Here is a 115,343-nt window from a genome sequence, read left to right on the forward strand (position 1 = left end):
AATAGGAATATTAGCCTCACCAAAAGGTTCAACCATAATATTGTCTAGATCATCATTATTTAATTTCAGCTGAACAATGGTCACAAAAACAGGAGAAGGATTCTTGATAATTAATTTATCATTAGAGACAGTAAAGACCAGTTTGCTAGGTGCTTCTTCTAATGATTTTAATAATCCATCAGGTCTATAAAACATTTTAATTCTATTTGTAATAGAGAATTGAAGTATATTTTTATCTGCATCTTTTTTATCAGAAGCTGGAATTGATTTAACATTAACCCAAAATAAAGATTCTCTATCTGTAGGTAATTGTGTATTTTTTTTGTCCAGAATTAATAAATTATTCTCTTTTTTTCCTTGCATCATAAAAAGAGGTGGAGTGATAACAAATTGCTCACTTTTTTGACCGTTGCTATTTTCTATCCAAGATTGAATTAAATAAGCATCTTCATCTAAACTTGTATTTACAGGCAATACAACTTGCTCTTTATCCATAGGAAAAATAACTCTTGTTGTACCTAAAGATACGCCAGCTTGTGCCCATAATGACACACTCATCATACCTATAATTAGAGTTATAACTCCAATAATTCTATTTTTGAATATCATTTAATTGATCCACTTTTATTTTACTGATAACTGACAAGCAGTTCTGTTGCAACTTCTGGAATAAGTTTTACTTTATCTTTTTTTATTATTCGATATTTTGCAATCAAATAAAACTCAAGAGAATCATCATTTGACTGATAGTTAGGATCAAACTCTGAACTCACAACAAGTAAATTCTTATTATGATCAAATAAAACAATTCCAGTATGATATTTTATATTTCCATCATATTTTTTTATTAAAAAATCCTGATGATTAGAAGACACTTTATTAAATGAAACAGTAACTCCATCAGCGATGTATCTTTTACATCCCTTAAAGATAAATGAATATTTTAATAAATTTATAATGTCTTTTTCTTGTTCTATATTTGAATCAATAATTCGTTCAAGATCTCTTTTTTGGTAGTCTCCGTTAATATCTAATTGACAGGTTGAATTAACAATACTCCCATTAAAGAAAGTAAACCCACTGATCTTTGCATCTAGATTACCACTTTTAGCATTTCCTAAAAGTGGTAACGCTAATGCAAATATGAAAATGAGGATCCTCATATCTGCTTTACTATCAGTTAGTCATACTGAACATTAAATGTAGCTACTGCATTTGCTTGTCCAGCTTGTACAGTATCACCAGTAGAGATATAACGTGCAGTTAAAGGAATGACATTTCGTCCATTAACCAGCACAGTTTTAGCACCAAAAGTACTGCCATCAACTTTAAGATTAATACCACCTTGGTCAATAATATTGATACCAATGTTTTTTGCTGAACCATCCGTGTTACCAGAAAGTGCAAGAATATCATTAGCGGTAGATGTTTGACCTAAGAATGAGAAAGCAACATTCTTTGCAATAGCCGTATCGCAATTATTTAAAGTAATATTAAAATCTTTAGCGTCAGATTTATCACCTTTAGCAGCAAAAGCAGAAGTTCTTACCTGACCCATTTCAACGGTCTGATTCATTGATTGGCTATCGACAGAACAACCAGCAGCAACAACCTCCCCAACAAAGTGAACGGTACCACCATTTACTGTCACAGTTGCAGCATTAGCATATCCAGCAAATGCCATTGTTAATACTGCAGCCAGACTAGATAATTTTAATAATTTCATTTTAACACCTTTCGTAAGTTATAAATATAAACACTTCTTTTTCAGACAAAAACATAGCAATATAAAATTAATTTTAAATTAATTTTATATATATTAGTCTCAATACTTTTCTGTAATGGAATTAGAGAAAAAGCCAATGAATAATAGCGTTAGATAATTACATCAATATTATTTTTTGGATTATCATTATAGATAACTTCTCTAATATAATCATCCCATGTTAAATCAAATATCTTTAAGCATTTATTTAACATTGTAATGGATAAAATATTTTTTCCATTTTCATATCGAGAAACTTGTTGCTGGCTAATAAAAAGGAAACTACCAAATAAAACACCATTCCAACCTCTACTAATCCGATGTTTTTTTATAAAGGCACCTGTTTTTATATTTAAATCAATAATGTCATCATTCTTATTATTCATTTAAAATCTCCAGCTTATTTTATCTTCGTTATTAACCTATAAAATATTTATCTTTAAATTTAGCTTAGGTGAAATATATACAACAAAAAAAAGTATTAAAAGACGATATTAACGTTCATTAATTGATTTTTAATAGGTGGCGCCTATCAAATAGTAATTAACGATCGTTAAAACAGATCAATATAATAACTTAAATCAAATAGAAAGCATTTAACATGATGATTCAAAATGATATTTTTGTTTATTAGAAATTTTTATGTTTACTATTTCAACCAATATTAATAACAAGTTGACATCAAATTTTTAATAATTTAAATTTATCAGAAATAAATTGTTACAAATTAACCCAAGTTAAATCAAATTATGAACATCGATATTTGATTGATGTTCGGTTTTTTATAAAAAATAAATTTTTCATTTCCAATTATGTAATATTTAAAGAGGGAATAATTATTATTTAATGTTAAATGGCATAAAGTTTAAACCCAATCAAATATAAACAAATGGGATAAGAAGTGACAATTCTAAAACGACGCACTGAATTACATCACCTAATCTTGAAAATAGCTAATAATATTAGAAGTTGTATTGATAGATAGGATTTTGAATAATACGTTTTTTAGCTTCTTTATTTTAAAGTTCTAAAAAGTCTTTTTCTTACTGTATAGTCTGCTAAATTGGCGATTTCAAATTTTTCATTCATTATAGTATAGCCTCCTTCCTTTTCTCATTATTTTGCGGACATCGAAATCCTACTGAACATAATCAGCTCAACAATAGTGATAACGTTAATCTGCGCTAGCTTACTAAATAAAATACGCTGAATGATTTTTTACAAAAACCGAATTAGTGCCCTCTATTCTTGCTCAAGCTTATTTTTGAAATATCACTGACAGATATCTCGTTTAAATTTACCCAATACACTTCGCTCACTGGCGTGAAGCTATCAGTGATATCTACTATTACCAAATTACCTTCACTTGTTATACTCAAGACTTATTACCACAACAGTGACGCCGCGATAGTACCTCGCTCGCCTTTACTCCCTATGCAATAAGTTAACCGATATAGTCATTAAACAGGTTCATGGTGTTATGAGTCAGTTTCGTCGTCTATCGAGCTCGGTTGATAAAGATCATAACCACCACCAAGCACAAAACACCTTGATTGCAGCCGTCACGGATATGCCCAGGGCGATACCGATGATATTCATTATGCCGAGGTGTATCACTATCCAGTAAGATAATAGTAGGAATATAGGTATAACGTTCACTTCTCGACTCATCATCAATTTCCTTGTTTAGGGCATAAAAAACGAGGTGTGATTAACCTCGTTAATAAGGATTAAAATGTTAATGAAAGTAAATCTGTGTTGTTAGTGTTCCTAATACACTTGCAATACTTCTATTTAACGAAGACATAAATTATTTCTTATGGCACCACGGACTTAAGAAGACATCATAAGTGTTTTGATATAATGAAAATGAGGAAGTGCCATTATAAACTGCGGTTGCTGTATTAATTGCTCTACCTCCTGTTGTTTAATAAAAGTGTGTTGAGTGACAAACACATCACTCATCTCTTTAAGATAAAAAACCTGTATGGTTTTATTTCTCACTTTCACACCACAAAAATACCAATGACCGTCAAAATAAATCAGTTTGTACGGTGCGATACCTTTTACCGTGGTATCGCAATACAAGAACTGAATACAGCGTTTATCAATAATGGCTTGAGTTAATACTGCAAATGCCCCAAACAACGAAGGCGAATGCTGAGGAGCCTCATGATAAATCAGATAAGGCGGTGCTTCCTCAGAGTCCAATAACACCGAAATAAGCTTTCTATCCAATGAAGGAAAAAACGGCACCATGCTCGTCATCGACGCAAATTGTAGAATGTCTTTATCGGTTCTAAAAAAACGTTGTGATTTCGCTAACCAATAACATCCTGCTTTATAGTCCAAATCGAGATAAATAAGCCGTTCATTAAAGTCACGTTGTAAAGTGCGTACTGACACATTAAATTCTTGTGCTAATCCTTTTAAGGATAAGGTTTCTCCTTTAAACAACTGGGTAATAATAAAGGTCAACCGTTGTGCCAAACGGTCATGCCGATGTTGAGATGATGACATAGACGTTATTCCGTTAAAGCAACAAATGAAAAGCCAGCTTAGTCACAAGAAAGGTGTTTTTGACGTAAATAAGCCACGATAATGCACGCCGGCACCGTGACACGATAGGCAGGTCCGGCGATATCAGACAGTAACCAAGCCGAACTGAGAGCGAGACCAATAGGACCAGCGACAAACGACAGTGCGCGTTGAGCAACAAAGAGCGTACCAACGGTAGCAACACCACCTAAGGCATTAATCACACTGATAGCCGATAAGGTTGCAAGTTCTAAGGCGGCAAAACCCGATGTTCTAATGGCTGCCTGCATGGCAATTAACACCAGTTGAGGGGTGGGATTGGTGAGATTTAATTGTAATTCTTGAGCCAGTGTTTTTAACTCCTCCTCTGTCATTTTGCCTAAGCTTTTCTCAAAAACTTTTAATAAAAGATTTAATTCAATGGTTTCTGTTTCACTATTTTTAGCGTAACTCACCTCCAACTTATCACAAACATCGGTTAATATCTCACGATACAACACGCCTTTATTGCCACGAAATAAACTCACTAAACTGTTAGCACCATAAGTTTGTAATTCTGCACAAATGGCAGGCCAATACTTTTGATGGTCAGGATAAAAGAGTTGATATTCAGGGGTATTGGTTAACGTTTCAGACCAACGTTTTTCACCGTCTTTAATATCGTGTGTTAATACCGATAACAGTAATGATAAGTCTTCATTACTGCATTGCCCAATAAAAGATAAGTCTGCATCAATACGATAGTTCGCCATCTTTTGTGTCCTCATTTAATTAAGATGACGTTACTATAAAACACCCCACTGACAGGGTATGACAGGCAAAATTATTATTTTCAAAAAATAAAAAAGATTGAAACGACAGGATGTGTCGTTTCGATGTAAAGCCTTTATTTTGCGTCAAGTGATTAAGGTATATCTAAGATTTTCTTGATTTAATCACCTTACTTTTTGCCCTCTTCCCACATACTCTTTTTCAATTAAGGTAACTCGACTTCACTGAGACTCGGTGTTGCATTCGTGCTACTTTGATAAATATTGGCATACCCTTGTTGTGGATAAATAATCACTGCATTTTTTCAATATCAAAATCACAGTGAGTCATATTAGGTATAAAGGTGGCTTGTTTCTTCTTAACGTTAACAACCCAGATGCCACTAGCTATACAGTCTCCCTAGGTAGCTGAGTTTTTACCACGCTATAACATCCTTTCTCTACTAAAAGCTCGCACACAATAAACTCATTACTCCCCTCAAAAGGTGAAGTCCCCTCTGAAGTCTTTACCGTCTCCAATTCATCCCAAGTTACTGCATAAACATAAGTTATCTTAATATGGCGACCGTTTTTTCTGATCTTTTTATCTCATTCACTCTTATAACTAACCGATAAAAATACTTTCTTGTCTTACCAATGGACACGGCGCTTAATCTATCGTTTTATGAGTAAAAAGTGAGTCAATCAGATTGGCACAGGCAACGAAAATATTTGCTGTGTAGCAATAGATTAAATCGTTCAAGGATCAGCATAAATACAGGTCATTTACACATCTGTCAGTTATCTTTAAAGGCCATGACATTAACTCATCATTATCCCTTATCAAGCTCGTATGAAATAAATTAAGAATATTAAGATGTTTCAAATTATTGGCATTGGCTATGTGTTACATACCTAATGTATCAATATCATCATTGACACAGGCAACGAAAATATTTGTTGTGTAGCAATAGATTAAATCGTTCAAGGATCAGCATAAATACAGGCTATTTACACATCAGTCAGTTATCTTTAAAGGCCATGATATTAACTCATCATTATCCCTTATCAAGCTCGTATGAAATAAATTAAGAATATTAAGATGTTTCAAATTATTGGCATTGGCTATGTGTTACATACCCAATATATCAATATCATCATTATTAGCTGGGGACTACTCCAGATCATACGTCTTAAAAAATCATTTACTGATGCTTTTATTTTAATTGTATTGCAATCTAAATTAGATTATTTATCAAAAATAAATATCAATTTTGATTATCAGATATTAAAGGGGAAAGAGAGGGTATAAAATCGAAATTAAATAACGCTTCTTTTTATGATGCTCTTGTAATGTATTGCTATGCAAAAAAGTATTAAAAAGAAGTTTTTTACGCGTTTATATTTTAATTTTTTACGAATTAACTATTTTTTTAAATATGGCTATTACGCACCTCATCCTTATTCGACTACTTAATATTTACCATCACCACATAATTTAAAAATATCCTCTTGGTTATTTTAAATATTACGTATTCCTGTCATTGAGTGCTTTTTTATTAATCCATTGATAATGAAGTGAAATAAAATAAAATAATAGTAAAAAACGATCAATATTATTATTTTTGATAGATAAAGCCTATTGAAAATGCACTTATCGATCGATAATAACGTATTTACACACCTTGATATTAGTATTAGATTTTACTCAGGAAATAAGTAAATAATAAAAAAACAAAGAAAATCAAAGTACATTAAATAATAAAAGTATCTAATTTTGATTAGTCAAATTAGATACTTTAAGATAATTCATTTATTATGATTTAAACAAAAATACGGCCTTATCATATGAAAAAAAATAATGATTTATTATTAAGGAGAAATATTGGCATATATATTAGAAATGCGCGTAATGATAAGTCTTTGTCAGGTAAAAGATTGGGTGAGTTATTAAATGTAAGTCAGCAGCAAATATCACGTTATGAAAATGCGATGACTAGCATTAATATCGAAACCATGAACGCCATTTTAATTATCTTAGATAAAGACTGGTTTGATTTTCTTGATTATATAATGAAAAATAAAATATAAAATTAAGAGCACGCACGTTCTCTTTTATGCCATTTGTTATTTTAAATAATACGTAATTTGTAACAAGATGGAATTTAAATCGCACTTTATATATCTCTTTTTACGAGGGCGATTAGCCACACATTCAAGCTATTTTTTAATCATCTTTAAAAAAAGAGTCAATGATAGGCTGACTCTTTTTTTTAAAAGGGGTTATATCGAAAGAGGTCATTTTCTGAATATAACCAAATAAGCGTCATTTTAATTTTTTTCAAAGGTATTTAATTATGCGTACTAAATTAATCGCGCTGTCCGTTCCTTTCTTATTAATGGGAATGGGCTCAGCACAAGCGGCTAACCAAGCCAACGTGGAATTTTTAGGGAATATCCAAGCGGTCAGCTGCGATATCAACGTTAACGGCCAAAACCAAGTGGTTTTAGGTAGTGTACGTACTTCCGATTTCACTACTGCATCAACACCCGTTGCTGCGGGTCAAACCGATTTCCAATTAACCTTAAGTGGTTGTGATGCACTGAAAACAGCGGGTAAAGCACAGGTTGAAATTAGCGGTGATACCGTACCTGGTACCACTAACATTTTCTTACAAAAAAGCAAAAACCCAACCAGCAATGCGGGTGTGATGATTTTAGATGACAAAAAACAGCCGATTGAAAATGGTAAAGCCGTCCAAATGGCCGATATCACAGCACCAGAAGAAGGTGGTGAATTCGCTTCTCTGGACAATGTATCAATAAAATTAACTGCTGCTTATGGCTCGACTGCCACTGATCAAGACGTGACCACAGGGACATTTAAAGCACCTGTTTTATTCTCATTTGTTTATGAGTAAATAACCATGAGGGGGGGAAACCTCCCTTTTATTCTATCAGGGGGATAGGTTGTGAAATCGATTTTGACGTTATGCTTTAGTGCCATGATGGTATTATGCCCCACTTATACTTTTGCGGGGATCTCTTACCAATTAGGGGCATTAAGAGTGGTGTACCCTGAAGGGGAAAAGGGCGTACCTTTAACGCTGATTAATAACACGAAAGAGGAGTCTGTTTTAACTCAAACTGTGACATTAAAAACTCCGTCAGGGCCTGAAGAAAAAATATTTTATGTTTTACCATCCATTGTCAAAATTGCCCCTCAATCCTCAACGAGTGTGAAAATCATGCTCAAACCGGGGACGTCATTGCCTCACGATCGCGAATCGATTTTTTATATTAACAGTAAAGCAATCCCGTTAATGGAGCATCAAGACGAACAAAAAAATAATATCGCTGGGGGCATCAATATTGGGATCTCGTCGGTGATAAAACTCTTTTATCGTCCTAAAAATTTACCCATGAGCGTTGAAACGGCTCAAGCTAATTTACAGTTCAACGTTTTAGACAAGACATTAAAAGTCTCTAATGCTTCTCCTTATTATATTACGTTGGTCAACATCAAAATAGATGGTCAACAAGTACCTTTAGTGGGTAAAGGAATGCTACCGCCTTATGAGGCGTTTGAATATCCGTTCACTGGGAAAAAGACCTCTTCTGCTGCCCCACATAAAATTCAATGGACCTTAATTAATGATTCGGGTGGCATGTATGAGTATTCAAAATAAGCGTGTGTTGCAGAGTACACTTTTTTTACTGACGTTGTGTACGTCTTCCGGTGTCCTCGCATCAGTCAGTGCACCCCTGAATTTTGAAGCCAATGTAGTGAAAGTGGCTTGTGAATTATCGGTTTCTCAGAGTCAAATTAAATTTGATACGGTGATGACTAATGAGATTAAACCGCAAACCTTGTTGCGTACCCGTGATTTTATTTTGAATATTTCACGGTGTAATGCGGTGGATGGTGAAGACAACATTACCCCTAAATTAAAAGTCTCGGGATCAGGGTTTAGTACGCTCGATGGAAAATGGTTATTTAAAACACAAGATTCACCCGTCAAAAATATGGGGTTCTTATTATATCACAGCGATACACCACCGACTTATTCGGATAGCTCACTGAATAATAATGATATTATTGATTATCACCAAACCTATAAAGTCTCGACACTTAATTTGGATACCCCATTTTATGCGATGATCGCCTGTGGTGATAATGAAACGTGTGATAAAGCGAAAACGGAAACGGGAACCTTGAAAGCCGTGGTGAGTTTTGACCTTCTCTATGATTAATGAAAAATGATGAAATCAATTTCTTTATTTCTAAGTATGTTAGTCATTGCCACGTTTCATTCTTTATCGTTTGCGGATGACGGCATTGTATTAAGTACAACGCGTGTCATTTTAGATAAAGACAGTAAAACGATCCAAATGACCAATAATAGCTCGCGTCCTTATTTAATTAAATCCGATTTACTGGAATCGCCCGATAATCTAAAAAAAAATAATACCGTGATGATCACGCCACCTTTATTTAAATTAGCGGCGCATGAATCCCGACCGATTAAATTGTATAAAAAAAATAACGCCGACGAGTCAGTGGAATCGCTGGGGTATTTAGCGGTATTGGCTATTCCTGCCCTCGATAAAGACGCCGTAGAAAATAAAAATACAGTGGCGATCGGCTTACGAAATATTATTAAAGTCTTTATTCGTCCTGCAGCGTTGGCTGACAAGAAAAAAGACAATGATTGTTTGATTGACATAAGTCATAACGGTAAGGCGATGATTTTAAAAAATACGACTCCGTATTTTATTACGCTCGTGGCGGTCACACTCAATAATGACGCTCAAAATATTTTACCGAACACAATAATGCTTTCACCGTTGGCACAAGGGACCTTTATTTATCCTAAAGCGCTCCCACCCAATACACAAATTCATTGGCAAACAATTAATGATTATGGTTTTGCTTCAGAGTGGTGTCGTTCAACCTTACAACACCCTCCAATTAAATAAGCCTCCTCTTGACTAAAATGTATGTAGGTGTTGTGTGAAAAACAAACAGAAACAAACCCCCAACGTGGTTGATAATAGGCGCCTTCACGCCTTAAGCCAGCTAACCTTAGCGGTTTTATTGTCGCTTTATGCGGGCTCAACGTGGGCGGAAGAATATTTTGATCCAGCATTTATTAGTGGGAATGAAGATAGTCAATTAGATCTCTCTTTCTATTCAAAAGATGGGGCTATTTCACCTGGGGATTATTTAGTATCAATCAGTGTGAATGAGAAGGCGATGCCAGAAAAAATGGTTAAGTTTGTCTTGAATAAAGAATACAAACTGGTACCGGTCTTCACTCCGAAAGAGTTGCAAGCGCTAGGCGTGGATGTTGAGAATGTCCCCATGCTTAAACGTTTACCCAAAGAGGCCCCCATTGAGGACCTCTCCGCGCTTATTCCCGATTATCGAGCTACATTTATCACCTCGGATTTAGCCTTAAAGTTGAGCTTTCCTCAGTTAATTATGAAAAATAAATCGGAAAGCGAAGTTGATCCCGCATTGTGGAATGACGGGATCCCCGCGTTATTATTTAACTATTCACTGATAGGCTCCACCTCTCGCACCGATGGCGCGGATATAAAAAACGTATTAGCCCAAGTCTTTGGCGGAATAAATTTCCAAGCTTGGCGTTTTCGCTTTAACTATTTTGGTAATTATGCAAAATATGATGGTCACGGTGACTCCAATAGCCATACCCAAAATAATTTTAATAATGTGCGATTATACCGTGATATCAAATCGTTAAAATCGACCTTGCAACTCGGTGAAATTATGCCGGTGTTGAGTATTTTTGAATCCTTCCCTTTTAAAGGGGTATCACTGTCCTCAAATGAAGATATGATCCCACAATCCCAACGTGGATTTGCCCCCGTTATCACTGGATATGCGAACTCCAACGCGTTGGTGCTCGTGAAGCAAAATGGCAATACGGTCTATCAAACCTATGTTTCGCCGGGGCCATTTCGAATTGATGATTTAAGACAAACCCAGCTTTCTGGTGAGTTAGAAGTTTTTATCCAAGAAGCAGATGGTTCTGTACGCAAGCAATTGATCGCCAGCAGCAGTTTACCCATTATGGAAAGAGAGGGGGCGTTTAAATATGAAATCTCGGCAGGGCAATATAATGCCTCAGGCTCAGAGAAATCAAAGTTTGCGTTAGGCACATTCAGTTACGGGTTACCCCATAATATCACCCTCTATGGGGGGGGAATGGGGGGCAGTGATTATTTATCTTCCGTGGTAGGGTTCGGGACCTCGTTAGGGAAACTGGGGGCGCTCTCCTTTGATGCCACTATGTCATGGGCGAAAATTCAAGGGTCAGATTCGTGGAAAAATGGGCAATCTTATCGTGTCCGCTATGCCAAAAGTATGCTGTCAACGGGGACCACAGTGGATTTAGCCGCTTATCGTTATTCCACCAAAGAGTATTACAGTTTTAACGATGCAAACGTTATCAATGAAAATGGCTTATACGCCTGGGGTAGAGCGAAGCGTAAAAATAATTTCCAAATCAGCTTAAGCCAACAATTAGGCCGTTATGGCTCGTTGACATTATCGGGGAATCGAGAAGATTACTGGAATAGCAATGAAGTCAATAAACGGGTGTCATTATCGTATAATGCGACGTTAAAAGAGATCAACTATTTTATTACGTACAATATTGAAAAACGAAAAGACGAACATAATAACTGGCCAGAAGATCGTCGGTTATCGGTAGGGATGCAGATCCCCTTCAAGATTTTCAGTCCAGCGCCTTTGGCCGAGAAATCCTCTTTATCCTATGCGATTAATACAGGTAATCATGGTAATACGGCGCAAAATGTGGGACTCAGAACCTCGCTATTGGACGATAGGCTGGGCATTTCCGTTGACCAAGATTACAGCAAAGAGAAACACGCTAACAATAGTAGCAATTTAAATATTAACTATGTGGGTGAGGTATCCAACAGTACGTTAGCCTACAGTTACAGTAATGATTACAACACTTTATCGGGCAGCCTTAACGGTGGGATCATTGCCCATCCTTATGGAATAACGTTAGCCCGTTATGTGGGATCATCGCCATTGGCCTTAGTGGAAGCAGAACAAGCGGCGGGGACCAAAGTCAACTCAGGAATGGGCACCATCAATGACAGGGGTTTTGCTTTAGTGCCGATTGGTAATAGCTACAATAAAAACCCCGTCTCTTTGGATATCTATTCCTTACCGAACAACGTGGAAGTGGATAATTCAATTCATCAACTCTACCCTACTAAAGATGCGGTTGTGTACACGAAATTTAATACCAAAGTGGGGTATCAAGTGATTATGACGCTGATGCGCCAGCACAAACCTCTTCCTTTTGGCGCGCTAGTATCGGTGGTAGGGGATGAAGAAAATACGTCAGTAGTCGGTGATAATGGGGAAGTGTATTTAGCGGGGCTGTTACCACAAGGGCTGTTAACGGTACGGTGGGGAAATGGCGCCCAGCAAAGCTGCCAAGTGAATTATACCTTACCGATTGAGCGCGCGGCACAGGATAAAATTACCCCGGTCATTGAATATACCGCGGATTGTCAATAAGCCATAAGGGGAAGTGATGAAAATACGAGGATTAGTGGGGCTGATATTATCGTTCTTCCTGTGTTTGCCCGTGCAAGCAAAGAAAGTCGATACCAATGTTGGGTTATCGCTATTATTTACGCGGGTAATTTTCCATGAAAGTGACGAGAAAGGCGTCAGTTTACAGATTAATAATAAAACGGATAACACCTATTTATTACAATCGGTAATACGCAACGTCGATGCCAATACGGGATTAATGATGGAGGTGGAGAATGAGGATGAATCAGCCACGCCCAGTAAAAAACAACCCTTTATGATCACGCCTCCTTTGTTTCGTTTTGAATCAAAAAGTCAGATTAATCTCTTGATTAGACGGGTCCCGAGTGTATTACTGGATAATAAAAAAGAGTCTGTTTTTTATATTTCCTTAAAGGCGATTCCCATTATTCACAGTGAAATGAATAAGAACAATATGACCATTTCAACGGTGATTAATTTGAAATTATTTTATCGTCCAAATAGCTTAGAGAAATGGTTTATTGAAGAACTCTCCGAAAGTGAGAAATTGATTTTCAGTATCAAACAAGGTGCTCTGAATATAAGTAACCCAAGCCCCTATTGGATAACGTTGGATCATTTAATAATAGATGGGAGCAATATAGATAAGGAGTCATTAAGAAGGATGATCCCTCCTTTTGGGACGATACGGTATTCTTCCCCTGTATTGTCAAAAAATAAAAGAGCGTATTCTATCGAATGGAGCTTGATTGACGAATTGGGTCGCTCAACAAAAATAAAACAGCAAATTATCCATTAGACATTAAAAATAGGAGTAGATCCGATGTTTTCATTCTTATCTTTTAACGCAGTAAAAAAAATACCCATTTTATTGTGGCTGAGTGGGTTACTGGGAATGACCTCGATAGCACAAGCTAAAAATGTGATTATTATTCCTAAAGGAGAAGGGATTGTGTGGCAAGGAAAACCGTTTACCAGCAAATTGTTGAAAATTTATAACTCTTCTAATGATGTTATTAATTTTGGAGGCCGTTTAGACCCCTTGCTAACAGCTACAACTAATTTAGGCACTTCTGCATATACAATAAGCTGTCCATTATATACTACAAATCCAAAACCTGGAGACTTTACCAAAGTCGCAGGTTACGATGCTATGATGGTAATTCCAGGACTATATATAGCGATAGCTGGTAATTTCTGGGGGGAGTACACAGATCAAAAAAGTTACCAAAGGGTGTCATTTAACGGAGCTTTCGGGAACAATAAATTTGTTACATCGAACGCGCCCAAGAATTCACCAAAATTAACTATTTTAAATGATGCGGTAAACTGTTTATCACTAGAGACATCACGAACACCGCTGATTAGGAGAGATACGGACTATCAGGTACAAATGAGTGGGTATTGGGTCCTAATTGCAGACGGAACACAAAAAACAGCGACCTCGACTTTTGTTTCGGCACTGGTTTTAAATACAGCATCCATTCTTAGCACTGCTTCGGATACGAGTATTTTCCCGAAAGATACCGAATTTAAAATATCTACCTTGGAATGTAATATAAACACCCCACCTACAATTAATTTTGGCGATGTATTGCACTCTAATCAGGCAGGTAAAGAGTTGGCTAGTAAAATGACCACTATTGAAACTTATTGCTCACAGGGTGATGAGGTTATTGACTCTAATATTAACTTAACCTTTAGAGCTATATCTGGATATTTTGAAAACGATACGAGCAAATTAAGTTTAAAGGAAGGCGGAGGATATATCACGGGACAAATTGAAAGGGCACAGCAATCTTTTGATGGCAGCTGTGGTTTAACAGGAAAAGGCATTCCTTTTGACAATACAACAGCAATAAAACTTGGGCATATCACTAAAGATCAGCCCTCAGCCAGTTTTATTAATCCTGTTTTATGGCGCCTTTGTGCAGGGGGCGATGGTAAATTGCCTTACGGCAAGGTGACGGCATCGGCGGAAGTGATGGTAACACTTAATTAAGAATGATAAGGATAAGAGCGTTTCCCCCACACTCGAACCCTAATCAGATACCAGGTTTAAAGAAGCTCGCCATTTAGAAATAAAGAACTACATGTAGACCCAAGTATCATTAAAATGGATAAGAAATAACCCAAGCCATCTTTACATCTAGAAGTAAAGATGGCTAATTAGCATTATAAGGGATCGTTTGAGTTTTTTGGAGGTACATTGAATTTGAGTGGCGGAAGATCACAGGAGTCGAACCTGCCAAGGACCGCTGGCGGCCCCATCTGGATTTGAAGTCCAGCCGCCCCACCGGGGACGATGATCTTCCATTTTTGAATGGGTAAAAAGGAAATAACGGGATGATTATACGCTGAATTATTTTTAATCCCAAGTGCACCAAATCAATAAAAGCGCTTTCAAATAAAATAATCCCATTTTTGAGTAAAACCTCTGATAATTACCGCGATACTATTGAACTTATACAGTTTCATCCTCATCTTACTCTCTATAACGAATAAACTCAGTGGTGTATTTTACGTCACTGCAAACCAAAATACAGGATGTTTTTTATGTCAAATCCATTACTTAGCACAACGGGATTACCTGCATTTTCCCTTATCAAACCAGAACATATTGTTCCTGCACTAAAAGACGTTTTAACCACGTATCGCCAAACCGTCGAAAAATTACTGGCTGATAATACGCAATTTACTTGGGATAACCTTTGCCAACCATTAGCAGAAGCAGGTGATAAACTTTCTCGTGTTTGGTCCCCCGTTAGCCATTTAAATTCTGTTAAAAACGGTGCTGAACTGCGTGAAGCATACGAACAGTGTTTACCGTTACTATCTGAATTCAGTACATGGATGGGACAGCACGAAGGCTTATATCAAGCTTATAAATCAATTAAAGAAAGTGCTGATTTTAATGCATTAACTCAACCACAGAAAAAAGCAATTGAAAATGCATTACGTGACTTTGAATTATCTGGTATCGGTTTACCAAAAGAGAAACAACAGCGTTTTGGTGAAATCAGCGCACGTATGTCTGAGTTAGGTGCTAAATATGGTAATAATGTATTAGATGCCACAATGGGGTGGTCTAAATTAATTACTAATGTAGAAGATTTATCAGGTATGCCTCAAAGTGCCATTGATGCCGCAAAAGCTATCGCACAAGCGAAAGAGCAAGACGGCTATCTATTAACACTGGATATGCCAAGCTATCTCCCTGTTATGACCTATGCGGATAATCGTGAACTTAGAAAAGAGATGAGTATCGCTTATAGCACACGTGCCTCTGATCAAGGTCCAAATGCGGGTCAGTGGGACAATAGCGAAATTATCGCCGAGATCCTCGCATTACGTCACGAACTCGCTCAATTGCTTGGTTTTAAAAATTACGCTGAAAAATCGCTTGCCACCAAAATGGCGGAGTCTCCAGAACAAGTACTTAATTTCTTGACCGATTTAGCCTCTCGGGCCCATCCACAAGGTGAAAAAGAGTTAGCTGAACTCACCCAATTTGCAAAAGAGCACTATGGCGTTGATAAATTAGAGTCATGGGATCTGGCTTACTACAGTGAAAAACAGAAACAGCACCTGTTCTCAATCGATGATGAGCAACTACGTCCTTACTTTCCTGAGCAACGTGCTTTAAGTGGCTTATTTGAAGTCGTTCATCGTATCTATGGTTTAACAGCTAAAGAACGTAACGATATCGACACTTGGCACGATGATGTCCGTTTCTTTGAACTTTATGATGAAAGCAACACGTTACGTGGTAGCTTCTATCTGGATTTATATGCTCGTGAACACAAACGTGGCGGCGCTTGGATGGATGATTGCATAGGCAGAATGCGTCATGCTGATGGCTCACTGCAAAATCCCGTTGCTTACCTCACTTGTAACTTCAATAAACCTGTAGGTGATAAACCCGCCTTATTTACTCATAATGAAGTCACTACACTGTTCCATGAGTTTGGTCATGGCTTACATCACATGTTAACGCAAATTGATACTGCTGATGTTGCAGGTATTAATGGCGTGCCTTGGGATGCTGTTGAATTACCGAGTCAATTTATGGAAAACTGGTGCTGGGAGCCAGAAGCGTTAGCCTTTATTTCTGGTCATTATGAAACTGGCGAACCATTACCGCAGGAAATGCTTGATAATATGCTCAAAGCAAAAAATTATCAGTCAGCGATGTTTGTATTACGCCAACTAGAATTTGGTTTGTTTGATTTCCGTTTACATGCCGAGTATGACCCAGCGAAGGGTGCTTGTGTAATGGAAACCTTAACTAATGTAAAAGAACAAGTTTCTGTTGTTCCTTCAACACCTTGGGCGCGTTTCCCTCATGCCTTTAGCCATATCTTTGCAGGTGGATATGCAGCAGGTTATTACAGCTATTTATGGGCTGACGTACTGGCAGCTGATGCCTTCTCTCGTTTCTCTGAAGAAGGCATTTTTAATCGCGAAACGGGTCAATCATTCCTTGATAATATTTTAACTCGTGGTGGTTCAGAAGAGCCAATGGAGCTGTTCAAACGCTTCCGTGGTCGTGAGCCGAAACTTGATGCTATGCTCAAAGGCTACGGCATTAAAGGATGATATGTGAATATCTGTTTACTTTGTGAAGAAGGCGCTGATAACAGCGCCTTATCTGATTTAGCACAACGTTGGGGATTAGTTCACGACGAAACGCAAATCATGGCATTAGTTTTAACGCCCACCCACCTAGAATTACGCAAACAAGATGAACCTAAATTAGGTGGCATCTATGTAGATTTCGTAGAGGGCACAATGGCACATCGTCGTAAATTTGGCGGGGGTCGAGGTGAGGCGGTAGCAAAAGCTGTTGGGATCAAAAAAGACTATTTGCCAGATGTTGTTGATGCAACAGCTGGACTGGGGCGTGATGCATTTGTTTTAGCGTCTATTGGTTGTAAAGTCAGAATGGTAGAGCGCCATCCCGTCGTTGCTGCATTACTGGAAGATGGCCTAAAGCGCGCTTATCTTGATGCAGATATTGGTGAATGGATGCAAGAGAGAATGACATTAATTCATGCCTCTTCTGCCCAAGCACTTACCGAGATCACTCCTCCTCCTGATGTTGTCTATCTTGATCCAATGTATCCGCATAAGGCGAAAAGTGCATTAGTGAAAAAAGAGATGCGGGTTTTCCAGTCTCTTGTCGGTGCAGATGAAGATGCCGATGCGCTATTAGCACCCGCAATGGCGCTGGCTAAAAAACGCGTGGTTGTTAAACGTCCTGATTATGCGGAGCCATTAAATCATCAACCCTCACATGCAAGTGTCACCACCAAAAATCACCGTTTTGATATCTATCCTTGTATTTAACAACATCGTATAAATAGCCCATAGAGGGGGTAACCTCCCCCTCTTTGCTATAATCTTTTGATTATATTATTCACAATCTATTGAATAGTATATCCACCATCAATGACAAGATTATGGCCATTGATCATATCCGCTGCTGAGCTTGCTAAAAATACAGCAGCGGCAGCAATCTCTTCCGGCTCAGCAAATCGCCTTGCTGGTATTTGTGCTTTCATCTGTTCACCTTTTTCGCCTTCCCAAGCTTTTTTCCCTAAATCGGTCATCACAATCGTTGGGGAGATTGCATTGATTTGTAGTCCTTTTGGTGCCCATTCTAACGCCATCACCTTTGTCATATTGATAATGGCAGCTTTACTTGCACAATAAGCAACATGTTCAGGTAAAGCGATAATTCCCGCTTGAGAGGCGAGATTAATTATCTTACCTTGTCCGCGTTGTAGCATATATTGCCCCACTTGCTGACACAGTAAAAAAGTACCCGTTAAATTTACTGATAAAGTTTTATTCCAATCCTCAAGAGATAATGATTCGGCAGGGGCTAAAGCAACAATACCCGCACAATTGACGAGAATATCAATGCGATCAAACTCCTCAATAACCGAATGTATCGCTTGTTTGACTGACTCTTCACTTGAGACATCACACCAGATCCCCACGGCACTATTTAAACGTTGCGCCACTTGCTCAATCTGCTCTGATCTATCCAATAAAGCGACCTTAGCCCCTTTTTCGATAAACATCTGTGCGATAGATAAACCAATTCCTGCCGCACCACCAGTGATAACAGCAACTTTATTCGAGAGAGAAAAATCAATTTGCGTAGCCATATAACCTCCAACTTAAAAATAAGTATTCATGCTTTTAAGCATAGCAGAGGAAAATGTAGCTTAAGGAGAGCGGAAAATGATTGAAATGGCTAGAGCGAGCGCTATGCACTCGCACTAATCTAAAAAATTACAGAACGCCTTGTGCCAACATGGCATCAGCGACTTTAACAAAGCCTGCAATGTTCGCGCCTTGAATGTAATTAGTCTGCTTACCCTCACCACCATAATTCACACAAGCATGGTGAATATCTAACATAATGTGATGTAAGCGAGCATCCACTTTTTCGGCTTTCCAGCTTAAACGTGCCGCATTCTGTGCCATCTCTAAACCTGAGGTTGCAACACCCCCCGCATTAGCGGCTTTACCTGGTGCAAAAAGGACACCCGCTTCGATAAAGGCATCTGTTGCTGCAATTGTTGTTGGCATATTTGCACCTTCAGCAACCGCTTTTACACCGTTTTTGATAAGGACTTTCGCCGCTTCTAGATCTAATTCATTTTGTGTTGCACAAGGCAAAGCAATATCGACAGGAACAGCCCAAGGTTGTTGTCCTTCAAGGTACGTTAAGCCAAATTCTTTTGCGTACTCTTCAACACGACCGTAATTATTTTTAATGTCGGTAAGTCGAGCGAGTTTTTCCGTCGTAAATCCAGCCTCATCAACTACTGTACCGCCTGAATCTGATGCCGTTATTACTTTAGCACCTAACTCTAAGCATTTTTCGATAGTGAACTGTGCAACGTTACCTGCGCCAGAAACCGCCACACGCATTCCCTCAAGAGACATACCATGACGTTTAAGCATCGCATTAGTAAAATAAACTAAACCGTACCCTGTGGCTTCTGGACGGATTAAACTACCACCGAATGAAAGACCTTTACCTGTAAATACACATTCATTGCTATTAGACAGTTTTTTCATCATACCAGCCATAAAGCCAACTTCTCGTGCACCTACACCAATGTCACCCGCAGGAACATCCGTATTAGCACCTAGATGGCGATAAAGTTCAGTCATCAATGCCTGACAAAAACGCATTACTTCCCCATGACTTTTACCTTTTGGGTTAAAATCAGAGCCGCCTTTAGCTCCTCCCATCGGTAATGTCGTTAATGCATTTTTAAATGTTTGCTCAAAACCTAAAAATTTTAGGATGGAAAGATTAACTGATGGATGGAAACGCATACCCCCTTTGTAAGGGCCAATGGCTGAGTTAAATTGGATACGCCATGCACGGTTAACTTGCACTTGCCCTTTATCATCTAACCAACAAACGCGAAACTGAATAATACGTTCAGGCTCAACTAAGCGCTCAAGTAATGATTGTTCACGATATTGTGGATTTTTCTCTAAAAAAGGCCACAAAGTGGTAAAAACTTCACGAACCGCCTGATGATATTCAGGTTGATGAGCGTTATATTTTTCTACCCCTTCTAAAAACGAAGATAATGAGCCAGATATATTCATTCAGCTATTCCTTTTTTGTGTCATGTGATGTTGGTATAACCTCATTTATTCGGAATATTTTTGGGTTTTGTGAGGTTGATATTGTTTTGCTTCTTGAATATATCATTAAAATGTATTCACACTTCAAGACATTTTTTTCACAATTAGACAAAAAAAAAAGGTTGACTCGATTTAACAGTAGGAAAAATAGGAATTTTAGGCAAAAAAACACCTGCATAAGCAGGTATTTTTTTTGCCTAAATAAGCAAACGGTAATTATTCATCATCTTTCAGAGGAACAATAAGCATATCAACATGCACTGTATTAATGAGTTGACGTGCTGACGACATCAATTTGCTCCAGAAGTCTTGGTGATGACCACAAACGACTAAATCCATATCGTATTTCTTAATCGCATCAACTAGAACTTGACCTAAATCACCACTACCACTCAAGGTTTCCTGAATTTCATAACCTGAATTATCAGAGAGGTCTTTTAACGCGTTACGGGTTTCATCAGTAATACGTTGTTGCATATCACCGAGGTTGACATCAATTAAACCGGTATAAAGATCAGAGTAGTTAACATCAACGTGAATTAAGGAAACTTTGGCATTATAGGGTTTTGCCATAGATACAGCTTTCTGTACTAAGACATTACTCTCGGGGGATAAATCAACTGCCACTAGAATATGCTTATAAGCCATCGTGAACTCCTTCCATAAGCTGATTAATCGGTTGGAAAGGCGGTTAAGCCTAAATCCTATATATTAAATATAACGTTTTAAGATGAAAGCTAGATGTCGTCTTGATCACAACTTATGCCAAATTCATCAAGAAAGCATCTATCGATAAATAACAATATACACCATTTTAGATTAGCACGATGTTATTCACCGACAATATCATCATAATAATGAGAATTAAGTATAAAAAACAACAAATACACCCTTTTAGAGTTATTTTTTTATCTTTTTTCTGAAAAAGGAAACAACTTGAAAAAGTCACTTTTGTTTATTGCTTAATTTCACCTAAACTTAGAGTAGAGAAAAAAGTAACCTTTATAGGTAAAGGTTTTCTCATCTCAGAATCTATTATTCTAGGGAGGGGATTATGTTTAATGTCATTGTTGTCTTTTGGGCGCTATGTATTCTTTGCCTAATTAATATGATGCGTTATTTTTCATCTATTCGGGTATTACTCACAATACTGCGCCAATCGGATCCTTTGCTCTACCAATCGGTGGACGGCAATGGATTTTTTACTATGCATGGGCAATTTTCAAAACAGTTACGCCTTATCCGCTATATCAACCAACGCCAATACATCAATCATCATAATCCTGAAGTTATTATGCGTTGCGAGCGCATTTATCGGCAATTCTATCTTGTTAGCCGTTTTTGTATTTTGGCTGTCGCCAGTTTAATTGCAATGCTTTTTTGGTAGCAACAAAACAAAAAACGGTGACTAAAAGTCACCGTTTATAAACAAACTTGGGTAATTGACTGTTATCAGCTATTCACAATAAATGTCAGTGATATCCAATAAAGTAAACCTGATAAACCAATGCTAACGGGTAATGTTAAGATCCAAGCCAGTGCAATATTTTTCACTGTCTTCGTTTGAACACCACCACCATCAACAATCATCGTACCTGCAACCGCAGATGATAGAACTTGTGTTGTTGATACCGGCATCCCCGTATAACTTGCTACTCCGATGGAAACTGCTGCGGTTACCTGAGCAGAAACCCCTTGAGCATAAGTCATCCCTTTTTTACCGATTTTCTCACCAATTGTTACTGCAACGCGTTTCCAACCTACCATTGTCCCAATAGAGAGCGCTAATGCCACTGCGATAATGATCCAAATCGGAGCATATTCCACGGTGTTTAGCAGGTCACGACTCAATGTTTTTAAGAACCGTGCATCTTGGGCGCTAGTTTCTGGTAATTTAGCGACTTCAGTTGCAGTATCAGCGATACACATAAGTAATCGACGCATTTGAGCACGCTGGTCTGCTGTTAGCTCATCATAAGAGCTAATATTTGCAAGCATCTGTTCTGTTTGATTAAGAACAATTGGCGTTCTTGCGCTATTACAATGAAAATCTGTATCACTAGCATCAGCTTGAACTGATACTACCGGTGTATTATCAATAGCATGTTGTAGCGCTGGCTGATGTTTCTCATAATATTGTTGTAAGTGCACAACTGCATCATGAGTTTTGGTGATATCGTATCCGCTCGCACTCATATTGACGACAAAGCCCGCAGGCGCCACGCCAATTAATACCAACATGATGAGACCGATACCTTTCTGCCCATCATTTGCACCGTGAGAGAAACTCACCCCAACTGCCGATAAAATCAGTGCAGTACGAGTCCAAAATGGCGGCTTACGCTTACCATCTTGCTTCTCACGTTCAGCTGGCGTCAGGTGGATACGACGACGTTTTTTCGTACCACTCCAGTAACGGCGCAGTAAGAAAATCATCGCGCCCGCAATAACCAAGCCGATAATCGGTGAAAGTATGAGTGATAGGAAGATACTGATCATTTTTGGTATGTTTAATGCGTCAACGATAGACGAATCTGTCACGATAGCATTTGTTAAACCAATACCAATGATAGCACCTATCAGCGTATGTGAACTTGATGCTGGAATACCAAAATACCATGTACCTAAGTTCCAGATAATGGCGGCTAACAGCAACGAGAAGACCATGGCAAGGCCATGAGCTGAGCTCACATTCAGCAGAAGATCTGTCGGTAACAAGTGAACGATAGCATAAGCTACGCTCAATCCACCGAGCAAAACTCCAAGGAAGTTAAATACACCCGCCATTACGACCGCAAATTGCGCACGCATAGCACGAGTATAGATAACAGTTGCTACCGCATTTGCGGTATCATGAAAGCCATTAATAGCTTCATAAAATAGCACAAATAACAGTGCTAAAACCAACATCAAACCTGTATGAAATTCTAGGTCAGTAAACAAATGTAGCATAGACGTTAAGCCAGTTAGTTGGACATGAACGCGGCGCATTATCAGCGACAAATGCGAACGGTGGAAGCGAAATTTAACCTTTTTTTGATTTGATAACCAAGAAAATCAGAACCTTTTTAAGATAATTCCTTATATATCATTTAATTAATAAAAATAAAAAAAAAGTAAATTTCTGACAATTTTTTTCCTTGCTAATAAGAATTTAGGTGAAAAATGCAGATTTCTCCATATAATTTTACAAAACACTCTGATCTTACGCGAAAATCATTGATTAAGTAGTCAGAGAAAACCAAGAACGAGACATCATTGTGGGATCATACGATACAGTAATTATAGGTGCAGGTGCCGCGGGGCTTTTTTGTGCGTCTTTAGCTGGGCAAGCAGGATTATCTGTTTTAGTCCTCGATAATGGCAAAAAAGCAGGCCGTAAAATTCTCATGTCAGGCGGTGGACGTTGTAATTTCACCAATATGTATATCGAGCCTTCAGCGTATTTATCAGAGAACCCTCATTTCTGTAAGTCAGCACTTGCTCGCTATACACAATGGGATTTTATTGAATTAGTGCAAAGGCATAATATCGCCTACCACGAAAAAACATTAGGACAGCTATTTTGTGATGATTCTGCACAGCAAATTGTTGATTTATTACTCACCGAATGTCAAAAAGGGAAAGTAAGTGTTCGCTTACGTAGTGAAGTGACACAAATCGAGAAAACAGATGTGGGCTTTACTCTTTTTGTTGATGGAAAAACGATCACAACACCTTCGGTGGTCGTTGCCAGTGGTGGTCTTTCTATGCCCGGATTAGGGGCTACGCCTTTTGGCTATAAAGTTGCAGAGCAATTTGGGCTTTCTGTTTTACCAACACGAGCAGGATTAGTCCCTTTTACATTACATAAACCCCAACTTGAGCAATTAAGCCAACTATCTGGCGTCGCTGTACCTGCTATTGTGACGGCAAAAAATGGGATCAGTTTTAAAGAAAACATTCTTTTTACACATCGTGGTCTTTCAGGTCCTGCTATTTTACAAATCTCTAGTTATTGGCAATCTGGTGAGTATGTAAGTATTAACTTACTTCCAAATATTGATGTTGAAAGCTTGCTACAAAAAAAACGTCAAAAACACCCGAATCAATTATTAAAAAATACGCTTTCTCGCTTATTACCAAAACGCTTCATTGAAATAATGATAGAAAGCAAACAGTTACCTGATGTTCCTCTAACTCAACTTAGTAATGAACGGATAATGCAAATTGCAACGTTATTACAAGGATGGCAAGTTCAGCCCAATGGTACAGAGGGATATCGCACCGCAGAAGTCACTCTAGGTGGCGTAGATACTCGCGCTCTTTCTTCTAAAACAATGGAAGCCACACAAGTAAAAGGACTCTATTTTATTGGAGAAGTAGTTGATGTGACGGGTTGGTTAGGTGGATATAACTTCCAGTGGGCGTGGAGTTCAGCTTATGCTTGTGCTCAGAACCTTATCTCAACATCAAAATCGACCTTTGTTGAACAATAATAAATAAATTTATAATTATTAAAGTTATAAATATCAGCTTTATAATTCTATAAACTTATAAGTCATACATAATAAAAACCAGCCATCATCAATCAGTGATGGCTTTTTCTTCTCGTATTTATTGATAGCGATTCAAAATGCCTTATCTCCCTTCCTTTTCTTGGGTTTTATACCTCATTTTCTCTTCTTTTTTCTATCAATACCCCCATAAAGAATATTGTTAACTATTTGGTTATATTACTTTTTTAAAAAATAATTAAAATAAAAAAACTCGTTAATCAGTAAGTTAAGACTTTTTAGCCTTTTTTTTCTAATTTGATTAAAAAAAGGACTTTACAAATGATACTGAGAACTATTATCATCAATAACACTTTCAGATGCACCACCTTCAGGGTCATATGAAAGAACGACATTGCTCACATTGCTTCCAGTGTTTTACTTTAGCCAGCCGGGTGCTGGCTTTTTCTTTTCTAGAACTTATTCGATATTTTTATTTTCTCTTATTCAAATTATTTGGATCCTCAAGTTAAATTCCTCCGCTTTTTTACTTTGCGCCACTGAGTAAACTGTGTTCAATAACTTCAGAGAAGGAAACACATTATGATTTATCTACGCAAAGCAAATGAAAGAGGACATGCTAATCATGGTTGGCTAGATAGCTGGCATACCTTCTCTTTCGCAAATTACTACGATCGTAATTTTATGGGATTTTCTGCACTACGAGTGATTAATGAAGATCGCGTAATACCCGGTGAAGGTTTTGGTACTCATCCTCATAAAGACATGGAAATTTTAACCTATGTGCTTGAAGGTAATATCGAGCATAAAGACAGCATGGGTAATAAAGAAAATGTTCCCGCAGGTGAGTTCCAAATAATGAGTGCAGGGACAGGCATAACTCACTCAGAATATAATCCAAATAGTGATAAAGGGCTGCATTTTTACCAAATTTGGATTATGCCTAATACTGTCGGTATCACACCACGTTACGATCAGCGTCGTTTTGATACCACAGTGAGTAAACAACTTATTTTATCGCCAGATGCCCGTGAAGGCTCTTTAAAAGTCTTCCAAGATATGACGTTATGGCGCTGGAACCTTAAAAAAGGTGAAGAAGCACAATATCAAGCCGAAACAGGTCGTCATGTTTGGCTACAAGTTGTGAAAGGTAAAATAACGATTAATGACATTATTGCGACCACCAGTGATGGTGTAGCAATTGCTAATGAAGATATGATCCGTTTCGTTGGTGATGAAGATAGTGAAATTTTACTGTTTGATTTACCTCCTGTAACAGCATAGTTGGGTTATCACCCTCTAAAGCCACTTTTTCTCTAATAAACTATTTCACTTTATTTTTCTCTTCCCTGAAATCTTCTCGCATTTCAGGGATTTTTTTTGCTCAAAGATTTCAAATAAAAAAACACCAAAACCACATCCTATGAGTTTGGTGTTTTTATTCATACAAATAAAAATTAACGTTTTGGCCCTACTTTAGTCAACGCTTGACCCGCTGGGGTATCTGTATATTTATCAAAGTTTTTCACAAAACGATCGGCCAGATCGTCTGCTTTGGTATCCCATTGCGTTTTATCAGCATAAGTATCACGAGGATCTAAGATTTCGCTGTTAACGCCAGGTAGTTCTGTTGGGATCTCTAAATCAAATACAGGCAATGTTTTCATAGGGGCTTTATCAATATCACCATTTAAGATGGCATCAATAATCGCGCGTGTATCTTTAATCGAGATACGCTTACCTGTCCCATTCCAACCGGTATTAACCAAGTAGGCTTTTGCACCTGATGCTTGCATACGTTTTACTAAAACTTCAGCGTATTGTGTTGGGTGCAGAGATAAAAATGCCGCACCAAAACAAGCTGAGAATGTTGGCGTTGGTTCAGTCACACCACGTTCTGTTCCCGCAAGTTTAGCAGTGAAGCCTGACAAAAAGTGGTATTGCGTCTGTTCTGGTGTTAATCGTGATACTGGAGGTAACACACCAAACGCATCTGCCGTTAAGAAAATAACTTTCTTAGCATGACCTGCTTTAGAGATAGGTTTAACGATATTATCGATATGATAGATAGGATAAGAAACTCGGGTATTTTCTGTTTTCGAACCATCATCGAAATCAACAGAGCCGTCAGATAATACAACCACATTTTCTAACAAGGCATCACGTTTAATTGCACCATAGATATCGGGTTCAGCTTCTTTTGATAAGTGGATTGTTTTCGCATAACAACCCCCTTCAAAGTTAAACACGCCGTCATCATCCCAACCATGCTCATCATCACCAATTAACTTACGCTTAGGATCCGTTGAAAGCGTTGTTTTACCTGTGCCTGATAGACCAAAGAAAATAGCAACATCACCACTTTCACCAACGTTTGCGGAACAGTGCATAGAAGCAATACCTTTAAGAGGAAGGAAGTAGTTCATCATAGAGAACATACCTTTCTTCATCTCGCCACCGTACCAAGTACCACCAATTAACTGAATGCGTTCAGTTAAATTGAAAGCAACGAAATTCTCTGAATTCAGACCTTGCGCCTTCCAATTTGGATTTGTACATTTCGCTCCGTTCATCACAATGAAATCTGGTGTGAAATTCGCCAGCTCTTCTTGCTCAGGACGAATAAACATATTTTTAACAAAATGAGCTTGCCAAGCAACTTCTGTGATAAAACGAACTTTCAAACGAGTATCCGCATTCGCACCACAAAATGCATCGACAACAAACAAACGTTTGCCTGACAGCTGATGGGTTACTAATGATTTTAAGTCAGCCCACACTTCTTGTGAAAGTGGCTTATTATCGTTCTTGCCTTTACCCTGATCAGCCCACCATACGGTGTCACGAGTAACATCATCACGAACAATGTATTTATCTTTCGGAGAACGTCCAGTAAATATACCTGTATCAACAGCAATAGCACCTAATGAGGTTTGAGTGCCTCGTTCGTAACCTGTTAATCCGGGCTTAGTTTCTTCATTAAATAACTGCTCATAACTTGGGTTATAAATGATTTCACTTGTGTCCTTAATACCGTACTGCTGGAGATCCTTAGGGGTAAGACCTTTAACGCTCATAGTTTTGCTCCTGATAAATAGACCTTTCTACGAATAATATTAAGGTGTTACAAGTAATTAACAGCGATTGTTATCAATATTTTGAAAATTTATAATTTTTTTATGTTAAGAACGAGAACTAATGCACAAAACTAAAGAAAAATTGTTGAATAAAAAAGGACGCAAAATAGCGTCCTTAGGATAAAATCGTCTTGCTAAATCGAATCAGTTTAATTTGGATTTATCCAACTTATTGATATTATTAATATCATTCTCTGTAAAGATATAATGTGTTCCACAATATTCGCATTCCATATCAATTTTTCCCTTTTCTTGCAACAGGTGGTTCACATCCTCTTCCGATAATGTTACTAATGTATTTTCACAACGTTCACGCGAACAAGTGCAATGAAATTCAACAACTTGAGGATCATAAAGAGTGACATCTTCTTCGTGATATAAACGGTGTAAGATCTCTTTAGTATCTAGCGTAAATAGCTCTTCAGCCTTGATTGTGTGTGTTAATTTCGTCAGTAAATCAAAACTTTCAGCAGTATGTTTTGCTGTAAATGCTTCTGATGCCGGTAATACTTGTAATAACATACCGGCTGCAGCAGGTTTGCCCGCTTGCATACCACTACGAATAAATACACGTGTAGGTAACTGTTCTGATTGCTTAAAGTAGTTATCAATACAGGCTTCAATCGTTTCACCATCAAGCGCAACAATACCTTGATAACGTTCACCTTTTTCAGGCGTTACTGTGATGACCATAAAACCATTACCGATCATCTCTTTTAAGGTACTACCCGCTTTAACATCATCTCCAATACGTGCAACACCACGCATTTGTTGATTGTTATTTCCATTGATCACAGCCAGTCGCACAGGGCCATCACCTTGTATTTGAACCGTAATATCACCTTCAAATTTAAGCGTAGCGGTTAACAAACTGGTTGCCACCAGCAAATCACCCAGAAGGTGTTGAACTGGCTCAGGATAATGGTGATTCTCAAGCATTGATTGATAGGTTTCAGTCACATTGACCAATTCACCACGTACCGCGTTTTTTTCGAATAAAAAACGTGATAAAGAATCTTTTTTAGACATGATTTTCTCTCATTTCAGGGAATCGATTAATCCGATTCTTGTAAATTTGTCTGTTTGAAGCGAAGTAAGGTACGTCTTTCCTTTTTATCGGGACGACGTTCCGGATGAGGCATTGTTAATGCATTCATTTTTCTTGCTAAAGCAATTTTTTCTCTTTTAGCAATACTTTCCGGTGTTTCACAATACAGTGCTTGGGCTTGAGCAGCACCTTGCCGCTGTGAACTTACCATAAGAAGAATTACCGTCCGTTCATCATTACCTTGTCGTAGGCGTATTTCAGCCCCCTCTTCAACAATTTTACTTGGCTTACTTCTCACCCCATTGTAGTGAACTTTGCCACCTTCAATCATTGTGCGAGCAATAGCGCGCGTTTTATAGAAACGTGCAGCCCAAAGCCATTTATCTAAACGGACGCCACTTTCTTGCGATGGTTGACTCATCCCTTTCTCCTTAACTTCACAACTTCTTTATGAAGGCGATAGTGTAAACACATAGCCTCCCACAACAAGGGACTTACTGAGGAGGGCGATAAAAACAGTGCTCATAATAGAGACTGATTTTATTCATGCGTTGGTTATTTTGTCGCCGACGCCGGATGATAAGAAATAGGTTCAATATTAAGAACCCAATAGCGATAAACAATAATAACGTATTACCGATGTAATATAACATCGTCATCGAATCTGGCAGGCTATGTAAAAATATCTGTAACGTACCATTTGCATCAATAACCATGCCCGTTATTACGCCACCTGTATCAAAAGGTGTATGCAATAAAATATCGGATAAACGTTGTAGTTCTCGCCACTGTTCTAACGGAGTTGGTTCAAACACTGAGTTTGAACTTGAAGCGTAATCAACAAGCTGTTTTCTTTCATCACTGATTAACAGCACACCACCCGGTGGAGGACTGTTTAACAGTATTGCGGCTTTATCTATTTCTCGGTAGATAAAAGAAGATGTGGTGGTGTCGATAAGCTTTTCCAAGGCCTCAGCACTCACAGCTCGTAATAAAACATTGGTTCCGGTTAATTTACCGCTTTCAGCTCGTTGAACTAATGCAGCCCAATCATTGACGTTACTTAAATTAACTAGCGCCATTTTAAGGCGAATACACTCATTTTCTCGTGGACATAAATCCTGTGTTTTCAACACAATACCATCAAAATTATCTAATAGGTTCATCCCGGATTTAGTAATCGCTTGACCTAAACTTGGGTTAACTCGGTTATTAGAAACAGGATGTAATTGCTCTTCAACCATATGCAATAAAGCCGCTGCTTTTTCTATCGTACTCGATTCAGGCATTGGCATTGGATTACTGTTATTCCAGTAAATGCCAGAGCAATCAAAAGGTGCAAAAATCGTTTTATTATTCTTACTTGATAAATTAGGTGGCATGTAGCACATCCCAACCCCTTTCGCTTGAATAATATCCCCAACATGTAAATTGGTTGTCTCTAGTTCAGTAAAATTGGTGACTAAATGAGGTTCTGTATCTTTCAGCCATGAAAAACTGAGTTTCATTGAAAGAGAAAGGGGTTGATAAAGATACAACATGCCAATAATAAATAAGCACCAGAAAACGAAAATAATATTTTTAATATAGCGTTTATAAGGGTAGTTTTTTTCTTCATCATGCAACGAAAGGTAATTTCCTTGCTTTACAACATGATGATTTGGATACATTTCTAAATAAGTCACCTTATCAATATCATTTTGAATATAAGGCTCCCAATGAGGGGGATAAACAAGATCAATCCCCCCTAAAGAAACGTTTTTTACCTGTCCATGATCAAAATTGCCAAAAAGTCCCCAGCGCTTTAAACGCCCCTTAAAACAGTGAATTTCTTGTTTACGCGGTTTAATCAAAGGGTTGTGGATCAAAAAAACGCCAACAGCAAAAAAAGCCCCTCCAGTCGCTAGGATCCAAGGAAGAAAAACTTGAGGCATCATTAAGGCGGTTAGGCACAACGTAAACCCTATACAAATCAAAGAGCCATCCCAAAAACCAGATGAATTATGTAATCGATATTCTTCGTTTGTTTCTTCTCGGATTTGTAATAAGTGCGCCGCATCACCTTCATTCTTTTGAATTGTTGATGAACCATTTGCCAATATAGGCTCAGAAAGCTGTTTTAAACTTAAAGCGGAGAAATGAATTTTTTCATCTTTTAAGAAATGGCCATTAACACCTATAACAATGGGGATTGAAGGGGTACAGACAACATCGAGAACATTTTCTTGCTGAAGGTAAGGAACAAGTAACGGGGGAATATGAATTTCTACCGCATCAATATAGTAACGCCAATGATTTAATCCTTCACTAGAACCCGCAAAACGATTAACGATATTTCTTAATGTAGTCACGACTTCGCCTTTAAGTGGCATATCGGGGAAGTTTTGTAATGAATAGCCAGAGGAAAAATCAGATGTACCAAAATAAGATAAATAATCACTAATAAGCCCATAGTCATCAGAAGTGAGCTTGCGATACGTCGGTTTAGCGAGAGATGGAAGATGATATGAGCCATCAAGCCGCCTTCTTTTAAAGAATAGAAAGGCGGCCATTATAAATAGGCTTATCATCAAGATAGCCAATATAATGACTGATAATCTCATTTTTTCCCCATACTTATACTGATGCTGCGTAGTAACAATAACAAATTTAAAACCCTGCCTAACATAAGGCAATTCCTATTCTTTTGTTCTATTTTTTATTTAAATACAATAGATTATGTTTTTATAGTCGCGTTATAATTTATATCTATTTTCAAGTTTATATCCGCTAACAATGCAATCTTCAGGCAAAATAGCGAATCAATAAATAATAATATTCTCAAAAAATCAATAAATAACTAGGTTTGATAGCGGAGTGTACTCAATTTTTCTTTAAAAGCTAAATCTAATTGTTAGATTTATTTTGTCATTAATGTGTTAAATTCAGGTTAATCTCTATTCTGTCAGGGACTGTTATGAAAGAACTCAAAAAACCCAATATATTAAACATTGATAACATCGCCCGTTCTCAATTATTTCAGATCCAATCCGTTAATCTGGAGTTTAGTAACGGAGAAAAGCGCACTTATGAGCGAATGAAACCCGCTAATCGTGAAGCCGTTATGATTGTGCCTATTATTGATGACCATCTTATCCTTATTCGTGAATACGCCGTAGGTATCGAAAATTACGATTTTGGTTTTCCAAAAGGCGCCATTGATCCAGGTGAAAATGCCCTACAAGCTGCAAACCGCGAACTAAAAGAAGAAATTGGCTATGGTGCCCACTCGTTAATAGAACTCGCAAAACTTTCTATGGCGCCATCCTATTTTTCTAGCAAAATGAATATTGTCATTGCACATAATCTTTACCCAGAGCAACTCGAAGGTGATGAACCTGAGCCTCTGATCCAAATACGCTGGCCTATCGCAAAAATGATGGACTTACTCGATCATCCCGATTTTACAGAAGCTCGCAGTGTCAGTGCCCTCTTCTTAGCCCATCGCTATCTATTACAAAATAAATAGATAATAAAAAACCGGACTTTAACATCCGGTTTTTATTTTCGATTAATTAGAATAATTCGTTAGATTCGCCATTATCCTCAAAAATCTGTGTTCCTACTTCATTTTTTGCTCTTTCTGTCGGTTGAGTTCCCTCAATAAAATATTCTTTCATTGAAGAGCCGTCACCCGCCAATTTTCCTGTTCTTCTATCAATTTGAACGGCTACAACACCTTTTGGTACTGGCATCATATTAACAGGCACACCGTCGAGAGCCACTTTCATAAAGTCGTTCCAAATCGGTTGTGCGGTTTTCGCACCAGCTTCACCACCACTAGCAGCCGTTCGACCTAAATTACGACTACTGTCATCAAAACCAATCCAAGCTGTGGCAACAATATTAGCGCCATATCCAGAGAACCATGCATCTTTAGAACTATTGGTTGTTCCTGTCTTACCACCAATATCTTGGCGTTTCAGATCACGAACAGCGCGCCAACCTGTACCAGACCATCCTGGTTCACCTACAAGGTTTGTTCTTAATGCATCATGCATTAAGAACGCCAGAGGTGTGCTGATAACGTGTGGTGCATAAGGGCTTTCTTTTACAGTTTCAGCTAACGGGGCTTGTTCTAATTCAATTTCAGGCGTAGCTGCTGCTGGCTGAGATTTATTAGATTGAGCAACGTTTTCCATATAGTCATCAGATAACGCAATAGAACGCAGGGTATCGCCGTAAATAACGGGAATATCCGTACAATCTGGGCAAGCTACCTTTGGATTTGCAGTAAACAGTTCTTCGCCATCAGCATTTTCAATACGTTGGATATAATAAGGCTCGATAAGATATCCGCCGTTTGCCATAACAGCAAACCCTCGTACCATTTGCATTGGTGTAAATGATGGTGATCCTAATGCTAACGATTCTGTTCTATCGATATTTTGATTAGGAAAACCAAAACGTAATAGATAATCAGCAGCATAATCCACACCCATTGCACGCATTGCACGTACCATCACCACGTTTTTAGACTGACCTAAACCTTGGCGTAAACGAATAGGACCAGCATAAGTGGGGGGTGAGTTTTTAGGTCGCCAATCTGTACCTGCACCAGCATCCCAACGGCTAATAGGTAAATCATTAAGCAGTGTCGATAACGTCAATCCTTTATCTAATGCAGCAGCGTATAGGAAAGGTTTAATATTTGAACCGACTTGGCGTAACGATTGAGAAACTCGGTTAAATTTACTGATCTCAAAATCAAAACCACCAACGAGCGCAATAATCCCTCCATTGATAGGATCTAATGCAACAAATGCAGCATTAACCCCCGGAAGTTGGGCTAACACCCAGTTGTTTTCGTTATTTTGACGTACCCATATTTGCTCTCCAGCATGCACAACCGCATCAACTTTTGTCGGTGTTGCACCTTGAGAGGTATCAGAAATAAATTTACGAGCCCAACGAACCGCTTTTAAATCTAATGTAATGTTGTCGCCTGTTTTTAAGATAACTTTGGCTTCTTTTGCATCAGCAGATAACACAACCGCGGGAATTAAAGGACCATAAGTTTGGATCCCTTTTAATTTCTGACTGATAGCTTCGTTATCCCATGGCGTTTGCCCTTCACTCCACAGAACCTCTTGAGCACCGCGGTAACCATGACGCATGTCATAATCGATCACATTGTCACGCAAAGCTTTTTCTGCAGCTAATTGATCTTTACGAACAATCGTCGTGTAAATTTTATAGCCATCTGTATAAGCATTTTCACCATAGCGCTCATACATTTCCATTCTCACCATTTCTGTTAGATAAGGTGCAGAGAAATCAATTTGCGGTGCATGGTATTTAGCAACAATAGGCTCTGCTTTTGCACTTTCATACTGTGCACGAGTGATATAGTTTTCTTCATACATACGCAATAAAACGACATTACGACGTTTTAAGGCGCGATCATAAGAATAGAGTGGGTTTAGCGTCGATGGCGCTTTTGGTAAACCCGCAATAACTGCCATTTCATTTAGGCTAAGCTCGTGAACACTTTTTCCAAAGTAAACATAAGCAGCGGCACCCACACCATAAGCACGGTTACCGAGATAAATTTTATTTAGATACAGCGCTAAAATTTCATCTTTAGTGAGCTCTTTTTCTATGCGGATCGCCAAAAAGGCCTCTTTAATTTTTCGCATTAATTTCTTTTCTGGGGTTAAAAAGAAATTTCGAGCTAATTGTTGCGTAATAGTACTAGCGCCTTGAGAGGCTTGCCCTGATGTTAATGCTACAACCACTGCACGCGAGATCCCAATAGGGTCAATACCGTGGTGCTCACGAAAACGCGTATCTTCTGTTGCGATAAAGGCATTAATAAGTTGAGGAGGCATTTCCTCCAATGTTAACGGTAAACGACGTTTTTCACCGTATTGCGCGATCAACTCTCCGTCTGCACTAAAGACTTGCATAGGGGTTTGTAAACGAACATCTTTTAATGTCGCGACATCGGGTAACTGGGGCTCAACATACTTATACATACCGTATATCGAGGCTGCTCCCAAAATTATGCAAGCAAAAACGAAGATGAAAAAATATTTTAAGAACTTCACCTTAAATTTCCCATGTAGTGTGAATTGGGCGGTTTATAAACAAACAGTGCGTAGTATAAAGGTAACGCCTCTTTGAAAATAGGCAATTACTCATCATCAATAGATATGGATATCATTTATGGAAACACACAATTACCAGATTGGTATTGAAATTAACACTCATCATATCAATGCAGTTTTGGTATTTCAGCAGAATAAACAATGGAAGATTAGTGCATTTTGGCAATTCCCTTTACCTCTTAATGACGATTTAAATGACATAAAATTAAGAAAAATCCTAATGGATTGGCGTAAAAAATTACCTTCTATTAATAATGTTACGCTTTCTCTACCCGATATTTATGAAAACTATCAAATTATCCCACTGCCTCATGCAGTTTCTCTTACCTCAGCAGCATGTTATCGGTTAGCGCAACTACGAGCCACATCTTATACACAAAATACAAAAATCCCTGTTAATTTTGATTATCGGCAAAATAAGGGAAAACTCGCTATTCATCTATGCCATAAAATGATTTTAGATAAGTATATTGACTTGTTTTCTCGAATAAACTTAACAATAACTGCGATTGATACCCCAGCGTGCGCACTACGCTATTTAGCAACTTACCTTAACATCCCACATCAAGCTCCACTTTTGTACTGTAAAAACAAAACGCTATTTTGGATATCACCTGATGAAAATATGCCCCATTACGGTAATCTCGCCTATGAAAACCAACAAGAGCAACAAGCTTGTATTGACCAATTAATAGAAAAATATCATTGGTCATTAAAACAGTGTTATTTAACAGGTGATAATGAAGAGCACTTTAGCCAGTTGATGCCTATTTGGCCCAACTTTTCCCATGAGTTATTTAAAATAACATCAAATAAAGATCCCATTCCACTGATTGCATTGGGTTTAGCATTACGCCCTGAGGAGGTGTTATGTATCAAATAAATTACCTACCTTGGCGCCACAAGTTATTTAGACAAAAAGCATTGTTATGGCTTTCTCAAACACTCTCTTTGATCACGATCACTTTCGTTATTTGTGGCTATTACACCTACCATTTAGCACAAAAACGAACACTCTTAACTGAACAACAACGCCAAACTCAACAACAAGAAGATTTATTACTAAAACAGCTCGATATATATCAAAAACAGAAAAAACAGACACTTTTACGCTATCAACACTATTCACTCTATTACCAAAACTGGTTGCGCTATTTACATTACATTCGCTTCTTTCGAGCTATCGAAACACATCTTCCCTCAGCAGGTTGGATTAGCCACTATGATGAAACTGATAATCAACGCACATTGCATCTCACTCTCCCCAATACACAATCACTCGCCTTTATTACCAACCTTAAAACTCATCCTGTTTTAGCCTCTTTAGCATTAAGTTATTTACAGCAAAGTAAAATTGATCCGTCTTACACTGAAGTACATTTAAAAACAGAATTAAAAGAAAAAGAGCCATGGAATGAAGAAGATAAGGGAAGGCAATGAAAATAAACACACAATGGTTGTTACTAATGATATTTCTACCGAAGTGGAAACTAACGTTACTAAGCTTAATGATGCCTTTTATTATCCTTTTGTTTTATTACCTCTTTATCTATACAAACTACCAGCAAGAAATAACCCAACAGCACATAGAAATAGCACAAAGACTAAAACGTATTAATCACCATAAAAGTACGTTAGGGACAATGCCATCTATTAATTCACTCATCATACAACAAATAGATTATGACATTCCCTTCAACAACCTACCGGTTAGTGAGCAATTACAACGCTTACTGATGACATACTCTTTTATCCCTGAGGTTTGGGAGAACATGCCTAATTCTTTATATAAACTTACTTTTACTTTGTCTTATCCACAATTTCTCACACTATTGGAATATCTCAATCAAACAAGTTTAGCGCTTATTTCTCTAAATATTGTCCCCATAGAAACCCGCCTAATTTCAGTACAAATGAGCCTTAGTGAGCTAAGTGATTCAAGCGTAATACAGGATGAAATATCATGAAGATAGGTATTTTAATCACCATATTATGTATGACCACCGCTATTATGGCTCACACTAGAGATCCCTTCTTTCCTGATACCCATGACGAAAAAACATCATCTACCTTTGTTGAAGAGCGAATATCAACTACTGGACAATCCGAAGAATTACATCACCAGCTTTATCCTCTAAATTATGCTGATGCTGAAAGACTAGGCGAACAACTAAGTCGTCACACGATCCCATTACTTAGTCAACAGGGGCGAGTGATTATTGATAAAGAAGCGAATAGTCTCTCGATAATTGATAATAGTAAAACACTGTCTGAAATTGGAGATTGGCTAAAATTACGGGATACTCCACAACAACAAGTTCATATCACCGCACATATTGTAAGTAGCAGTCAGGATGCTTTAAATGAATTAGGCACTCAATGGGGATTACAAGCGTTAAAAACACAAGCCGAAGCAGCATCGGCAACACCCAATGCTATTTCAACAGGCGCCTCGCTTAATTCAGCACAATCAACCCCTTCACTTTCTGCATTATCACTCCATCAAAACACTAAAAATCCGCTTCACTATATTGCATTTAATATTGCCAGAATTAATGGGCGCTTATTGGAGCTTGAATTAAGCGCATTAGAACAAGAAAAACAATTAGCTATTATCGCAAGTCCACGACTAACAACTGCCCATGAAAAAACAGCATCCATCAAACAAGGCACAGAGATCCCCTATGTCAGTCGAGATAATGAAATTACACGAGTTCAATTTAAAGAAGCCGTCCTAGGTATGGAAGTAACCCCCATTATTCAGAGAAATAAAAAGATAAGATTAATACTTAAAATTAGTCAAAACACGCCAGGTATTGCTCTGGTTCAAGGCGGAAGTGAACATCTGTCTATTGATAAACAGGAGATCAGCACTGAAGTGACTATTCGAGATGGAGAAACCATTATGTTAGGAGGTATATTTCAGCAAAAACAGCAAGAACACACGGCAAAGATCCCCTTTTTATCCTCTATTCCATTGTTAGGCGTACTTTTTAGTCATAAAAGAGATCAACACAGCCGCCATGAATTGGTTATTTTTATTACACCCAAATTAATCTAATTTTTTATGTAATAAAAAAATTTACTTTAAAATACAAGGTGCTACATGTTTTTTACTAGGGTTAAACTGAGAGTTATCTATTGTTTTTTCTTATAATAAGTATTTATAGATTTGACGATGAGGACGATTTAGCTTACAAGGGTTAGCTAATTTGAGTGAGCCTGAAACATCACAATAAAAATACGGATACATTTTATGCACTTCCTCTATTGTTGGAGGTAGGGCTTTTTATATGTAATATTGATCGATTGATAACGAAAAAGACAATATTATCAGATGCGGTTTTCCGACTAAATTGTGTTAGAATCTCCGCGTTGCCAACAAAGATAATTACTTTTTTAGTAGTTTTTGTTATGTACTGTGGGCAAAGGGATTTTTATCCTATGTTGTCGCTAATGACAGCATGTGGTTATTTTATAGCGATCTACTGAAAGAACTCAGTCTTATTATGAGAGTAGATAACAAATGTTATCAGGTGTGAATTAGATAAACACTCATAAATTTCAGTTTAGGTCCCGTCGCTGAATGAATTTGGCGGGGCGGGTTATCATTAACGAATATCTTAGTAATACCAAAAACATGGCAGAGAAACGTAATATCTTTCTGGTTGGGCCTATGGGTGCCGGCAAAAGCACTATTGGTCGTCAGTTAGCTCAACAACTTAGTATGGAGTTTTATGATTCCGATCAGGAAATTGAGCGGCGTACAGGTGCGGATGTAGGTTGGGTATTTGATGTTGAAGGCGAAGAAGGCTTCCGTCAACGAGAAGAGAAAATAATCAACGAACTTACTGAAAAACAAGGCATTGTTCTTGCAACAGGTGGTGGTTCGGTGAAATCGCGAGAAACCCGTAACAGATTATCTGCTCGTGGTGTGGTTGTTTATTTAGAAACCAATATTGAAAAACAACTCGCGCGTACCCAACGTGATAAAAAACGTCCTTTATTGCAAGGTGTTGAGCCTGTGCGCGATGTCTTAGAGACATTAGCTGAAGAACGTAATCCTCTTTATGAAGAGATTGCTGACATCACTATTCATACTGATGATCAGAGTGCAAAAATTGTAGCCAATCAAATAATTGAATTATTAGAACAAAACTAACAAATTCAGTTAATTACAATGTTAAGTTAAGACAATAAGAAGAAGGCCACTGTTATGGAAAAAATCACTGTCACATTAGGTGAAAGAAGCTATCCCATTACCATTGCTTCTGGCCTTTTTCATCAAGAAGAGACCTTTTTGCCTTTAAAAGCGGGGCAGCAAGTTATGATCGTCACAAACGTGACACTTGCTCCACTTTATTTAGAAAAGGTAACGGACACCTTAAAAAAACAAGGTGTTTTGGTTGATAGCGTAATTTTGCCTGATGGCGAACAATATAAATCGCTTGAAATCATGAATGATGTCTTTACTGCATTATTAGAAAAAAACCACAATCGAGATACAACACTTATCGCATTAGGTGGTGGTGTTATTGGTGATCTAACGGGATTTGCCGCAGCAAGTTATCAACGTGGCGTTCGCTTTATTCAAGTACCAACCACACTATTGTCACAAGTCGATTCTTCTGTTGGTGGAAAAACCGCAGTTAATCACCCTCTTGGCAAAAATATGATTGGTGCATTTTATCAGCCCGCTTCTGTTGTTATCGATCTCGATTGTCTTGCCACATTACCATCTCGTGAACTTTCATCGGGTCTAGCTGAAGTTATTAAATATGGCATCATTTTAGATAAAGACTTTTTTATCTGGCTTGAAAATAATATTGATAAACTCTTGGCTCTTGATCCTAAAGCCATGGCATTTTGTATCCGTCGTTGCTGTGAGCTAAAAGCGGACGTCGTTGCCGCTGATGAAAAAGAAACAAGTGGTTTACGCGCACTCCTCAACCTTGGTCATACCTATGGACACGCCATTGAAGCTCATATGGGCTATGGTGTCTGGTTGCATGGTGAAGCCGTTTCTGCAGGCATGGTAATGGCGGCAAGAACATCTCAATCGCTTGGTCAATTCACTGAAGAAGAAACTCAGCGTGTTATTCAATTGCTTGAGAAAGCCAATCTCCCAGTCAATGGTCCTATTGAAATGACGCCTGATGACTATTTACCTCATATGATGAGAGATAAAAAAGTATCTGGTGGCAAATTACACCTTGTTTTACCAAAAGGTATCGGTCAATCTGAATTGCGTGCCGATATTACTCGCGAACAAGTCCGCAAAGCGATAACATCTTGTATTAACGCAAATTAAGCTTCCCATTATCTGACAACAAACAAACCAGAATATTCATTTAAGGAAAATTCTGGTTAATATTGTCAAATGCAACGTTTCAGAAAAAGCGTTTCATCCTTATACTATGAGGTAATGGCTAAGGCTGAATAGAATATTTTTCGCTTTTTGACGCTCTGACGGAGGGCATAATGGACGAGTTCAAACCTGATAATGAAACCAAGGGTAATAATTCACTCAAACCTGATACATCGGATAGACCTGAACGTCGAACCAACCGACCTCGTAGTAATCCATTAAAAAACGCACGATTCTCTGTATCCCGTCAACAGATGATGATTGGTGTCGGTGTTTTAGTCCTTATTCTGCTCATTATCGCAATAAGCTCAGCATTAAAATCACCAGAAACAGCTGAACCTGCGCCTGCAACCAATACAGAACGAAATATCGACTTATCTCAGCAACCGTCATCCGTTACGCCTTCAGAAAATGGTCAACCATCAACACCTCAATCTATTTCTGGGCAAGATATACAACCGGTAACACCACCTTCACAAAATTTACCGCCAATGATTGATTCTCAAGGTCAACGTGTTGAGATCCCTGGAGATATCGTTGATTCTTTAAATCAACAACAAACGGGTATTAATCAAGCGACTAATCAGCAAAATACACAACAGCCAAAACCGGTACAACCTGTTACACAGCCGCCTGTCACTCAGCCAGTACAAAAACCAGCTGAAGTAAAAACACCACCAACAAAACCACTAACACCAGCAGCGACCACGCAACCTAAACCTACGGCGACTAAACCTGTTGTTTCTGGCTCATTATCAGCAGGTAATTTAAGCACGATCCCTGCGACTAACTATACGCTGCAATTAAGTGGTGCAAGCCGCCAAGATACCTTAGAGGCTTTCGCTAAAAAGAACCTTAATGGAAACTACGCTATTTACAAAACACAGCGTAACGGTAACCCATGGTATGTACTCATCTATGGAAATTATCGTAATATAAGTGAGGCCAAGCAGGCCATTTCTTCTTTACCAACGCCAGTACAAGCAAAACAACCTTGGGTTAGACCGATGAAGCATGTTCATCAGGATCTAAAAAAATAATTAAGACGAAGTTCACCGCTGATATGCTGTCTGAAACAGAGTACAATCGGCGACTCTGAAACGATTGAGAAATTTGGACGGCATGAAAAAAAAACGCGCATTCCTAAAATGGGCTGGTGGTAAATATCCTTTGGTAGATGACATTAAACGTCATCTACCTGAGGGTAATTGTTTAATTGAACCTTTTATGGGTGCTGGTTCTGTTTTTTTAAATACAGAATACGATTCATATATTCTTGCCGATATAAATAGTGATCTAATTCATCTCTATAATACGGTAAAGCAACATCCTGAAAAATTTATGAAGGATGCCCGCTTATTATTTACCCCTAAAATGAATATCGCAGAAGAATTTTATCAACTACGACAAGAATTTAATCATTCAAAGGACGCTTATCAGCGTAGTGTATTATTTCTCTATCTTAACCGTCATTGCTACAATGGGTTATGTCGTTATAATTCAAAAGGTGAATACAATGTCCCTTTTGGTCGTTATAAAAAACCTTATTTTCCTGAAGCAGAGCTAGTTTGGTTTTCTGAAAAAGCACAAAAAGCCGAATTTGTTTGCCAAAGCTATTCATCGACTATGAATAACGCAGAAAAAGGCGCTGTCGTTTATTGCGATCCGCCTTATGCTCCATTATCACCGACTGCAAATTTCACGTCATACCATACAAATAGCTTTAGTTTTCAGGAGCAGGAACATCTGGCTCAACTTGCCTCAATGCTGGCTTACGAGAGACAGATACCCGTGTTAATATCAAATCATGAGACTGCGTTAACAAAAGAGTGGTACGTGAACGCAAAAGAGCTACACAGTGTGAAAGTCAGAAGAACAATCAGTAGCAACACGCTGGGTCGTAGCAAAGTAAACGAATTACTTGCCTTATATAAATAATCGTTAACACCTCCCGACAATGGGAGTGTTGTCAGGAGAATGCGATGAAAGACTTTCTGATTGCCCCTTCTATTTTATCTGCTGATTTTGCTCGTCTTGGTGAAGATACTGAAAAAGTACTCTCAGCGGGTGCCGATGTTGTTCATTTTGATGTTATGGATAACCACTATGTTCCTAATCTGACCTTTGGTGCACCAATTTGTAAGGCACTGCGCAACTACGGTATTACAGCCCCCATTGATGTTCACCTCATGGTAAAACCCGTTGATCGAATCATTCCTGATTTTGCAAATGCTGGTGCAACTTATATCTCATTTCACGCTGAAGCTAGTGACCACGTCGATCGCACTATTCAATTAATTAAAGATTGTGGTTGTAAAGCAGGCTTAGTGCTTAATCCAGCAACCCCATTAAACTATCTCGACTATGTTATGGATAAATTAGATCTTATCCTGCTAATGTCTGTTAACCCAGGCTTTGGTGGCCAATCTTTTATTCCTAATACGCTCGATAAATTACGCCAAGTTCGTAAGATGATTGACGATGGTGGTTATGACATTCGTTTAGAAATTGATGGCGGTGTCAAAGTCGATAATATTGCTGAAATTGCGCAAGCTGGCGCTGATATGTTTGTTGCAGGCTCTGCTATTTTCAATCAGCCAGACTATAAGCATGTTATCGACAATATGCGCCGTGAATTAGAAAAGGTATCGTAATGACAGATAAAAAACTCAAAGGTATCCGTGCTATCGCCTTTGATCTTGATGGCACCCTTACCGACAGTGCTGTTGGTCTTACAGAAGCAACAGACTACGCATTAAAAGCAAAAGGCTTCCCTCCAGCGGGTAAACATAATGTCACTATTTGGGTTGGGAACGGCGTGGATATGTTACTAACACGCGCTTTACACAATGCTGGCGTCGAGGATGTAACTGATACCTTATTAAAAGAGATGCGTGATCTTTTTGATGAACATTATGCCATCTCAGTTAAAACAGGCAGCGATTTATTCCCCCACGTCAAAGAAACTCTTGAAGCCTTGGCGTCACACAATATTCCTCTGGGTATTGTGACCAACAAACCAACACCATTTATTGCGCCATTACTACAACAACTGGAAATTGAAAAATACTTTTCCTTAGTGTTAGGTGGTGATGATGTAAAAGAAAAAAAACCGCATCCAGCACCATTATATTTAACAATGGGCACGTTTGGTGTTAAAAAAGAAGAACTCCTTTTTGTTGGGGATTCTCGCAATGATATTATTGCAGCACAAGCGGCTGAGTGCCCTTGCGTAGGTTTAACCTACGGCTATAACTACGGCGTACCTATTGCAGACAGCAAACCTGATTTTACTCTCGATAATTTTGCTGACTTGCTCTCTATCCTCGATATCACGCCAATGACAACTGTGGAACAGAATTAAAATGACGACTTCAGTAGAAAAAACGGCACAAAAGCCAATTGTATTCAGTGGTGCACAACCTTCTGGTGAATTAACAATCGGAAACTATATGGGTGCGCTACGTCAATGGGTACAAATGCAAGATGATTATGATTGCATTTACTGTATCGTTGACCAACACGCTATTACAGTACGCCAAGATCCTAAAGAGCTAAGAAAAAGAACCTTAGATACATTGGCTCTGTACCTTGCTTGTGGCATTGATCCAGAAAAAAGCACTATTTTTGTTCAGTCACATGTTCCACAACATGCGCAATTAAGCTGGGCACTTAACTGCTATACCTATTTTGGTGAATTGAGCCGAATGACTCAATTTAAAGATAAATCAGCACGTCACGCTGAAAATATCAATGCAGGCTTATTCGATTATCCGGTATTAATGGCAGCGGATATTCTGATTTATCAAACAAACCAAGTGCCTGTTGGTATCGACCAAAAACAACATCTTGAATTAAGCCGTGATATTGCTCAGCGTTTTAACGCTATTTATGGCGATATATTTACCGTGCCAGATCCTTTTATTCCTAAAGGCGGTGCTCGAGTAATGGCATTACAAGATCCAACTAAAAAAATGTCTAAATCAGATGATAACCGTAATAACGTTATCGCGTTGCTTGAAGATCCAAAAGCAGCCGCTAAAAAGATAAAACGAGCAATGACAGACTCAGAAGAGCCACCTCGTGTTATTTACGATCTTGAAAACAAAGCGGGTGTGTCTAATTTACTCGATATCTTAGCGGGTGTTACAGGTAAAACTATTCCTGAATTAGAAGCTGAATTTGAAGGCAAAATGTACGGTCATCTAAAAGGTGCTGTCGCTGATGCGGTATCTGAAATGCTAACCAACATTCAAGAACGTTTTAACACATTCCGTAATGATGAAGCCTTACTTAATAAAATCATGAAAGAAGGTGCTGACAAAGCCAAAGCTCGCGCTCAAGCAACCTTAGATAAGGTTTATGACGCAATCGGATTTATTGCACATCCATGATATTTCGTTAATACATAAAAAACACCTCGCCTATTTTTAGGAAGGTGTTTTTTAGTAAAGAGGGAATTAACGCTTTACGCCTTAAACAACCGTCGATTAAAACTCTCAATAGTTTGATTTTTCAATCTTAACTGCATAGTCTTACTCCAACTTGCTGATAATCCTGCTGTACTTAATAGGCGATGATAAAGCTCTTCATCAAACGGCATATGGAAAGCAATCGAAATCGCTTCTTTAACAGAGACACTGCTGTTTCTTGAAACCAAAACAAGAGGATGATGACTGCCTGTTTCTCCTGTACTTACAACGCGATATAACCAACCACAATAACCACTATCTTGCATAATTTGCGAAAAATTACTAACTTCTGTCACTGTATTCAGTTTGTAGCAAGGAGAACGAGGTTGAGTCACTTGAATTAATGCTGTTCCCCATTGATAAATATCACCAATAAAAACATTTTCTTCTGTCATGCCTGTTGTTGAGATATTTTCACCAAATGCAGGGGCATTGAAAAAATCAGTCAATTGCGGGAATTGTTCAGCCCAATAACGATAATGTTCTTTAGGATAGTGGCAAAGTGCGCGATCAGGTCCACCGTGAAAATGCTTTTCTGCTTGCTCATCACCTTCTAATCCTTGTGGTGTCAATTTGATATGACCATCCACCAGCCTTTTGGTGATCGCACTGGTAAATCCATTAGATGTTGTTGTGATATTACCGATAAAAACACTAGGAAAATAACGCATAGTTCACTACCTAAACAGAAAAGAATAACTCATAGTAAAGATAGTGTTCAAAAGAAACAATGCCGACAAATGTCGGCATTGAAAATATAAAAAAAAGGACGTTATCTACTCAATTATGCTTTACTCTGAAAACGTTTTTGCGCTTCGTCCCAGTTAACGACAGACCAGAACGCTTTAATATAATCAGGACGGCGATTTTGATATTTCAAGTAGTAAGCATGTTCCCACACATCTAACCCTACAATTGGGTAACCAGATGCGCCCGCTAACTCTTCACCCATCAATGGGCTATCTTGGTTTGCAGTAGATACTACCGCAAGTTTGCCATCGTCTTTTAATACCAGCCAAGCCCAACCTGAACCGAAACGGCTAGCAGCAGCTTTTTCAAATAGTTCTTTAAAGGCATCAACGCTACCAAAATCGCGCTCAATCGCATCTTTTAGTGAACCTTGTAATTGAGTACCTAGCTTCAGGCCTTTCCAGAATAATGAGTGGTTAGAGTGACCCCCCGCATTATTACGTAAAAAAGTGCGTTGATCAGCAGGCACTTTATGAAGATTTTTAACTAACTCATCAATGTCTAAACCAGCAAGCTCAGGTAATTTTTCTAATGCTGTATTGGTATTATTCACATAAGTTTGATGATGCTTAGTATGGTGAATTTCCATTGTACGCTCATCAAAATGAGGCTCTAATGCATCATAAGCATAAGGCAGTGCAGGTAATGTATAGCTCATATTTATCTCCAGTGCTGTTTTATCTTGGATCACACCATGTGATTTATCTTTTCATTTCATTATAGTGAAAAAAACGTTAATGAAAATCATTATCATATCCATATTATTTTTGTGGTTTTTTTATCCAGCACGGTTAAACTATTTTTCACAGTATATTATTTTAATTTAAAAGCATTTAATTACACAATAATCCTATTAAACAAGAAAATAATAGATAAATAATATCCCGCTAGCTTTAGCACTAATTGAACATTCCATGAAAAGCATTTCCATTAATTCGTGATCTTCTGCGCAAAAAAGAAACAATCTTTATTTACCCTCTTTTGTTAACGACTTTTTGACATAGTATTAACAATAGTGAGGAGAACTATTATGACAAAAATAAACCAACATCATATTCCTGCAAACATTGCAGAACACGCCCTGATAAATAAAGAGCAATACCAAAAAGATTATGAATTATCCATCAAAAACCCTGAGGCCTTTTGGGCAGATAAAGGGAAAATCATTGACTGGATAAAACCATATACGGTGGTAAAGAACACTTCCTTTGATCCTGGCCATGTACGCATTCGCTGGTTTGAAGATGGTCAGCTAAATATCAGTCAAAACTGTCTTGATCGCCACCTTAAAACACGAGGTGATCAAGTTGCCATTATTTGGGAAGGTGACTCACCAAATGAGTCGAAAAAAATCACCTACCGACAACTCCACCAAGATGTTTGCCAATTCGCTAACGTATTAAAAAACTTAGGTATTAAAAAAGGCGATGTTGTGGCTATTTATATGCCGATGATACCAGAAGCCGCGGTCGCTATGCTCGCTTGTACTCGTATTGGTGCCATCCACTCCGTTATTTTTGGCGGTTTCTCTCCTGAAGCTGTTGCAGGTAGGATCATTGATTCAAAAGCTAAATTAGTGATCACAGCTGATGAAGGTTTACGTGCAGGTCGCGCTATTCCTTTAAAGAAAAATGTTGATGATGCTTTAAATCACGCTGATATCCCCCCTATTAACCATGTAGTGGTATTTCGTCGAACAGGACATACTGAACAATGGATTGAAGGGCGTGATGTTTGGTGGGATGAAATTATTCAAGGTGTCAGTACAGAATGTGATGTTGAAGTTATGGATGCAGAAGATCCTCTCTTTATCCTGTATACATCAGGTTCAACAGGCAAACCTAAAGGTGTACTGCATACAACGGGGGGTTATCTCGTTTATGCTTCAATGACCTTTAAATACACTTTTGATTATCACGAAGGCGATATTTATTGGTGTACTGCAGATGTCGGCTGGGTAACAGGACATAGCTACTTATTGTATGGTCCGCTTTCAAATGGTGCGACTACGGTTATGTTTGAAGGGGTTCCTAATTATCCATCTGTTAACCGTATGGCTCAAGTTGTTGATAAACACCAAATCAATATCTTATATACAGCACCGACTGCAATCCGTGCATTAATGGCTGAAGGCGATAAAGCAATTGAGGGCACTCAACGCACTTCTCTGCGCATTCTAGGCTCTGTTGGTGAACCTATTAACCCTGAAGCATGGGAGTGGTTCTATCAGAAGATGGGACGCAGTCAATGCCCTATCGTTGATACATGGTGGCAAACAGAAACGGGGGGTTTTATGATAACCCCATTACCAGGTGCTATGGATCTAAAACCAGGCTCAGCAACACGCCCTTTCTTCGGCGTTCAGCCTGCAATTGTCGATAATATGGGAGAAATACAACAAGGGGCTTGCGAAGGTAACTTAGTGATTACTGATTCTTGGCCTGGCCAAGCAAGGACTCTTTTTGGTGATCACGACCGTTTTGAACAAACCTACTTTTCAACCTTTAAAGGGATGTATTTCTCTGGTGATGGCGCTCGTCGAGATGAAGAGGGTGACTATTGGATAACAGGGCGTGTTGATGATGTCTTGAATATTTCGGGTCACCGTTTAGGAACAGCAGAGATTGAATCAGCGCTTGTTGCACATCCTAAGATTGCAGAAGCTGCCGTAGTGGGTATTCCACACAATATTAAAGGGCAAGCCATTTATGCTTATGTCACTTTAAATCATGGTGAAGAGCCAACACCTGAACTTTATACTGAAGTTCGCAACTGGGTACGTAAAGAGATTGGACCAATAGCCACACCTGATATCCTTCATTGGACAGATTCCTTACCCAAAACACGATCAGGGAAAATTATGCGCCGTATCTTGCGTAAGATTGCCTCTGGCGACACAACTAACCTCGGGGATACCTCAACACTCGCAGATCCGGGTGTTGTAGAGAAACTGTTAGAAGAAAAACAGTCTCTTTCACTCACGGCTTAGTACACAACAAAATAGCTGTCATTTAAAAAACGTAATACGACAAAGCAAAGGCATTTTCATGCCTTTGCTGGGCTCTCTTACCTAAAAATCATGAAATGCAGGGGATTGAAGCCTCTAAATCAAGTGATAAACCAAACAATTATATAGAGGAGAACTCTGATGAATGCCAATATTTATCAAGAGATAAAAAACAACCCTCGCTTTAAAGAACTGGTTAATAAACGTAGTCGTTTTTCATGGACACTTTCAATTATTACGCTCGTTATGTATGTCTCATTTATCTTACTTATTGCGTTCTATCCACAATGGTTAGGTACACCACTGTATGAGGGAAGCTACATTACACGAGGTATCCCCATTGGTATGGGATTAATCGTCGCTTCATTTTTATTAACGGGCATTTACGTTATTAGAGCCAATACAGAGTTCGACAAACTTACCACTGAAATTATTGAAGAGGTAGAAAAATGAGAAAGTTACTCTACGCAATAAGCTTATTTTTTCTCTCTTCAACGGTTGCTTACGCTACCGCAATAACAGAAGGAGGAGAGAAACAACCTATGAATATTCAGGCCATCATTATGTTCCTAATATTTGTAGGATTAACACTTTACATCACTTATTGGGCTTCTAAACGTACACGCTCTCGTGCTGATTACTATACTGCTGGAGGAAAAATTACTGGCTTTCAAAACGGGATGGCAATCGCAGGTGACTTTATGTCTGCCGCATCGTTTTTAGGGATCTCTGCACTGGTTTATACCTCAGGTTATGATGGGCTTATCTATTCAATTGGATTTCTAATTGGTTGGCCTATCATTCTTTTTATCATTGCTGAACGCTTACGTAATTTAGGGCGTTATACCTTTGCTGATGTTGTCTCTTATCGCTTAAGCCCTAAACCTATAAGAACACTCTCCGCCATTGGATCATTGGTTGTTGTTGCTCTTTATCTGATTGCACAGATGGTAGGTGCTGGAAAATTAATCGAACTCCTCTTCGGCTTAAACTACCATATTGCCGTTGTGCTCGTCGGTATTCTAATGGTGTTATATGTTTTATTTGGGGGCATGTTAGCCACCACTTGGGTTCAAATCATTAAAGCTATCTTATTACTTGCAGGTGCAAGTTTTATGGCTGTTATGGTGATGAAAACTGTCGATTTTAATTTCAATACCTTATTTAAAGAAGCCGTCAGTGTTCACTCAAAAGGATCCTCTATCATGAGTCCTGGTGGGTTGGTTTCTGATCCTATATCTGCTCTCTCTTTAGGTCTTGCTCTCATGTTTGGTACGGCAGGACTTCCTCATATCATCATGCGCTTCTTTACTGTTAGTGATGCAAAAGAAGCCCGTAAGAGTGTTTTCTATGCAACAGGTTTTATCGGTTATTTCTATATTCTTACTTTTATCATTGGTTTCGGCGCTATCTTACTCGTTAGCCCTAATCCTATGTTCAAAGATGCCGCTGGCGCTTTGATTGGTGGAACCAATATGGCGGCAGTTCATTTAGCAGATGCCGTTGGTGGTAATTTCTTCTTAGGCTTTATTTCAGCCGTTGCCTTTGCCACGATTTTAGCGGTTGTTGCAGGACTGACTTTAGCGGGTGCATCTGCGGTCTCACATGATCTCTACGCTAATGTAATTAAAAATGGTCACGCAGATGAAAGACAAGAGCTAAAAGTATCCAAAATTACTGTGGTTATCTTAGGCATTGTCGCTATCGGTTTAGGGATTTTATTTGAAAAGCAAAATATTGCTTTTATGGTAGGGCTAGCGTTCTCAATTGCGGCGAGCTGTAACTTCCCGATCATCTTGTTATCTATGTATTGGAAAGGACTTACAACACGAGGTGCTGTCGCGGGAGGATGGTCTGGGCTATTAGTTGCTGTCATGTTGATGATTTTAGGACCAACAATTTGGGTGAGTATTTTAGGTCATGAAAAACCTATATACCCTTATGAGTATCCAGCATTATTCTCAATAATCATTGCGTTTGTTGTCTCATGGCTTTTCTCTATTACAGATAAATCATCTTTAGGTGAGCAAGAAAAAGCAAAATTCCAAGCACAGTTTATTCGTTCTCAAATAGGTTTAGGTATTGAACAAGGTAAACAGCATTAACAGCCTAAAATAATGTTATATCTAAATAAAAATAACCCCAAAGTGAACGCCAACTTTGGGGTTATTCATTACCAATGATTTCTACCAATTAACATAAAAATATTGATTTTATTTATCGCATTTACTTATTTAGAATATTTTTAAGCTTTAACTACATATCTATACGATTATTTAAATAACTTATTATTCATTATTTTACCGTTATAAGAACAAAAATAAATCAAAATAAAATCAATCAATTACAAGTAAAATCACACACAACTTATTTCCTATATAACTTATTAATGACACTAAGAAGCCAAAAATAATAAGTAAAAAACATAATAATATCAGTTTCAGACACACTTCAGCCAAACAAGGCTTGTATTGTCAAAAAGTAAATGGTTAACTTTTTATTCTACATAAAAAGAGGTGGTAGTTTTTAAATAGATTATGTCTAGGTTAACTCATTACGCACTTTTATTTTTCTTATCTATGGCACCGGCAATATTGGGTGGTTCAACGCTGCATATAGAACAAAAAATCTATATTGTACTTATTGGTTGGCTACTTATGCTGATATGTAGTGGCATTTATCGTTCTGTTTTTGGGAAAATAATAACCTTTACTATTAGTGCACTATGGTCTTTAAACCTCTCTATTTCTCTCTTTTTCTATCGTGAGCACGATAGTACCTTTTCATCATCCATTGCTGAAACTTTTATTAATACTAACGGCAGCGAAACTGTCGGTATGCTCTCTTATAATAAGTATTATGTTTTATTTTATGTATGTGTTTTTACTATTTACTATTTTCTCATCCATAAAGCGGCTAGCGTCTCTAATCTAAAAACAACAAAAAAAAGTATGATTGCCTTTATTATATTAATAGCACTCATTCCAATTTATAAAAGCTTGGCATTAAGAAGCGATAATAACAGTAAATTACTTGCAGAATATACCCTTCTAAATACACCTTTTTATAATGCAGCAGCACTTGTCCGAACCTTTCACGAAAATCGCCAAATTAGAAGAATTGCCTCTCAGAAAGTTGAGTTTCAATATACTAAAAATAGTGATAATACAGAAGTTTATATCCTTATTCTTGGAGAATCAGTGCGTAGAGATCATCTAGGAATTTATGGCTATCAGCACAATACAACACCTAATCTAATGAAAGAAAAGAGTAATCTTATTCTATTCAATAAAGTGTATTCTCCAGCACCAGTAACCATTCTTTCTGTACCAATTTCACTCTCAAATATAGGGTTAGAACAATTACAAGATAAAAATCATTACGCTGACAATATTGTTTCCCTCGCAAATCATGCTGGATTTAAAACATATTGGCTAAGTAACCAAGGTGAAGGCAATCAAAAAACCAGTGTTATTTCTGTCATTGCTAATATGGCCCAAAATAAAAAGTGGAATGAATTTATCGGTTATGATGAGGAGCTACTACCTTATTTAGATAAAGCTCTCAATGAGCCATCTACACAGAAAAAATTAATCATCTTACATACATATGGTAGTCATGAGCCGGCCTGTAATCGATTTCCAAGTCAGTATTTGAAAAAGTTTACACAAGAAGATGATGATAACTGCTATGACAGCTCTATCGCATATACAGATAAATTAATTAATGACATCATCGAGAGAGTGAAAGATAAACCAGCCACTGTTCTCTACTTTGCAGATCACGCTTTACAGCGTCTCGATAAAAATAGAGAGGTTCGTTATCATCATGGTGTCAATACACCACGAAAAGAAGCGTATGACATCCCCTTGTTCATTTGGTATAGCCCATCATCTATTAAACCTATTATCAATAATGACGTTTTAAATAAGCCTTATTCTACGGTAAATAACTATTGGTTACTCAGTAGTTGGCTTGGAATAGAACATCATTCTCCTCAAAAATGTCACTCACCATTAAATGAGTGCTATCGTCCGAAAGCATCAATCACCGTTATTGATGGTAATAAAAATTTGTTAAATTATAATAACTTGAGATCAGAGCAACAAGAGCCACAATAATATGTGGCTCATTATAAACAACAATTAACGGTCTTCAATTACAACATAAATGGCATTTAAAGATCCGTGAACACCAACAACTTTAATTAACTCAATATCAGAGGTACAACTAGGACCACTGATAATATTAATACAAGAAGGCATTCTAATATCACATTCAGCCATTTGATGTAGCTTCTCTGCTAACTGTGCAACTCGGGGTAAAATGGTACTGCGTTTAATAACAAAAATCGTGGTTTCTGGTATTAAGCTAACACTACGTCCTTTATCTGCCCCTGAAAATAAAACCACCCCTCCCGATTCTGCTAGCCCATATTCAGCAAATACAATTCCAACCTTAGCCCGCTTAACTAATTCAATATTTTTTTCACCGAGATGGTGATCCCAAATTTGCACTTCACAATGCAGTGATAATAAATCGATAGCACCACTCTCTTTTAAACGCAGATCTCCTGTTAAAATAACAGGTTCGCCATACTTCTCAGTCAGTGTAAGTAAGGTGTGAGATAATGCATCTTGTGTTGTAAGTTCATAACGACTTCCTGCTAACTTAGCGGTGTTAAGAAAATACTGGTAGCAATCTTCTTCTGATAGATCAGTTAATCGTTCTTCAGGATACATATTAACGGGTACAGGCAATACTTCAGGATTAGTTTTTAATGGTCTACCTAATTGAGAAGCAAGATGAGATAAAAAAGCTTCTTTGTTATTATTCATTGCTTATTTCTCCTCTTTTTGATGTTTTTTAAACCAGCTACGAAAACTTTCTCCATCACCTTCAGGGAGATCTCTTGCTTCAGTCCACGCTTTTAACGCTCCAATATTTAATGGTACTTTGCCATCTTTAATAAACCATTTCGCTGCATGAGCACCTACATTCATCCCTACTTTCCATAATGCAGGATGACGATTAACATAATTAAAGATATCGGTAATAGTACGTTCTGTTTTTGGGGTAATACCTTCTGTAACCATAACCGCTCTGTGTTTTTTAATGAGACCTGATAATGGTATTTTTACAGGACATACAGAGTCACATGCTGTACATAATGAACAAACATAAGGCAAGTATTTAAAATCTTTATATCCGCCTAAAAGCGGAGTTAAAACAGCGCCAACAGGGCCTGGATAAATAGAACCATAACCTTGTCCACCAATATGTCGATAGGCAGGACAAGTATTCATGCAAGCACCACAACGAATACAACGTAAAATATCTTTAAATTCAGAGCCAATGATTTTTGAACGCCCATTATCAACAATAACAAGATGAAAATCTTCTGGGCCATCTACGTTGTCATTTTCTCTAGGACCTGTGAGCCAAGTGTTATACCCCGTTAAACGCAACCCTACAGCGCTACGCGCTAACATAGTAATCAAGATATCAACTTCTTTAAATGTAGGAGCAATACGTTCCATTCCCATTACCGCTATATGAGTTTTAGGTAATGTGGTACTTAATCTAGCGTTACCTTCATTCGTTACTAGACAGATAGAACCCGTCTCAGCAACAGCAAAATTACACCCAGTGATCCCAATATCTGCCGTAAAAAAATCATCCCGTATATTTTGGCGAACAAAACGAGTCATCTCTTCTGGTGTATCAGAGCCGTTATAACCCAGCTTATCGTGAAATATTTGTCGTATTTGCTCTCTATTTTTATGAATAGCAGGCACAACAACATGAGAAGGTGCATCTTTTGCTTGTTGTAGAATAAATTCAGCTAAATCGGTTTCAATAACATTAATACCAGCATCTTCTAATGCTTTATTCATGCCTATTTCTTCTGTCACCATTGATTTAGCTTTAACAATCTTCTTTGCTTTTTTCTCTTTCGCAACATTTAATATATATTGTGTTGCTTCTTCTTTTGTTTGAGCAAAAAATACATGGCCACCATGTTGTTCAATTTTTTCAGATAGCTGATATAGATAGGCATCTAGATTTGCCAATACATGATCACGAATTTGAGCTGCTCTATCACGCCAATCTTCCCAATGACCGAGTTCATCCACCATTTTTTGGCGATTACGTCCTATGGTCTCTTGAGCATTAGCAACTGCTTTTTGCATCACTTCATCATGGACTTGGCGATTAATTAAATCCTTGAAGGGAATAGTACTTGTTCTTAACGACATAATTCCTCCTCATGGCTCATTAATACCTGAGCAATATGTAATACTTTGACAGGATGACCTTCCCGTTCTAAACGCCCACCAATATTTAATAAGCAACTTACATCAGCACCAATTAAATAATCAGGCTTAACTTCCATAATATGGTGTACTTTTTCTTTCACCATTTCACCAGAGATCTCTGCCATTTTTACAGAGAATGTTCCCCCAAACCCACAACACGTTTCCATGTCCGTAAAAGGTAATAACTCAAGCCCTTTGACATGACGTAACAAAATAAGAGGTTCTTCTTTAACGCCCATTTTACGAAATAGGCTACAAGAAGGATGATAAACCGCTTTACCATTAAGGCTTGCACCGACATCAACAATGTCTAATTGCTTTACGATAAAAGAAGTTAAATCAAACATTCTATTAGCAACTCTTTCAGCACGTAATGCCCATTCAGGCTCATCAGCAAGATATTTGGCATAACCTTTTATTGCATAAGTACAAGAACCAGCGGGGGATATGATAGGGAATTCATTAGCTTCAAATGTCTCAATTAACATTTTCATGGCCAGTTTTGCATTTTGAATATAACCACTATTAATTGCTGGTTGACCGCAACACCCTTGTTTTTCCAGAAAATGAATTCGACAACCTAACTTTTCTAACAGCAATACACTGTCTTTCGCCATCTGGGATTTCAGAGCATCCCCGATACAAGTTACATAGAAATTAACATCCACGCTTATGCTCCTATTACTCATCATTTGCAAAACAACACACTGACTCAAACCGTTAGTTTATTATTTTATTTGTATGACAATTAATACTGGCACAAAAAAGCTGTTAAATATATGTTTAATTCTGTGTTTTTTTATAACTTGGTATGTTTAAAATGCGGGTAAATGTTAAATATAAAGATTTATAAATTGTTATTTATAATAAAAACAACTTATTATAGAATGATGAATAGCTAAACTATCAGTATAAAATTTTTTAAATTCATAAATAATAAACGCAAAAAAGCCAACCCATTGGGTTGGCTTTCTCGTCTTATTTAATGCCTGGCAGTTCCCTACTCTCACATGGGGAGACCCCACACTACCATCGGCGCTACAACGTTTCACTTCTGAGTTCGGCATGGGATCAGGTGGGACCGTTGCGCTATGGCCGCCAAGCAAATTCTGTTTTATTACCCGTCACTCACCTTTTTAGCGGTTCGTCACCAGTAATATCAATCTTAAACAAGCTTACTTCATCGTTTCGTCTCTCTGACAAAACACCTTCGGTGTTGTCAGGTTAAGCCTCACGGTTCATTAGTACTGGTTAGCTCAACGTATCGCTACGCTTACACACCCAGCCTATCAACGTCTTAGTCTTAAACGTTCCTTTAGGTCACTCAAGGTGACAGGGAAGACTCATCTCGAGGCAAGTTTCCCGCTTAGATGCTTTCAGCGGTTATCTCTTCCGCACTTAGCTACCGGGCAATGCCATTGGCATGACAACCCGAACACCAGTGGTGCGTTCACTCCGGTCCTCTCGTACTAGGAGCAACCCCTCTCAATCTTCCAACGCCCACGGCAGATAGGGACCGAACTGTCTCACGACGTTCTAAACCCAGCTCGCGTACCACTTTAAATGGCGAACAGCCATACCCTTGGGACCTACTTCAGCCCCAGGATGTGATGAGCCGACATCGAGGTGCCAAACACCGCCGTCGATATGAACTCTTGGGCGGTATCAGCCTGTTATCCCCGGAGTACCTTTTATCCGTTGAGCGATGGCCCTTCCATTCAGAACCACCGGATCACTAAGACCTACTTTCGTACCTGCTCGAGCCGTCACTCTCACAGTCAAGCTGGCTTATGCCTTTGCACTAACCGCATGATGTCCGACCATGCTTAGCCAACCTTCGTGCTCCTCCGTTACTCTTTAGGAGGAGACCGCCCCAGTCAAACTACCCACCAGACACGGTCCCCGATCCAGATTATGGACCTAGGTTAGAACATCAAACGTTAAAGGGTGGTATTTCAAGGTTGACTCCATGCAGACTGGCGTCCACACTTCATAGTCTCCCACCTATCCTACACATCAAGGCTCAATGTTCAGTGTCAAGCTATAGTAAAGGTTCACGGGGTCTTTCCGTCTTGCCGCGGGTACACTGCATCTTCACAGCGAGTTCAATTTCACTGAGTCTCGGGTGGAGACAGCCTGGCCATCATTACGCCATTCGTGCAGGTCGGAACTTACCCGACAAGGAATTTCGCTACCTTAGGACCGTTATAGTTACGGCCGCCGTTTACTGGGGCTTCGATCAAGAGCTTCTCCCTAAGGATAACCCCATCAATTAACCTTCCAGCACCGGGCAGGCGTCACACCGTATACGTCCACTTTCGTGTTTGCACAGTGCTGTGTTTTTAATAAACAGTTGCAGCCAGCTGGTATCTTCGACTGGCTTCGGCTCCGTCCGCGAGGGACTTCACTTACCGCCAGCGTGCCTTCTCCCGAAGTTACGGCACCATTTTGCCTAGTTCCTTCACCCGAGTTCTCTCAAGCGCCTGAGTATTCTCTACCTGACCACCTGTGTCGGTTTGGGGTACGATTGTTGGTAACCTGAAGCTTAGAGGCTTTTCCTGGAAGCAGGGCATCAATTGCTTCACCACCTTAGTGGTTCGTCATCACACCTCAGCATTAAGTGACCGGATTTGCCTAATCACTCTGCCTACATGCTTGAACCGGGACGACCGTCGCCCGGACAACCTAGCCTTCTCCGTTCCCCCATCGCAGTTACCACCAGTACGGGAATATTAACCCGTTTCCCATCGACTACGCTTTTCAGCCTCGCCTTAGGGGTCGACTCACCCTGCCCCGATTAACGTTGGACAGGAACCCTTGGTCTTCCGGCGTGCGGGTTTTTCACCCGCATTATCGTTACTTATGTCAGCATTCGCACTTCTGATACCTCCAGCATACCTCACAGTACACCTTCGCAGGCTTACAGAACGCTCCCCTACCCAACAACACATAAGTGTCGCTGCCGCAGCTTCGGTGCATGGTTTAGCCCCGTTACATCTTCCGCGCGGGCCGACTCGACCAGTGAGCTATTACGCTTTCTTTAAATGATGGCTGCTTCTAAGCCAACATCCTGGCTGTCTGAGCCTTCCCACTTCGTTTCCCACTTAACCATGACTTTGGGACCTTAGCTGGCGGTCTGGGTTGTTTCCCTCTTCACGACGGACGTTAGCACCCGCCGTGTGTCTCCCGTGATAACATTCTTCGGTATTCGCAGTTTGCATCGAGTTGGTAAGTCGGGATGACCCCCTAGTCGAAACAGTGCTCTACCCCCGAAGATGAGTTCACGAGGCGCTACCTAAATAGCTTTCGGGGAGAACCAGCTATCTCCCGGTTTGATTGGCCTTTCACCCCCATCCACAAGTCATCCGCTAATTTTTCAACATTAGTCGGTTCGGTCCTCCAGTTAGTGTTACCCAACCTTCAACCTGCCCATGGATAGATCACCGGGTTTCGGGTCTATACCCTGCAACTCATTCGCCCAGTTAAGACTCGGTTTCCCTACGGCTCCCCTATACGGTTAACCTTGCTACAGAATATAAGTCGCTGACCCATTATACAAAAGGTACGCAGTCACCCCATAAAGAGGCTCCTACTGCTTGTACGTACACGGTTTCAGGTTCTTTTTCACTCCCCTCGCCGGGGTTCTTTTCGCCTTTCCCTCACGGTACTGGTTCACTATCGGTCAATCAGGAGTATTTAGCCTTGGAGGATGGTCCCCCCATATTCAGACAGGATAACACGTGTCCCGCCCTACTCGTCGAGTTCACAATAACAGCATCTTCGGATACGGGGCTATCACCCTTTACTGCCGGACTTTCCAGACCGTTCTCCTGATGCTGCTATTGATTAAGACTCTGGGCTGTTCCCCGTTCGCTCGCCGCTACTAGGGGAATCTCGGTTGATTTCTTTTCCTCGGGGTACTGAGATGTTTCAGTTCTCCCGGTTCGCTTCATTAACCTATGTATTCAGTTAATGATAATATCCATAGGATATTGGGTTTCCCCATTCGGAAATCGTCGGGTATAACGGTTCATATCACCTTACCGACGCTTATCGCAGATTAGCACGTCCTTCATCGCCTCTGATTGCCTAGGCATCCACCGTGTACGCTTATTCGCTTAACCTCACAACCCGAAGATGTTTCTCTCGAAGACGACTTTAAAGGTCATGGCTACACAAGCATCAATTCGTTGTTGGGCAGTGCTCGTAATGCTCACATACTTAAGTATGCTGCGCTTACTGCGCGCTGTCCGCCTAGAATTGCTGTTGTTCGCTCATGACACTCGCCTTGGAGTATCACAAATTCAAGGTCTGAGATTTTGAGAGACTCATCAATATACCTCGGTGATATATTGATTTGTTTTCAATTTTTCAGCTTGTTCCAGATTGTTAAAGAGCAAAATAATTCGCAGTATACTATTGCTAATATACTCTGAATTATTAATTTATATTCAAGAGATTATGGTGGAGCTAAGCGGGATCGAACCGCTGACCTCCTGCGTGCAAGGCAGGCGCTCTCCCAGCTGAGCTATAGCCCCATAATGCAGTCGAAATACCCGTATAACCACTCCTTTTTCTTCTTATAGAAAGAAGCTTTTTCTTTAGGCAAGGCGTGGAGTAACGAAGTTTACTTAAAGTAAACGAGTTGCTTCACAACACAGCATAAAGGAAAAGTGGTAGGCCTGAGTGGACTTGAACCACCGACCTCACCCTTATCAGGGGTGCGCTCTAACCACCTGAGCTACAAGCCTATACCGGTATTTCTGCTCGTTCTTCATCAGACAATCTGTGTGAGCACTGCACATAACACGTATCTCTTAGGTAAGGAGGTGATCCAACCGCAGGTTCCCCTACGGTTACCTTGTTACGACTTCACCCCAGTCATGAATCACAAAGTGGTAAGCGCCCTCCCGAAGGTTAAGCTACCTACTTCTTTTGCAACCCACTCCCATGGTGTGACGGGCGGTGTGTACAAGGCCCGGGAACGTATTCACCGTAGCATTCTGATCTACGATTACTAGCGATTCCGACTTCATGGAGTCGAGTTGCAGACTCCAATCCGGACTACGACAGACTTTATGAGTTCCGCTTGCTCTCGCGAGGTCGCTTCTCTTTGTATCTGCCATTGTAGCACGTGTGTAGCCCTACTCGTAAGGGCCATGATGACTTGACGTCATCCCCACCTTCCTCCGGTTTATCACCGGCAGTCTCCTTTGAGTTCCCACCATAACGTGCTGGCAACAAAGGATAAGGGTTGCGCTCGTTGCGGGACTTAACCCAACATTTCACAACACGAGCTGACGACAGCCATGCAGCACCTGTCTCAGCGTTCCCGAAGGCACTCCTCTATCTCTAAAGGATTCGCTGGATGTCAAGAGTAGGTAAGGTTCTTCGCGTTGCATCGAATTAAACCACATGCTCCACCGCTTGTGCGGGCCCCCGTCAATTCATTTGAGTTTTAACCTTGCGGCCGTACTCCCCAGGCGGTCGATTTAACGCGTTAGCTCCAGAAGCCACGGTTCAAGACCACAACCTCTAAATCGACATCGTTTACAGCGTGGACTACCAGGGTATCTAATCCTGTTTGCTCCCCACGCTTTCGCACCTGAGCGTCAGTCTTTGTCCAGGGGGCCGCCTTCGCCACCGGTATTCCTCCACATCTCTACGCATTTCACCGCTACACGTGGAATTCTACCCCCCTCTACAAGACTCTAGCCAACCAGTTTCAGATGCAATTCCCAAGTTAAGCTCGGGGCTTTCACATCTGACTTAATTGACCGCCTGCGTGCGCTTTACGCCCAGTAATTCCGATTAACGCTTGCACCCTCCGTATTACCGCGGCTGCTGGCACGGAGTTAGCCGGTGCTTCTTCTGCGGGTAACGTCAATTGATAAGGGTATTAACCTTATCACCTTCCTCCCCGCTGAAAGTACTTTACAACCCTAAGGCCTTCTTCATACACGCGGCATGGCTGCATCAGGCTTGCGCCCATTGTGCAATATTCCCCACTGCTGCCTCCCGTAGGAGTCTGGGCCGTGTCTCAGTCCCAGTGTGGCTGATCATCCTCTCAGACCAGCTAGAGATCGTCGCCTAGGTGAGCCATTACCCCACCTACTAGCTAATCCCATATGGGTTCATCCGATAGCGCAAGGTCCGAAGAGCCCCTGCTTTGGTCCGTAGACGTCATGCGGTATTAGCCACCGTTTCCAGTAGTTATCCCCCTCTATCGGGCAGATCCCCATACATTACTCACCCGTCCGCCGCTCGTCAGCAAGAAAGCAAGCTTTCTCCTGTTACCGCCCGACTTGCATGTGTTAGGCCTGCCGCCAGCGTTCAATCTGAGCCATGATCAAACTCTTCAATTAAAAGTGTTTGATGCTCAAAGAAATCGAAAACTTAGCTATTCATAAATGAATTTACTTTTGTTGTTCACTCTTCAAGACTTGATACATCTAATATTTTAGAAGATATCGTCTCTGCGAGTGCCCACACAGATTGTCTGATAATTTGTTAAAGAGCAGTGCAACATTCGCTGCCGTTTCCGGTCTTCTGCGTTGTTGCGAGGAGGCGTATAATACGTTATTCCTCTGAAGAGTCAAGAGTTTTTTCAAACTTTTTTCTTTTCTCTTCGCTGTCCTTCGTGGCTGTTGTCAGCTCATCGTCGGTCAGTGGATGCGCATTATAGGGAGATCTCGGATTAGCGCAAGTATTTATTTCAATTTTTTTTCCGTTCGCTTTTTTTTTCAACAAAACAAGGAAAAACGCTCTAACTTTATGCTGATAGCGTGAAATCCGAACAGCTTTCTCTAGCTGACTCACGTAAGATAGAAAATAAACTATGGTATAGGTAACCTTTATTATGCAATTTAGCGAACAACGTTCAGCTTCTCAGAAAAATCTTTCTTATATAGTTGCTGAAAAATTAGGTAAACAAATTCTTTCTGGCCATTATGAACCTGAATCTTTGTTACCAGGAGAAATAGAATTAGCAGAATTACTCTCCGTCAGCAGAACAGTTATCCGAGAAGCAATAAAAATGCTTGCTGCTAAAGGAATGCTTTTGCCTCGCCCAAGAATAGGTACTCGAGTGACTCCAATGCAAAATTGGAATCTATTAGATAATGATCTTCTTAATTGGTGGATAGACAGTGGTGAATTTAATAAGGTCAGCCATTATTTTCATCACGTTCGTTTAGCAATAGAACCTCAAGCCTGTTATTTAGCTGCATTTAATGCAACAGAAAGCCAAAAACAGTCTCTTGCGTTATTTGGTAGAGAAATGCAGTTACTTGATGAGAATTTTGATAGACAACATTGGTTAGATATCGATACTCAATTTCACTATCTTATTTATCAAGCAAGTGGCAATCCATTCTTTGCCTCTTTCGGCTCATTATTTCTTTCTGCTTACAAAAAGTATTTCGATCTTATTGTAGGTAACGAAACCGTTCAGCCAGAAACACATAATCAAATAGTTCAAGCCATTATTGATAAAGATGGAAATAAGGCACGTGATCTCTGTTTAATCTTATTAACAAGTGATTGAATAGTTTTAATACAAATTTTGTAGATTTTCTGTTTATAATATAGCGATAATCAAAATATAGAATAAAGATGGTGTACGCTTCATGTTGAAATCCGCCCAAAATATGTCTGGGTTGCCTTGGATTGCTGCAATGGCTTTTTTTATGCAGGCTCTCGATGCAACTATTCTTAATACGGCATTACCAGACATAGCAAAAAGCCTTAATCATTCTCCTCTTGCCATGCAATCGGCTGTTATCAGCTACACCTTAACTGTTGCATTATTAATCCCTGTCAGTGGTTGGTTAGCAGATAGATTTGGAACACGTAAAATTTTTATTATTGCGGTTTCTTTATTTTCAGGTGGATCTTTATTATGTGCACTTTCTCCTAATCTTACTTTTCTTGTTATTTCACGGATTATACAAGGTATAGGTGGTGCAATGATGATGCCAGTTGCACGCCTTGCTTTATTAAGAGCTTATCCGCGCAGCGAATTACTTCCTATTCTAAATTTTGTCACAATGCCAGGATTGGTAGGTCCCATAGCAGGACCTCTTCTAGGGGGAATATTAGTTACTTATGCCTCTTGGCATTGGATATTTATTATAAATATTCCTATTGGCTTATTAGGTATTTTCTATGCCATAAAACATATGCCTAATTTCACTATGCCAAAACGTAAATTTGATTTACTTGGCTTTATTTTCTTTGGATTTGGCTTAGTGATGCTTTCTGTTAGCCTTGATCTTTTTGGTGATAAAAATATCTCTCGATATATTCCTATTGCTGTTATTTTAGGTGGATTTTCTTTACTAGGCTTATATATCAATCATGCAAGACGCCACCAGCAACCTCTTATTCCCCTCAATATATTTAAAACACGAACTTTCTCTGTAGGTATTGTAGGAAATATTGCAACAAGATTAGGAACTGGATGTATTCCTTTCTTAATGCCACTTATGTTGCAAGTCGGTTTTGGCTACCCTGCAGTTATTTCCGGTATGATGATGGCACCAATGGCTCTGGGTTCTATTTTAGCAAAATCATTTGTCACTAAGATCTTAGTGAAATTTAGTTATCGCCGAACACTCTTTATTATTACGATTATTATTGGGCTGATGATCGCTCAGTTTTCACTACAATCGCCTGATATGTCTATTTATTATCTTGTCATTCCACTCTTTTTATTAGGTGTGGTCATGTCTATACAATTCACATCAATGAATACCATTTCATTGGCTGATTTAACAGACAACAATGCTAGCTCAGGAAATAGTGTTTTAGCTGTCACCCAACAATTGGCAATTAGTTTTGGTATTGCAGTGAGTGCATCTATTTTAGGATATTTTGAGACAGAGAAAGTGGGCACTACAGTTGATAACTTTCATTATACTTTTATTACTGTTGGTATCATTACATTGCTTTCTTCTTTTGTATTTTTACTCCTTAATAAACATGATGGCGATAATCTAACTAATAAAAAGAAAAAAGCCTGATAGCTTTATTCAAACTAAAAAGAGAGCACATGCTCTCTTTTTCTTTATCTATAAAAATTATAAGGATGAAGCTAAAAAAGTATCTACTTCATGACGCCATGGTACGGATGGTTGAGCGCCTGCTCGAGTAACAGCAATAGCAGCTGCCGCATGAGCAAACTTAATCGCAGGCATCATTGATTGTCCTTCTAATAAAGCGGTGATCAGTGCGCCATTAAATGTATCTCCAGCCGCGATAGTATCAACAGCTTTCACTTTAAATGCAGGAACAATACAACCTTTACTATTTTGTTCACTCACCCAAACGCCACGACTTCCTAATGTAATAAGAACCGTTTTAATACCTTTATCATGTAATACATCCGCTGCTTGCTGAGCACTTTCATCATCAATCACTTTAATTCCAGTTAGATATTCAGTCTCTGTTTCGTTTGGAGTAATAATATCGACAAGTGATAACAGCTCATCAGGTAATGCTTGGGCAGGCGCAGGGTTTAATATTATTTGCACATTTTCTTGTTTAGCAATTTCAGCAGCTTTCAATACTGAATCAAGTGGCGATTCTAATTGCATTAACAGAGCATCAGCTTCTTTTATAATATTTCGATGGCGCTGAACATAATTTGTATCTAATCGTCCATTAGCACCAGCATGAATGCCAATAACATTCTCTCCCTGTTGATTAACAAAAATCAGCGCAACACCTGTTGCTACATCATCAATTAACTCAATGCTATCTGTATCAATGTTATCTGTCATTAATTGAGCTTTGGCTTTTTTACCAATATCGTCACTCCCTAAACAAGCAAGAAATGAAATATTAGCACCACAACGCCCAGCAGCAACCGCCTGATTAGCACCTTTACCGCCAAATACCATTTGGAATTGGTTACCTGAAATGGTTTCACCAGGAAGCGGAAAATGGGCGACATTAAGAATATGATCTGCATTAACACTACCTAAAATCACAAGTTTCTTCGCTTCCATGATTTTTCCTTACTCTCAATAATAAATTCTAGATGTACGGCATAAATGGGGTATTCAATATGTTAAACCGATCATCTCAGCAACATTAATGAAAAAACGTGATCACTATCGAAACGTTTCGCTAGTAAAACAAAAAAGAACCAAAAATAAGCAGTAGGAAGCTGAATCGATTTTTGTTATAAACAATTAGTGTGCTAATAGAATGTTTGACTATATATCAACAATCCTTTTCTGGTACTTTCAGGATGATGATAAAAATAAGTCCCCATTATTAGGAGTGGTTATGCAACTTGCAGAGCGGATTTCACAACTTAGCCAATATCTTGAAACAGGACTTTATGAACGACAGTCAGCTATCCGCCTTTGTCTACTTGCAGCACTAAGTGGTGAGAGTGTTTTCTTACTAGGCCCTCCTGGTATTGCTAAAAGCTTAATAGCAAGAAGAATGAAAGAAGCTTTTAAAGAGGCTAACGCTTTTGAATACCTCATGACACGCTTTTCAACCCCTGAAGAAATTTTTGGTCCTTTATCTATTCAAGCCTTAAAAGATGAAGGTAAATATCAACGTTTGGTTGAGGGATATTTACCAGATGCTGAAGTTGTCTTTCTTGATGAAATATGGAAAGCAGGACCCGCTATTCTTAATACGTTATTAACAGCAATTAATGAACGTAAATTTAGAAATGGGGAAGCAGAAGTCACTATTCCAATGCGCTTATTAGTATCAGCCTCTAATGAGCTACCTGATTCAGACAGCAGTCTTGAAGCACTATATGACCGAATGCTTATTCGTATTTGGTTAACAAAAGTCCAGGATAAGAAAAACTTCCGCGCATTACTTGTTAATAAAGAAGTGGGCTCTTTTCATATTCCAGAACATATCCAAATTACTACCGAAGAATTCTCACGCTGGCAATCAGAATTAGAAAAGGTCACTTTAGATGACCACATATTTGATTTAATTTATCAACTTCGTGAGTCTTTAGATAAAAGTGATGTTGCACCTTATGTTTCAGATAGACGTTGGAAAAAAGCAGTACGTCTTTTACAAGCAAGTGCCTTTTTTAATGGTCGTAGTGTTATTTCACCATTAGATCTTATTTTATTAAAAGATTGCCTGTGGCATGACCAAGCATCATTTGCATTATTAGATAAGTTATTACAAAACCTTTTAACAGAACAAGCCTACCACCAGCTAGAGTTGATAAGAAAAACAGAAAGTTTATGGGCTGAGTGGATGCAATCGACAAGAAATAAGCAAGATCAACAGGCGTTTCGTTTCGAAAAACAAAGTGGAATGTTTGGACGAAATACACATTTTAGCCTATCAGATAAAATGCGGGCTGATAAATTCACTCTGTTTTTACACATCCCTCTCCATATCCATAGTATTCAGGTTAACTTTATTACTATTGAGCAAAAAGCATTAGAAAACTTTTTGGCTAAAGGGGGGGAGTTATTAGCACGTTTAAATGGTATTGGTTTCCCGCAATCAATTAACGCACAAATACGCCAAGATGGTGTATTAGAAATTTTGGATGTAAGTCGTCGAACAACATCTCTTTATCAACAGAAAGAGACAGCGCCAACGGTTCCTATTGAAGATAACAACGAGTGGAAAGATAAGTTAAAAGATCTAACACAAGAAATTTATGGTGAGCAGGAAAAATTTAATCATCATCAACCTAATTTATTTATTGATAATGATTGGCTTATTTCCATCGAGCAAAGTTTTGTTCAGCTTAATGAAAAACTATCGCAATTAAAAAGCCAAATAAAGTAATGATATTATGCTGACACTTTCAACATTAGATATGCTTTTAGCCATAAATGAAGGGCAACTTATTGAGGAAGTTATTATTGCTATACTCGCATCGCCTCAATTAGCGGTATTTTTTGAAAAACATCCAAGACTCAAAAAAGCCTTACTTAAAGATATCCACCAATGGAAAAAGAGCTTACAGCAAAGAGTAAAAGAAACATTAGTACCTACAATGATCGCTGATGAATTCGCCCTTTATCAACAAACACAATCATTAGGTAACGCCATATTTAATCAACAAGTAGAGCAAATACTGGCTGAATTAAACAAGCTAGACTCCTCTTTTACTGAAGAAGCATCACAGCTAATTAAAATTAATAAGCCTTTTTCACCCGCTCAACAAGCGTTGTTTATTCAACACTGGCGGATAAGTTTAATTTTCCAAGTCACGGCATTACACAAAGCCCTATTTGACCAAGAACAAGAGCAACTCCTTGCTGAGCTTCAGGAACGTTTAGCGTTAAGTGGAAGCCTAAGTCATACATTTTCAGAAAATGAGCGTGCCGCAGGGCGTTTATGGGATATGAGTAAAGGTGTTTTAACAAAAACGCCTTTTGATGAGAAAATTATTCAACGTTATAGCGACTTTCTTGATCAACAACCGGAGTTACATAAGCTCGCCAGTTTGCTAGGTCGTAGCAAAACAGCTAAATCGCTTCCAGAAGAGAGTGTTATTTTTGAACCTGTAACTATTGTTGAAAAAGCGCCTGATACAACACCAGAGCAAGTTAATGGAATAGGACTCAGTGATGATATCTTACGCTTACTTCCCACAGAACTCGCTTTATTAGGTATTAATGAAATCGAATATGAGTTTTATCGAAAGCTGGTGGAAAAACAGCTAAATACCTATCGATTACAAGGTGATAATTGGCAAGAACGTACTGTATTGCGACCCGTAACTCATCATCATGATGAAGAAAGACCAAGAGGGCCTTTTATTGTATGTATTGATACATCAGGTTCGATGGGCGGATTTAACGAACAGTGTGCCAAAGCTTTTGGGTTAGCATTAATGAAAATAGCGCTAGCTGATAATCGTTCATGTCATGTGATGTTGTTTTCTACTGAAACGGTGCATTATCAATTGTCATCGCCTAATGGCCTGCAAGATCTTATCAAGTTTTTGAATCAATCATTTAGAGGAGGGACGGACTTAAGTGCCTGTTTAGATAATGTCGCAAATAAACTAAATAGCCCAGAATGGAAAGATGCTGATGCTGTTGTTATTTCTGACTTTGTCGCCCAAAGGTTACCCGAAAACCTAATCAACAAAATCAAAAAAAGCCAACAGCAACAGCACAATCGCTTCCATGCGGTTACCCTATCCAATTATGGTAAACCCAGCATCATGAAAATCTTTGACCATATATGGCGTTTTGACACTGGATTAAAAAGTCGTTTACTTCGACGCTGGCGACAATAATTACAGCATATCGGCGAAAGCTAAACGGGTATCTTTTTCCCATACACCGCATTGTACTTGTCCAATATGCTCTTTTTGTAGCAGTAACATCACTAAACGTGATTGACCAATACCACCACCAATAGTTTGAGGCATATCCCCATGCATTAATGCTTTATGCCAATCAAGCTCTAAACGTTTAGTATCGTCGGTTAATGTTAACTGACGCATTAAGGTTTCAGGGTCAACACGAATTCCCATTGATGACAACTCAAATGCATCTTGTAGAACAGGGTTCCACACAATAATGTCACCGTTTAAACCTTCAAATCCCTCTTCGTTTGGTGTCGTCCAGTCATCATAATCAGGCGCTCTGACATCATGATATTCACCACTTGAAAGTTTTCCTCCAATACCAATTAAGAAAACGGCACCATATTCTTTTGCTATCGCTTTTTCACGACCTTTAGCATCAAGATCAGGGTAACGACGCAATAACTCTTCAGTGTGGATAAAATGAATTTGATCTGGCAGGAACGGTACCAGACCAAATTCTTCGCTGACGGCTTTTTCAGTTTCTTTTATTGCCTGATAAATTTTACCCACAGTCTGCTTAAGATAAGGAACAGTTCGATCCTTAGCTTCCATCACTTTTTCCCAGTCCCACTGATCAACATAGACAGAGTGGATCTGAGTTAAGCGATCTTCGTCTGGTCGTAACGCTTTCATATGTGTATAAAGCCCCTGACCAGAACTAAATCCAAAACGACCTAATGTTTTACGTTTCCATTTTGCTAATGAATGGACAACTTCAAAGGTAGAATCTGGTAAAGATTTGACTTTAACTTGTACCGCCTTCTCATGCCCAGACAAGTTATCTTGAGTTCCATCACCAAGGCGACTTAAGATCGGTCCTTGAACTTCAATCAGTCCTAATTCTTTTTCCAGAAGGCGAGAAAAATATGATTTAACAAAGCTAATTTGCTGTTGAGTCTGGATGAATGATTTTTCCATTTTTATATCCCTAGTGGTGATGTTGTGTTTCGCTGATATAGATTAAGCAACAAAATGGGTACTAAATTCAATATATCTCATCAAAAATAGCCTTGCTTGTTTTAAATCGTTAAAAATATCGATGTAAAAATGTATTATCGTTAAAAACAGGAGGAGTTTATGGACAATATTTATCAGATCGATAATCTCGATCGCGACATACTTCACGCATTAATGGCCAATGCGAGAACACCTTACGCTGAATTAGCTAAAAAATTCGAAGTAAGCCCAGGCACAATTCATGTTCGTGTAGAGAAAATGAAGCAAGCTGGAATTATTACTGGAACACGTGTTGATATCAGTGCAAAGCAATTAGGTTTTGATGTCTGTTGCTTTATTGGCATCATTTTAAAAAGTGCAAAAGATTACCACACGGCATTAGACAAGTTAGATAAGTTAGATGAAGTCGTAGAGGTATACTATACAACAGGACAATACAGCATTTTTATTAAGGTAATGTGTAAAAGTATAGAAGCGCTACAAGACGTACTTATCAACAAAATTCAGACAATTGATGAAATTCAATCAACAGAAACATTGATCTCATTGCAAAACCCGATAATAAGGACGATCAAGCCATAAGGGTAAATTCTTATTTTTTTTTATAACCACATTATCCACAGGTAGATCCCAAGTGATTCACAGCGTACAATAGCGCGTCTTGAACATAAGGAGATCATTAATGAAAAAAGTCACTCTAATTAGTGGCAGTACCATGGGTAGTGCTGAATATGTCGCAGAACACCTTGCAGAGATCTTATCTGAAGAAGGTTTTGAGACTGATTTACACCATGGACCTTCGCTTAATGATCTTCCTAATGAAGGGATCTGGCTCGTAGTTACCTCCACGCACGGTGCTGGTGATATTCCTGACAACCTATTGCCTTTTGCTAACGAAATATCATCAGACTCCGTTGATCTTAGTCATATCACCTTTGGTGCGATCGGCATTGGAAGTAGTGAATATGACACTTTCTGTGGTGCGATCAGAACATTAGATCAAAAACTAGTGGAAAAAGGAGCGACTCGACTAGGTGATCGTCTCGAAATTGATATTCAAAAGTACGACATTCCAGAAGATCCAGCAGAAGAATGGATAGCATCTTGGAAAAATTTACTTTAATTTGTACAAAAAACAAGCAAACGAATGTGGATAACTCTGCTTAAAAGCAGGGATTAACCCGTAGTTATCCATTGTATAAGGTAATATCAAGAAATGAGCTGTGTATAAGTCGTCATTTTGATCCCAGCTTATCAGCAGATAGATCACGGATCATTCACAGTATATGATCCTTTACACTTTTATGATCTTTAAATAGAAAATCCACTTATCCACAGAGGATCGCTTCCTTAATAAAAGATCTAATAAAGAGATCTTTAAATAAAAAGATCTTTAAATAATTACCTGCGGATCTGCTCGCTTGTATCTGTCAAAAAGTTGAGTAGAATTCGTTTTCCCAATGCAACACATTCAGCATTCGTAACATTTAAGGTTCACACATGTTTTATCCAGAACACTTTGACGTCATTGTCATCGGTGGTGGTCACGCCGGTACAGAAGCCGCTATGGCTGCAGCTCGTATGGGGCGTCAAACCCTATTACTGACCCACAATATTGATACTTTGGGCCAAATGTCTTGTAACCCAGCGATTGGTGGGATTGGTAAAGGGCATCTGGTAAAAGAGATCGATGCCATGGGTGGATTAATGGCAACCGCTATTGACCATGCAGGGATCCAATTTAGAACTCTTAACGCAAGTAAGGGTCCAGCTGTAAGAGCAACAAGAGCACAAGCTGATCGTGTTCTTTATCGCCAAGCTGTTCGTACAAGTCTTGAAAATCAACCTAATTTAATGATCTTCCAACAACCAGTTGAAGATCTCATCGTTGAGAATGACCAAGTAACAGGTGCTGTTACTCGCATGGGTTTAAAATTCCGTGCTAAATCGGTTGTTCTAACCGTAGGTACTTTCCTTGATGGAAAAATCCATATTGGTTTAGAAAATTACAGTGGTGGTCGTGCAGGTGATCCACCATCAGTTTCATTATCACACAGACTACGTGAATTACCTCTACGTGTAGGTCGTTTAAAAACAGGGACACCACCGCGTATTGATGCAAGAACCATTGATTTTAGCCAATTAGCGGTTCAGCTGGGTGATACACCAATGCCGGTTTTCTCATTTTTAGGTAATGTGGATCAACATCCTGAACAGATGCCTTGCCATATCACATACACAAATGAAAAAACGCATGATGTTATTCGTAATAACCTTGATCGTAGCCCAATGTATGCGGGTGTCATCGAAGGAATAGGCCCTCGTTATTGCCCATCTATTGAAGATAAAGTGATGAGATTTGCTGATCGTAATTCACATCAAATCTTTTTAGAGCCTGAAGGTTTAACAAGTAATGAAATTTACCCTAATGGTATTTCAACAAGCTTACCTTTTGATGTTCAAATGCAGATCGTAAATTCCATGAAAGGTATGGAAAATGCGAAGATCATTAGACCTGGTTATGCCATTGAATATGACTTCTTTGATCCAAGAGATCTAAAACAAACACTAGAAAGTAAATTTATCAATGGATTGTTCTTTGCTGGACAAATTAACGGTACTACTGGTTATGAAGAAGCAGCGGCTCAAGGCATGCTTGCTGGGCTTAATGCGGCACGTTACGCCTTCGATCAAGAAGGTTGGTTCCCTCGTCGTGATCAAGCATACATTGGTGTATTAGTTGACGATCTTTGTACTCTTGGTACAAAAGAACCATACCGTATGTTTACTTCTCGTGCTGAATATCGCTTGATGCTGCGTGAAGATAATGCTGACTTACGTCTCACTGAAATTGGTCGTGAATTAGGCATGGTTGATGATACTCGTTGGGCTCAATTTAGTGAAAAAGTTGAACTAGTTGAAAAAGAACGTCAGCGTTTAAGAAATATTTGGGTTCACCCTCAAGCTGATAATCTTTCAGAAATCAATGAATTGCTAAATACACCATTGTCCAAAGAAGCTAATGGTGAAGATTTATTACGCCGCCCTGAAATGACTTACGATATATTGAAAAATATCACTCGGTTTGCGCCAGGTATTGATGATTCAAAACCACAAGCCGCTGAACAAGTTGAGATCCAAGTTAAATACGAAGGTTATATTAGTCGCCAACAAGAAGAGATCGAAAAACAACTACGCAATGAAAATGCCGCGTTACCAATTGATCTGGACTATAAACAAGTTAGCGGATTATCTAACGAAGTTATTGCGAAACTTAACGATCACAAACCAACATCGATCGGACAAGCATCACGGATCTCTGGTGTCACGCCTGCTGCTATTTCCATTTTATTAGTTTGGTTGAAAAAACAAGGCCTATTACGCAGGAGTGCATCATGAATGACTTACTTAATCGGCTAAAAAAGCTGGCTAAGCAAGCCAATATTGAGCTTACAGACATTCAAGCTGAAAAACTCACGGGTTATGTTGCTATGCTTGATAAATGGAATAAAGCTTATAACCTCACATCCGTGCGAGATCCACAGCAAATGCTTATCCGTCATATTCTGGATAGCATTATTGTAAGCCAATATCTTGAAGGTGAAAGATTTATAGATGTGGGAACTGGGCCTGGATTGCCTGGTATTCCACTAGCGATAATGCGTCCCGATCATCACTTTGTCTTATTGGATAGCTTAGGTAAACGTGTTCGCTTTATGAAGCAAGTTCAGCACGAATTAGGACTTAATAATATCGAGCCAGTTCAATACCGTGTTGAAGAATACCAAACAGAGAAACCTTTTGATGGCGTTATTAGCCGAGCATTTGCCTCTATGAAGGATATGCTCTCTTGGTGCTCTCATTTAGTGACTGAAGAACACGGTCGTTTTTATGCACTGAAAGGACAAATTCATCAAGAAGAGTTAGATGAACTTGCTGATAATGGATTAAAAATACCTGAAGAAGTGATTCGCTTATCGATACCTGAATTGAATGAACAAAGACATTTGGTGATTATTTAATCAAATATCTTGTGTCTTATTGATCCTTTTTTCATTTTTTGTGCTCTGGCGATAATATTTACAATGTTATCGCCATTTGTTTTATGGGGATTTATGAGAAACATTAAAATTCACTTTAATAAAACAATAAATTAACAATTTATTATCTTTTTCTTTAATTCTCTTTGTAACCTGAGTTTTTCTCTTTTTATTTCCAAAATAAATTAATAATTCTGTGCATTATAAAAATATTGAATTTATTTAATTGAAATTCGGTTAATTATTTTTCAATTGCCACTAAATTGTTCATAAAAGGGGCTTTATTTGTTAACCCCATTATATAATTTATGAAATAAGCTTTATTTATACTTTTATATTTGTGATGAATGTCACGCTATTTATTTTGTTCAGCACTATTATTTTTATTCTTTTTGTTCTTAATCATTTTTCATAAATGGAACCTTGGTAAGAAATTTAAATTAATCTTCACTTTTTCGCTACTTATTGATTGAATTCATTGCCACGCCCCGTATAATTTGCTCGTTTTTGTCACTTGACACTTTATAGCAAAGACAGTTTGATACATCATTCAGTAATACCTTTTACGATAGCTAGTCTGGAGAATACAAACGTCATGTCTGTCTCCCTCTACAACGGGAAAGTTGCACTGAAACTGTTATTTTTGCAGTTTATGACTTTTGTTATTCTCAGTGCGGTTTTCTACTTAAAGAGTACAGACTGGAGTTTTTCGGCTTTTTTAGGCGGGTTAGCATGTTGGTTACCCAATATGGCTTTTCTTTTGTTAATGCGCTTACAAAAAGTCAACGAAGAAGAAGCTCCAGTTCGCATAAACTGGCTTTTTGCTTTCAGTGAAGGGTTGAAGGTTATATTATCAATAGCCTTGCTGATTGTTGCTTTAGGAGTGTTTAAAGCGGCATTTGCACCACTGGTCATGACCTACTTAGCGGTGCTTGTTATGCAGGTCGTTGCACCAGCCGTCATTAACGGTTAGCGTTTTTAACAACAAAAGGGTAATTGGCATCATGTCTGCATCAGGAGAAGCATTAACCACTAGAGACTACATAGGCCACCATCTGAATAACCTTCAGTTGGACCTGCGTACTTTCGAGTTGGTCAATCCCCATGCTGAAAATGCGCCATCATTCTGGGTGTTAAATATTGACTCACTTTTCTTTTCAGTACTGATGGGCGCATTATTCCTATGGCTGTTTAGAAAAGTAGCAGTAAGAGCAACCAGTGGCGTACCGGGAAAATTCCAGACTGCAGTAGAAATGATCATCGGTTTCGTTGATAGCAGCGTTCGTGATATGTATCACGGAAAGAGCAAGGTCATTGCACCTTTGGCATTGACTGTGTTCGTTTGGGTGCTGTTAATGAATGCCCTGGATTTATTACCAATCGACTTCATCCCTTATATCGGTGAACACATCTTAGGGTTACCTGCGTTACGCATCGTTCCGACTGCGGACGTGAGTATTACTCTATCGATGGCAATTGGTGTATTTATCCTGATCCTGTTCTATAGCATTAAGATGAAAGGCATAAAAGGGTTTACAAAAGAGCTGACTTTACAGCCTTTTAATCACCCAATTTTTATTCCTATCAACTTAATCTTGGAAGGGGTAAGCCTGCTATCAAAACCTGTTTCCCTCGGTCTTCGACTGTTTGGTAACATGTATGCGGGTGAACTGATCTTTATTCTTATTGCTGGTCTGTTACCGTGGTGGTCACAGTGGTTATTAAGCCTTCCTTGGGCAATATTCCACATACTGATTATTACGTTACAAGCATTTATTTTCATGGTTCTAACGATTGTCTATCTGTCGATGGCATCTGAAGAACATTAATTATTAACTCTTTGAAGAAATAACTGAAACAAACTGGAGACTGTCATGGAAAACCTGAGTATGGATCTGCTGTACATGGCTGCCGCTATTATGATGGGTTTAGCTGCAATCGGTGCTGCAATCGGTATCGGAATCCTCGGAGGCAAATTTTTAGAAGGTGCTGCTCGTCAGCCTGATCTGATCCCTCTTCTGCGTACACAGTTCTTTATCGTTATGGGTCTGGTTGACGCCATCCCAATGATTGCTGTGGGTCTGGGCCTTTACGTGATGTTTGCTGTTGCCTAATGTTGGCAATGAGTAGCAAAAGCATCAAGTTAGTTAATAACCAAGAAAGAGGTATTGTGCTGTGAATTTAAATGCAACAATCCTCGGCCAGGCCGTCGCATTTGTCCTGTTTGTTTTGTTCTGTATGAAATTTGTATGGCCACCAATTATGGCGGCCATTGAAAAACGTCAAAAAGAAATTGCTGACGGTTTATCATCTGCAGAACGAGCTAAAAAGGACTTAGATTTAGCGAAAGCCGATGCAGGCGACCAGCTAGCGAAAGCAAAAGCAGAAGCTCAAGCAATCATTGAATCCGCGAATAAACAACGCACTCAAATGATTGAAGATGCTAAAGCAGAAGCAGAGCAAGAACGTAGTAAGATCGTTGCACAAGCTCAATCCGAATTGGATGCAGAGCGTAAACGTGCTCGTGAAGAACTTCGTAAACAAGTCGCAATGCTGGCTATCGCAGGTGCCGAGAAAATTATTGAACGTTCCGTGGATGAAGCTGCTAATAGCGACATCGTTGATAAACTGGTCGCTGAACTGTAAGGAGGGAGGGGCATGTCTGAAATAGCAACGGTAGCTCGCCCCTACGCCAAAGCAGCTTTTGACTTTGCTGTGGAAAACCAGGCTGTCGATAAATGGCAGGTTATGCTGGCGTTCACCGCTGAAGTAGCACGCAATGAGCAGGTAACCGAATTACTTTCTGGTTCTTTAGCATCAGAAAAACTGGCTGACATTTTTGTTGACCTTTGTGGTGAACAATTAGATGGTCATGCTCAGAATTTAATTCGTGTTATGGCTGATAATGGCCGTTTATCAACGTTGCCTGAAGTATTGAGCCAATTTATTCAATTGCGCGCAGTACTAGAGTCAACGGTTGACGTTGAAGTAACTTCTGCCATTGAGCTAACTAAACAGCAGCTAGCTAACATTTCTGCAGCGATGGAAAAACGTCTATCACGCAAAGTGAAGCTGAATTGCAAAATTGATAAGTCTGTTATCGCAGGCATGATTATACGCGCTGGTGACCTCGTCATCGATGGCAGTATTCGTGGCCGTTTAGAGCGATTAACAGACGTCTTGCAGTCTTAAGGGGACTGGAGCATATGCAACTGAATTCCACTGAAATCAGCGAACTGATCAAGCAGCGCATTGCTCAGTTCAATGTAGTGAGTGAAGCTCACAATGAAGGTACGATTGTATCCGTTAGTGACGGTATCATTCGTATCCACGGTTTAGCCGAAGTTATGCAGGGTGAGATGATCGCACTGCCGGGTAACCGTTTCGCTATCGCACTGAACTTAGAGCGCGACTCTGTTGGTGCGGTTGTGATGGGTCCTTATGCTGACTTAGCAGAAGGCATGAAAGTTAAATGTACAGGTCGTATTCTGGAAGTACCTGTTGGGCGTGGTCTGCTTGGCCGTGTGGTAAACACACTGGGTGAGCCGATTGATGGTAAAGGTGCAGTAGAGCATGATGGATTCTCACCTGTTGAGATGATTGCTCCTGGTGTTATCGACCGTCAATCCGTTGATCAGCCTGTACAAACAGGTTACAAATCCGTCGATGCCATGATCCCAATTGGTCGTGGTCAGCGTGAATTGATCATCGGTGACCGTCAAACAGGTAAAACTGCTCTGGCTGTCGATGCGATCATCAACCAACGCGACTCTGGCATTAAATGTATCTATGTCGCTATCGGTCAGAAAGCGTCTACTATTTCGAACGTTGTTCGTAAATTAGAAGAACATGGCGCATTAGAAAACACCATTGTTGTTGTTGCTTCTGCATCAGAATCAGCAGCGCTGCAATACTTAGCACCTTATTCTGGTTGCGCAATGGGTGAATATTTCCGTGACCGTGGTGAAGATGCCCTGATTATTTATGATGACCTGTCTAAACAGGCTGTCGCATATCGTCAAATTTCACTATTACTTCGTCGTCCACCTGGACGTGAAGCATACCCTGGTGACGTTTTCTACCTGCACTCCCGTTTACTGGAGCGTGCTGCTCGTGTTAATGCTGAGTATGTAGAAGCTTTCACTAATGGTGAAGTTAAAGGTAAAACCGGCTCTCTGACTGCGTTACCGATTATCGAAACGCAAGCAGGGGACGTTTCTGCATTCGTTCCTACGAACGTAATCTCTATTACCGATGGTCAGATCTTCTTAGAATCTAACCTGTTTAACGCAGGTATTCGTCCAGCTGTTAACCCGGGGATCTCTGTATCTCGTGTTGGTGGTGCAGCTCAGACTAAGATCATGAAGAAACTTTCTGGTGGTATCCGTACTGCACTTGCGCAGTATCGTGAGCTGGCAGCATTCTCTCAGTTCGCTTCAGATCTGGATGATGCTACCCGTAAACAATTGAACCATGGTCAGAAAGTGACTGAATTGCTGAAACAGAAACAGTACGAACCAATGTCTGTCGCACAACAGTCTTTATCACTGTTTGCAGCAGAACGTGGTTATCTGGAAGATGTTGAAATTTCAAAAGTTGTGCCATTTGAAGCGGCTTTATTAGCTTATGCCTCTCGTGAACATGCTGATTTATTGAAAGAAATCAACCAGACTGGTACTTATAACGAAGAAATCGAAGCGAAGCTGAAAGGCGTGCTAGAAAACTTCAAAGCGACTCAGTCCTGGTAATAACTATTCGGCCTAATAATTAAACATTAGGCCGTCTGGTTCATGAGGAGAAGCAGAAATGGCCGGCGCAAAAGAGATACGTTCGAAGATCGCCAGTGTGCAAAACACACAGAAGATCACTAAAGCGATGGAGATGGTCGCCGCGTCGAAAATGCGTAAAACGCAGGAACACATGGCAGCCAGCCGTCCTTATGCAGAAACCATGCGCAGTGTGATTGGTCACCTTGCGTTAGGGAATCTGGAATATAAACATCCATACCTCGAAGAGCGTGAAGTTAAACGTGTCGGGTACCTGGTTGTTTCGACCGACCGTGGTTTGTGTGGTGGTTTGAACATTAATTTGTTCAAAAAACTGCTGGCAGACATGAAAGAGTGGTCTGAAAAAGGTGTACAGGTAGATTTAGCACTAATCGGTTCTAAAGCCGCTTCATTCTTTGGCTCAGTAGGCGGGAATGTTGTTGGTCAAGTAACGGGTATGGGTGATGATCCAAAACTGTCAGACCTTATCGGTCCAGTCAATATCATGTTGCAGGCTTATGACGAAGGTCGTTTAGATAAACTGTATGTGGTGGCAAATAAGTTCATCAATACCATGGCTCAAGAGCCTAAAATCCTTCAGGTTTTACCATTACCTCCAGGTGATGATGAAGAGCTGAAAGAAAAATCTTGGGATTATCTGTACGAACCTGATCCTAAGGCGTTACTGGATACTTTACTGCGTCGTTATATCGAATCGCAAGTTTACCAGAGCGTCGTAGAGAACTTAGCGAGTGAGCAGGCCGCCCGAATGGTCGCGATGAAAGCCGCTACAGATAACGGTGGTAACCTGATTAAAGAACTGCAATTGGTGTACAACAAAGCACGCCAAGCAAGCATTACTCAGGAACTTACAGAAATTGTGTCTGGTGCAGCCGCGGTATAACAGCTAGGTTTACGAATTACGTAGAGGATTCAAGATGGCTACTGGAAAGATTGTCCAGGTAATCGGCGCCGTAGTGGACGCCGAGTTCCCTCAGGATAGCGTCCCTAAAGTATACGACGCTCTTGAGGTTATGAATGGTAAAGAAAAACTGGTGCTGGAAGTTCAGCAACAGTTAGGCGGTGGTATCGTTCGTTGTATCGCTATGGGTACATCAGACGGTTTAAGCCGTGGCTTAAAAGTTGAAAACTTAGGCCACCCAATTGAAGTACCAGTAGGTAAAGCAACACTGGGACGTATCATGAACGTTCTGGGTACACCTATCGATATGAAAGGTGATATTGCAACTGAAGAACGTTGGTCTATCCACCGTGAAGCGCCAACCTACGAAGAGTTATCAAACTCACAAGAACTGCTTGAAACCGGTATCAAAGTAATGGACTTAATCTGTCCATTTGCTAAAGGGGGTAAAGTAGGTCTGTTCGGTGGTGCGGGTGTTGGTAAAACAGTTAACATGATGGAATTGATCCGTAACATCGCGATCGAGCACTCAGGTTACTCTGTATTTGCTGGTGTTGGTGAGCGTACTCGTGAGGGTAACGACTTCTATCATGAAATGACAGATTCTAACGTTCTTGACAAAGTATCGTTAGTTTATGGTCAGATGAATGAGCCACCAGGAAACCGTCTGCGTGTAGCACTGACGGGTTTGACGATGGCTGAAAAATTCCGTGATGAAGGCCGTGACGTATTGTTATTTGTTGATAACATTTATCGTTATACCTTAGCAGGTACTGAAGTATCAGCACTGTTAGGTCGTATGCCATCAGCGGTAGGTTACCAGCCAACATTGGCTGAAGAGATGGGTGTTCTGCAAGAACGTATCACTTCAACCAAAACAGGTTCTATCACCTCTGTACAAGCTGTATACGTACCTGCGGATGACTTAACTGACCCATCTCCAGCAACAACGTTTGCTCACTTAGATGCGACAGTTGTACTGAGCCGTCAAATTGCTTCATTAGGTATCTACCCTGCGGTTGACCCACTGGATTCAACCAGTCGTCAGTTAGACCCGCTGGTAGTTGGCCAAGAGCACTATGATGTGGCTCGTGGTGTTCAGTCTATCCTGCAACGTTATCAGGAACTGAAAGACATCATCGCTATCTTAGGTATGGATGAACTGTCAGAAGAAGATAAACTGGTTGTTGCGCGTGCGCGTAAGATCCAGCGCTTCCTATCTCAGCCATTCTTCGTTGCTGAAGTATTTACCGGTTCACCAGGTAAGTTCGTTTCCCTGAAAGACACTATTCGTGGCTTTAAAGGTATTCTGAACGGTGATTATGACCACCTGCCAGAGCAGGCGTTCTACATGGTTGGTACTATCGAAGAAGCAGTAGAAAAAGCTAAGAAGCTTTAATACGGCTGACGGGAGGTTGATATGGCCGATACATCGTTCCACCTGAAAGTTGTCAGCGCTGAAAAGCAGTTATATGACGGCGAAGTCAAACGAATTCAGGTAACTGGTAGCGAAGGTGAGCTCGGTATTTATCCGCAGCATACCCCGTTATTAACTGCCATAAAACCGGGCATGGTACGTGTCGTAAAAACATCGGGTGAAGAAGAGGTTATCTACCTTTCAGGTGGTATTCTCGAAGTTCAGCCGACGGGCGTCATTGTACTGGCAGATACAGCGATCCGTGGTCGTGATTTGGATGAAGCGAAAGCGTTGGAATCTAAGCGTAAAGCTGAAGAACACATTCAATCCTCTCATGGTGATGTTGATTATGCTCAAGCATCAGCAGAATTAGCCAAAGCGATTGCAAAACTACGTGTAATCGAATTGACTCGACGTTGATGTAAACAGGCAGTCTATGAATAAAAAAGCCAGTTGGTTCTTCGCTAACTGGCTTTTTTGCGTCATGAAATATTTTGTGTGACGAAATATGTAGTATTATTTGGCATAAACAGGTTTACTTGCCATTCTTTACGGGAGTTATCAGGTTAATTATGTCTAATTCAGCTAAAAGCGTTGTTATTCTTGCTGCGGGAAAAGGCACCCGCATGTATTCACAATTACCTAAAGTTCTTCATAAACTTGCAGGTAAATCCATGGTTCAACATGTGATTGATACCGCCAAGTCATTAGGTGCTCAACAAACACACCTTGTCTATGGGCACGGTGGTGAACTAATGAAAGAAAAATTAGGCTCACAACCTGTTAATTGGGTACTACAAGCAGAGCAACTAGGAACGGGTCACGCAATGCAACAAGCTGCCCCTTTCTTTGCTGATGATGAAGATATCCTGATGCTTTATGGTGATGTTCCACTTATTACCAAAGAAACGTTAGAACGTTTAATTGAAGTGAAACCAGAAGGTGGTATTGGTTTATTAACGGTTATTTTAGATAACCCAACAGGCTATGGTCGTATTGTTCGCGAAAATGGCGAAGTGACCGGCATTATTGAACAAAAAGACGCTTCTGAAGAACAACTCAAAATTACTGAAATCAACACGGGTATTTTAGTCGCAAACGGTGGTGATTTAAAACGTTGGTTAGGTAAGCTCAATAATAACAATGCACAAAAAGAGTATTACATTACTGACATTATCGCATTAGCGCATAAAGAAGGTCGTAAAATTGAAACGGCTCATCCTCGTCGTCATAGTGAAATGGAAGGCGTGAATAACCGTTTACAACTGGCTGCATTAGAACGTATTTACCAAACAGAACAGGCCGAACGCTTATTATTAGAAGGTGTTATGTTGCTTGATCCCGCACGCTTTGATTTACGTGGCACATTAACTCACGGTCAAGATGTTGTGATTGATACTAACGTTATTATTGAAGGCAATGTGACTTTAGGAAATAACGTTGAAATTGGTACAGGATGTGTCCTGAAAAACTGTGTGATTGGCGATAATTCTATTATTAGCCCTTATACGGTGATCGAGGATGCAAACTTAGCTCAAGAGTGTACTGTTGGGCCATTTGCGCGCCTTCGTCCAGGTAGTGAATTAGCGGATAAAGCACACGTCGGTAATTTTGTTGAGATGAAAAAAGCAAGCTTAGGTGTTGGTTCTAAAGCAGGTCATCTGACTTATTTAGGCGATACTGAAGTTGGCGCTAACGTTAATATTGGTGCAGGTACGATTACTTGTAACTACGATGGTGCGAATAAATTCAAAACAGTGATTGGTGATGATGTCTTTATTGGTTCAGATACCCAATTAGTGGCGCCAGTGACGGTTGCTAGTGGAGCAACCATTGGTGCAGGCACAACGCTCACTAAAAACGTGAATGAAAACGAGTTAGTGATCAGTCGAGTTAAGCAAACCCATATCACTGGATGGAAACGTCCAGTGAAGAAAAAACAATAATTTTAAGAAAAGGGCGTATATTTAATTAACGTCCTTTTCTTGTACGCTATTATTCTAAAAACAAAAAAATATCCCCACTTTCTACAATGGCTTGGGGAACAAACCAATCAGGTATAAGACATCCAAGTGCGAATAAACGCACAGTTTTAGGAATAACACAATGTGTGGAATAGTAGGTGCAGTTGCACAACGCGATATCGCTGAAATCTTAATTGAAGGCTTACGTCGTTTAGAATACCGCGGTTATGATTCTGCGGGTTTAGCGGTTGTGGATAATGACTGTAAAATGACACGTCTGCGTGAAGTTGGCAAAGTACAAATGCTGGCAGAAGAGGCAGAAAAAACAGAAGTGATTGGTGGTACAGGTATTGCTCATACACGTTGGGCAACACACGGTGAACCTTGTGAAAATAATGCGCATCCTCATGTATCGGGTACGATTGCAGTTGTACACAATGGCATTATTGAAAACTACCAAGAACTGAAAGCAGAATTAATTAAAAAAGGATATCAGTTTGCATCTCAAACGGATACCGAAGTCATTGCTCACCTTGTTAATTGGGAACAGCGTCAAGGTGGTACATTACGTGAAGTTGTACAACGTGTTATTCCTCAATTACGCGGTGCTTATGGCACTGTCATTATGGACAGCCGCACACCTGAACTTCTCGTTGCTGCTCGCTCAGGTAGCCCGCTGGTGGTTGGTCTCGGTGTCGGTGAAAATTTCCTAGCTTCAGACCAATTAGCATTATTACCTGTCACTCGTCGTTTTATCTACCTTGAAGAAGGCGATATCGTTGAAATTACACGTCGCCATGTTCATATTTTTGATATGAACGGTGAGGAAGTTGTTCGCGATACGATTGAATCTAACGTTCAATACGATGCCGGTGATAAAGGCGTGTATCGTCATTACATGCAAAAAGAGATCTACGAACAACCTCTTGCAATTAAAAATACGCTTGAAGGTCGTTTACAGGCTGAAGGTATCGATCTTAGTGAATTAGGTCCTAAAGCAGAAGCGATCTTATCTCAAGTAGAACATATCCAAATTGTTGCTTGTGGTACATCTTATAATGCAGGAATGGTTTCTCGTTACTGGTTTGAATCTTTAGCGGGTATTCCTTGTGATGTTGAAATTGCATCAGAATATCGTTATCGCAAACCCGCAACTCGCCGTAATAGCTTACTGATTACATTATCTCAATCGGGTGAAACCGCGGATACATTAGCGGCTCTGCGTTTATCTAAAGAGTTAGGCTATTTATCATCATTGGCGATTTGTAATGTGGCAGGATCTTCTTTGGTCCGTGAATCTGAATTTGTCTTGATGACTAAAGCGGGTGCAGAAATCGGTGTTGCATCGACCAAAGCATTTACAACACAGTTAACTGTTCTATTAATGCTGGTGGCATATATGGGACGTATTAAAGGTGTTACAACATTAGAGCATGAAGTTTCAGTGGCATTACACGCATTACCAAGCCGCATTGAAAGTATGTTATCGAAAGATAAAGTGATTGAAGCGTTAGCTGAAGACTTCTCAGAAAAAAGCCATGCCTTATTCTTAGGTCGTGGTGACCAATACCCGATTGCGGTAGAAGGTGCATTAAAGTTAAAAGAGATCTCTTATATTCATGCTGAAGCTTATGCGGCTGGTGAATTAAAACATGGTCCATTAGCATTAATTGATGCAGATATGCCAGTTATCATCATCGCTCCTAACAATGAATTATTAGAGAAATTAAAATCTAATATCGAAGAAGTTCGGGCTCGAGGTGGTTTACTGTATGTGTTTGCTGATCAAGATGCAGGCTTTGAAGAAAACGAAACGATGAAGTTAATTTCTTTACCTCATGTTGAAGATCTGATCGCACCAATTTTCTATACAGTACCATTACAGTTATTGTCTTATCATGTTGCTTTGATTAAAGGCACAGACGTAGACCAACCTCGTAACTTAGCAAAATCGGTTACAGTTGAATAAAAATTAGCTTTTTATAAATAATTTATTGTTATTTATACTTAAACCCAGTGAAATCTTAATTGAATCACTGGGTTTTTTATTATGTTTATAGTGTTTTTCGTCTTTAGTTATAAATAATATTTATTAAATAAGGCTAGCGTTGTGAATTAACAACAATCTTAGTAATAATAATATTTAATAATTATTGATGAAGAGATCTTAACTTATAGAACAAATCACTAAAGTTAAACCGCTTATTCAATAGGAATGTTTATTTACCTTTTCTAGGAATAAAATATTAAATGGTAAAATCTAAAATATATTTTAGATTTTAAAAATAAATAAAGGTATTTATTGTAATGTATTGTTTTTTAATGTTTTTTGTTTTTTTTATTAAAATAATTTTTTATAAATATTATGCTTTAATTTAAATTTTTATTATATTTATGTTTTATTCTTTCTGTATTAATTTGATTTAGAGAAGTGTTAATTTATGTTTTATTTGGTTTTATTTGTCTAATTTATTATTTAAATAGTCAAGTAATATTCAGGTTAATTATCTTATCTCATCCGACCCCCTATTCAGGAGTTATATTTCTTTAAATTGCGGTTTATCGCTAGTTTGATTAATTGTTGTTATGGTTTTAAAAAATAGATGCAATCATATTAAATATATGTAAAGTTTAAGGTTGTTTTATTTATTAATAAATAATGAAAATTACAAATTAGCGCTAATGAGCGTTATTTAGCATTTTATTGCAGTTTATAAGCGAGTTCTTTCAGGAGAAATAAAGCTCAAAAGCAAGCTAAGAAAAACTGCAAATTATAATTACAAGAGGTAAGAGAAATGCAAAACACAATTAATTCACAATACAATGAAATGGTTGAATTTTTAAAAGAATTAGTGAACACAGAAAGCGGATCTTATGATAAAGAGGGCGTTGATGCTGTTGCTAATTTACTGATTCAACGTTATGAGCAATTAGGCTTTATTGTTGAGGTTTTTAATAATGAAAAACTGGGCAATAATTATCGCTTAGTTCATAAAGAAGCCAAAGATCCACAGATTTTCATAGCTGCTCATCTTGATACTGTTTTTCCTAAAGGAACAGTGGCAGAACGCCCATTTAGTATCGAAGATACTCGTGCTTATGGCCCTGGTGTTATTGATATGAAAGCCAGCCATGTTCTGACTTATTATGCTATCAATGCACTTATGCAATCAGGTAATAATGCTTATAAAAATGTTGAAATCTTCTTAAATTGTGATGAAGAAATTGGCTCAAAAACTTCTCGTGGTCTGATTGAACAGTATGCCAAAAATAAATCCTATGCCTTAGTGATGGAGCCAGCTCGTGCTAATGGAGCGATTGTGAGTGCGCGTCGAGGTGTGGGAACTTATGAGCTTTTAATTGAAGGTAAAGCATCTCACTCTGGTATTGCACCAGAAGCGGGAATTAGCGCTATTCAAGAGCTCTCTTATAAAATCCAAGCATTACACGCACTTTCTCGTCATGATGACGGCCTTTCTGTCAACGTAGGATTGATTTCTGGTGGTACATCCGTTAATACCGTCGCACCTAATGCGCGTGCTGAGATTGACGTTCGTATTTCAACCGATGAGCAAGGTGTTGAAATTGATAAACTTGTAAGAGAAATATGCAGCAAACCTGTATTAGAAGGAATTAAGCTTACACTTAATGGTGGTATTAATCGCCCTCCTATGGTTAAAACACCTGAAAGTAGTGCATTAATTGACATCATCAAAGAGCAAGCTCGTCTACTTGGTCTTGATATTGAAGATATTTCAACAGGTGGTGGCTCTGATGCTTCGTTTACAGCAGGGGTTGGCACACCTAGTGTAGATGGTTTAGGCCCTATTGGGGGATATCAACACAGCGATAAAGAATATATTGATTTGCCTTCATTAACCGAAAGAACGGTGCTATTTGCCAATATTTTAAAGCGCTTGTCTCAATAAGGTGAATGTATGGATAAGAATAAAAAAATAAAATGGGCTATGCCTGATGCTTTTATTATTATTTTTGGCATCGTTATCTTAGCCGCTATTGCAACTTATTTAATTCCTGCAGGCACTTATGAACGCGAAACAGTAAATGGACTAAATCGTGTTGTACCGGGTAGTTTTGGTTATGTTGACCAAAACCCTGCATCATTAATGGATGTTTTTTATGCCATTCCTGTGGGATTGAAGCAGTCAGCGAGTATTATTTTTCTGATCTTTATGATTGGTGGTGCGATTGCTATTTATGATAGAACGCGCGCTATTGATTCAGGGATCAATGCGTTAATTGTCAAAACAAAAGGTAATTATCAAGCACTGATTATTACCGTTGCATTTATATTTGGAATGCTTTCATCATTAGGATTGGCTGCAAATGCGGTTATTGCTTTTATTCCAATAGGAATAGCCCTTTCGCGTTCGATGAAATTAGATGCCATAACGGGAGTTGCTGTTGTTTACCTAGGATATTATGCAGGAAATGCAGTCGGTGTTTTAGATCCTACTATTTTAGGTACAGCACAAACTTTAGCTGAAGTGCCTTTATTTTCAGGTGTGATTTTTAGAATTGTATTATTCTCAGTTCTGATTGTGGTCACTATTGCTTATATTGTTTGGTATGCAAGACGTATCGCGAATAATCCAGCTAAAAGTTATATGTATGGACTAGCAACAGATGATCCTGATTATGATGCTAACAAAGATCAAACCGTGGACGGTACTTTCTCTTTAATACAGAAATTGAGTCTTGTGGTCTTTATTGCATTTATTGGATTGTTTTTATACGGTGCATTTGAGTATAAATGGGGAATTGAGCACTTATCTGCCATCTTTATTATGATGAGTGTTGTGGTTGCGGCGATGTTTAAAATTTCCCCTAATGACTATATAAAAACCTTTATGAAAGGCGCTCAGTCCTTAGTTTATGGTGCATTGGTCGTCGGTATTGCAAGAGCTGTGATTGTTATTTTAGATGAAGGTCGTGTATTGGATTCTATTGTTCAAGCCACACTCGTTCCATTACAGCAAACCTCTCATTTTTGGGGAGCACAGTTACTTTATTTATTTAATTTATTATTTAATTTATTGGTAACATCAGGAACCGGACAAGCTTCTATAGTGATGCCAATTATGGTACCTATCTTAGATATCTTGGATCTCACTCGCCAAACTGGTGTCTTGATCCTTAAATTAGGCGATGGATTTACTAACATAATTACACCAACATCTGGCGTATTAATGGCGGTATTGGCCGTAGGAAAAGTGCCTTGGACTCGTTGGGTTAAATTTGTTTTCCCTATCTTGATGGTTTGGACCGTGATTGGTATGGCGGCGATTGGTATCGCAACCGCTATTAGCTATGGCCCTGTCTGATTTATAAAATAAAATAGCCGCATATAATAAGCGGCTATTTTTTCAATTCTAATTAATTTGATGTTGAAACCCTAAAATAAGTTGTTCTAATCCAAAATCAAAACGATGGGCAAAATCATCAGCAAAAAGAATATCTCTTGCTTGCCAAGTTTGTGGAAATTTATCTTGAACTAACTGTTTAAATGCTTCTCTTTTATGGGTTATCTCTTCTTTTTCAATGAGCATGACAGATTGCTGTTCTATACAGCAACCTAAAATAAAGTAGAGTAAAGTCATTGTCATTTTGCTCGCTAATTCAGCAGATGCACCAGACTGCATAATGGCACTAATAAAAGTATTATTAATGCGTAAGACATTTTCAGAGATCACATAAGTACCCGCAAAGACCCTAGCACCATCTCTATGGCGTAAAAATGCATTTCTTAAATCATAAGCAAGCTGCTTACAATCTTTTTGCCAATGATGTTTCAATTCAAAATTGATCGCAACATCACTCACGATTCTGTCGGCGATACCTTCAATTAATGTCTGTTTATTATCGAAATGCCAATAAAGAGAGGCCGCTTTTATTTGTAAAGCATCCGCAAGTTTGCGCATGGTTAAACCTTCAATACCTTCTGATTCTAGTAATGAAATAGCAGTATCTAGGATTTTTAACCGATCAATTTTAGGGCTTTTCATAAATAATTCTCATTTCCTCTTTTCTATCTAACAATGTTAGTTTAACATATTTCCTAAGACTAACAATGTTAGATTGGTGGTTTGATTAAGTAAAAAAGTACTATTTAGGGGGATAAATGGAAAATAAACCATTAAAAAAAGAAAGAATAATGCAATTTATCATGAGTTATACGCCTTGGATTGCTGTTATTTTTGTCATCATTTTTATTGTTGTAGCGACATTAGATTGGGACAAATGGTGGAGTGATGCCCGTTATCAAACAACTGATAATGCCTATGTTAAAACAGATCCCACTATTTTAAAGTCTCGTGTAACTGGATTTATTTCTGAAATAAAAAAAGAAGATTATCAAATAGTTAAGCAGAATGAAGTGATAGCTAGTATTAATAATGATGAACAATTACTGAATAAAGAAGTGGCTATTGCAGAATTAAAAAAAGCACAATTACAATTTGATAATTTAAAAGAAGAGATAAAAGCTGTTGAGCTTAATATAGACATATTACGTAATCGTTATGAAGCTACAATGATTGATGTTGCGCAAGCAAAGCGCAATCCTTTATTACGAAAAGAGTTAATTAAGAGTGGTGCTATTACTCAACAAAATTATCTTGATGCACAATCTGATTTACAACGTCTAATCAAATTACAAGATGCATCTAAACATGAATGGGAACAAGCTCAGCAATCATTAGTATTATTGAAAGCACAAGAACAAATTCGTTTAACAGAAAAAAATATAGCTCAAACTCAGTATCAACAGACTGAAACGGAACTGACTTATACAACGATTAAAGCGCCTTTTGATGCACAGTTAAATAAAATAAAGGTCAATATAGGAAGTTTGGTCACATCGGGTACAGAAATTGTGACGCTAACACCTTTGGATCGTATCTATATTATTGCTAATTTAAAAGAAACGCAGATAAAAAGAGTGCTTCCAGATCAGCTTGTTACTATAAAAATAGATGCGTTTCCTAATGAAATATTCAAAGGAAAAGTTCGTTATATTGGCGCTCAAAGTAGTGGTGAATCAGCTCTTATTCCAGCAGATAATGCCAGTGGTAATTTTACTAAAGTCGTACAACGTATTCCTGTTTATATCACTTTCGATAATAACAATAAGTTATTAGCTAAATTGCGTGCAGGCATGTCCGTGCAAGTAAAAATAGACACAGAAAGTTTATCTATAAAGGCGATTGATGATGAGGCTTAAATGTTTATCTAGCGTACAAGAAAGTCGGCCTTTATATATTGTATTTTCTGTTTTTTTAGGGGCTATTTTATCTACGCTTTTTCTTCGTATGTTCTCGATTTCTTTAGCTGATATACGTGGCATATTTGGCTTAGATATTTTACAAGGTTCTTGGTTAAACGTCGTTATTAATGCAGCTCAGTTAATGAGTATGACATTAGTACCTTGGTTTATGGTTATCTATGGTGCGGAAAAAATACTTATTGGTTCAAGTGTATTACTTTTTTTCTGCTGTATTTTAGTTTCTTCTTTTGGCGAATTTATTGGGCTACCTTTTTTATTAATATTGCATTTTTTGATTGGTTTTTGCTTAGGTGTTTATTTGCCTATGACAATTTCTTTGGCATTAAGAAGCTTAAACCCTAGTGTTTGGTTAATCGTTATGGCGGCTTATAGTCTACGTGTTTCTGTTGGAATGGATGCAGGGGTAGCGATTTCAGGTTCTGTGATTGAAATTCTCAATTGGCGCTGGCTTTATTGGATTTCAATGCTATTTGCTCTAGCTATTATATTTTTTGCTTGGAGAGGAATGCCCATATCTTCTATCAATAAAGAATTACTGGCACAAAGCGATTGGGGAGGAATGACACTAAAATGCTTAGGTTTGATTTTGTTATATGTTGGTGTTGTGCAAGGTGAATTACTAGGATGGGGGGATTCAGGGCTCATTATTTCTTGTTTACTTGGTAGTAGTGTTTTAATGCTCATTTTTATTATTAGGGCATCAATTTATAGTAAAAGCTTTGGTTATTTAAATTGGTTTGCCAATCATAATTTAAGAATTTGTTTTGTTATTGCTTGTTTATATGGTTTTTTGATGTTGCCAAACTCTCTGTTTGTATCTTCATTTTTGAGCATTGTTGCGGGTTTAAAAGCACAACAAATAGGCGAAGTGACTAATATGGCTTTTATTATTTATCTCCTTTTTAGCCCTTTTGCCATTATGATTGCTCGTCGATTAGAGCCTAGATTAGTGATGATGATAGGGATCGCAATTATTGGGATTGCTTGTTTGATTGGGCATCAAATCACGTATCAGTGGCGAGCTGATGATTTCTTTTTATTAATCATGGCACAAGCTATTGGAGAGTGTATTTTATTAATTGGTTTGATTGCTTCATTTGTCACAAATATTAAACCGAGTGAGGCGCTACATCTCGGTGCTTATATTTCGATAGCGAGAGTATTAATGCCAGCCCTAGCTGGAGCTTTAATGAATACCTATTTGCGAATATCTTATGATACGCATCAAAATTCATTGAGAGGTTATATTCAAACAGGAGAACAGAAATTATCTGGGGATTTTCTAGTTAATATTCAGCATGTTAGCTCTTTGATAATAAGGGAGTCGCATGTGGCTTCTTTTATTGATGGATTTCAAATTATTATGTGGTTTGTTGTTTTAGGATTAATTTGTATGTTTTTTTTAAAGTCGTCTCCTATAAACCCTATTGTACCTACATTATTTACGATAAAAAAATAAAACTCTGCCTGGAATTTGATAACAGGCAGAGAAAAATAGCACTATCGGAGAGATATATCGCTATATAGTAAGAATAAAATTAAGTAGGAAAAGAACTAGTTGTAAGACTTAAATAGGGATTGGCTACCTGATTTATCAAAGGCGATAACCTGGTAAGGCTCTTTGTAATCACCTGCGTACATGCCTAAACTACCCGCCGGCATTCCAGCAACAGCAATGCCGGATTTAGATTTGTCGACTAAGTCAATATTTTTTAGGCTATCAACAGGGATATGTCCTACTAAATCTTTACCTTGATAAGTTGCAAAGTGGCAGCTTAATAAATTATTTGGGACACCTGCTTGTTGATATTTTTCCATTAATTGTGTTTCTGAAACAATATTTACTTTAACGTTAAAGCCAGCTTCTTTTACACCATCAGCCCATAAAGTACAGCATCCACAATTCTCTGTTTTATAAATCTCAACAGTCTTATGATCAGAAGCATGAGCTGTACTTGTAAACATAGAGATTGCAATGAGAGAAGGCAGTAATAATTTTTTCATTGTTCATTCCTTTCATTAAGTTGATAGGCGAAACAATAATCTTTCCCCCTACAGGAAGGTCAAATTAATTAGGGTATAAAGACGTAGAGTTTTGTAAAAAAATATATATAGAAAACAAAGGTATAAATAATACTTTGTTTATCCTATTTTGATATTTTTCGAGAATATGACTTAATATAAGAAGAAAAAAAGCCTGCATAGCAGGCTTAAAATGGAGAAAACAGGGTAAACGTAGAGTTGTTAGGAATGAGGGTATCTTATGAGTTAAATCACCTCTTGCGAAGAGTGACTGTGCTTTAACTGGTTATAACTATAAACCTAAACGTAACTTGAGGTTAAAGCGGATAAATTTGTATAAAGGATCCAATTTTATTGATTAAACTAAAACATAAAAAAGTAAAAATAAAAAAAGCTAATATATTTCAATATATTAGCTTTTTTAATAACCAAGTAATGCTTATTTTAAAGACAAATTATTTGATTGATAGTAATTACTTGATAATCGTAATTTGTTTTACGTCGATCTCAGTATTTGTCCACTCTTTATCAACTTTACCTTCAATTCTGACGGTATTCTCAGGTGTGACTGTTTGCCCGCGCCATCTTTTATTATCAATATCTACGTTGATACCACCGGTGCTATCTTCAAAAACATATAGCTCATCACCGATTTTCTTCGTAATTTTGCCTGTTAAGATAACCCAAGTGTCATCAGAAAGATCTTTTACTTTAGCAACCGTTGTTTCACTAATAGAAGGACCTTTAAATCCACCTTGTTCTGTGGGCGTTTGAATGGCGCTTTGAAAGCCCACTTCATGTGTTGTATTTGCTTGAGATGCAAAAGCCAAAGTACTACCGATTAATAATACCAATATTTTTTTCATAACAAGCTCACTTATAGGTTAATAATTCAACTAATTAATGTGTGATATTTTATTTCATTTCTATGTATAAAACCGCATTTTAAGGTAAATTTAAGTATTAATATATCAACTGATTGATATTACCCTTTAAATTATAGACCTTTATTTTTATTTATTCTTTTTGTTGATATAAGCATCTATCACTAAATACCTCTTTTCTTTAAGTTAAATCCACTAGTTATTTCCCCTTAGGATCGGTGTTGGCGGCTATTCAAACATATCCCCTTTGGGATCATTGTTTTTAGATGTATTACCTCTTATTATCCAGCGCTTTCAAATTTTTTTTAATTTTCCCCTATTATTTTTAGAGGTTTTAGGTTTTATGACTAACGAACGTATTGCCAATCCGGGTCCATTGGGTTTAATGGGTTTTGGTATGACAACGATTTTGTTGAACATACATAATGCCGGTTTTTTCCCCGTAGTTTCAGTTATTATGAGTATGGGGATCTTTTATGGTGGGATTGCTCAAGTTATTGCAGGAATTTTTGAGTTCAAAAAAGGCAATACTTTTGGTGCCACTGCATTTACCTCTTACGGCTTCTTTTGGGTAACCTTGGTAGGTATTTGGTTATTACCTGTGATGGGATTAAGCGAGCCAACAACACCTCTCTTTTTGGGTGTGTTTTTAGCATTATGGGGAATTTTTACCTTTTTCATGTTTATTGGTACGTTAAAAGCCAATAGCGCACTCCAGTTTGTCTTTTTAAGCCTGACAATTTTATTTGCTTTGCTAGCGATAGGAAATATCACAGGGAATGCGCTGATTTTAAAAATTGCTGGTTTTGAAGGTATTATTTGTGGTGCGAGTGCTTTTTATCTTGCAATAGCTGAAGTATTAAATGAAATGTATGGCAGAACAATACTGCCAATCGGCCACAAGTAACCGCTTTATAAAGAAGTGGCTATTTAGCCACTTCTACTACTCGACTTTTACGGCGTATTAATTTTCTTGCGCACCATGCATAGAGTAGCCCTGCAACGACACCTGAAATATGTGCTTCTGTTGATACACCTAATTGTCCTGGAATTAATCCGTAAGCCATTGAGCCATAATAGAATAAAACAAAGAGTGCAATGATAATATCGATAATTTTACGTCGAGTAAAAGCGTGAGCTATAAGTAAAGACCATAATCCAAAAATCCATCCACTTGCACCAACGTGAATAGCATTTCGTCCAAAAATCCAAACTAATAAACCACTTACGATAATAATAAATATACTGGAGAATATATATTCTCGTAGAGATTGTGTCATGGACAAAAAGCTAAGGATCAGAAGTGGGAGTAGATTACTAAATAGATGAGACCAAGATCCATGAATGAATGGGGCGATAAAAATACCAATTAAACCTTCACCGGTTCTTGGAATAATCCCCCATTGAAGAAGAGATATCGGTAATAGTGAGTTAATAAGTTGAAGTAAGATTAATAGGATAGTTAATCCACCAATAAAGGTGAGCCTTTTTTTAAACCAAACCTTATCCATAATGGTAGCCTTAATAGTGTGATGACGTTGATAATACGCGATAAATAGAAGAGCCTTTAATAAAAGAGAAAGGCTCTTTTTTATTTATCAATCTAATAAATTAAGGCAAGCAGCTCCACGAGCGCCACCTGCATCACCATGACGTGCTTTTTCTATTAATGGGATTTGTGTATTTCCGTACACACAGTGTGAGAGATATTCAGGTAATAGCTCATACAGTGCATTAAATTGTGATAATCCACCACCAATAACAATTAAATGAGGGTCAAGTACAGTAAGAATGTTGCTAAGGTAAATCGCAAGGACTTTCATATAGCGATCAACATGCTCTTGCGTCTTTTTATCGCCTGCATAATATTGCTCAACAATATCAACGGCTCTTTGTGGGGCATTATTGAAGGCTTTATACATACGTTCAAAACCACGGCCTGATAAATAGGTTTCAAAACAGGCTTTTTTACCACAACCACAAATAATTTTTGGCATTGTTTCACCAATCACGTTATCTGCATCCACATTCAGATTCATATGACCGATTTCACCTGCAATCCCATTCTTGCCAGATAATACTTTGCCATCAATAACAAAACCGCCACCGACTCCTGTTCCTAATATAAGACCTAATACAGAAGGGTAATGACGAAATTCAGGATCCCAAGCTTCCGACAAGGCAAAGCAATTCGCATCATTTTCAACTTTAACGGGTCTATTGAGTATATGTGCGAGATCGTGAACCATAGGCTTGTATTTAGCCGCTGGAACATTCGTGGTAAATACTGTTCCTTCTTTGGCATTCACAATACCAGGAATACCCACACCCACTTTCCCTTTATAACCTAGTTCGTTGTCGGCTTCTAACGTCAGTTCCTTAAAAACATTCAATAATGCTTGATAGTCATTTTTAGGTGTCGGAACACGTTTTTGCCATACTTGAGTCAGTTCTTTATCAAAAACGGCAAGTTCAATTTTTGTGCCGCCCATATCAAAACCATAATACATATCAGTCTCTTAATTATTCTGTAAATATTATTTATAATAACAACAAGGTTGTCGTTACGTGGCCATTTCTATTTCAGTCAATACTTAAGTTATCTCTACTGCTTATATACACTAGGTTAAAGAAGAACAGTGATTGGTGACAGTTGAGTTTTCTTTATCTATTGATGATTACCTTCAATCAAGGCACTACGTACTTCCATTAGAGCAAAGCCTAATAAATTTAATCCATTCCAAAGAAGTGGGTTGTTAATCTCGTTGTCTTGCTCACTTAATCCGACTCCCCATATTTTATCAACGGGGCTTGCTTCAACAAGCACACGATTGCCTGTTGAAATCAGAAATTGACCAAGTTCTTTATTTTGGGAAAACTTAGCAATATTGGCACGAATAACAATATCCATACGGTGTTGTTCCCAAATACCTTGGTCAAACCCCTTTACTTCTCTGCCTAATGCTTTTGCCGAGCCTGGATTAGATGTTGTAATAATTCTTTTTCTGACTTCTATATCATTAAATAGCTTTGCTTTTTCAGCCATCATATAGTGCTCAGCGCTGGCATAACGCACATCATCTAATATAAAAGGTGCTGGATACCATTGGCTAAAGCAACTTTTTGCGATGTCATTACCTTTACTTTTGTGCCCCCAAAAGTAGATGTACTTTATTTTCTTTCCGGCACGAAATTCTTTTTTTAATTGTTCTAAATCCATCTTTTTTCCCGTTATGTCGAATACTCGTCATTCACTTAATAAAGATAGCATAGAAGTAAATAAGGATAGAGTGCCTTTTTGCTATTCTGTGAGTAGGTGAAGCGATTCTGCTATTTAAAATAATATTCAATAAACTCATCTTAATTTGATTGGTTTTTACTGAATGATAAAAAAAATAGAACATAGATTGCTAGGATTAGTCTTAAAAAAATAGAGTTAAAACGTTTCTTTATTTATACCACTACACAAAAAGATAGTCTTAAAGCGATACTCTTTGCTTAGTATAAAGGTGTAGCTAATTAAGTATTTTTAATATAAAAAATTAAAACTATCGGTATAAATACTAATTATTGGTATTTATAACTATTTTGATTATTTTATTTTAATTAAATCAAACGATTAAGTTGTTTTTTGTGTTGATTATCATTGTTACATTTATTATTTGAACTAAATCACGCTTATTTATTTGTTAAGCTATATTAACAATATTATTTTATAGATAAAATATTACCTAAGTTAATTATCCTAAAAATTAGATTAATATTAGTGTTATTTACTATAAGGGAATAACAAAATCACTCATAGATCGATAATCTATTTTTGTATTTTATTTTGATATTTTTTTCTAAAACTTAACCAATATTGATGTGTTTTGTTTTTTTTTCAATAAAATAAAATGGTCGTAATATGATAAAAAACAATAAACACACTTTTTAGGTGTAAAAAAACAACCTGTTTTGATGATGATCAATACAAATAAATACGATTTTCTATTTTTAATTATTATTTTTTTAGTCTTTTTTTGAATGTAAAAAAGCGAGGTTATCAAAATTGATCTTGATGGGTTATTTTATTTTTAGAAGAAATAATATCAATGAATAATTATTTTAGAATTTTATTTTTATAAAATTTATACAAATTGTTATTAGTTAACTTAAGTTATTATCTGGTTTTTAAATCTGTTTTTTTAAGTAAAAAAACACTATTTTTATTACTGATGATAAATATTCTTACTAAGTAAAATTACTTATTTTTTATAAGGTGGAAATGAGTGGTTTATATACTTTTTGTGTTTTTTTGATGTTGTATTTTTTATTAAAATAATTATACAATTTAATTTAAATAATCATTGTTACTAATCTGATGATGCTTGTTTTTAATTAAATAGATAAATAATTATAAGATTGTTTTACCCTACATAGTTGATTTTCATTAATTGATGGTTTAACGAGAGTTCATATATAAATTTATAAAGATATATTTTTAACTTATTGTAAAAATTATCTATAAGGTTCTCTCTTCCTTATTTTGAATGAGCATCAAATTATTGAACAAGGTTTAGCGTACTGTTATTAAAGGGGCCACACTATGTATGATGATATTAGTAACCTAAAAGATAAGTTTCAGGAAGATACTTTTTCTTTTCAAGAGTTTACTTCCTCTACAACACAAGATGTTGATAATAAAATAGAACCCGTAGCTATAAATAAAGAAGATAATAATAAAATTAGTAAGTTAAGTAATGATACGTTTTCTGAAACTTCACTTGTAGTGAAAAACGAACCAAAACAGCCTGTTGCTTCATCGTCTATCCCTTCTTATCACCAAGATGCTTTCGTTGTTAAAGCAAAGAAAGATAATTTAATTAAGAGTAAGAAAAACGTGTTAGCAGACAATAAAATAGTTGATATCAAAGAAACTGATAGAGTTCATGCTCATGAAAAAATATCACTGAAAGATATATTGTCATTTATTGCCTCTGTCTAATCTAAATAAGTAAAACTCTTTGTGTAAATAAATAATATTGACTAGTGTCAATCTTTAGCCATTGTTATTTTATTTTTTAAGATGGGTTTATTTCTTTTCGATATTCATTAATGTCGATGGAGTGCCTTTGTCTTAAGAATAGATCTATGGCGATGACAAAGGTATGGGTTTATGAATAAAATATTAAAAACATTAATTACGGCTTTTCTATTGATAACCATGTTTTCACTCATTGTTATGCCAATGAGCGCCGAACAACAATATATATTTGGTATTATCAATATATTGCTGTTATTTTTTATCGGTTTTAAAAAATCAAAAAAACGCTTATTAACAATGGTTTTTATTTCATTGTTGATGTCAACACGTTATCTCTACTGGCGTGCAACAAATACTTTAAATTTTAATACAACTATTGAAGCTATTTTAGGCAGTGGTTTGTTTATGGCTGAGATTTATTCTTGGGTAATATTAGTTCTAGGATATTTCCAAACATCATGGCCATTAAATAGAAAAATAGCGCCTTTACCTAAAGATGTTTCTCAATGGCCTACGGTTGATATTTATATTCCAACATATAACGAAAGCTTGGATGTTGTACGTGATACTGTCCTTGCTGCACAAGCTATCGATTATCCACAAGATAAAATGAAAGTTTATATATTGGATGATGGTAGTCGTGAAGAATTTAAACAATTCGCTGGTGACGTTGGTGTAACTTACATTGAACGTGAAGTTCATGATCATGCTAAAGCAGGGAACTTAAATCACGCAATGGGATTAACAGAGGGTGAGTTAATCTGTGTTTTTGACTGTGACCATATTTCAACACGTATTTTCTTGCAAGCAACAGTAGGAAGCTTTCTTGAAGATCCAAAATTAGCACTTATCCAAACGCCACACTATTTCTACTCGCCAGACCCATTTGAACGGAACTTAAGTGCGGCGAAAGATGCACCACATGAAGGCGCACTTTTCTATGGTCCTGTTCAGCGTGGTAATGATAACTGGAATGCGACATTCTTCTGTGGTTCATGTGCTGTTATGCGCCGTAGTGCTCTTGAAGAAATCGGTGGTATTGCGGTTGAAACGGTAACTGAAGATGCACATACTGCGCTGAAATTACAACGTTTAGGTTGGAACTCTGCATTTATTGATATTCCTTTAGCTGCGGGTCTTGCAACTGAACGTTTAGCATTACATGTTAACCAACGTATTCGTTGGGCTAGAGGAATGACTCAGATATTCCGCGTTGATAACCCAATGTTGGGTCGAGGTTTAACATTTCCTCAGCGTTTATGTTATCTCAATGCCATGCTCCACTTTCAGTACGGTTTACCTCGCATCATTTTCTTGACTGCACCGTTACTGTTTATGTTATTTAACCTGAATATTATCGCTTCATCCGCAAGCATGATATTTGCCTATGCATTGCCACACTTAATTATGTCGGTTTACGTAAATTCAAAAAATATTGGTAAATACCGTTACTCTTTTTGGGGGGAAATTTATGAAACTGTCATGGCATTTAGTTTAGTACTACCGACCTTACTGAGTTTAGTTTCACCAAAATTAGGCAAATTTAACGTAACAGATAAAGGTGACTTGCTTGATAAAAGCTATATGGATTACCTCACTGTGCGTCCATTAATTATCACTGCACTTCTTTTGATCACAGGGATTTCATGGGTTGTTGTCCGTTACCTATTAAATGATTTCCAAGGTATTGATCCACTGGTTATTGTTTTAAACCTTGCTTGGGCCACTTACAGCTTATTTATCATTCTTGCTTCTATTGCGGTGGGTAAAGAGACGCGACAAATTCGTAAGCATACTCGAATCAATGCATCACTACCGATCACGTTACATTTTGATGATGGTGCTGAGTTAACAACGACCACGGAAGATATTTCAATGGGTGGCGTTCGCATTGCTGTGAATAAGATGTCTGAGCTTCGCCAACGCAATGTCACTTCCATCACTCTAAATGTGCAACGAGATGCCGTGACCGTTCCGGTTGATATGGTGAGCTTAGAAAACAATCAACTTCGTCTTGAATTCTTACCTATTGATTTAAACCTTCGTCGTAAATTGGTACGCATTGTCTTTGGTCGTGCTGATGCATGGATCCATCAAGCTGATTATAAAGATAAGCCATTTAAAGAATTGGCAGGTATTACACGTTGTATTTTTGAACTGTTCTTTGGTCGTCGCCAAAAAGTGAAAGCGCCAGCAACAAGAACGAAAGCAAAAGCCTCACTCTCTGTGCAATCTATTAGCGGGGATGACTAAGCATGAAAAAGAAATTGACATTAATGCTAAGCCTGACGGCGATAGCGATCGCTAGTATTAATCTTTCTCAAGCAGAGACCGGAATGTTAGCGCTAGAAGGGGCGTTTTTACCTGACCCGACTTCTTATACATATTCGCCAATGCAACAAAATGCGAATAACCCGATCCAACGTGAAGGTGGTGTATTGTCTGACGCGCGTAATATTGAAGAGCAATTAACATTGGCACAGATGGGCAGTCCATCACCTATCGTGTTATCAGGAAGAAAATTACTTTCTGGTGTCACTTTTAATATGGCGAACGATTTATTTATTGATAACGCCACATTAACGATGAAAGTGAAAGCTTCCCAAGGATTAATTCAATCTGATCAGACACTTCACTTAATGCTAAATGGTCAACCTCTGGGATTTCTACCTTTAGAAGAAGGTGGGCAAGAGCATGAATATGTTTTAGAAATTCCTGAAATGATGTTGACGAACGTGAATAACCTCAGTTTTCGCTTAGCCAGTCGTGATGCATTGGATGAAAATCAGTGTATGCCGCCATTGGCTGAAGAGTTAAGTCTAGTTATTTCACCAGATTCATCATTAGATTATCGAGGTCGCTGGATTAATGGCGGGTATAGTCTGGAACGATTGCCCCTACCGTTCTTTGATCCTGACAGAATGACAGCGACCTCGTTACCTATCATATTGTCAGATAAACCTGACCATGCAGAAGTAACAACCGCAGCTATTGCAGCATCATGGTTTGGCAGTTTTAGTCATGATATTAAACAAGTTGATTTACCCGTTTTAATGAATCAGTTACCTGAAAGTGATGGCATTTTGGTCGGCTATTCAGGGCAAACTATTGCGGGTATTAAACTGCCTTCAGGAAATAGCGGACAATTAACTCTTGTTGATAATCCAGTCGATCCTGTTTTTAAATTATTGCTGATCAGCGGTGATAATGAAAAATCTCTTCGCCAAGCTGTATGGGCGTTAAATAACGACAAATTACCTCAAAACGATCACTTAGTGGTGCCATCTCAAACAATTGCAATAAGTAAGGATTACGATGCGCCTCGTTGGTTAAATACCAATAAACCGGTAACATTAAATGAAATAGCCAATGGCAGTGATGACTTCTCTCGCCAAGGTATTAACCATGCACCGAATCAGTTTTCATTTCGTGTCTCACCCGATCTCTTTTGGTGGGATGGTGATGCGTTGCCTTTAGACTTGAAATATGTTTTTCCTCATTCGGATAAACTAAATAGTCGCCGTTCTTCATTAATTGTCTCTTTGAATAACCAATTCTTAGGTGCGTTATATCCAGCACGTTCAGAACCTTTAGGTATGCTAAGACAATGGCTAGGGATGGAGAGTGAAGAGCAAAACAGTACACTCTATTTAAATCCCCGCCAAATTTATAGTCAGAATCAATTACAGTTTTATTTTGATTTACGTGAACCTGATGATTCACCGTGTATTTTAACGGATGGCAGTGATTTGATTAGTCGAATTGATCCGCAATCAACGCTGCAATTTAAAAATACGTGGCACTACTCAAGAATGCCGAACTTGGCTTATTTTTCAGGGGCATCATTCCCATTTAGTCGCCGTGCGGATTTTTCACAAACCACACTACTATTACCTGAAAATCCAACAATAGAAGAGCTTTATACCTTAGTGAACTTAATGGCGAGATCGGGTTATGCCACAGGTACACCGGTTTCTCATGCTTCGGTTTTCTTAGGGGCTAAAGAACTTGAGAAAAATAACCTCTCACAACACGACATTTTAGCGATTGGTTCATTAAGTAGTGAGGGATTTCTGCCTGCTCGTTTTTCACAACAAACATTCTCATTTTTAAATAAAAATATCGAAATCAAACCACAATCATTGATTGATAAAGCAAAAGGTTGGATTGCGGGTGATTATTTATCTCAAAGTAGTGATGCTGCAAGTTACTTATCTTCAGTGAAAGATTGGCGTGGCATGATGAGTTTTATCTCACCTTGGGCAAGCGATAGAGTTGTTGTATTGGTGACAGCTAGAGGTAATGACTCGATAAAAACGATTATCAATGATTTAAATTTAGCCCAAATAAATGCGGCAATTAAAGGCGATATTACTCTTATTAGTGGTAAAGACACCGTAAAAAGTTTCCATTTAGGCGAACACTTTTCGCAAGGCGACTTACCTTTCTTACAACAATTCCTTTGGTATAGCTCTCGGCACGTATATTTGCTGGGTCTTTTAGCTGTTGGTTTTTGTGCGCTGACGGGCTTGGTGACTTATTACTGGTTACAACGTCGTTCAAGTCGTCGTTTACATCAGATATCACAGCATCGTTCAGATAAATAAGAGGGAGATAAGATGAAAAATCACGCACTTAATCTCATCGTTAAAGTCATCTATGCAGGTTGCATTCTAGGGGTTTCAAGCCAAGTACAAGCAACCGCTGTTGAGGCAAATATAACAGCAACCGACCCAAATATTGTCAGTTCTCTTATTGAGCAAGCTAATTATTGGCACGGTAGAGCGCATGATGAACGTGCAGTAGAAGCACTGCAAAAAGTACTGATTATGGAAAGCAATAATCAGGATGCGCTGTATTTAATGGCATTTTTTACTGCACAACAAGGTAATGAAAAGCAAGCAACGTATTGGCGAGAAAAACTTGCGCAAATTGCACCGCAAGATCCACGAATTGAAGGATTAAAAAACATCCGATCATCACAATTTAGTGAACAACAATTAGGATATGCCAGAGAGTTAGCGAAAAAGGGGCAACATGAAGAAGCAATAAAAGCATATCAACGTTTATTTGTTAGCAGTGAGCCACCTGAAACACTGGCGTTAGAATATTATCAAACCATGGCTGGTGTGCCCGCTATGTTGCCTCAAGCTATTACGGGATTAAAGCAACGTGCTGCATTAATGCCTGATAATAAAGAAACACAAAAAGCATTAGGATTAACGCTCACGTATAACGAAGAGACTCGCCGCGAAGGAATAACTATTTTAGGCAATATCTCGGGTGATGAATCAGCCCAAAAAGGCCTGCGTCAAGCACTGCTATGGTTGAATGCTCGCCCTGATGATGACGTGTTATATAAAACCTATTTGCAAGCAAACCCAAACGATAAAGCGGTTGCAGAACATTTCCAAGGTGCGATCCAAGGAAATGCACGCCAAGCGGGTTATACCGCATTAAATAAATGTAAATTGAAAGAGGCCGAAGGTTATTTCAAACAAGCGTTAGCGGCAGATAACAGTGATGCGCAAGCCTTAGCGGGGTTAGGTTATATTGCATTACGTTCAGGTGATCTAACGACAGGTCAGCGTTTATTAAACCAAGCTGCGCAATCAGGTGGCGAACAAGGTAGTAAATGGAAGCAACAAGCGGAAGATGCGGGGTTTTATGCACAATTACGCAACGCACAACAACGTGCTAAACAAGGCAATATTCAACAGGCTCTCGATCAATTAGCCCCCTTAACAGGGGCTTCAGGCGAAAAAGGGGTATCTGCTAACTTATTACAGGCTGATTTATTACGTAAGCAAGGTAATTTACCTGCTGCTCACCAATTGCTGTCAGGGCTTTATCAGCAAAATAGCCGTAATGAAAAAGTGATTTCTGCTTATTATTACTTATTAGTTCAGGAAGGACAGAATACAAAAGCGGAACAATTACTGGCTCAACAATCTGCCTCTTTGCGTCAAAAACTGACTGCGAATACAGATCCTTCTGAGAAATTACGTCGTGAAGCGCAAAAAGCGTTAGAAAATGGTGATCGTGTTCAAGCAAAACAATGGCTTTTACAAGCTCAGCGTAAAAACCCGCAAAATAACTGGGTTTACCTTGATTTAGCTCGCCTAATGGTCGCTGATGGCGACAGCGCTGGTGCGAAAAACATCATTTCACAGCTACAAAACCGTAGAACAAAAGATTCTGATTATGTGGCATCTCTGTTTTATGTTGAGCAAAAAGAGTGGGATAACGTTTTTAACTTACTCAGTCGTCATAATCCACAAACCGAAGCTGAAAAAGCGTTATTACAGCGTGCTCGTTTTCATCGCCAACTTGCGCAAGCTGACCATTACCGTCAGTCAGGAAACCTTGTTGCAATGCGCAATATTTTACGTCCATTAATTAATCAAGTTGCTGATTATCCAAATGATGTGGGTGAATTAGCAGAAAAATTGGTTAACAGTGGATTAAATGATGAAGCGTTACAATTAGTTGAAAGTGATATTGCAAAAGGCACGAAAGGTTCAGTTGGTAACTATGCTGGTCATATCAATGTTCTCAATGAATTAGGTCGTTATACACAGGCATCTAGCTTAATTAATGATCCCGCTTTACAACAAGAAACATCGGTTATTGAAAAAAAACGTTTAGAAGTTGCCACTCACGTTGCGCAAGCAGATAACTTACGTGAAAAAGGTGAAATAAAAGCGGCTTACGATACGTTAGTCGTTGCTTTAAAAACATCACCGAATGATCCTGAGTTATTAATGGCATTAAGTCGTGTTTATTTAGCGCAATCAATGCCTGAACAATCAAACAAAATTCTTTCTTATTTAGAAAAAGAGCAAGGAAAAGATAGCAAATTAATCCAAGCTCAAATCGAAGTGGCATTAGCTCAAAAAGAGGGAAGAAAAGCACAGCAGTTATTGCAGCAAATACCTTCATCTTCACAACCTGCTTATTTATTACAAGCCGCGCAGATTGCGCAACTAAATGGTGATAATCGTAAAGCATTAACGTTACTGCGCAGTGCGCAGTGGCAAAACAGTGATAGCACATTAAAAACCTCAGCGGGTCAATTAAGTGCCTTAGGGGAAAGTGATAACCCTACTATTGCGGGTTCTATTTATGAACGTAAAGAGATGGCATCGGTTCAACGTTCTATTCGTGAACTAGAAGAGAAAGTCTCACCTTGGGTTCAAGGTGGTATAGCGATACGTCATCGTAATGGTGATAAGGGATTATCCAATGTCACTGAAATTTCAGCACCAATCAGTATTTCAAGTGTGCCGGGTGAAGAACTCCGTTGGGAATTTAGTGTTAATCCTGTTTCGATGACAAGTGGTTCGGTTTCAGGAGAAAGAGCTAACCGCTTTGGTACTGGTCAGCTTCAACATGCCGAACGCTTTGCGAAAAATAGCGATAACCATGATGAGAAAAATAAAATTAATGCCGATGAAGCGGGTAGCCAACGCGCATCTGGTGTTGAATTAGGACTACGTTTATCAGACAAGGATGTCAGCTTTGATGTGGGATCAACGCCATTAGGTAAAGATACGGCAACGGTTGTCGGTGGCCTCACATATTCACCTCAAATTAGCCAAAATGGGCAATTAACACTGACAGCAGAGCGCAGAGCCATAAAAGATAGTCTACTTTCTTATATGGGGCGTACTGATCCCATGACAGGTGAAAGTTGGGGGCGTGTAACACGTAATGGCGCTAAAGTTCAATATGCCTGGGATGATGGGAAAATGGGGGCTTATGCTGGTGGTGGTTACTATAACTACCAAGGTAAAAGTGTTGCGAGTAATGATGAAGTGAAAGCATGGATTGGCTCTTATGCTAAGTTCTATCAAGATGATCAACAAGAGGTAAAAGCAGGTGTACATGTTGATTATATGAACTTTAGAAATAACCAAAATTACTTCTCATTAGGACACGGTGGTTACTTTAGCCCACAAGATTATGTGTCTGTTTCATTGCCTGTTGCTTATACCCGCCGCTTTGAAAAAGGCGAAGTGTCATTAAATGGTGCAATAGGGATACAAAGTTACAAGCAAAAAGGTAGCGATTATTTTCCAACGCATAGTTATATGCAAAACGCATTAAATAAAAAGAATGCGAGTGATCCTCGTATTAAATCTCAGTATGAAGAAGAAGACGAAACAAATTTCACTTACAGATTAGGTTTAGACGCGAAATATTATTTAAACAAAGAAACCGAGTTAGGTGTCAGCTTATCTCATGATACATCGGGTGATTATGCTGAAGATAATATGTGGTTACACTTAAAATATACCCCAGACTTCCTGTCTAAATAATTAAGGAGATAAATAATGAATAAGCATGACAGTGATATTTTACAATTACCTTTTGAAAGTGGCTGGCAAGATTTAACTCAATTATTATTTTTTCAAATTTTAAATGACAATGATATTTCTACTGCGGGAAATAAATTAAGGAATATAGGTAAAGATATTGCCTTACGTTACCCTTTACCTGAAAGCGAGAATATTCAATCAATTGAATTACATATAAATCGCGTATTAACGCTATTTAAATGGGGATTTGTCACAATATCTCCTGCAATGAGCGAACTTTTACTGGTTCATTGTGCATGGCCTCATTTTACGCACAGCCAAGATGATGTTCAGTGGCGTATCGCGAGTGTGGGGGTTTTAGAAGGGTTATATGAAGGTTGGTTAACGAATCAAGGTGGTAATGCCACAATGCAAGTGCATCGTCAATCTACTGATGCAAAAGATGTCTTTATTTTCCGCTATGCGCATAACTCATCAGCTGAATAATAATATATATGCTTTATTGATTAGCATAGGAGGTCAAAAATGAATGAAATGATATTTAATGATGATAATTCTAAGAGCTTATTAATAAAGCAATTTACTAATAATGTTTTCATGATGTTAGTAACCGATATTAATGGCATCATTATTTATGCAAATAAAAAATATTGTGAATTCAATAATATTAGTTTTGAAAATATAAAAGGTAAAAATTACAGCTTATTTCATTTAATTGATGATAATCAAATCAATTGTTGTGTAAATGATAATAATGGAGTATATCGATTAGAAGCCAAAAGAATTAGCAATACACAAAAAGATATATGGGAAGATATGAGTATTATCCCTGTGTTTGATGAAAATAATCTAATTTCTCATTATGTGTTTATTAGCTTGGATATTACTGATAAGGTAGAGTTAAGAAATGAATTATTTAATAAAAGCTATATTGATTCATTAACTGGAATATCTAATCGATTAAGTATTGTTGAAAAAATTGAAAATGAACGATTAAATATTTCACAACCTTCTTCATTTTGTATTGGTATTATAGATTGCGATAAATTCAAATCTATCAATGATCAATTCGGACATCATGTAGGTGATAAAGTATTGTGTGAAATATCAAAACGTTTATCACAATTAGAAAAAAATCAAGTCTATTGTGGGCGGCTTGGTGGTGATGAGTTTGCTGTGCTTTTCCCTAAAGGATTACGTTCTTGTTCTGTGATTTTGTTAGAAATAATAGAATCACTTTGGGAATTAATGGAAAAGCCCATCAATATTAACTCAGATTTTATGTTAACTCCTTCAATTAGTTTAGGTATTGCTGAATATCCTAAAGATGGAGAAACATTATCTGAATTATTAAAATCTGCGGATAAAACACTTTACTCCATAAAAGAAATGGGTGGTAATAAATATGGGTTTTATTCTGGTTTTTAAATAGAAAGTTATTTTCAAATAAAAATATATAAAAATAATGTTATCTCTTTTTAATGGAGAGGGAGATAACTGTTTTTTAAATATATTACGTATTCCTGATGAAATATAAGTGTAAGTTTAAAATAATATTAAATATTAGTTTTAGATAAATATCTATTAGAGGATTTTATTATGATGAAAGCGGTTATCCCTGTTGCTGGATTAGGTACTCGTATGTTACCTGCAACGAAATCAATTCCTAAAGAAATGCTACCTATCGTTGATCGCCCTTTAATTCAATATATTGTTGAAGAGTGTGCTCAGGCAGGCGTTGAGGAAATTATTTTAGTGACTCACTCTTCTAAAAATTCAATTGCGGATCACTTTGATACCAGCTTTGAATTAGAAAATATGCTGGAACAGCGTATTAAAAATAAATTATTAGAAGAAGTGCGTTCAATATGTCCTGATAATGTCAAAATTATCCAAATTCGCCAAGGCCATGCTTTAGGTTTAGGTCATGCAATTTGCTGTGCACGCCCCGTTATTGGTAATAATCCATTTATTGTTTTATTACCTGATGTTTTATTAAATTCACATTATTGCGATCCTCAACATGATAATTTATCGGCAATGATAAAACGTTTTAAAAAAACAGAACGTAGCCAAATCATGGTTGAACCAGTACCAATGAGCCAAGTACACCAATATGGTGTTGTAGATTGTGAGGGAATTTTCTGTCCTCAAGGCAATTGGGCGCCTATTCGTCGTATCGTGGAAAAACCCAATCCTGAAGATGCACCTTCTAATCTCTCTGTTGTTGGCCGTTATGTTTTTTCTGAAGCTATCTGGGAATTATTAGATGGTTTACCTGCGGGTGTCGGTGGTGAAATTCAATTAACAGATGCGATTGATTTATTATTGAAAAAAGAAGTTGCTGAAGCATATACCTTAGTGGGGAAATCACATGACTGCGGTAATAAGTTAGGGTATATGAAAGCCTTTGTTGAATATGGCATACATAATTTGGCGTTAAAAGAGGAATTTACTGCTTGGATGCAGGACTTTTGTGAAAAAACATTGTTACCCAAAACAGAAGTCATAGAAGAAAATAAAGTAAGTGAAGCACAAAAGATAGCCGCTATCTTTTGAGTTTATATTGAAATAATATGCAATATGCCGACCGAAATAAGATGACGGTCGGCAATAGCAGGAGAGAAGGCAATGTCTTTTAGACACTTATCTCGTTGTAATTATCTATTTTCTGCCTTTTTTATTTTAGGTTTGTTGTTTATGGTTTCTCCCCCAATACAGGCAGCAGATACTCAAGTAGGATGGCAACAGTTTAAAGAGCGCTATATTAAGGATGATGGGCGAGTTATAGACAGCGCTAACAAAAATATTTCGCACTCTGAAGGTCAAGGTTATGGCATGTTAATGGCGGTGATGAGTGATGATCATGAAACATTTAAAAAGTTATGGCATTGGACCGCCGCTTCTCTTTATCGTGGTGATTTAGGTTTATTTAAATGGCGTTATGAACCAGAAAATAGTGAACACACCCCAGATCCTAATAATGCAACAGATGGTGATATCTTAATTGCGTGGGCATTATTAAAAGCGGGTGAGAAATGGAATGATGAAAGCTACCTTTCAGCTTCTGATTCTATTCAACATGCTATTTTGGAACATATGTTAGTTAAGGCTAAAAATTATACTGTGCTTTTACCTGGTATTAATGGTTTTAAAACGCCAGAAGAAATTATTATTAATCCATCCTATTTTATTTTTCCTGCCTGGAAAGATTTTTACCGCACAAGTAAAGATGTTCGTTGGAAAGCGTTAATTAATGATAGCCAGTCTTTACTTAGAAATATGCGATTTGGTGAATATCAATTACCTTCAGACTGGGTAAGTTTGTTTCCAGATGGAAAGATTGAGCCGAGTGAAAAATGGCCCGCTCGATTTAGCTTTGATGCAATACGTATTCCGCTTTATTTAGCTTGGGCACATGATGAATTAGCATTACAACCTTTTGTGCAGTATTGGCAGCAATTTGATCGTTATAAAACCCCTGCTTGGGTAAGTATTGATGCTCAAGAGCGCGCTGAATATAACCTTACTCCTGGTATGATGGCAGTGAGAGATTTAACGATGAAAATACCTATTGAAGATGTTGATTTAAGTAAAGATACAGATTATTACTCTTCGGCTTTACATTTATTAGCAGCATTTGCTCAAAATAATAAATAATAACTAATTATTATTATTTTATTTTGTTAATAATATTTTCGAGTTATCTCACAAAATGTATTTTATCTAATTAAATAAACACAATTCATATTGTGTTTATTTTTTTATAACTTAACTTAAACTCATTCAATATGATTTAGGATAAATAAATATGGAATGGGTAAATTTACTTAGTGATAATAGAAGAAAAGATAAATATAAACATAAAATAAATAATAGTGATGAAACACGCTATGAATTAGAAAGAGATTACGATCGAATTCTTTTTTGTGCACCAACAAGGCGATTAGCAGATAAAACACAAGTATTTCCATTAGAAAAAAATGACAGTGTTAGAACTCGTTTAACGCATTCTTATGAGGTTTCTAATTTAGCAAGAAGTATTGGAACTAAACTAGCCTATAATAATGAAATAGATATTTTTGATGATTATAAAACAGGGTGTGGTGATAATTTAAAGCGTAACTTACCTGCCTTACTTGCCGCTATTGGATTAGCTCATGATTTAGGTAATCCACCTTTTGGTCATAGAGGTGAAAGAGCTATGTCATTATGGTTTGAAAACAAATATGAAGAAATAAAAAACAAGTTTTTAAAAGAACCTAATAATGAAGAAGGAAAAAAAGATTTAACTGAAGTTGATAAATATATAATGGATTTTACAAAGTTTGATGGTAATGCTCAAACCTTTCGTTTAGTCACTCAATTACAAATAATAAATGACAGTTTTGGTTTAAATCTTACTTATGCAACCCTAGCATCATTAATTAAATATCCTCGTTCTTCATATTATCGAGGTGAAAATGAAAAACATTGGGATAAGCATGGCTTCTTTTATTCAGAAGCTGATATTGTTGACGAAGTATGGCATGAAACAGGATTAAAAGAGAATGTTAGACACCCTTTAACATATATAATGGAAGCTTGCGATGATATTGCATATTCAGTTTTAGATGCTGAAGATACAATAAAAAAAGGGTTAGCTTCAATTAATGACTTATTTTCATTTCTTGAGAATTATAAAAACAATATTGAAGACATATCTAAATACTCTTGTGAAATTACACTATTAAATAGTTTAATAAAAAAATCCAGAAAGAAATATATTGAATTTGTAAATTGTGATGAAAATTTAACACCTTACGAAATTGATGATATTAGCATGCAAATGTTTAGGGTTGAAGCGATTAGAATTATGATTAATTCTGTATCATCTGCTTTTATAAAAAATCATAATGATATTAAAAATGGAGTATTCAAAAGCAAAGATATTATTTCAAAAAGTGATTCCTACTTATTATGTAAGGCATTAAAAGAGTTTGATAAAATATTTGGATACAGAAATAAAGAAGTTCTTAAACTAGAAGTTGAAGGCTCCCATTATATAAATAATTTAATGGATATGCTATGGATTGGCATTCATGGTAATGGTAATAAAGATAACCCTCAATATTCTAAGACATTTTTTGGTGATTATGCATATAAACGAATATCTGAAAATTATCGACGTGTATTTGAAAACAAAGAGAATAAAGAAAAGTTAACTATATTATATCAAGAATTTCAATTGCTTGCCGACACTATATCTGGGGTGACGGATAGCTATTTAATTTCATTACATAATGAGCTTAAACCACTTTATGATGAGCAATTTGAAAAAAACGGCTTTAGTTATATACTAATTCATTAAATATCATAAAATTGATAAGATAATAAAATGAGTATATCGCGCCAATTCACAACAAATAGAGAGCGCTTAAGTGGTAAAGTTTTTCGTTTCTTTTATGAAGAATCGTTAAATAACACCGCGCTTTCTTTGATTATGAATAAAGTAAATTTATTTGATTCATCAAATATTTATGCTTTCGGTGGTGTTGTGCGTGATATCGAATTACACAATACGCCTTCAGATATTGATCTCGTGTTTAATGGTGATAGAAACGATTTTACCCGTCTTTTAGAATTCTTAAGTAGCGAGAGACTAACTAAAAATAAATTTGGTGGATTTCGTATAGAAACCAATATGTTAGATATTGATTTTTGGCATTTTGAAGATACTTGGGCATTTTCAAATGATAAGGTTGAAAATGTTAATAACAGTATTGATAATATATTAAAAACAACTTTTTTTAATTGGGATGCAATATTATTTGATTTTAAAAAACAAGATGTGATTTGCAGTAGGTATTATTACTGTAATTTAAATAATAGATATTTAGATATAAATTTATCTGATAATCCTAATTCTATTGGTTCTTTTTCCAGAATTATAAAAAATATTTTTTATAATAATGCCAATCATTTATCTCATGAGATCCTCGATTATTTATATAAATCATTTATAGATTATCATTTATCTGAAATTAAAGATTTTTATCTATATAAAAATAAAAAACATGATCTTCAAATGCGTCAGCTTATAGCTCTCTATGATAAAGTCAATTTTATCGTTGAACATAATCAACGTTGAAAAACGAATAGAGGTGGATAAATGAAAATTTCAGCACGTAATCAATTAGTGGGTAAAGTTGTTGATATTATTGAAGGTGCCGTTAATAGTGAAGTCATTTTATCTTTAGCACATGGTGAAAAACTTGTCACAATTATTACTAAAGAGAGTTGTGATAGTTTAAAGATCAAAAAAGAGGGTGAAGCAATTGCCATTATTAAAGCACCATGGGTTGTATTAGCACTGCCTGATTGCGATTTAAATTTCTCTGCACGTAACCAATTTGCAGGAAAAGTGACTCAAATCGCACAAGGTGCAGTGAACTCTACGGTTCATTTAGAAACTGCTAAAGGTTTAGAACTTACTGCTGTTATTACAAATGAAAGCTTACAAGAAATGAAATTAGCAAAAGGCAGTAATGTTTTAGCACTAATAAAAGCATCAAGTGTGATTGTTGCAACACGTAAATAATGGTACGTTTATTTCTTGAAATAAAAAAGAGACTAAATATTTAGTCTCTTTTTTATATGACGGTGACCTGACCTATCATTGGGTATTTATCATCCCGATCATCGTTTATTCAAGTAATAAAATTTAATTATCTGTATTACCTGCGACTTTCAGTTTGTCATAGATATAATTTTTATAACTGTTAACTAATTTCTCGTCTTCACAGTCATTTAATTTCCCGTTACATAAGTGGCGCATTTGAATGTTTGCTTTGTAAAAAGGAGACAACGGCAAACGAGCGCGCTCTAAGATCAATCCCCCTAAGAAACTAATATCAGTTAATTCACCTGTTGTTATTGGCGCACCTTGCGATAGGTTATCTCTTAAAGTGAACTGAGTAATATACGCAGGGTTATTAAACGGTGATTGATAGTTTTTTAGCTCAATATTGGGTTGATGATCACCAAAATAGAGGAACATTGTCGGCTTTTCTCTTTGTGCAATAAAATGAGAGAAATCTTTAATTGCGGGATCACTGGTGACGATTTTTTCCATATAGTGACTAAATTTACCTGGCGCATTACTGCTTTCTGTATGACCTGTAATTTGGTACATATCTCTGTGTGATTCATCGTAAGGGCCATGCTCATACATCGTTAATGAGAATATAAATAATGGCTTGTCAGTACGCTTTTTTAGTACCTCTTCAACATAACCCAGCATATCTACTGTTGATATTTTCCAGAGATTTTCCTCGAGTGTTCCCGGGTAGCCAAGCTCTTGAGGCTGAATAATTTCATCAATTCCCATTTTTTCATAAGCGTAACCTGCATGGTAAGCACTACGATTAAATGGAGTAAGTAAAACAGTGTAATAACCTTCTGCTTTTAGTTGGCGGAATAAACTCTCATTAAGATTATCGACAACAAAATAGAATACGGAGTTTTTACGTGCACCAAAATCATCCGTATTTAACCCTGTTAATACAGAAAACTCAGAAAGCCAAGTACCACCACCAAAGGTTTGTACACGCAAAGGGCTTTGTGCACTGACACCTTCATCTTTTTGGAACATAAATAAATCAGGCAGTGCAACATTTTTATCAAATTGATAAATATGAGGATCAACTGTCGATTCTTGTAATAAAACGATGATGTCAGGTTTTATGTCTGTCTGTGTTTCGGGCAGTTCGGTTTTGTTCGCTTGTTCAAGGAAATAATCTGCATTTTCATTGAAATAAGGAGGGTGATAAGCCGTTTGGTAGCCAGACATGATTAAATTAGTGACAGTACCTCGTCCTCCTGGAAGTGTTCCTTCCCATTCAGCTTGCCATTTTTCTACGGTGAAATGGAGGATGGTAAATCCAATAACCATTAACAGTAAGCTACTTATCCGCAAGGTTGGGCACGATTTTTTGGAGAAACGCCAAGCAATAGACATATTGATAAGAAGCCATATTAGCATCGCAATCAATGCAACACCGGCTTCCCAATAATGGCCTAATGTCCCTAAATTCGAGCTATCAAAAGCTAAATCAAAGTCAGAGAACATTAATGTTTCTTTGTAATAATGGACTTTGAGTTGATTAATAAACTTCGTTATCAGGAAGAGTGTGCCAGTGGTTATAGCCGAAAATAAGACACGAGCTGATAAAATAAAGCAAAGAGAAAAAAGAATAAAATAAGCACCGACTGAAATAAATGCAGTATAAATAAACGTTATTTTCTCAAAAACAATAAAGAGTGAGGCAATAAGAATAAGTGCAAGATAAGCACTTCCTAACATTTTTTTCATATCTCTTCCGAGTATAGCGATAAAGTATAAAGGGGATATTTTACAAATATTGTAGGCGATAACCTTAAATAGGCTAAATAACTTTATTTAGCCTAAGTTAACATCTGTATTTAGAATAATCCCTTATCTCGTAAAATATGAAGATCTTTTTTGCGACGAGTAAAACCAGTACGGTCAAAATACTCTAAAATTTGTACTGCTAATTTACGCCCAACAGATAACTCATCACGGAAATCTGCGGCGGTAACACTGCCATTATTTTCATTATATTTCAAAATGATAGACGCAAATTTTTCTATTGATTGGTGTGTATAGTAGCGGTCGGCAATAATCGGAATAATTAAACCTAATTGTGCCGCTTTACGTAATAATGAGCGGATCACTTTCTCATCATTTTTCATTTCATTGGCGAGATCACGTACCCACCAAGGTTCTGCTTGCTCAAAATAGACTTTAGCTTTTTGCCATAGCGCATCTTGTTCTGGAGAAAAAGCAAGACCATGGGTTGGAAGATGAAGCCAACCACGACTTTGGCTAATAGCCCCTTCTTTACGTAATTGATCAATTAAGTGATAGACCAATTCATCATGATAAGTAGGGAGTGCCATCCGTTTTAAGCGAGAGCGACCTACCCCCATTTGATCATTATGTTGTTGGTGATATTCCTCAAGTGTATCGAGTAATTTTTGTTTTGCTTTATCAGCATTATCTTTAGAAAGAATAACGCCAGCGACGTTAACTAGGTCAAAGGTTTCTAATAACTGAGCCAGTGCAGTTTCAGTTAATTGTTGTGCCCAAGAAAACTGACTTAGAGAGAGTTCACCTTTTGGTAAACATAACGCTAAATGGGCGCTGACACTGTCTGCATTATCAAGTTGGTGTAACCAAGTTAAAAATTCGGCTTGTCGTTTGCCTCTACGTGGTGAGTGCAAATATAAGACTTTTGCTGCGGCTAACGTGCGTTG

General features: G+C 38.0%; 94 protein-coding genes, 3 tRNA genes and 3 rRNA genes (2 of these 100 running past the window's edge). 64 read left to right on the forward strand and 36 right to left on the reverse strand.

Annotated elements, in window-relative coordinates; all coding sequences use genetic code 11:
- The 6 genes from SB028_RS18885 to SB028_RS18910 all read right to left on the reverse strand — a co-directional run.
- On the reverse strand, positions 1 to 609 hold the 5' portion of the coding sequence (locus SB028_RS18885) for a molecular chaperone (protein WP_069369458.1). It extends 90 nt beyond the left edge of the window; only the first 609 of its 699 coding nucleotides appear in the window; the start codon lies at positions 607 to 609; its stop codon lies off the left edge, out of view.
- Between the two features lie 20 nt (positions 610 to 629).
- A complete protein-coding gene (locus tag SB028_RS18890) occupies positions 630 to 1,163 on the reverse strand; it encodes a fimbrial protein (RefSeq protein WP_069369457.1) in 534 nt (177 codons plus the stop codon).
- A 17-nt stretch (positions 1,164 to 1,180) separates the two neighbouring features.
- Positions 1,181 to 1,726, reverse strand: coding sequence for a type 1 fimbrial major subunit FimA (gene fimA / locus SB028_RS18895; protein ID WP_069369456.1), 546 nt, complete (start codon positions 1,724 to 1,726; stop codon positions 1,181 to 1,183).
- Positions 1,727 to 1,875: 149 nt separating this feature from the next.
- Entirely contained in the window at positions 1,876 to 2,151 is a 276-nt protein-coding gene (locus SB028_RS18900; protein ID WP_069369455.1) for a helix-turn-helix domain-containing protein, read from the reverse strand.
- Positions 2,152 to 3,598: 1,447 nt separating this feature from the next.
- The gene (locus SB028_RS18905; protein WP_069369454.1) at positions 3,599 to 4,285 is read right to left on the reverse strand and encodes a helix-turn-helix transcriptional regulator; all 687 of its coding nucleotides are present in this window, start codon (positions 4,283 to 4,285) and stop codon (positions 3,599 to 3,601) included.
- A gap of 38 nt (positions 4,286 to 4,323) precedes the next feature.
- A complete protein-coding gene (locus SB028_RS18910; RefSeq protein WP_069369453.1) occupies positions 4,324 to 5,055 on the reverse strand; it encodes a DUF3944 domain-containing protein in 732 nt (243 codons plus the stop codon).
- Positions 5,056 to 6,900: 1,845 nt separating this feature from the next.
- Between SB028_RS18910 and SB028_RS18915 the strand changes: the two genes are divergently transcribed.
- The 8 genes from SB028_RS18915 to SB028_RS18950 all read left to right on the forward strand — a co-directional run bounded on the left by SB028_RS18915 (position 6,901) and on the right by SB028_RS18950 (position 14,639).
- Positions 6,901 to 7,143: a helix-turn-helix domain-containing protein gene (locus tag SB028_RS18915; protein ID WP_069369451.1), complete on the forward strand. Its 243-nt coding sequence runs from the start codon at positions 6,901 to 6,903 to the stop codon at positions 7,141 to 7,143.
- Positions 7,144 to 7,409: 266 nt separating this feature from the next.
- Positions 7,410 to 7,973, forward strand: coding sequence for a fimbrial protein (locus SB028_RS18920; protein ID WP_069369450.1), 564 nt, complete (start codon positions 7,410 to 7,412; stop codon positions 7,971 to 7,973).
- A gap of 51 nt (positions 7,974 to 8,024) precedes the next feature.
- A complete protein-coding gene (locus tag SB028_RS18925) occupies positions 8,025 to 8,741 on the forward strand; it encodes a molecular chaperone (RefSeq protein WP_069369449.1) in 717 nt (238 codons plus the stop codon).
- Positions 8,725 to 9,306: a hypothetical protein gene (locus SB028_RS18930; RefSeq protein WP_069369448.1), complete on the forward strand. Its 582-nt coding sequence runs from the start codon at positions 8,725 to 8,727 to the stop codon at positions 9,304 to 9,306. Before SB028_RS18925 ends, SB028_RS18930 begins: the two co-directional genes overlap by 17 nt.
- Before the next feature lie 9 nt (positions 9,307 to 9,315).
- Complete coding sequence (locus SB028_RS18935; protein WP_069369447.1) at positions 9,316 to 10,032, forward strand: molecular chaperone; 717 nt, start codon at positions 9,316 to 9,318, stop codon at positions 10,030 to 10,032.
- A gap of 34 nt (positions 10,033 to 10,066) precedes the next feature.
- On the forward strand, positions 10,067 to 12,637 hold the full coding sequence (locus tag SB028_RS18940; RefSeq protein ID WP_069369446.1) for a fimbria/pilus outer membrane usher protein: 2,571 nt from the start codon (positions 10,067 to 10,069) through the stop codon (positions 12,635 to 12,637).
- Positions 12,638 to 12,653: 16 nt separating this feature from the next.
- The gene (locus SB028_RS18945; protein WP_069369445.1) at positions 12,654 to 13,436 is read left to right on the forward strand and encodes a molecular chaperone; all 783 of its coding nucleotides are present in this window, start codon (positions 12,654 to 12,656) and stop codon (positions 13,434 to 13,436) included.
- 24 nt (positions 13,437 to 13,460) lie between these two features.
- Positions 13,461 to 14,639: a hypothetical protein gene (locus SB028_RS18950; protein WP_069369444.1), complete on the forward strand. Its 1,179-nt coding sequence runs from the start codon at positions 13,461 to 13,463 to the stop codon at positions 14,637 to 14,639.
- 218 nt (positions 14,640 to 14,857) lie between these two features.
- Here SB028_RS18950 and SB028_RS18955 read toward each other — a convergent pair.
- Positions 14,858 to 14,952 (reverse strand) — tRNA-Sec (locus tag SB028_RS18955).
- 241 nt (positions 14,953 to 15,193) lie between these two features.
- Here SB028_RS18955 and prlC point away from each other — a divergent pair.
- Together prlC and rsmJ are read left to right on the forward strand one after the other, a co-directional pair.
- Entirely contained in the window at positions 15,194 to 17,236 is a 2,043-nt protein-coding gene (gene prlC / locus SB028_RS18960) for an oligopeptidase A (protein ID WP_069369443.1), read from the forward strand.
- Positions 17,237 to 17,239: 3 nt separating this feature from the next.
- Positions 17,240 to 17,986 (forward strand): 16S rRNA (guanine(1516)-N(2))-methyltransferase RsmJ, encoded by a 747-nt coding sequence (gene rsmJ, locus SB028_RS18965; RefSeq protein ID WP_069369442.1) that lies wholly within the window; start codon positions 17,240 to 17,242, stop codon positions 17,984 to 17,986.
- Between the two features lie 77 nt (positions 17,987 to 18,063).
- Here rsmJ and SB028_RS18970 read toward each other — a convergent pair whose 3' ends face one another.
- The 3 genes from SB028_RS18970 to uspA form a co-directional block, all read right to left on the reverse strand.
- Positions 18,064 to 18,813 (reverse strand): SDR family oxidoreductase, encoded by a 750-nt coding sequence (locus SB028_RS18970; RefSeq protein WP_069369441.1) that lies wholly within the window; start codon positions 18,811 to 18,813, stop codon positions 18,064 to 18,066.
- Positions 18,814 to 18,940: 127 nt separating this feature from the next.
- Positions 18,941 to 20,281: an NADP-specific glutamate dehydrogenase gene (gdhA, locus tag SB028_RS18975; RefSeq protein WP_069369440.1), complete on the reverse strand. Its 1,341-nt coding sequence runs from the start codon at positions 20,279 to 20,281 to the stop codon at positions 18,941 to 18,943.
- 255 nt (positions 20,282 to 20,536) lie between these two features.
- On the reverse strand, positions 20,537 to 20,968 hold the full coding sequence (gene uspA / locus SB028_RS18980; RefSeq protein WP_069369439.1) for a universal stress protein UspA: 432 nt from the start codon (positions 20,966 to 20,968) through the stop codon (positions 20,537 to 20,539).
- A 406-nt stretch (positions 20,969 to 21,374) separates the two neighbouring features.
- Here uspA and uspB point away from each other — a divergent pair, with 406 nt between their 5' ends.
- The gene (gene uspB / locus SB028_RS18985) at positions 21,375 to 21,707 is read left to right on the forward strand and encodes a universal stress protein UspB (protein WP_006534411.1); all 333 of its coding nucleotides are present in this window, start codon (positions 21,375 to 21,377) and stop codon (positions 21,705 to 21,707) included.
- Positions 21,708 to 21,772: 65 nt separating this feature from the next.
- Here uspB and pitA read toward each other — a convergent pair whose 3' ends face one another.
- Positions 21,773 to 23,272, reverse strand: a complete 1,500-nt coding sequence (gene pitA / locus SB028_RS18990) for an inorganic phosphate transporter PitA (RefSeq protein WP_069369438.1) — start codon at positions 23,270 to 23,272, stop codon at positions 21,773 to 21,775.
- Between the two features lie 308 nt (positions 23,273 to 23,580).
- Between pitA and SB028_RS18995 the strand changes: the two genes are divergently transcribed.
- Both SB028_RS18995 and SB028_RS19000 read left to right on the forward strand, forming a co-directional pair.
- Positions 23,581 to 24,798, forward strand: a complete 1,218-nt coding sequence (locus SB028_RS18995; RefSeq protein WP_069369437.1) for an NAD(P)/FAD-dependent oxidoreductase — start codon at positions 23,581 to 23,583, stop codon at positions 24,796 to 24,798.
- A 600-nt stretch (positions 24,799 to 25,398) separates the two neighbouring features.
- Complete coding sequence (locus SB028_RS19000; RefSeq protein ID WP_069369436.1) at positions 25,399 to 26,100, forward strand: pirin family protein; 702 nt, start codon at positions 25,399 to 25,401, stop codon at positions 26,098 to 26,100.
- 173 nt (positions 26,101 to 26,273) lie between these two features.
- Here the strand turns inward: SB028_RS19000 and pckA are convergent, their stop codons facing one another.
- From pckA to umoB, 4 genes are all read right to left on the reverse strand, one after another.
- Positions 26,274 to 27,893 (reverse strand): phosphoenolpyruvate carboxykinase (ATP), encoded by a 1,620-nt coding sequence (pckA, locus tag SB028_RS19005; protein WP_069369435.1) that lies wholly within the window; start codon positions 27,891 to 27,893, stop codon positions 26,274 to 26,276.
- 204 nt (positions 27,894 to 28,097) lie between these two features.
- Positions 28,098 to 28,982 carry an Hsp33 family molecular chaperone HslO gene (gene hslO, locus SB028_RS19010; RefSeq protein ID WP_069369434.1) on the reverse strand — a complete coding sequence of 295 codons (885 nt, stop codon included), beginning with the start codon at positions 28,980 to 28,982 and terminating at the stop codon, positions 28,098 to 28,100.
- A 26-nt stretch (positions 28,983 to 29,008) separates the two neighbouring features.
- Positions 29,009 to 29,422 (reverse strand): ribosome-associated heat shock protein Hsp15, encoded by a 414-nt coding sequence (gene hslR, locus SB028_RS19015; RefSeq protein WP_069369433.1) that lies wholly within the window; start codon positions 29,420 to 29,422, stop codon positions 29,009 to 29,011.
- A gap of 73 nt (positions 29,423 to 29,495) precedes the next feature.
- Positions 29,496 to 31,604: a flagellar biogenesis regulator UmoB gene (gene umoB / locus SB028_RS19020; protein WP_069369432.1), complete on the reverse strand. Its 2,109-nt coding sequence runs from the start codon at positions 31,602 to 31,604 to the stop codon at positions 29,496 to 29,498.
- 353 nt (positions 31,605 to 31,957) lie between these two features.
- Here umoB and nudE point away from each other — a divergent pair, with 353 nt between their 5' ends.
- Positions 31,958 to 32,509 carry an ADP compounds hydrolase NudE gene (gene nudE / locus SB028_RS19025; RefSeq protein ID WP_069369431.1) on the forward strand — a complete coding sequence of 184 codons (552 nt, stop codon included), beginning with the start codon at positions 31,958 to 31,960 and terminating at the stop codon, positions 32,507 to 32,509.
- A gap of 46 nt (positions 32,510 to 32,555) precedes the next feature.
- Here nudE and mrcA read toward each other — a convergent pair whose 3' ends face one another.
- Positions 32,556 to 35,090, reverse strand: coding sequence for a peptidoglycan glycosyltransferase/peptidoglycan DD-transpeptidase MrcA (gene mrcA / locus SB028_RS19030; RefSeq protein ID WP_069369430.1), 2,535 nt, complete (start codon positions 35,088 to 35,090; stop codon positions 32,556 to 32,558).
- A 118-nt stretch (positions 35,091 to 35,208) separates the two neighbouring features.
- Between mrcA and SB028_RS19035 the strand changes: the two genes are divergently transcribed.
- The 11 genes from SB028_RS19035 (at position 35,209) to trpS (ending at position 44,912) form a co-directional block, all read left to right on the forward strand.
- A complete protein-coding gene (locus tag SB028_RS19035; protein ID WP_069369429.1) occupies positions 35,209 to 36,033 on the forward strand; it encodes a hypothetical protein in 825 nt (274 codons plus the stop codon).
- Positions 36,021 to 36,590, forward strand: coding sequence for a hypothetical protein (locus tag SB028_RS19040; protein WP_069369428.1), 570 nt, complete (start codon positions 36,021 to 36,023; stop codon positions 36,588 to 36,590). The genes SB028_RS19035 and SB028_RS19040 overlap by 13 nt, the downstream gene beginning before the upstream one ends.
- On the forward strand, positions 36,587 to 37,117 hold the full coding sequence (locus SB028_RS19045) for a hypothetical protein (protein WP_069369427.1): 531 nt from the start codon (positions 36,587 to 36,589) through the stop codon (positions 37,115 to 37,117). The genes SB028_RS19040 and SB028_RS19045 overlap by 4 nt, the downstream gene beginning before the upstream one ends.
- Complete coding sequence (gene pilQ, locus SB028_RS19050; protein ID WP_069369426.1) at positions 37,114 to 38,211, forward strand: type IV pilus secretin PilQ; 1,098 nt, start codon at positions 37,114 to 37,116, stop codon at positions 38,209 to 38,211. Before SB028_RS19045 ends, pilQ begins: the two co-directional genes overlap by 4 nt.
- A 579-nt stretch (positions 38,212 to 38,790) precedes the next feature.
- The gene (gene aroK, locus SB028_RS19055; RefSeq protein WP_036914409.1) at positions 38,791 to 39,312 is read left to right on the forward strand and encodes a shikimate kinase AroK; all 522 of its coding nucleotides are present in this window, start codon (positions 38,791 to 38,793) and stop codon (positions 39,310 to 39,312) included.
- Positions 39,313 to 39,366: 54 nt separating this feature from the next.
- Complete coding sequence (aroB, locus tag SB028_RS19060; protein WP_069369425.1) at positions 39,367 to 40,461, forward strand: 3-dehydroquinate synthase; 1,095 nt, start codon at positions 39,367 to 39,369, stop codon at positions 40,459 to 40,461.
- A gap of 170 nt (positions 40,462 to 40,631) precedes the next feature.
- Complete coding sequence (locus SB028_RS19065; RefSeq protein WP_069369424.1) at positions 40,632 to 41,558, forward strand: SPOR domain-containing protein; 927 nt, start codon at positions 40,632 to 40,634, stop codon at positions 41,556 to 41,558.
- Positions 41,559 to 41,640: 82 nt separating this feature from the next.
- Positions 41,641 to 42,456, forward strand: a complete 816-nt coding sequence (dam, locus tag SB028_RS19070; RefSeq protein WP_069369423.1) for an adenine-specific DNA-methyltransferase — start codon at positions 41,641 to 41,643, stop codon at positions 42,454 to 42,456.
- A 44-nt stretch (positions 42,457 to 42,500) separates the two neighbouring features.
- On the forward strand, positions 42,501 to 43,172 hold the full coding sequence (gene rpe / locus SB028_RS19075) for a ribulose-phosphate 3-epimerase (RefSeq protein ID WP_069369422.1): 672 nt from the start codon (positions 42,501 to 42,503) through the stop codon (positions 43,170 to 43,172).
- On the forward strand, positions 43,172 to 43,882 hold the full coding sequence (locus tag SB028_RS19080) for a phosphoglycolate phosphatase (protein ID WP_069369421.1): 711 nt from the start codon (positions 43,172 to 43,174) through the stop codon (positions 43,880 to 43,882). Before rpe ends, SB028_RS19080 begins: the two co-directional genes overlap by 1 nt.
- Position 43,883: 1 nt before the next feature.
- Positions 43,884 to 44,912, forward strand: coding sequence for a tryptophan--tRNA ligase (gene trpS, locus SB028_RS19085; RefSeq protein WP_023583113.1), 1,029 nt, complete (start codon positions 43,884 to 43,886; stop codon positions 44,910 to 44,912).
- 74 nt (positions 44,913 to 44,986) lie between these two features.
- On the opposite strand, the gene yiiM is transcribed toward trpS, so the two are convergent.
- Both yiiM and sodA read right to left on the reverse strand, forming a co-directional pair.
- Positions 44,987 to 45,661 carry a 6-hydroxyaminopurine reductase gene (gene yiiM, locus SB028_RS19090; RefSeq protein WP_069369420.1) on the reverse strand — a complete coding sequence of 225 codons (675 nt, stop codon included), beginning with the start codon at positions 45,659 to 45,661 and terminating at the stop codon, positions 44,987 to 44,989.
- Positions 45,662 to 45,774: 113 nt separating this feature from the next.
- Complete coding sequence (gene sodA / locus SB028_RS19095) at positions 45,775 to 46,398, reverse strand: superoxide dismutase [Mn] (RefSeq protein WP_069369419.1); 624 nt, start codon at positions 46,396 to 46,398, stop codon at positions 45,775 to 45,777.
- A 372-nt stretch (positions 46,399 to 46,770) separates the two neighbouring features.
- Between sodA and acs the strand changes: the two genes are divergently transcribed.
- From acs to SB028_RS19115, 4 genes are all read left to right on the forward strand, one after another.
- Positions 46,771 to 48,729 (forward strand): acetate--CoA ligase, encoded by a 1,959-nt coding sequence (acs, locus tag SB028_RS19100; RefSeq protein WP_069369418.1) that lies wholly within the window; start codon positions 46,771 to 46,773, stop codon positions 48,727 to 48,729.
- A 159-nt stretch (positions 48,730 to 48,888) separates the two neighbouring features.
- Positions 48,889 to 49,200 (forward strand): DUF485 domain-containing protein, encoded by a 312-nt coding sequence (locus tag SB028_RS19105; RefSeq protein WP_069369417.1) that lies wholly within the window; start codon positions 48,889 to 48,891, stop codon positions 49,198 to 49,200.
- The gene (locus SB028_RS19110; protein ID WP_069369416.1) at positions 49,197 to 50,852 is read left to right on the forward strand and encodes a cation acetate symporter; all 1,656 of its coding nucleotides are present in this window, start codon (positions 49,197 to 49,199) and stop codon (positions 50,850 to 50,852) included. The genes SB028_RS19105 and SB028_RS19110 overlap by 4 nt, the downstream gene beginning before the upstream one ends.
- Before the next feature lie 432 nt (positions 50,853 to 51,284).
- A complete protein-coding gene (locus SB028_RS19115) occupies positions 51,285 to 52,868 on the forward strand; it encodes a phosphoethanolamine transferase (RefSeq protein ID WP_069369415.1) in 1,584 nt (527 codons plus the stop codon).
- Between the two features lie 24 nt (positions 52,869 to 52,892).
- Here the strand turns inward: SB028_RS19115 and SB028_RS19120 are convergent, their stop codons facing one another.
- From SB028_RS19120 to SB028_RS19155, 8 genes are all read right to left on the reverse strand, one after another.
- Positions 52,893 to 53,585 (reverse strand): LutC/YkgG family protein, encoded by a 693-nt coding sequence (locus tag SB028_RS19120; protein ID WP_069369414.1) that lies wholly within the window; start codon positions 53,583 to 53,585, stop codon positions 52,893 to 52,895.
- Positions 53,586 to 53,588: 3 nt separating this feature from the next.
- Positions 53,589 to 55,007 (reverse strand): LutB/LldF family L-lactate oxidation iron-sulfur protein, encoded by a 1,419-nt coding sequence (locus tag SB028_RS19125; protein ID WP_069369413.1) that lies wholly within the window; start codon positions 55,005 to 55,007, stop codon positions 53,589 to 53,591.
- Complete coding sequence (locus tag SB028_RS19130; protein ID WP_069369412.1) at positions 54,998 to 55,735, reverse strand: (Fe-S)-binding protein; 738 nt, start codon at positions 55,733 to 55,735, stop codon at positions 54,998 to 55,000. Before SB028_RS19130 ends, SB028_RS19125 begins: the two co-directional genes overlap by 10 nt.
- Positions 55,736 to 56,054: 319 nt before the next feature.
- A 5S ribosomal RNA gene (gene rrf, locus SB028_RS19135) occupies positions 56,055 to 56,170 on the reverse strand.
- Positions 56,171 to 56,287: 117 nt separating this feature from the next.
- Positions 56,288 to 59,191 (reverse strand): 23S ribosomal RNA (locus SB028_RS19140).
- 338 nt (positions 59,192 to 59,529) lie between these two features.
- Positions 59,530 to 59,605 (reverse strand) — tRNA-Ala (locus tag SB028_RS19145).
- Positions 59,606 to 59,741: 136 nt separating this feature from the next.
- Positions 59,742 to 59,818 (reverse strand) — tRNA-Ile (locus tag SB028_RS19150).
- Between the two features lie 71 nt (positions 59,819 to 59,889).
- Positions 59,890 to 61,432: ribosomal RNA gene (locus SB028_RS19155) — 16S ribosomal RNA — on the reverse strand.
- Together the 16S, 23S and 5S rRNA genes with 2 tRNA genes alongside form the textbook arrangement of a ribosomal RNA operon.
- A 494-nt stretch (positions 61,433 to 61,926) precedes the next feature.
- On the opposite strand from SB028_RS19155, the gene SB028_RS19160 reads away from it, so the two are divergent.
- Together SB028_RS19160 and mdtD are read left to right on the forward strand one after the other, a co-directional pair.
- The gene (locus SB028_RS19160) at positions 61,927 to 62,613 is read left to right on the forward strand and encodes a FadR/GntR family transcriptional regulator (protein WP_023583311.1); all 687 of its coding nucleotides are present in this window, start codon (positions 61,927 to 61,929) and stop codon (positions 62,611 to 62,613) included.
- Between the two features lie 82 nt (positions 62,614 to 62,695).
- Entirely contained in the window at positions 62,696 to 64,090 is a 1,395-nt protein-coding gene (mdtD, locus tag SB028_RS19165; RefSeq protein WP_069367409.1) for a multidrug transporter subunit MdtD, read from the forward strand.
- A gap of 57 nt (positions 64,091 to 64,147) precedes the next feature.
- Here the strand turns inward: mdtD and rbsK are convergent, their stop codons facing one another.
- Positions 64,148 to 65,077 carry a ribokinase gene (gene rbsK / locus SB028_RS19170; RefSeq protein ID WP_069367408.1) on the reverse strand — a complete coding sequence of 310 codons (930 nt, stop codon included), beginning with the start codon at positions 65,075 to 65,077 and terminating at the stop codon, positions 64,148 to 64,150.
- 283 nt (positions 65,078 to 65,360) lie between these two features.
- Here rbsK and ravA point away from each other — a divergent pair, with 283 nt between their 5' ends.
- Both ravA and viaA read left to right on the forward strand, forming a co-directional pair.
- Entirely contained in the window at positions 65,361 to 66,860 is a 1,500-nt protein-coding gene (gene ravA / locus SB028_RS19175) for an ATPase RavA (protein ID WP_069367407.1), read from the forward strand.
- 7 nt (positions 66,861 to 66,867) lie between these two features.
- A complete protein-coding gene (gene viaA / locus SB028_RS19180) occupies positions 66,868 to 68,325 on the forward strand; it encodes an ATPase RavA stimulator ViaA (protein ID WP_069367406.1) in 1,458 nt (485 codons plus the stop codon).
- Here viaA and asnA read toward each other — a convergent pair whose 3' ends face one another.
- Positions 68,326 to 69,318 carry an aspartate--ammonia ligase gene (gene asnA / locus SB028_RS19185; RefSeq protein WP_069367405.1) on the reverse strand — a complete coding sequence of 331 codons (993 nt, stop codon included), beginning with the start codon at positions 69,316 to 69,318 and terminating at the stop codon, positions 68,326 to 68,328.
- Between the two features lie 159 nt (positions 69,319 to 69,477).
- Between asnA and asnC the strand changes: the two genes are divergently transcribed.
- From asnC to SB028_RS19270, 17 genes are all read left to right on the forward strand, one after another.
- Positions 69,478 to 69,939: a transcriptional regulator AsnC gene (gene asnC, locus SB028_RS19190; RefSeq protein WP_069367404.1), complete on the forward strand. Its 462-nt coding sequence runs from the start codon at positions 69,478 to 69,480 to the stop codon at positions 69,937 to 69,939.
- 100 nt (positions 69,940 to 70,039) lie between these two features.
- Complete coding sequence (mioC, locus tag SB028_RS19195) at positions 70,040 to 70,480, forward strand: FMN-binding protein MioC (protein ID WP_069367403.1); 441 nt, start codon at positions 70,040 to 70,042, stop codon at positions 70,478 to 70,480.
- Positions 70,481 to 70,857: 377 nt separating this feature from the next.
- A complete protein-coding gene (gene mnmG / locus SB028_RS19200; RefSeq protein ID WP_069367402.1) occupies positions 70,858 to 72,756 on the forward strand; it encodes a tRNA uridine-5-carboxymethylaminomethyl(34) synthesis enzyme MnmG in 1,899 nt (632 codons plus the stop codon).
- Entirely contained in the window at positions 72,753 to 73,379 is a 627-nt protein-coding gene (gene rsmG / locus SB028_RS19205; RefSeq protein ID WP_069367401.1) for a 16S rRNA (guanine(527)-N(7))-methyltransferase RsmG, read from the forward strand. The genes mnmG and rsmG overlap by 4 nt, the downstream gene beginning before the upstream one ends.
- Positions 73,380 to 73,992: 613 nt before the next feature.
- On the forward strand, positions 73,993 to 74,370 hold the full coding sequence (gene atpI / locus SB028_RS19210; protein ID WP_069367400.1) for a F0F1 ATP synthase subunit I: 378 nt from the start codon (positions 73,993 to 73,995) through the stop codon (positions 74,368 to 74,370).
- 31 nt (positions 74,371 to 74,401) lie between these two features.
- A complete protein-coding gene (gene atpB / locus SB028_RS19215; protein ID WP_023583322.1) occupies positions 74,402 to 75,226 on the forward strand; it encodes a F0F1 ATP synthase subunit A in 825 nt (274 codons plus the stop codon).
- Between the two features lie 45 nt (positions 75,227 to 75,271).
- Positions 75,272 to 75,511, forward strand: a complete 240-nt coding sequence (gene atpE / locus SB028_RS19220; RefSeq protein WP_004246596.1) for a F0F1 ATP synthase subunit C — start codon at positions 75,272 to 75,274, stop codon at positions 75,509 to 75,511.
- 61 nt (positions 75,512 to 75,572) lie between these two features.
- Positions 75,573 to 76,043, forward strand: coding sequence for a F0F1 ATP synthase subunit B (atpF, locus tag SB028_RS19225; protein ID WP_036914499.1), 471 nt, complete (start codon positions 75,573 to 75,575; stop codon positions 76,041 to 76,043).
- 12 nt (positions 76,044 to 76,055) lie between these two features.
- On the forward strand, positions 76,056 to 76,589 hold the full coding sequence (gene atpH, locus SB028_RS19230) for a F0F1 ATP synthase subunit delta (RefSeq protein ID WP_006534344.1): 534 nt from the start codon (positions 76,056 to 76,058) through the stop codon (positions 76,587 to 76,589).
- Positions 76,590 to 76,603: 14 nt separating this feature from the next.
- Positions 76,604 to 78,145, forward strand: coding sequence for a F0F1 ATP synthase subunit alpha (gene atpA, locus SB028_RS19235; protein ID WP_006534343.1), 1,542 nt, complete (start codon positions 76,604 to 76,606; stop codon positions 78,143 to 78,145).
- Positions 78,146 to 78,203: 58 nt separating this feature from the next.
- On the forward strand, positions 78,204 to 79,067 hold the full coding sequence (gene atpG / locus SB028_RS19240) for a F0F1 ATP synthase subunit gamma (RefSeq protein WP_318859715.1): 864 nt from the start codon (positions 78,204 to 78,206) through the stop codon (positions 79,065 to 79,067).
- Between the two features lie 34 nt (positions 79,068 to 79,101).
- The gene (atpD, locus tag SB028_RS19245; protein ID WP_023583323.1) at positions 79,102 to 80,484 is read left to right on the forward strand and encodes a F0F1 ATP synthase subunit beta; all 1,383 of its coding nucleotides are present in this window, start codon (positions 79,102 to 79,104) and stop codon (positions 80,482 to 80,484) included.
- A gap of 21 nt (positions 80,485 to 80,505) precedes the next feature.
- On the forward strand, positions 80,506 to 80,922 hold the full coding sequence (locus SB028_RS19250; protein ID WP_006534340.1) for a F0F1 ATP synthase subunit epsilon: 417 nt from the start codon (positions 80,506 to 80,508) through the stop codon (positions 80,920 to 80,922).
- A 152-nt stretch (positions 80,923 to 81,074) separates the two neighbouring features.
- Entirely contained in the window at positions 81,075 to 82,448 is a 1,374-nt protein-coding gene (gene glmU / locus SB028_RS19255) for a bifunctional UDP-N-acetylglucosamine diphosphorylase/glucosamine-1-phosphate N-acetyltransferase GlmU (RefSeq protein ID WP_069367399.1), read from the forward strand.
- 160 nt (positions 82,449 to 82,608) lie between these two features.
- Positions 82,609 to 84,435 (forward strand): glutamine--fructose-6-phosphate transaminase (isomerizing), encoded by a 1,827-nt coding sequence (gene glmS, locus SB028_RS19260; RefSeq protein WP_069367398.1) that lies wholly within the window; start codon positions 82,609 to 82,611, stop codon positions 84,433 to 84,435.
- Between the two features lie 826 nt (positions 84,436 to 85,261).
- Positions 85,262 to 86,395, forward strand: a complete 1,134-nt coding sequence (locus SB028_RS19265) for a M20 family metallopeptidase (RefSeq protein WP_069367397.1) — start codon at positions 85,262 to 85,264, stop codon at positions 86,393 to 86,395.
- 9 nt (positions 86,396 to 86,404) lie between these two features.
- The gene (locus SB028_RS19270; RefSeq protein WP_069367396.1) at positions 86,405 to 87,811 is read left to right on the forward strand and encodes a YfcC family protein; all 1,407 of its coding nucleotides are present in this window, start codon (positions 86,405 to 86,407) and stop codon (positions 87,809 to 87,811) included.
- A gap of 48 nt (positions 87,812 to 87,859) precedes the next feature.
- Here SB028_RS19270 and SB028_RS19275 read toward each other — a convergent pair whose 3' ends face one another.
- The gene (locus tag SB028_RS19275; RefSeq protein ID WP_069367395.1) at positions 87,860 to 88,492 is read right to left on the reverse strand and encodes a TetR/AcrR family transcriptional regulator C-terminal domain-containing protein; all 633 of its coding nucleotides are present in this window, start codon (positions 88,490 to 88,492) and stop codon (positions 87,860 to 87,862) included.
- Between the two features lie 116 nt (positions 88,493 to 88,608).
- On the opposite strand from SB028_RS19275, the gene SB028_RS19280 reads away from it, so the two are divergent.
- Complete coding sequence (locus SB028_RS19280; protein WP_069367394.1) at positions 88,609 to 89,709, forward strand: HlyD family secretion protein; 1,101 nt, start codon at positions 88,609 to 88,611, stop codon at positions 89,707 to 89,709.
- Positions 89,699 to 91,231 (forward strand): MFS transporter, encoded by a 1,533-nt coding sequence (locus SB028_RS19285; protein WP_069367393.1) that lies wholly within the window; start codon positions 89,699 to 89,701, stop codon positions 91,229 to 91,231. Before SB028_RS19280 ends, SB028_RS19285 begins: the two co-directional genes overlap by 11 nt.
- Positions 91,232 to 91,326: 95 nt before the next feature.
- On the opposite strand, the gene SB028_RS19290 is transcribed toward SB028_RS19285, so the two are convergent.
- Together SB028_RS19290 and SB028_RS19295 are read right to left on the reverse strand one after the other, a co-directional pair.
- On the reverse strand, positions 91,327 to 91,776 hold the full coding sequence (locus SB028_RS19290) for a DUF411 domain-containing protein (RefSeq protein ID WP_248620840.1): 450 nt from the start codon (positions 91,774 to 91,776) through the stop codon (positions 91,327 to 91,329).
- Between the two features lie 491 nt (positions 91,777 to 92,267).
- The gene (locus SB028_RS19295; RefSeq protein WP_413242937.1) at positions 92,268 to 92,675 is read right to left on the reverse strand and encodes a YgiW/YdeI family stress tolerance OB fold protein; all 408 of its coding nucleotides are present in this window, start codon (positions 92,673 to 92,675) and stop codon (positions 92,268 to 92,270) included.
- 346 nt (positions 92,676 to 93,021) lie between these two features.
- Here SB028_RS19295 and satP point away from each other — a divergent pair, with 346 nt between their 5' ends.
- The gene (gene satP, locus SB028_RS19300) at positions 93,022 to 93,585 is read left to right on the forward strand and encodes an acetate uptake transporter (RefSeq protein ID WP_069367412.1); all 564 of its coding nucleotides are present in this window, start codon (positions 93,022 to 93,024) and stop codon (positions 93,583 to 93,585) included.
- Positions 93,586 to 93,604: 19 nt separating this feature from the next.
- On the opposite strand, the gene SB028_RS19305 is transcribed toward satP, so the two are convergent.
- From SB028_RS19305 to SB028_RS19315, 3 genes are all read right to left on the reverse strand, one after another.
- Positions 93,605 to 94,189, reverse strand: a complete 585-nt coding sequence (locus SB028_RS19305) for a rhomboid family intramembrane serine protease (protein ID WP_069367391.1) — start codon at positions 94,187 to 94,189, stop codon at positions 93,605 to 93,607.
- Between the two features lie 87 nt (positions 94,190 to 94,276).
- Positions 94,277 to 95,188, reverse strand: a complete 912-nt coding sequence (gene nagK, locus SB028_RS19310; RefSeq protein ID WP_069367390.1) for an N-acetylglucosamine kinase — start codon at positions 95,186 to 95,188, stop codon at positions 94,277 to 94,279.
- 158 nt (positions 95,189 to 95,346) lie between these two features.
- Complete coding sequence (locus tag SB028_RS19315; protein WP_069367389.1) at positions 95,347 to 95,898, reverse strand: NADAR family protein; 552 nt, start codon at positions 95,896 to 95,898, stop codon at positions 95,347 to 95,349.
- Positions 95,899 to 97,266: 1,368 nt separating this feature from the next.
- Between SB028_RS19315 and SB028_RS19320 the strand changes: the two genes are divergently transcribed.
- From SB028_RS19320 to SB028_RS19370, 11 genes are all read left to right on the forward strand, one after another.
- A complete protein-coding gene (locus SB028_RS19320) occupies positions 97,267 to 97,665 on the forward strand; it encodes a hypothetical protein (protein WP_069367388.1) in 399 nt (132 codons plus the stop codon).
- Between the two features lie 171 nt (positions 97,666 to 97,836).
- On the forward strand, positions 97,837 to 99,957 hold the full coding sequence (gene bcsA, locus SB028_RS19325; RefSeq protein WP_069367387.1) for a UDP-forming cellulose synthase catalytic subunit: 2,121 nt from the start codon (positions 97,837 to 97,839) through the stop codon (positions 99,955 to 99,957).
- A 2-nt stretch (positions 99,958 to 99,959) separates the two neighbouring features.
- Positions 99,960 to 102,311, forward strand: coding sequence for a cellulose biosynthesis cyclic di-GMP-binding regulatory protein BcsB (bcsB, locus tag SB028_RS19330; RefSeq protein ID WP_069367386.1), 2,352 nt, complete (start codon positions 99,960 to 99,962; stop codon positions 102,309 to 102,311).
- A 12-nt stretch (positions 102,312 to 102,323) separates the two neighbouring features.
- Positions 102,324 to 106,025 (forward strand): cellulose biosynthesis protein BcsC, encoded by a 3,702-nt coding sequence (locus tag SB028_RS19335; RefSeq protein ID WP_069367385.1) that lies wholly within the window; start codon positions 102,324 to 102,326, stop codon positions 106,023 to 106,025.
- 15 nt (positions 106,026 to 106,040) lie between these two features.
- Complete coding sequence (bcsD, locus tag SB028_RS19340; protein ID WP_069367384.1) at positions 106,041 to 106,511, forward strand: cellulose biosynthesis protein BcsD; 471 nt, start codon at positions 106,041 to 106,043, stop codon at positions 106,509 to 106,511.
- Positions 106,512 to 106,550: 39 nt separating this feature from the next.
- A complete protein-coding gene (locus tag SB028_RS19345) occupies positions 106,551 to 107,453 on the forward strand; it encodes a sensor domain-containing diguanylate cyclase (RefSeq protein ID WP_069367383.1) in 903 nt (300 codons plus the stop codon).
- A gap of 171 nt (positions 107,454 to 107,624) precedes the next feature.
- Positions 107,625 to 108,584, forward strand: a complete 960-nt coding sequence (gene galU, locus SB028_RS19350; protein ID WP_069367382.1) for a UTP--glucose-1-phosphate uridylyltransferase GalU — start codon at positions 107,625 to 107,627, stop codon at positions 108,582 to 108,584.
- A 72-nt stretch (positions 108,585 to 108,656) separates the two neighbouring features.
- Complete coding sequence (locus tag SB028_RS19355) at positions 108,657 to 109,685, forward strand: glycosyl hydrolase family 8 (RefSeq protein ID WP_069367381.1); 1,029 nt, start codon at positions 108,657 to 108,659, stop codon at positions 109,683 to 109,685.
- A gap of 151 nt (positions 109,686 to 109,836) precedes the next feature.
- A complete protein-coding gene (dgt, locus tag SB028_RS19360) occupies positions 109,837 to 111,375 on the forward strand; it encodes a dGTP triphosphohydrolase (RefSeq protein WP_069367380.1) in 1,539 nt (512 codons plus the stop codon).
- 27 nt (positions 111,376 to 111,402) lie between these two features.
- Complete coding sequence (locus tag SB028_RS19365) at positions 111,403 to 112,155, forward strand: hypothetical protein (protein ID WP_069730276.1); 753 nt, start codon at positions 111,403 to 111,405, stop codon at positions 112,153 to 112,155.
- 21 nt (positions 112,156 to 112,176) lie between these two features.
- Positions 112,177 to 112,605: a TOBE domain-containing protein gene (locus SB028_RS19370; RefSeq protein ID WP_069367378.1), complete on the forward strand. Its 429-nt coding sequence runs from the start codon at positions 112,177 to 112,179 to the stop codon at positions 112,603 to 112,605.
- Positions 112,606 to 112,728: 123 nt separating this feature from the next.
- Here SB028_RS19370 and SB028_RS19375 read toward each other — a convergent pair whose 3' ends face one another.
- Both SB028_RS19375 and selB read right to left on the reverse strand, forming a co-directional pair.
- A complete protein-coding gene (locus SB028_RS19375; RefSeq protein ID WP_069367377.1) occupies positions 112,729 to 114,378 on the reverse strand; it encodes an LTA synthase family protein in 1,650 nt (549 codons plus the stop codon).
- A 110-nt stretch (positions 114,379 to 114,488) separates the two neighbouring features.
- Positions 114,489 to 115,343, reverse strand: partial view of a selenocysteine-specific translation elongation factor gene (selB, locus tag SB028_RS19380; RefSeq protein WP_069367376.1) — the end only. It continues 1,008 nt past the right edge of the window; only the last 855 of its 1,863 coding nucleotides appear in the window; the start codon falls outside the window, past its right edge; it ends in the stop codon at positions 114,489 to 114,491.

Origin of the sequence: Proteus vulgaris (assembly GCF_033708015.1) — a bacterium.
In the GTDB taxonomy this organism is placed as follows: domain Bacteria; phylum Pseudomonadota; class Gammaproteobacteria; order Enterobacterales; family Enterobacteriaceae; genus Proteus.

Coding starts and splice junctions, on each gene's coding strand:
- SB028_RS18890 (WP_069369457.1), bottom strand. CDS start 1,163: ATGAGGATCCTCATTTTCATATTTGCATTAGCGTTACCACTTTTAGGA.
- fimA (WP_069369456.1), bottom strand. CDS start 1,726: ATGAAATTATTAAAATTATCTAGTCTGGCTGCAGTATTAACAATGGCA.
- SB028_RS18900 (WP_069369455.1), bottom strand. CDS start 2,151: ATGAATAATAAGAATGATGACATTATTGATTTAAATATAAAAACAGGT.
- SB028_RS18905 (WP_069369454.1), bottom strand. CDS start 4,285: ATGTCATCATCTCAACATCGGCATGACCGTTTGGCACAACGGTTGACC.
- SB028_RS18910 (WP_069369453.1), bottom strand. CDS start 5,055: ATGGCGAACTATCGTATTGATGCAGACTTATCTTTTATTGGGCAATGC.
- SB028_RS18915 (WP_069369451.1), top strand. CDS start 6,901: ATGAAAAAAAATAATGATTTATTATTAAGGAGAAATATTGGCATATAT.
- SB028_RS18920 (WP_069369450.1), top strand. CDS start 7,410: ATGCGTACTAAATTAATCGCGCTGTCCGTTCCTTTCTTATTAATGGGA.
- SB028_RS18930 (WP_069369448.1), top strand. CDS start 8,725: ATGAGTATTCAAAATAAGCGTGTGTTGCAGAGTACACTTTTTTTACTG.
- SB028_RS18935 (WP_069369447.1), top strand. CDS start 9,316: ATGAAATCAATTTCTTTATTTCTAAGTATGTTAGTCATTGCCACGTTT.
- SB028_RS18945 (WP_069369445.1), top strand. CDS start 12,654: ATGAAAATACGAGGATTAGTGGGGCTGATATTATCGTTCTTCCTGTGT.
- SB028_RS18950 (WP_069369444.1), top strand. CDS start 13,461: ATGTTTTCATTCTTATCTTTTAACGCAGTAAAAAAAATACCCATTTTA.
- prlC (WP_069369443.1), top strand. CDS start 15,194: ATGTCAAATCCATTACTTAGCACAACGGGATTACCTGCATTTTCCCTT.
- SB028_RS18970 (WP_069369441.1), bottom strand. CDS start 18,813: ATGGCTACGCAAATTGATTTTTCTCTCTCGAATAAAGTTGCTGTTATC.
- gdhA (WP_069369440.1), bottom strand. CDS start 20,281: ATGAATATATCTGGCTCATTATCTTCGTTTTTAGAAGGGGTAGAAAAA.
- uspA (WP_069369439.1), bottom strand. CDS start 20,968: ATGGCTTATAAGCATATTCTAGTGGCAGTTGATTTATCCCCCGAGAGT.
- uspB (WP_006534411.1), top strand. CDS start 21,375: ATGTTTAATGTCATTGTTGTCTTTTGGGCGCTATGTATTCTTTGCCTA.
- pitA (WP_069369438.1), bottom strand. CDS start 23,272: ATGCTACATTTGTTTACTGACCTAGAATTTCATACAGGTTTGATGTTG.
- SB028_RS19000 (WP_069369436.1), top strand. CDS start 25,399: ATGATTTATCTACGCAAAGCAAATGAAAGAGGACATGCTAATCATGGT.
- pckA (WP_069369435.1), bottom strand. CDS start 27,893: ATGAGCGTTAAAGGTCTTACCCCTAAGGATCTCCAGCAGTACGGTATT.
- hslO (WP_069369434.1), bottom strand. CDS start 28,982: ATGTCTAAAAAAGATTCTTTATCACGTTTTTTATTCGAAAAAAACGCG.
- hslR (WP_069369433.1), bottom strand. CDS start 29,422: ATGAGTCAACCATCGCAAGAAAGTGGCGTCCGTTTAGATAAATGGCTT.
- umoB (WP_069369432.1), bottom strand. CDS start 31,604: ATGAGATTATCAGTCATTATATTGGCTATCTTGATGATAAGCCTATTT.
- nudE (WP_069369431.1), top strand. CDS start 31,958: ATGAAAGAACTCAAAAAACCCAATATATTAAACATTGATAACATCGCC.
- SB028_RS19035 (WP_069369429.1), top strand. CDS start 35,209: ATGGAAACACACAATTACCAGATTGGTATTGAAATTAACACTCATCAT.
- SB028_RS19040 (WP_069369428.1), top strand. CDS start 36,021: ATGTATCAAATAAATTACCTACCTTGGCGCCACAAGTTATTTAGACAA.
- SB028_RS19045 (WP_069369427.1), top strand. CDS start 36,587: ATGAAAATAAACACACAATGGTTGTTACTAATGATATTTCTACCGAAG.
- pilQ (WP_069369426.1), top strand. CDS start 37,114: ATGAAGATAGGTATTTTAATCACCATATTATGTATGACCACCGCTATT.
- aroK (WP_036914409.1), top strand. CDS start 38,791: ATGGCAGAGAAACGTAATATCTTTCTGGTTGGGCCTATGGGTGCCGGC.
- aroB (WP_069369425.1), top strand. CDS start 39,367: ATGGAAAAAATCACTGTCACATTAGGTGAAAGAAGCTATCCCATTACC.
- SB028_RS19065 (WP_069369424.1), top strand. CDS start 40,632: ATGGACGAGTTCAAACCTGATAATGAAACCAAGGGTAATAATTCACTC.
- dam (WP_069369423.1), top strand. CDS start 41,641: ATGAAAAAAAAACGCGCATTCCTAAAATGGGCTGGTGGTAAATATCCT.
- rpe (WP_069369422.1), top strand. CDS start 42,501: ATGAAAGACTTTCTGATTGCCCCTTCTATTTTATCTGCTGATTTTGCT.
- SB028_RS19080 (WP_069369421.1), top strand. CDS start 43,172: ATGACAGATAAAAAACTCAAAGGTATCCGTGCTATCGCCTTTGATCTT.
- trpS (WP_023583113.1), top strand. CDS start 43,884: ATGACGACTTCAGTAGAAAAAACGGCACAAAAGCCAATTGTATTCAGT.
- yiiM (WP_069369420.1), bottom strand. CDS start 45,661: ATGCGTTATTTTCCTAGTGTTTTTATCGGTAATATCACAACAACATCT.
- sodA (WP_069369419.1), bottom strand. CDS start 46,398: ATGAGCTATACATTACCTGCACTGCCTTATGCTTATGATGCATTAGAG.
- acs (WP_069369418.1), top strand. CDS start 46,771: ATGACAAAAATAAACCAACATCATATTCCTGCAAACATTGCAGAACAC.
- SB028_RS19105 (WP_069369417.1), top strand. CDS start 48,889: ATGAATGCCAATATTTATCAAGAGATAAAAAACAACCCTCGCTTTAAA.
- SB028_RS19110 (WP_069369416.1), top strand. CDS start 49,197: ATGAGAAAGTTACTCTACGCAATAAGCTTATTTTTTCTCTCTTCAACG.
- SB028_RS19115 (WP_069369415.1), top strand. CDS start 51,285: ATGTCTAGGTTAACTCATTACGCACTTTTATTTTTCTTATCTATGGCA.
- SB028_RS19120 (WP_069369414.1), bottom strand. CDS start 53,585: ATGAATAATAACAAAGAAGCTTTTTTATCTCATCTTGCTTCTCAATTA.
- SB028_RS19125 (WP_069369413.1), bottom strand. CDS start 55,007: ATGTCGTTAAGAACAAGTACTATTCCCTTCAAGGATTTAATTAATCGC.
- SB028_RS19160 (WP_023583311.1), top strand. CDS start 61,927: ATGCAATTTAGCGAACAACGTTCAGCTTCTCAGAAAAATCTTTCTTAT.
- mdtD (WP_069367409.1), top strand. CDS start 62,696: ATGTTGAAATCCGCCCAAAATATGTCTGGGTTGCCTTGGATTGCTGCA.
- rbsK (WP_069367408.1), bottom strand. CDS start 65,077: ATGGAAGCGAAGAAACTTGTGATTTTAGGTAGTGTTAATGCAGATCAT.
- ravA (WP_069367407.1), top strand. CDS start 65,361: ATGCAACTTGCAGAGCGGATTTCACAACTTAGCCAATATCTTGAAACA.
- viaA (WP_069367406.1), top strand. CDS start 66,868: ATGCTGACACTTTCAACATTAGATATGCTTTTAGCCATAAATGAAGGG.
- asnA (WP_069367405.1), bottom strand. CDS start 69,318: ATGGAAAAATCATTCATCCAGACTCAACAGCAAATTAGCTTTGTTAAA.
- asnC (WP_069367404.1), top strand. CDS start 69,478: ATGGACAATATTTATCAGATCGATAATCTCGATCGCGACATACTTCAC.
- mioC (WP_069367403.1), top strand. CDS start 70,040: ATGAAAAAAGTCACTCTAATTAGTGGCAGTACCATGGGTAGTGCTGAA.
- mnmG (WP_069367402.1), top strand. CDS start 70,858: ATGTTTTATCCAGAACACTTTGACGTCATTGTCATCGGTGGTGGTCAC.
- rsmG (WP_069367401.1), top strand. CDS start 72,753: ATGAATGACTTACTTAATCGGCTAAAAAAGCTGGCTAAGCAAGCCAAT.
- atpI (WP_069367400.1), top strand. CDS start 73,993: ATGTCTGTCTCCCTCTACAACGGGAAAGTTGCACTGAAACTGTTATTT.
- atpB (WP_023583322.1), top strand. CDS start 74,402: ATGTCTGCATCAGGAGAAGCATTAACCACTAGAGACTACATAGGCCAC.
- atpE (WP_004246596.1), top strand. CDS start 75,272: ATGGAAAACCTGAGTATGGATCTGCTGTACATGGCTGCCGCTATTATG.
- atpH (WP_006534344.1), top strand. CDS start 76,056: ATGTCTGAAATAGCAACGGTAGCTCGCCCCTACGCCAAAGCAGCTTTT.
- atpA (WP_006534343.1), top strand. CDS start 76,604: ATGCAACTGAATTCCACTGAAATCAGCGAACTGATCAAGCAGCGCATT.
- atpG (WP_318859715.1), top strand. CDS start 78,204: ATGGCCGGCGCAAAAGAGATACGTTCGAAGATCGCCAGTGTGCAAAAC.
- atpD (WP_023583323.1), top strand. CDS start 79,102: ATGGCTACTGGAAAGATTGTCCAGGTAATCGGCGCCGTAGTGGACGCC.
- SB028_RS19250 (WP_006534340.1), top strand. CDS start 80,506: ATGGCCGATACATCGTTCCACCTGAAAGTTGTCAGCGCTGAAAAGCAG.
- glmU (WP_069367399.1), top strand. CDS start 81,075: ATGTCTAATTCAGCTAAAAGCGTTGTTATTCTTGCTGCGGGAAAAGGC.
- glmS (WP_069367398.1), top strand. CDS start 82,609: ATGTGTGGAATAGTAGGTGCAGTTGCACAACGCGATATCGCTGAAATC.
- SB028_RS19265 (WP_069367397.1), top strand. CDS start 85,262: ATGCAAAACACAATTAATTCACAATACAATGAAATGGTTGAATTTTTA.
- SB028_RS19270 (WP_069367396.1), top strand. CDS start 86,405: ATGGATAAGAATAAAAAAATAAAATGGGCTATGCCTGATGCTTTTATT.
- SB028_RS19275 (WP_069367395.1), bottom strand. CDS start 88,492: ATGAAAAGCCCTAAAATTGATCGGTTAAAAATCCTAGATACTGCTATT.
- SB028_RS19280 (WP_069367394.1), top strand. CDS start 88,609: ATGGAAAATAAACCATTAAAAAAAGAAAGAATAATGCAATTTATCATG.
- SB028_RS19285 (WP_069367393.1), top strand. CDS start 89,699: ATGAGGCTTAAATGTTTATCTAGCGTACAAGAAAGTCGGCCTTTATAT.
- SB028_RS19290 (WP_248620840.1), bottom strand. CDS start 91,776: ATGAAAAAATTATTACTGCCTTCTCTCATTGCAATCTCTATGTTTACA.
- satP (WP_069367412.1), top strand. CDS start 93,022: ATGACTAACGAACGTATTGCCAATCCGGGTCCATTGGGTTTAATGGGT.
- SB028_RS19305 (WP_069367391.1), bottom strand. CDS start 94,189: ATGGATAAGGTTTGGTTTAAAAAAAGGCTCACCTTTATTGGTGGATTA.
- nagK (WP_069367390.1), bottom strand. CDS start 95,188: ATGTATTATGGTTTTGATATGGGCGGCACAAAAATTGAACTTGCCGTT.
- SB028_RS19315 (WP_069367389.1), bottom strand. CDS start 95,898: ATGGATTTAGAACAATTAAAAAAAGAATTTCGTGCCGGAAAGAAAATA.
- SB028_RS19320 (WP_069367388.1), top strand. CDS start 97,267: ATGTATGATGATATTAGTAACCTAAAAGATAAGTTTCAGGAAGATACT.
- bcsA (WP_069367387.1), top strand. CDS start 97,837: ATGAATAAAATATTAAAAACATTAATTACGGCTTTTCTATTGATAACC.
- bcsB (WP_069367386.1), top strand. CDS start 99,960: ATGAAAAAGAAATTGACATTAATGCTAAGCCTGACGGCGATAGCGATC.
- SB028_RS19335 (WP_069367385.1), top strand. CDS start 102,324: ATGAAAAATCACGCACTTAATCTCATCGTTAAAGTCATCTATGCAGGT.
- bcsD (WP_069367384.1), top strand. CDS start 106,041: ATGAATAAGCATGACAGTGATATTTTACAATTACCTTTTGAAAGTGGC.
- SB028_RS19345 (WP_069367383.1), top strand. CDS start 106,551: ATGAATGAAATGATATTTAATGATGATAATTCTAAGAGCTTATTAATA.
- galU (WP_069367382.1), top strand. CDS start 107,625: ATGATGAAAGCGGTTATCCCTGTTGCTGGATTAGGTACTCGTATGTTA.
- SB028_RS19355 (WP_069367381.1), top strand. CDS start 108,657: ATGTCTTTTAGACACTTATCTCGTTGTAATTATCTATTTTCTGCCTTT.
- dgt (WP_069367380.1), top strand. CDS start 109,837: ATGGAATGGGTAAATTTACTTAGTGATAATAGAAGAAAAGATAAATAT.
- SB028_RS19365 (WP_069730276.1), top strand. CDS start 111,403: ATGAGTATATCGCGCCAATTCACAACAAATAGAGAGCGCTTAAGTGGT.
- SB028_RS19370 (WP_069367378.1), top strand. CDS start 112,177: ATGAAAATTTCAGCACGTAATCAATTAGTGGGTAAAGTTGTTGATATT.
- SB028_RS19375 (WP_069367377.1), bottom strand. CDS start 114,378: ATGAAAAAAATGTTAGGAAGTGCTTATCTTGCACTTATTCTTATTGCC.